The 115,343-nt window shown below is 64.5% G+C and carries 100 protein-coding genes and 1 riboswitch (2 of these 101 cut by a window edge); of the genes, 38 read left to right on the top strand and 62 right to left on the bottom strand.

The window, feature by feature from the left end; translation table 11 throughout:
* Together AC56PL_RS22710 and AC56PL_RS22705 are read left to right on the top strand one after the other, a co-directional pair.
* Positions 1-580: the end of an amino acid permease gene (locus tag AC56PL_RS22710; protein ID WP_495517859.1), read on the top strand. Its footprint begins 938 nt before the window's first position; 580 of the gene's 1,518 nt are visible here — the last part of the coding sequence; the start codon falls outside the window, past its left edge; it ends in the stop codon at positions 578-580.
* 60 nt (positions 581-640) lie between these two features.
* Positions 641-1,507 (top strand): universal stress protein, encoded by an 867-nt coding sequence (locus tag AC56PL_RS22705; protein ID WP_497155211.1) that lies wholly within the window; start codon positions 641-643, stop codon positions 1,505-1,507.
* Positions 1,508-1,590: 83 nt separating this feature from the next.
* On the opposite strand, the gene AC56PL_RS22700 is transcribed toward AC56PL_RS22705, so the two are convergent.
* Both AC56PL_RS22700 and AC56PL_RS22695 read right to left on the bottom strand, forming a co-directional pair.
* Positions 1,591-2,967 (bottom strand): NAD(P)/FAD-dependent oxidoreductase, encoded by a 1,377-nt coding sequence (locus AC56PL_RS22700; RefSeq protein ID WP_497155313.1) that lies wholly within the window; start codon positions 2,965-2,967, stop codon positions 1,591-1,593.
* A 56-nt stretch (positions 2,968-3,023) separates the two neighbouring features.
* Positions 3,024-4,517 carry a gamma-aminobutyraldehyde dehydrogenase gene (locus tag AC56PL_RS22695; RefSeq protein ID WP_497155210.1) on the bottom strand — a complete coding sequence of 498 codons (1,494 nt, stop codon included), beginning with the start codon at positions 4,515-4,517 and terminating at the stop codon, positions 3,024-3,026.
* Positions 4,518-4,707: 190 nt separating this feature from the next.
* Here AC56PL_RS22695 and AC56PL_RS22690 point away from each other — a divergent pair, with 190 nt between their 5' ends.
* Both AC56PL_RS22690 and AC56PL_RS22685 read left to right on the top strand, forming a co-directional pair.
* Positions 4,708-5,169: an Lrp/AsnC family transcriptional regulator gene (locus tag AC56PL_RS22690; protein ID WP_482138426.1), complete on the top strand. Its 462-nt coding sequence runs from the start codon at positions 4,708-4,710 to the stop codon at positions 5,167-5,169.
* The gene (locus AC56PL_RS22685; protein WP_495517862.1) at positions 5,166-6,539 is read left to right on the top strand and encodes an aspartate aminotransferase family protein; all 1,374 of its coding nucleotides are present in this window, start codon (positions 5,166-5,168) and stop codon (positions 6,537-6,539) included. Before AC56PL_RS22690 ends, AC56PL_RS22685 begins: the two co-directional genes overlap by 4 nt.
* Positions 6,540-6,582: 43 nt before the next feature.
* Here the strand turns inward: AC56PL_RS22685 and AC56PL_RS22680 are convergent, their stop codons facing one another.
* From AC56PL_RS22680 to AC56PL_RS22660, 5 genes are read right to left on the bottom strand one after another with little or no spacing between them, the layout of a single operon-like run.
* Positions 6,583-7,203: a response regulator gene (locus AC56PL_RS22680; RefSeq protein WP_495517863.1), complete on the bottom strand. Its 621-nt coding sequence runs from the start codon at positions 7,201-7,203 to the stop codon at positions 6,583-6,585.
* Positions 7,200-8,414 carry a sensor histidine kinase gene (locus AC56PL_RS22675; RefSeq protein ID WP_497155209.1) on the bottom strand — a complete coding sequence of 405 codons (1,215 nt, stop codon included), beginning with the start codon at positions 8,412-8,414 and terminating at the stop codon, positions 7,200-7,202. The genes AC56PL_RS22680 and AC56PL_RS22675 overlap by 4 nt, the downstream gene beginning before the upstream one ends.
* Positions 8,354-9,172, bottom strand: a complete 819-nt coding sequence (locus AC56PL_RS22670; protein ID WP_497155208.1) for an ABC transporter permease — start codon at positions 9,170-9,172, stop codon at positions 8,354-8,356. Before AC56PL_RS22670 ends, AC56PL_RS22675 begins: the two co-directional genes overlap by 61 nt.
* Complete coding sequence (locus tag AC56PL_RS22665) at positions 9,169-10,110, bottom strand: ABC transporter ATP-binding protein (protein WP_497155207.1); 942 nt, start codon at positions 10,108-10,110, stop codon at positions 9,169-9,171. Before AC56PL_RS22665 ends, AC56PL_RS22670 begins: the two co-directional genes overlap by 4 nt.
* Positions 10,107-10,391: a hypothetical protein gene (locus tag AC56PL_RS22660; RefSeq protein ID WP_497155206.1), complete on the bottom strand. Its 285-nt coding sequence runs from the start codon at positions 10,389-10,391 to the stop codon at positions 10,107-10,109. The genes AC56PL_RS22665 and AC56PL_RS22660 overlap by 4 nt, the downstream gene beginning before the upstream one ends.
* A 246-nt stretch (positions 10,392-10,637) precedes the next feature.
* On the opposite strand from AC56PL_RS22660, the gene AC56PL_RS22655 reads away from it, so the two are divergent.
* The 5 genes from AC56PL_RS22655 to AC56PL_RS22635 all read left to right on the top strand — a co-directional run bounded on the left by AC56PL_RS22655 (position 10,638) and on the right by AC56PL_RS22635 (position 15,380).
* Positions 10,638-11,285 (top strand): ABC transporter permease subunit, encoded by a 648-nt coding sequence (locus AC56PL_RS22655; protein WP_495517868.1) that lies wholly within the window; start codon positions 10,638-10,640, stop codon positions 11,283-11,285.
* Complete coding sequence (locus AC56PL_RS22650) at positions 11,282-12,538, top strand: ABC transporter ATP-binding protein (RefSeq protein WP_497155205.1); 1,257 nt, start codon at positions 11,282-11,284, stop codon at positions 12,536-12,538. The genes AC56PL_RS22655 and AC56PL_RS22650 overlap by 4 nt, the downstream gene beginning before the upstream one ends.
* Positions 12,535-13,305: an ABC transporter permease gene (locus AC56PL_RS22645; protein WP_497155204.1), complete on the top strand. Its 771-nt coding sequence runs from the start codon at positions 12,535-12,537 to the stop codon at positions 13,303-13,305. The genes AC56PL_RS22650 and AC56PL_RS22645 overlap by 4 nt, the downstream gene beginning before the upstream one ends.
* Positions 13,302-14,276, top strand: coding sequence for a glycine betaine ABC transporter substrate-binding protein (locus AC56PL_RS22640; protein ID WP_497155203.1), 975 nt, complete (start codon positions 13,302-13,304; stop codon positions 14,274-14,276). The genes AC56PL_RS22645 and AC56PL_RS22640 overlap by 4 nt, the downstream gene beginning before the upstream one ends.
* A gap of 93 nt (positions 14,277-14,369) precedes the next feature.
* Positions 14,370-15,380: a TauD/TfdA dioxygenase family protein gene (locus AC56PL_RS22635; protein WP_497155202.1), complete on the top strand. Its 1,011-nt coding sequence runs from the start codon at positions 14,370-14,372 to the stop codon at positions 15,378-15,380.
* Positions 15,381-15,532: 152 nt separating this feature from the next.
* Here the strand turns inward: AC56PL_RS22635 and AC56PL_RS22630 are convergent, their stop codons facing one another.
* Complete coding sequence (locus AC56PL_RS22630) at positions 15,533-16,234, bottom strand: TetR/AcrR family transcriptional regulator (RefSeq protein WP_497155201.1); 702 nt, start codon at positions 16,232-16,234, stop codon at positions 15,533-15,535.
* An 84-nt stretch (positions 16,235-16,318) separates the two neighbouring features.
* On the opposite strand from AC56PL_RS22630, the gene AC56PL_RS22625 reads away from it, so the two are divergent.
* Together AC56PL_RS22625 and AC56PL_RS22620 are read left to right on the top strand one after the other, a co-directional pair.
* On the top strand, positions 16,319-17,230 hold the full coding sequence (locus AC56PL_RS22625; protein WP_497155200.1) for an alpha/beta fold hydrolase: 912 nt from the start codon (positions 16,319-16,321) through the stop codon (positions 17,228-17,230).
* A gap of 263 nt (positions 17,231-17,493) precedes the next feature.
* Complete coding sequence (locus tag AC56PL_RS22620) at positions 17,494-18,831, top strand: D-alanyl-D-alanine carboxypeptidase family protein (protein ID WP_497155199.1); 1,338 nt, start codon at positions 17,494-17,496, stop codon at positions 18,829-18,831.
* Between the two features lie 32 nt (positions 18,832-18,863).
* Here the strand turns inward: AC56PL_RS22620 and yhjD are convergent, their stop codons facing one another.
* The 6 genes from yhjD to AC56PL_RS22590 form a co-directional block, all read right to left on the bottom strand.
* A complete protein-coding gene (gene yhjD, locus AC56PL_RS22615) occupies positions 18,864-19,976 on the bottom strand; it encodes an inner membrane protein YhjD (RefSeq protein WP_497155198.1) in 1,113 nt (370 codons plus the stop codon).
* 20 nt (positions 19,977-19,996) lie between these two features.
* Positions 19,997-21,043, bottom strand: a complete 1,047-nt coding sequence (gene trpS / locus AC56PL_RS22610; protein WP_495517877.1) for a tryptophan--tRNA ligase — start codon at positions 21,041-21,043, stop codon at positions 19,997-19,999.
* Between the two features lie 71 nt (positions 21,044-21,114).
* On the bottom strand, positions 21,115-21,921 hold the full coding sequence (locus tag AC56PL_RS22605; RefSeq protein ID WP_497155197.1) for an exodeoxyribonuclease III: 807 nt from the start codon (positions 21,919-21,921) through the stop codon (positions 21,115-21,117).
* 11 nt (positions 21,922-21,932) lie between these two features.
* On the bottom strand, positions 21,933-23,150 hold the full coding sequence (locus AC56PL_RS22600; protein WP_495517879.1) for an MFS transporter: 1,218 nt from the start codon (positions 23,148-23,150) through the stop codon (positions 21,933-21,935).
* 201 nt (positions 23,151-23,351) lie between these two features.
* Complete coding sequence (locus AC56PL_RS22595) at positions 23,352-24,575, bottom strand: NADP-dependent isocitrate dehydrogenase (protein WP_495517880.1); 1,224 nt, start codon at positions 24,573-24,575, stop codon at positions 23,352-23,354.
* A gap of 200 nt (positions 24,576-24,775) precedes the next feature.
* Complete coding sequence (locus AC56PL_RS22590) at positions 24,776-26,302, bottom strand: cutinase family protein (protein WP_497155196.1); 1,527 nt, start codon at positions 26,300-26,302, stop codon at positions 24,776-24,778.
* A 249-nt stretch (positions 26,303-26,551) separates the two neighbouring features.
* Positions 26,552-26,661, top strand: a riboswitch (SAM riboswitch).
* 56 nt (positions 26,662-26,717) lie between these two features.
* Here AC56PL_RS22590 and AC56PL_RS22585 point away from each other — a divergent pair.
* Together AC56PL_RS22585 and metX are read left to right on the top strand one after the other, a co-directional pair.
* Positions 26,718-28,034, top strand: a complete 1,317-nt coding sequence (locus AC56PL_RS22585; RefSeq protein ID WP_495517882.1) for a bifunctional o-acetylhomoserine/o-acetylserine sulfhydrylase — start codon at positions 26,718-26,720, stop codon at positions 28,032-28,034.
* 1 nt (position 28,035) lies between these two features.
* Positions 28,036-29,178, top strand: a complete 1,143-nt coding sequence (gene metX / locus AC56PL_RS22580; RefSeq protein WP_497155195.1) for a homoserine O-acetyltransferase MetX — start codon at positions 28,036-28,038, stop codon at positions 29,176-29,178.
* Between the two features lie 64 nt (positions 29,179-29,242).
* On the opposite strand, the gene AC56PL_RS22575 is transcribed toward metX, so the two are convergent.
* The 5 genes from AC56PL_RS22575 to AC56PL_RS22555 form a co-directional block, all read right to left on the bottom strand.
* Positions 29,243-30,760, bottom strand: a complete 1,518-nt coding sequence (locus AC56PL_RS22575) for an Hsp70 family protein (protein WP_497155194.1) — start codon at positions 30,758-30,760, stop codon at positions 29,243-29,245.
* Positions 30,761-30,937: 177 nt separating this feature from the next.
* Positions 30,938-31,294: a DUF3017 domain-containing protein gene (locus tag AC56PL_RS22570; protein ID WP_495517885.1), complete on the bottom strand. Its 357-nt coding sequence runs from the start codon at positions 31,292-31,294 to the stop codon at positions 30,938-30,940.
* A 7-nt stretch (positions 31,295-31,301) separates the two neighbouring features.
* Entirely contained in the window at positions 31,302-32,174 is an 873-nt protein-coding gene (locus AC56PL_RS22565) for a bifunctional methylenetetrahydrofolate dehydrogenase/methenyltetrahydrofolate cyclohydrolase (RefSeq protein WP_497155193.1), read from the bottom strand.
* 48 nt (positions 32,175-32,222) lie between these two features.
* Positions 32,223-33,212 (bottom strand): SMP-30/gluconolactonase/LRE family protein, encoded by a 990-nt coding sequence (locus tag AC56PL_RS22560; protein WP_497155192.1) that lies wholly within the window; start codon positions 33,210-33,212, stop codon positions 32,223-32,225.
* A 25-nt stretch (positions 33,213-33,237) separates the two neighbouring features.
* Complete coding sequence (locus AC56PL_RS22555; protein WP_495517888.1) at positions 33,238-33,834, bottom strand: pentapeptide repeat-containing protein; 597 nt, start codon at positions 33,832-33,834, stop codon at positions 33,238-33,240.
* A 148-nt stretch (positions 33,835-33,982) separates the two neighbouring features.
* Here AC56PL_RS22555 and AC56PL_RS22550 point away from each other — a divergent pair, with 148 nt between their 5' ends.
* The gene (locus AC56PL_RS22550) at positions 33,983-34,447 is read left to right on the top strand and encodes a TrmH family RNA methyltransferase (protein ID WP_495517889.1); all 465 of its coding nucleotides are present in this window, start codon (positions 33,983-33,985) and stop codon (positions 34,445-34,447) included.
* 8 nt (positions 34,448-34,455) lie between these two features.
* Here the strand turns inward: AC56PL_RS22550 and AC56PL_RS22545 are convergent, their stop codons facing one another.
* Positions 34,456-34,875: a hypothetical protein gene (locus AC56PL_RS22545; protein ID WP_495517890.1), complete on the bottom strand. Its 420-nt coding sequence runs from the start codon at positions 34,873-34,875 to the stop codon at positions 34,456-34,458.
* A 40-nt stretch (positions 34,876-34,915) separates the two neighbouring features.
* Between AC56PL_RS22545 and AC56PL_RS22540 the strand changes: the two genes are divergently transcribed.
* The gene (locus AC56PL_RS22540) at positions 34,916-35,041 is read left to right on the top strand and encodes a hypothetical protein (RefSeq protein ID WP_497155191.1); all 126 of its coding nucleotides are present in this window, start codon (positions 34,916-34,918) and stop codon (positions 35,039-35,041) included.
* Positions 35,042-35,157: 116 nt separating this feature from the next.
* Here the strand turns inward: AC56PL_RS22540 and AC56PL_RS22535 are convergent, their stop codons facing one another.
* The 3 genes from AC56PL_RS22535 to AC56PL_RS22525 form a co-directional block, all read right to left on the bottom strand.
* Entirely contained in the window at positions 35,158-36,369 is a 1,212-nt protein-coding gene (locus tag AC56PL_RS22535) for an HNH endonuclease (RefSeq protein WP_497155190.1), read from the bottom strand.
* A gap of 198 nt (positions 36,370-36,567) precedes the next feature.
* Positions 36,568-36,798: a DUF167 family protein gene (locus AC56PL_RS22530; protein ID WP_495517892.1), complete on the bottom strand. Its 231-nt coding sequence runs from the start codon at positions 36,796-36,798 to the stop codon at positions 36,568-36,570.
* A gap of 53 nt (positions 36,799-36,851) precedes the next feature.
* Positions 36,852-40,139 (bottom strand): error-prone DNA polymerase, encoded by a 3,288-nt coding sequence (locus AC56PL_RS22525; protein WP_497155189.1) that lies wholly within the window; start codon positions 40,137-40,139, stop codon positions 36,852-36,854.
* A gap of 115 nt (positions 40,140-40,254) precedes the next feature.
* Here AC56PL_RS22525 and AC56PL_RS22520 point away from each other — a divergent pair, with 115 nt between their 5' ends.
* Both AC56PL_RS22520 and AC56PL_RS22515 read left to right on the top strand, forming a co-directional pair.
* Positions 40,255-41,376 (top strand): alanine racemase, encoded by a 1,122-nt coding sequence (locus AC56PL_RS22520; protein ID WP_497155188.1) that lies wholly within the window; start codon positions 40,255-40,257, stop codon positions 41,374-41,376.
* Positions 41,373-42,662, top strand: coding sequence for a serpin family protein (locus tag AC56PL_RS22515; protein WP_497155187.1), 1,290 nt, complete (start codon positions 41,373-41,375; stop codon positions 42,660-42,662). The genes AC56PL_RS22520 and AC56PL_RS22515 overlap by 4 nt, the downstream gene beginning before the upstream one ends.
* A 33-nt stretch (positions 42,663-42,695) precedes the next feature.
* On the opposite strand, the gene AC56PL_RS22510 is transcribed toward AC56PL_RS22515, so the two are convergent.
* From AC56PL_RS22510 to imuA', 3 genes are all read right to left on the bottom strand, one after another.
* Positions 42,696-44,066, bottom strand: coding sequence for an LLM class flavin-dependent oxidoreductase (locus AC56PL_RS22510; RefSeq protein WP_497155186.1), 1,371 nt, complete (start codon positions 44,064-44,066; stop codon positions 42,696-42,698).
* 147 nt (positions 44,067-44,213) lie between these two features.
* Positions 44,214-45,794 (bottom strand): DNA polymerase Y family protein, encoded by a 1,581-nt coding sequence (locus tag AC56PL_RS22505; protein WP_497155185.1) that lies wholly within the window; start codon positions 45,792-45,794, stop codon positions 44,214-44,216.
* Positions 45,795-46,649: a DnaE2-dependent mutagenesis accessory factor ImuA' gene (imuA', locus tag AC56PL_RS22500; protein WP_497155184.1), complete on the bottom strand. Its 855-nt coding sequence runs from the start codon at positions 46,647-46,649 to the stop codon at positions 45,795-45,797.
* A 238-nt stretch (positions 46,650-46,887) separates the two neighbouring features.
* Between imuA' and AC56PL_RS22495 the strand changes: the two genes are divergently transcribed.
* Positions 46,888-48,120, top strand: coding sequence for a serine/threonine-protein kinase (locus tag AC56PL_RS22495; protein ID WP_497155183.1), 1,233 nt, complete (start codon positions 46,888-46,890; stop codon positions 48,118-48,120).
* 33 nt (positions 48,121-48,153) lie between these two features.
* Here AC56PL_RS22495 and AC56PL_RS22490 read toward each other — a convergent pair whose 3' ends face one another.
* Complete coding sequence (locus tag AC56PL_RS22490; protein ID WP_495517900.1) at positions 48,154-48,825, bottom strand: response regulator; 672 nt, start codon at positions 48,823-48,825, stop codon at positions 48,154-48,156.
* On the bottom strand, positions 48,822-50,066 hold the full coding sequence (locus tag AC56PL_RS22485) for an ATP-binding protein (protein WP_497155182.1): 1,245 nt from the start codon (positions 50,064-50,066) through the stop codon (positions 48,822-48,824). The genes AC56PL_RS22490 and AC56PL_RS22485 overlap by 4 nt, the downstream gene beginning before the upstream one ends.
* Before the next feature lie 123 nt (positions 50,067-50,189).
* Between AC56PL_RS22485 and AC56PL_RS22480 the strand changes: the two genes are divergently transcribed.
* On the top strand, positions 50,190-51,539 hold the full coding sequence (locus tag AC56PL_RS22480) for a PspC domain-containing protein (RefSeq protein WP_495517902.1): 1,350 nt from the start codon (positions 50,190-50,192) through the stop codon (positions 51,537-51,539).
* A complete protein-coding gene (locus AC56PL_RS22475) occupies positions 51,532-51,750 on the top strand; it encodes a hypothetical protein (protein WP_495517903.1) in 219 nt (72 codons plus the stop codon). Before AC56PL_RS22480 ends, AC56PL_RS22475 begins: the two co-directional genes overlap by 8 nt.
* Before the next feature lie 52 nt (positions 51,751-51,802).
* On the opposite strand, the gene guaA is transcribed toward AC56PL_RS22475, so the two are convergent.
* The 4 genes from guaA to guaB all read right to left on the bottom strand — a co-directional run bounded on the left by guaA (position 51,803) and on the right by guaB (position 58,087).
* The gene (gene guaA / locus AC56PL_RS22470; protein WP_497155181.1) at positions 51,803-53,395 is read right to left on the bottom strand and encodes a glutamine-hydrolyzing GMP synthase; all 1,593 of its coding nucleotides are present in this window, start codon (positions 53,393-53,395) and stop codon (positions 51,803-51,805) included.
* Between the two features lie 51 nt (positions 53,396-53,446).
* Positions 53,447-55,249, bottom strand: coding sequence for a GMC family oxidoreductase N-terminal domain-containing protein (locus tag AC56PL_RS22465; RefSeq protein ID WP_495517905.1), 1,803 nt, complete (start codon positions 55,247-55,249; stop codon positions 53,447-53,449).
* Positions 55,250-55,312: 63 nt separating this feature from the next.
* Complete coding sequence (locus tag AC56PL_RS22460; protein WP_495517906.1) at positions 55,313-56,455, bottom strand: GuaB3 family IMP dehydrogenase-related protein; 1,143 nt, start codon at positions 56,453-56,455, stop codon at positions 55,313-55,315.
* Between the two features lie 99 nt (positions 56,456-56,554).
* Positions 56,555-58,087, bottom strand: a complete 1,533-nt coding sequence (gene guaB / locus AC56PL_RS22455) for an IMP dehydrogenase (RefSeq protein ID WP_495517907.1) — start codon at positions 58,085-58,087, stop codon at positions 56,555-56,557.
* A gap of 219 nt (positions 58,088-58,306) precedes the next feature.
* Here guaB and AC56PL_RS22450 point away from each other — a divergent pair, with 219 nt between their 5' ends.
* Positions 58,307-58,699, top strand: coding sequence for a DUF5319 family protein (locus tag AC56PL_RS22450; protein WP_482138344.1), 393 nt, complete (start codon positions 58,307-58,309; stop codon positions 58,697-58,699).
* Positions 58,700-58,817: 118 nt separating this feature from the next.
* On the opposite strand, the gene AC56PL_RS22445 is transcribed toward AC56PL_RS22450, so the two are convergent.
* The 3 genes from AC56PL_RS22445 to AC56PL_RS22435 form a co-directional block, all read right to left on the bottom strand.
* Positions 58,818-59,750: an anti-sigma-D factor RsdA gene (locus AC56PL_RS22445; RefSeq protein ID WP_495517908.1), complete on the bottom strand. Its 933-nt coding sequence runs from the start codon at positions 59,748-59,750 to the stop codon at positions 58,818-58,820.
* A complete protein-coding gene (locus AC56PL_RS22440; protein ID WP_495517909.1) occupies positions 59,734-60,321 on the bottom strand; it encodes an RNA polymerase sigma factor ShbA in 588 nt (195 codons plus the stop codon). The genes AC56PL_RS22445 and AC56PL_RS22440 overlap by 17 nt, the downstream gene beginning before the upstream one ends.
* 217 nt (positions 60,322-60,538) lie before the next feature.
* Positions 60,539-61,360 carry a hypothetical protein gene (locus tag AC56PL_RS22435; protein ID WP_495517910.1) on the bottom strand — a complete coding sequence of 274 codons (822 nt, stop codon included), beginning with the start codon at positions 61,358-61,360 and terminating at the stop codon, positions 60,539-60,541.
* A 437-nt stretch (positions 61,361-61,797) separates the two neighbouring features.
* On the opposite strand from AC56PL_RS22435, the gene AC56PL_RS22430 reads away from it, so the two are divergent.
* Positions 61,798-62,094, top strand: a complete 297-nt coding sequence (locus tag AC56PL_RS22430; RefSeq protein ID WP_331884365.1) for a WhiB family transcriptional regulator — start codon at positions 61,798-61,800, stop codon at positions 62,092-62,094.
* 201 nt (positions 62,095-62,295) lie between these two features.
* Here the strand turns inward: AC56PL_RS22430 and groL are convergent, their stop codons facing one another.
* From groL to AC56PL_RS22415, 3 genes are all read right to left on the bottom strand, one after another.
* Positions 62,296-63,921 (bottom strand): chaperonin GroEL, encoded by a 1,626-nt coding sequence (groL, locus tag AC56PL_RS22425; protein ID WP_495517911.1) that lies wholly within the window; start codon positions 63,919-63,921, stop codon positions 62,296-62,298.
* A gap of 132 nt (positions 63,922-64,053) precedes the next feature.
* Positions 64,054-64,353, bottom strand: coding sequence for a co-chaperone GroES (groES, locus tag AC56PL_RS22420; RefSeq protein ID WP_482138334.1), 300 nt, complete (start codon positions 64,351-64,353; stop codon positions 64,054-64,056).
* Positions 64,354-64,529: 176 nt separating this feature from the next.
* Positions 64,530-66,005 carry an MFS transporter gene (locus AC56PL_RS22415; protein ID WP_495517912.1) on the bottom strand — a complete coding sequence of 492 codons (1,476 nt, stop codon included), beginning with the start codon at positions 66,003-66,005 and terminating at the stop codon, positions 64,530-64,532.
* A gap of 85 nt (positions 66,006-66,090) precedes the next feature.
* Here AC56PL_RS22415 and AC56PL_RS22410 point away from each other — a divergent pair, with 85 nt between their 5' ends.
* Positions 66,091-66,534 carry a MarR family transcriptional regulator gene (locus AC56PL_RS22410; protein ID WP_495517913.1) on the top strand — a complete coding sequence of 148 codons (444 nt, stop codon included), beginning with the start codon at positions 66,091-66,093 and terminating at the stop codon, positions 66,532-66,534.
* Positions 66,535-66,541: 7 nt separating this feature from the next.
* Here the strand turns inward: AC56PL_RS22410 and AC56PL_RS22405 are convergent, their stop codons facing one another.
* From AC56PL_RS22405 to glmS, 9 genes are all read right to left on the bottom strand, one after another.
* Positions 66,542-67,399 (bottom strand): class I SAM-dependent methyltransferase, encoded by an 858-nt coding sequence (locus AC56PL_RS22405; RefSeq protein ID WP_497155180.1) that lies wholly within the window; start codon positions 67,397-67,399, stop codon positions 66,542-66,544.
* Positions 67,400-67,499: 100 nt separating this feature from the next.
* Positions 67,500-68,531, bottom strand: a complete 1,032-nt coding sequence (gene tsaD / locus AC56PL_RS22400; protein ID WP_497155179.1) for a tRNA (adenosine(37)-N6)-threonylcarbamoyltransferase complex transferase subunit TsaD — start codon at positions 68,529-68,531, stop codon at positions 67,500-67,502.
* Positions 68,528-69,007, bottom strand: coding sequence for a ribosomal protein S18-alanine N-acetyltransferase (gene rimI, locus AC56PL_RS22395; protein WP_495517916.1), 480 nt, complete (start codon positions 69,005-69,007; stop codon positions 68,528-68,530). Before rimI ends, tsaD begins: the two co-directional genes overlap by 4 nt.
* A complete protein-coding gene (gene tsaB / locus AC56PL_RS22390; RefSeq protein WP_497155178.1) occupies positions 69,004-69,666 on the bottom strand; it encodes a tRNA (adenosine(37)-N6)-threonylcarbamoyltransferase complex dimerization subunit type 1 TsaB in 663 nt (220 codons plus the stop codon). Before tsaB ends, rimI begins: the two co-directional genes overlap by 4 nt.
* A gap of 110 nt (positions 69,667-69,776) precedes the next feature.
* Positions 69,777-70,226: a tRNA (adenosine(37)-N6)-threonylcarbamoyltransferase complex ATPase subunit type 1 TsaE gene (gene tsaE / locus AC56PL_RS22385; protein ID WP_497155177.1), complete on the bottom strand. Its 450-nt coding sequence runs from the start codon at positions 70,224-70,226 to the stop codon at positions 69,777-69,779.
* Positions 70,223-71,272: an alpha/beta fold hydrolase gene (locus AC56PL_RS22380; protein WP_495517919.1), complete on the bottom strand. Its 1,050-nt coding sequence runs from the start codon at positions 71,270-71,272 to the stop codon at positions 70,223-70,225. Before AC56PL_RS22380 ends, tsaE begins: the two co-directional genes overlap by 4 nt.
* Positions 71,272-72,417, bottom strand: coding sequence for an alanine racemase (gene alr, locus AC56PL_RS22375; RefSeq protein WP_497155176.1), 1,146 nt, complete (start codon positions 72,415-72,417; stop codon positions 71,272-71,274). The genes AC56PL_RS22380 and alr overlap by 1 nt, the downstream gene beginning before the upstream one ends.
* Before the next feature lie 14 nt (positions 72,418-72,431).
* Positions 72,432-73,853 carry an NAD(P)H-hydrate dehydratase gene (locus tag AC56PL_RS22370; protein WP_497155175.1) on the bottom strand — a complete coding sequence of 474 codons (1,422 nt, stop codon included), beginning with the start codon at positions 73,851-73,853 and terminating at the stop codon, positions 72,432-72,434.
* 18 nt (positions 73,854-73,871) lie between these two features.
* Positions 73,872-75,734, bottom strand: coding sequence for a glutamine--fructose-6-phosphate transaminase (isomerizing) (gene glmS / locus AC56PL_RS22365; RefSeq protein WP_495517922.1), 1,863 nt, complete (start codon positions 75,732-75,734; stop codon positions 73,872-73,874).
* Positions 75,735-76,193: 459 nt separating this feature from the next.
* Here glmS and AC56PL_RS22360 point away from each other — a divergent pair, with 459 nt between their 5' ends.
* Together AC56PL_RS22360 and AC56PL_RS22355 are read left to right on the top strand one after the other, a co-directional pair.
* The gene (locus tag AC56PL_RS22360; RefSeq protein WP_495517923.1) at positions 76,194-77,480 is read left to right on the top strand and encodes an alpha/beta hydrolase-fold protein; all 1,287 of its coding nucleotides are present in this window, start codon (positions 76,194-76,196) and stop codon (positions 77,478-77,480) included.
* A 109-nt stretch (positions 77,481-77,589) separates the two neighbouring features.
* Complete coding sequence (locus AC56PL_RS22355) at positions 77,590-79,824, top strand: bifunctional lysylphosphatidylglycerol flippase/synthetase MprF (protein WP_497155174.1); 2,235 nt, start codon at positions 77,590-77,592, stop codon at positions 79,822-79,824.
* 129 nt (positions 79,825-79,953) lie between these two features.
* Here the strand turns inward: AC56PL_RS22355 and AC56PL_RS22350 are convergent, their stop codons facing one another.
* Positions 79,954-81,366, bottom strand: coding sequence for an alanine--tRNA ligase-related protein (locus AC56PL_RS22350; RefSeq protein ID WP_495517925.1), 1,413 nt, complete (start codon positions 81,364-81,366; stop codon positions 79,954-79,956).
* 120 nt (positions 81,367-81,486) lie between these two features.
* Between AC56PL_RS22350 and AC56PL_RS22345 the strand changes: the two genes are divergently transcribed.
* Positions 81,487-82,344 (top strand): dienelactone hydrolase family protein, encoded by an 858-nt coding sequence (locus tag AC56PL_RS22345; RefSeq protein ID WP_497155173.1) that lies wholly within the window; start codon positions 81,487-81,489, stop codon positions 82,342-82,344.
* Positions 82,345-82,385: 41 nt separating this feature from the next.
* Here the strand turns inward: AC56PL_RS22345 and AC56PL_RS22340 are convergent, their stop codons facing one another.
* The 8 genes from AC56PL_RS22340 to eccCa all read right to left on the bottom strand — a co-directional run bounded on the left by AC56PL_RS22340 (position 82,386) and on the right by eccCa (position 93,464).
* A complete protein-coding gene (locus tag AC56PL_RS22340) occupies positions 82,386-82,754 on the bottom strand; it encodes a hypothetical protein (protein ID WP_495517927.1) in 369 nt (122 codons plus the stop codon).
* Positions 82,751-84,472, bottom strand: coding sequence for a hypothetical protein (locus AC56PL_RS22335; RefSeq protein ID WP_495517928.1), 1,722 nt, complete (start codon positions 84,470-84,472; stop codon positions 82,751-82,753). Before AC56PL_RS22335 ends, AC56PL_RS22340 begins: the two co-directional genes overlap by 4 nt.
* Entirely contained in the window at positions 84,465-84,779 is a 315-nt protein-coding gene (locus tag AC56PL_RS22330; protein WP_495517929.1) for a hypothetical protein, read from the bottom strand. Before AC56PL_RS22330 ends, AC56PL_RS22335 begins: the two co-directional genes overlap by 8 nt.
* Positions 84,780-85,599: 820 nt before the next feature.
* Positions 85,600-86,934: a phosphoglucosamine mutase gene (gene glmM / locus AC56PL_RS22325; RefSeq protein ID WP_495517930.1), complete on the bottom strand. Its 1,335-nt coding sequence runs from the start codon at positions 86,932-86,934 to the stop codon at positions 85,600-85,602.
* Positions 86,935-87,035: 101 nt separating this feature from the next.
* Positions 87,036-87,575: a 30S ribosomal protein S9 gene (gene rpsI, locus AC56PL_RS22320; RefSeq protein WP_495517931.1), complete on the bottom strand. Its 540-nt coding sequence runs from the start codon at positions 87,573-87,575 to the stop codon at positions 87,036-87,038.
* Positions 87,572-88,015 (bottom strand): 50S ribosomal protein L13, encoded by a 444-nt coding sequence (gene rplM / locus AC56PL_RS22315; RefSeq protein ID WP_482138295.1) that lies wholly within the window; start codon positions 88,013-88,015, stop codon positions 87,572-87,574. The genes rpsI and rplM overlap by 4 nt, the downstream gene beginning before the upstream one ends.
* 188 nt (positions 88,016-88,203) lie before the next feature.
* A complete protein-coding gene (locus AC56PL_RS22310) occupies positions 88,204-89,454 on the bottom strand; it encodes a type VII secretion-associated protein (protein ID WP_497155172.1) in 1,251 nt (416 codons plus the stop codon).
* An 11-nt stretch (positions 89,455-89,465) separates the two neighbouring features.
* Positions 89,466-93,464, bottom strand: coding sequence for a type VII secretion protein EccCa (gene eccCa, locus AC56PL_RS22305; protein ID WP_497155171.1), 3,999 nt, complete (start codon positions 93,462-93,464; stop codon positions 89,466-89,468).
* 196 nt (positions 93,465-93,660) lie between these two features.
* Here eccCa and eccD point away from each other — a divergent pair, with 196 nt between their 5' ends.
* Together eccD and mycP are read left to right on the top strand one after the other, a co-directional pair.
* Complete coding sequence (gene eccD, locus AC56PL_RS22300) at positions 93,661-95,148, top strand: type VII secretion integral membrane protein EccD (RefSeq protein WP_497155170.1); 1,488 nt, start codon at positions 93,661-93,663, stop codon at positions 95,146-95,148.
* A complete protein-coding gene (gene mycP / locus AC56PL_RS22295; RefSeq protein WP_497155312.1) occupies positions 95,148-96,590 on the top strand; it encodes a type VII secretion-associated serine protease mycosin in 1,443 nt (480 codons plus the stop codon). The genes eccD and mycP overlap by 1 nt, the downstream gene beginning before the upstream one ends.
* A 29-nt stretch (positions 96,591-96,619) precedes the next feature.
* On the opposite strand, the gene AC56PL_RS22290 is transcribed toward mycP, so the two are convergent.
* Both AC56PL_RS22290 and AC56PL_RS22285 read right to left on the bottom strand, forming a co-directional pair.
* Complete coding sequence (locus AC56PL_RS22290) at positions 96,620-97,036, bottom strand: TIGR03667 family PPOX class F420-dependent oxidoreductase (RefSeq protein WP_495517935.1); 417 nt, start codon at positions 97,034-97,036, stop codon at positions 96,620-96,622.
* A gap of 87 nt (positions 97,037-97,123) precedes the next feature.
* Positions 97,124-98,092: a 4-hydroxy-3-methylbut-2-enyl diphosphate reductase gene (locus AC56PL_RS22285; protein ID WP_495517936.1), complete on the bottom strand. Its 969-nt coding sequence runs from the start codon at positions 98,090-98,092 to the stop codon at positions 97,124-97,126.
* Between the two features lie 69 nt (positions 98,093-98,161).
* Between AC56PL_RS22285 and AC56PL_RS22280 the strand changes: the two genes are divergently transcribed.
* The 9 genes from AC56PL_RS22280 (at position 98,162) to AC56PL_RS22240 (ending at position 108,737) form a co-directional block, all read left to right on the top strand.
* Positions 98,162-98,794, top strand: a complete 633-nt coding sequence (locus AC56PL_RS22280) for a lipid droplet-associated protein (RefSeq protein ID WP_495517937.1) — start codon at positions 98,162-98,164, stop codon at positions 98,792-98,794.
* A gap of 9 nt (positions 98,795-98,803) precedes the next feature.
* On the top strand, positions 98,804-100,054 hold the full coding sequence (gene xseA / locus AC56PL_RS22275) for an exodeoxyribonuclease VII large subunit (protein ID WP_497155169.1): 1,251 nt from the start codon (positions 98,804-98,806) through the stop codon (positions 100,052-100,054).
* A 117-nt stretch (positions 100,055-100,171) separates the two neighbouring features.
* Entirely contained in the window at positions 100,172-100,450 is a 279-nt protein-coding gene (locus AC56PL_RS22270; RefSeq protein ID WP_495517939.1) for an exodeoxyribonuclease VII small subunit, read from the top strand.
* 81 nt (positions 100,451-100,531) lie between these two features.
* Entirely contained in the window at positions 100,532-101,134 is a 603-nt protein-coding gene (locus AC56PL_RS22265; RefSeq protein ID WP_495517940.1) for a DUF4245 family protein, read from the top strand.
* 91 nt (positions 101,135-101,225) lie between these two features.
* Positions 101,226-103,478: an MMPL family transporter gene (locus tag AC56PL_RS22260; protein WP_495517941.1), complete on the top strand. Its 2,253-nt coding sequence runs from the start codon at positions 101,226-101,228 to the stop codon at positions 103,476-103,478.
* A gap of 289 nt (positions 103,479-103,767) precedes the next feature.
* Positions 103,768-104,727: a class II fructose-bisphosphatase gene (gene glpX, locus AC56PL_RS22255; protein WP_495517942.1), complete on the top strand. Its 960-nt coding sequence runs from the start codon at positions 103,768-103,770 to the stop codon at positions 104,725-104,727.
* Positions 104,728-104,859: 132 nt separating this feature from the next.
* Positions 104,860-106,569: a FumA C-terminus/TtdB family hydratase beta subunit gene (locus AC56PL_RS22250; RefSeq protein WP_495518402.1), complete on the top strand. Its 1,710-nt coding sequence runs from the start codon at positions 104,860-104,862 to the stop codon at positions 106,567-106,569.
* A 2-nt stretch (positions 106,570-106,571) separates the two neighbouring features.
* A complete protein-coding gene (locus tag AC56PL_RS22245) occupies positions 106,572-107,972 on the top strand; it encodes an aspartate ammonia-lyase (RefSeq protein ID WP_495517943.1) in 1,401 nt (466 codons plus the stop codon).
* An 84-nt stretch (positions 107,973-108,056) separates the two neighbouring features.
* Entirely contained in the window at positions 108,057-108,737 is a 681-nt protein-coding gene (locus tag AC56PL_RS22240) for a PIG-L family deacetylase (RefSeq protein WP_495517944.1), read from the top strand.
* A 64-nt stretch (positions 108,738-108,801) separates the two neighbouring features.
* Here the strand turns inward: AC56PL_RS22240 and AC56PL_RS22235 are convergent, their stop codons facing one another.
* The gene (locus tag AC56PL_RS22235; RefSeq protein ID WP_497155168.1) at positions 108,802-109,482 is read right to left on the bottom strand and encodes a L,D-transpeptidase family protein; all 681 of its coding nucleotides are present in this window, start codon (positions 109,480-109,482) and stop codon (positions 108,802-108,804) included.
* A gap of 134 nt (positions 109,483-109,616) precedes the next feature.
* On the opposite strand from AC56PL_RS22235, the gene AC56PL_RS22230 reads away from it, so the two are divergent.
* A complete protein-coding gene (locus tag AC56PL_RS22230) occupies positions 109,617-111,200 on the top strand; it encodes a serine/threonine-protein kinase (RefSeq protein WP_497155167.1) in 1,584 nt (527 codons plus the stop codon).
* Between the two features lie 179 nt (positions 111,201-111,379).
* On the opposite strand, the gene phoH2 is transcribed toward AC56PL_RS22230, so the two are convergent.
* The 3 genes from phoH2 to glyA all read right to left on the bottom strand — a co-directional run.
* Entirely contained in the window at positions 111,380-112,687 is a 1,308-nt protein-coding gene (gene phoH2, locus AC56PL_RS22225; protein ID WP_495517946.1) for an RNA 5'-3' helicase PhoH2, read from the bottom strand.
* Positions 112,688-113,069: 382 nt separating this feature from the next.
* Positions 113,070-113,933: an acyl-ACP desaturase gene (locus AC56PL_RS22220; protein WP_497155166.1), complete on the bottom strand. Its 864-nt coding sequence runs from the start codon at positions 113,931-113,933 to the stop codon at positions 113,070-113,072.
* Positions 113,934-114,063: 130 nt separating this feature from the next.
* Positions 114,064-115,343, bottom strand: partial view of a serine hydroxymethyltransferase gene (gene glyA, locus AC56PL_RS22215; protein WP_495517948.1) — the 3' portion only. It continues 19 nt past the right edge of the window; 1,280 of the gene's 1,299 nt are visible here — the last part of the coding sequence; its start codon lies off the right edge, out of view — the gene reads right to left on this strand; it ends in the stop codon at positions 114,064-114,066.

The raw sequence follows: 115,343 nt of genomic DNA, 5'->3' as shown, positions 1-115,343 counted from the left end.
GACGGTATCCATCTCGGCGCTCTCGTCGACCCAGTCGACGATTCTCCCCACCGCTCGTGGAACGTTGTCGATGGCCGTGTACGGCGCGATCCCGAAACGATTCGCCACCATCCACCCCCGGTACATGACCCCGGCCTTCGGCACGGCCGTCATGGGCGCCTCGGCGCTGATGTTCTACCTGGTCCTCTCCCTGGTCAGCGAAGACACACTCGGAGACTCCATCTCCTCCCTCGGCCTTGCCGTGGCGTTCTACTACGGGATCACCGCGTTCGCCTGTGTCTGGTACTTCCGGCGGACGTTGCTGCAATCGGCCCGCAATCTCTTCTTCCGCGGCATCTTCCCGCTCATCGGCGCCCTCGCGATGACCTGGGCCTTCTTCCAAAGTGCCTTCGACATGTACGCGGCCGACTACGGTTCCACCTCAGTGGGTGGTGTCGGTGGCGTGTTCATCATGGGCGTCGGCATGCTGGTGCTCGGTATCCCGTTGATGCTGCTGTGCTTTGCGTTCGGTCCGAAGGATTTCTGGAAAGGCAAGACACTCAATGCCAAGACCGAGGTCAAGGTTCCCGATGTCTACTGATTGCAGCGCCGCCCGGTCCCTGTGCACCACAACGGCATCCACGGAAGCGAGTACCAGCCGATGAGACTGACAGTGGGTTACCTCTACACCGACACCGGCGACGACGGCGTCAATCTGGCGATCGCCATCGCCAAGACAACCGGCGCCGCAATCGATCTGGTGTGTGTCGTTCGGGAGGTCGAACCCGACGGCACCCCGGGCCGGGCCTCCTTCCAGGAAGCACTGGTCAACAAGGCACAGAAGTGGCTCGAAGAAGTCGCCGCCGACATCCCCGACGACATCGAGGTCGCCCTGCACACGCCGGTGGCGGAGTCATTTCCGCAGGCGCTCATCGACTTTGCGGTGCACAGCCATGCGGCAATGATCGTGGTCGGCGGCACCAGCGACGGCATCCTGGGCAAGCACACACTCGGCAGTATCTCGTCGGCACTGACCCATGCATCACCGGTGCCGGTCGCCCTCGCGCCCCGTGGCTACACCCGCCTCGAGCGTCCGGTCATCCCCACGCTCACTGTTGCCATCCCCACCTCGGAATCAAAAGACAGTCCCCTGCCCTTTGCCCTTGATCTCGCGAAGAAGGCCGGCCTGAATCTGCGACTTCTCTCGCTGGTCTCGCACGACGACCTACACGGCGAGGATGAGGAGTCGATGGCTGTCCGGCAGCGACACGTCGCCCAGGCGACTGCCAATCTGGAACTCGCCAAGAAGAGTTGTGGCGACGCCGTCAAGATCGAATCCCTTGTCGCCGATGGTAATACGGTCGAAGAGGCACTCGAGCAACTGCGCTGGTCGCGCGGCGACGTCGTCGTCATCGGTTCCGGACACCTGGCACCGCCACGCCGGGCATTTCTGGGGTCGATGTCGGCGCGCATCCTCAAGAACACTGACGCACCCATCGTCGTGGTACCCAAGGGCTTCACCCCCTGACCCCGATGATGTGCCCTTTTTGCGGTGCCCACCTGGGGAAATGGTCGCAATAAGGGCACATCATCGGGGTGCGGAGGCGGGGGTCAGGAATCGAAACCCAGGCCGACGGCGTCCATCGCCCGTAGCCACAGTCCGCGTCGACCCTGATTTCGATCGGCGCGGGCGAACTCACGACGGGTCACGGTGATCCCGAACCACCGCAACGGCTCCGGCGGAAAAGGAATCGGCGTGGACTGCACCATCTTCAGGCGGGTGCGTTCGGTGTCGCGGCCGTCGACGAGGTCGAGCGCGGCCGCAGCACCGAAGTGCGACGCGCCCACACCGAGCCCGGTGAATCCCAGCACCGAGACGACCTTGCCGCCCATGCTGACATCCCAGAAGTTGTTGAACCGCGAACACGTGTCGATGACACCGCCCCACGTGTGGGTCGCGGTGATGCCTTCGAGTTGTGGGAACACCTGCAGCAGATGCTCTGCGAGCAGACCGAATTCACTCGGCTTCTGCGCGCGACGGGGATCGGTGTCACCGCCGTAGTAGTAGAACGCATCCCAGCCACCGAACAGGATCCGGTTGTCGGCCGTGAGCCGGAAGTAGTGGAAGCGATTGCCGGAATCGGCCAGCCCCTGACGTCCGGACCACCCGATCGCGGACAGCTGTTTGTCGGTCAGCGGTTCGGTCATGATGGCGTAATCCCACACGGGCACCATCAGATAGCCGAGCTTGCGGCGCAACGGCTTCGACGCCGACGTGGCCACGACCACCCGCGCTGCGTCCACACTGCCGTATCCCGTCGCCACGGTCACCCGGTCGCCCACCGACGCCAGCGACGTCACCTCGCTGTGCTCGAAGACCCGGACCCCGAGGCGCTCGGCCGCCCCAGCCAGCCCCCAGGCCAGCTTCGCCGGGTCGATGATCATCACGTCCGGGTCGTACATGGCGCCGTGGGCCATCGGGCTGTTCAAATGTTTGGCGAGCTCGTCACCGTCGAGGAAGCGCAGCGGCTGGTCGAGCCGATGTCCTTGCTCCACAACCTCTTCGAGTCCGGGGACCTGCCAGTCGAAACTCGCCAGATTGAGTTCCCCGGTGCGCTCGACGTCCGCATCGATTCCCAGCCTGGTGATCGCATCGGCGATCGCGTCGAGGGTCTGCACCCCCATCCGGAGCAGGTCCGGCAGTTCGTCTTCGTACCTCTCCATGCCGTTGACGAGCCCGTGGGTCAGGCTGGCCGAGCAGAATCCGCCGTTGCGCCCGGAGGCACCCTCGGCGATCCGGTCACCTTCGAGCAGGACGACAGATCGCTGCGGATTCGCCTCGGCCGCTTGGACGGCGGCCCACAAACCGGTGAATCCGCCTCCCACGACAACAAGATCCGCGCTGTGTCGCCCGGCCAGACGCGGTCTCGCCGCGGGTCGCAGTGGCCGGTCGAGCCAGTAGGGGGCCGGGGTCGCGCCCGCGACCATCGCCGTTCCGCGAGCGGTGGGCTCGAGTGCCCAATCGCTCCGTGACCCTGAGCCGCTCACTGCGGCAGCGTGAAAATCGTTCGGTGCCATGGCTTGTGCGGTACTCCTGTGATGTCACTCATCACGTGTTTGATGGTGAGATATTCGTCGAGCGAATACGTGGACATATCTTTTCCGAAGCCCGACGCCCCGACACCGCCGTGCGGCATCTCGCTGATGATCGGGAGGTGGTCGTTGATCCACACACATCCGGCACGGATTTCGCGAGACGCCCGCTGCGCGCGATACACATCTCGTGTCCACGCCGATGCCGCCAGACCGTACACGGTGTCATTGGCCATCCGGAGCGCATCGTCGTCGTCGTCAAAAGCACTGACCGCCAGGACCGGTCCGAAGATCTCGTCGCGATACACCTCGGCGTCTTCGGGTACATCGGCGAGCAGAGTCGGCTCATAGAAGGCGCCGGGGCCCTCGGGTGCGCGGCCACCGGTGACAACCCGGATCCCGGACACCCGTGCGCGTTCGACCATCGCACCCACCTTGTCGCGGTGACCGAACGAGATCAGCGAGCCCATGTCGGTGGCCGGATCGCAAGGATTGCCGACGCGCACCTTCGACATGAGTTCGGCGACACCGGCGACAAAATCGTCGTACAGCGGGCGGGCAACGATGGCTCTGGTCGCCGCGGTGCAGTCCTGGCCGGAGTTGATCAACGCACCCGCAACCGCTCCGTGGATCGCCGCCTCGAGGTCGGCATCGTCGAACACCACAAACGGTGCCTTGCCGCCGAGTTCGAGTTGGACCCTGGTGCCATTGGCCGCAGCCTGCGACATCACCTGCCTGCCGACCCCGGTGGACCCGGTGAAGGTGACGATGTCCACCCCGGCATGACCGGCTATCGCAGCGCCGACTTCCGCGCCGGTCCCGGTGAGCACGTTGAAAACGCCGTCCGGGATACCTGCTTCGGTGGCGAGCCTGGCCAGCGTCAATGTGGTCAACGGGGTCAGCTCCGCCGGTTTGAGCACCACCGTGCATCCGGCGGCCAGCGCCGGGATCACCTTCCACACCGCCATCTGCAACGGGTAGTTCCATGGCGTGATGGAGCCGACCACACCGACCGCCTCCCGACGGATCGACGACGTGTGGTCGCCCGAATACTCGGCGCTGGCCTTGCCTTCGAGATTGCGGGCCAGGCCTGCGAAGAACTCGACGTTGTCCACCGAACCCGGAACATCGAACTCGGTGGCCAGGCGAATCGGTTTTCCGGTCTGAGCGACCTCTTCCGCAGCGAGGTCATCGGCGGCCTTCGACATCGCCGACGCCAACGACCACAGCGCGGTGCTTCGCTCGGCCGGCGTTGCGCTTGACCACTCTCCCAGCGCATTTCGTGCGACGTCGACCGCCTTGTCCACATCTGCGGCCGTGGCCAACATCGTGGACGCGACGACTGCGCCGGTCGCCGGATCGATGACATCGTGAACGCGTCCGGCACCGGACTGCGCACGTCCGTTCACCCAGCCGGCGGCAAAAGTTGTTGAACTGTTGGTCATATTCAGTCCTCGCGGGCCGTCGTCGTCAATGGGTATCTGATGGCCACCATACCGAGATACTGCGCATTTCGCGATGGATAGTGGCATTAGACGACGAATTCCCTCTGTTTAGGTTGCGAATTATTGCGGATTCCGTAGCATGTGGGATGCAACGATCGAACCGGCCAGTGCATCGAGAAGAATCGGAGCCATGACCGAGCAGCCAATAGTCCTAGACAACATCTCCAAAAAGATCATCGAGGAGCTGCAGGCCGACGGCCGACGCTCATATGCCTCGGTGGGCAAAGCAGTGGGGCTCTCGGAAGCGGCGGTGCGCAACCGGGTTCAGCGCCTGGGTGAGGCAGGTGTCCTCCAGATCGTGGCGGTGACCGATCCGATGCAGGTGGGTTTTGCCCGCCAGGCGATGATCGGCATCCGTTGCACCGGAGACACCGCGGCACTGGGCGAAGCACTTGCGGAGGTCGAGGAGATCGACTACGTGGTCCTGACCGCCGGATCATTCGATGTGGTCATCGAAGTGGTCTGCGAGAACGACGAACATCTCCTCGAGGTACTGAACAAGAAGGTGCGATCGCAGCCTGGCGTGACCGGGACAGAGACCCTGGTCTACCTGAAATTGGTCAAACAACAATACAATTGGGGTACCCGATGACCGCAGTCGAGAACAACACCACCACCCTTGGCGACCGCTCGGCACGCCACCTGTGGGGCCACTTCTCCAGGCACGGCAACACGACAACACCACCGGTCATCACCCGCGGCGAGGGCGTCCGGATCTTCGACGACCGCGGCCGCAGCTACCTCGACGGCCTGTCGGGACTGTTTGTGGTGCAGGCCGGCCACGGCCGCGTCGAGCTCGCCGAGGCCGCGGCGAAGCAGGCCAAGGAACTCGCCTTCTTCCCCCTGTGGTCATACGCGACACCACCCGCCATCGAATTGGCCGAACGGCTGGCGAACTACGCGCCCGGCGACCTCAACCGGGTCTTCTTCACCACCGGTGGTGGCGAGGCCGTGGAAAGCGCATGGAAACTCGCGAAGCAGTACTTCAAGCTGACCGGAAAACCCGGCAAGCACAAGGTCATCTCGCGGTCGATCGCCTACCACGGCACTCCGCAGGGCGCGCTGGCGATCACCGGTATCCCGGCGCTCAAGGAAGCCTTCGAACCACTCACGCCAGGAGCGTTCCGGGTTCCGAACACCAACATCTACCGCGCCGGTGAACACGGCGACGACCCCAAGGAATTCGGCCTCTGGGCCGCCAACCGCATCGAAGAGGCCATCGAGTTCGAGGGACCCGACACGGTTGCCGCGGTCTTCCTCGAACCGGTGCAGAATGCCGGCGGCTGCTTCCCGCCGCCGCCCGGATACTTCCAGCGGGTTCGGGAGATCTGCGACAAGCACGACGTGTTGCTGGTCTCCGACGAGGTGATCTGCGCGTTCGGCCGGATCGGATCGATGTTCGCCTGCACCGACTTCGACTATGTCCCCGACATCATCACCTGCGCGAAGGGCATGACCTCGGGTTACTCCCCGATCGGCGCGATGATCGCCACCGATCGACTCTTCGAACCCTTCAACGACAACGCCACATCGTTTGCCCACGGTTACACCTTTGGCGGACACCCGGTTTCGGCGGCCGTCGCGTTGGCCAACCTCGACATCTTCGAGCGCGAGGGCCTCAACGACCGGGTCAAGCAACTCGCACCGGACTTCCGGCGAACGCTGGAACGATTGAATGACCTACCGATCGTCGGCGATGTCCGCGGCGAAGGTTACTTCTACGGCATCGAATTGGTGAAGGACAAGGCCACCAAGGAGACGTTCACGCCGGACGAGTCCGAGCGGGTCCTGCGCAATTTCCTTTCCACCGCATTGTTCGACGCCGGACTCTATTGCCGCGCCGACGACCGGGGTGATCCGGTGGTCCAACTCGCTCCCCCGCTCACCTGCGGGCAGGCCGAGTTCGACGAGATGGAACAGATCCTGCGATCGGTACTGACCGAGGCCTACACAAAGATCTGAGTTCACGCCGCCGGGACCGGCCGGACATGGCCGGCCCGGCGCTTCAGATCCATCCGAGATTGCGGGCCTTGAGGGCTGCCTCATACCGGTTCGAGGCACCGAGCTTCGACATCGCCGATGACAGGTAGTTACGCGTGGTGCCGACCGACAGGTGTGCGCGCGTGGCGATCTCGTCCACCGAGGAACCATCGATGGCGAACTCGAGGACGTCGGCTTCGCGTGCGGTCAGTACGGTGTCGCCGGCACTGATCGCTTCGGCGGCCAACTGTGGATCGACGTGCCGGCCACCGCCGTCGACGGTGCGGATGACTTCGGCGAGGGTGGCAGCCGAGGATGTCTTGGGCAGAAAGCCCCGCACTCCCGCGGTGAGAGCACGTTTGAGGTAGCCGGGCCGTCCGTGACTGGTGACGATCAGGATGCCGGCACCCGGAGTCAGCGCGAGAAGTTCGGTGGCGGTGTCGATGCCGTCGATCCCGGGCATCTGCAGATCGATGACGGCGACGGCAACCGGTTGGCCGTCGGCCAGGCGTTGTTGCCACATGGTGACCAGTTCTTCGCCCGACCCGACGTTCGCGACGACATCGAGATCGTCTTCGAGGTCGAGCATGGCGGCCATCGCGGTGCGGATGAGCGTTTCGTCGTCGGCCAACAGGACTGGAATCACTTTTTCTCCCACTGTATTTCGAGCATGAACATCTCTCCGCTCGTGGTGGCCTCGAGTCCGGAGCCGACGTGTGCCAGACGCTCCGACAGGCCACGGAGACCCGAGTGCCCGCGGCCATCGTCCACGGTTTCCTCGCGGGTGCCGTTGTTACGCAGAGACATTCCCGCCGCACCGATCGAGAGAGTCGCCGACGTCGCAGCCGAGTGTTTGACGATGTTGGTTGTTCCCTCTCTGACCACCCAGGCCGCCACCTCATGGAAACGTGCAGGCACCTTGGCCGGATCGCCCTCGACGACGAGCCGGCAGCCCGCCGCGGCCAGGAGTGAGCGGGCGCCCGCGACCTCACCGTCGAGGTTGATGTCGCGGTAGCCACGCACCAGATCGCGCATCGTGTCCATCGATTCGACGGCGAGCACCTTCACCTCGTCCATCTCGGCGGCTGCCCGGTCCCCGGCTCCGGCCCGTGAGAGTGTCGCGGCGAGTTCACTTTTGACGGCGATGGCGGAGAATCCGCGGCCGACCACATCGTGCAGGTCCCTGGCGAAACGCAAACGCTCTTCGGCAACCTGCAACCGGGCCTCGACGGACTTGGCGCGCTCCAGCTCATCGACCACTTCCAGACCCCACATCGTCAACAACGTGGTGGCGACGAGGAACCCACCGATGAAGAACGTGACCGCGGCCAACCGGAGCCCCACGACCGCAGACGTCCCGAAAACTGCGCCGGTGGCGATACTCACGCCGAGGACGAACCACCACCTGCCCCGCAGAAACGGAACGATAGACAGCATCGGCAGTAGTGCGGCAAAGATGCCCGCCGTACGTGCGGCGTCCAGGTCGGATTCGTCGGTGGCCAGATTGGCCACCAGGGCGCAGAACAGCCAGACCACGACCAGTACCACCGCCCCCACCGGCAGTGCCCATCGCCGCAGTGCGGCATTGGTCCAGGCCGTCAGATCGGGTTGGGTCTGCAGGGCGAGAAGCGCTGCGGCCCCGGAGATGACAATGGCCGCTGCCGACCACGGAACGTCGGCGGTGGTGACCGCCGAAACGACCATCACCCCGGCGATGGCGCTCTGGAGCGTGAGCCGGCTGTAGAGCCGGAACTTCGCAGGCCCCGACAGCTCACGCCACCAGGACGCCATCGGTGTCATCCGCGGTCGTCCCAGCGGAAGCTTGTTGCGACGATTGCCAGCGCCAACGCGGTCCATATACCCAGTGTTGCAAGTGGTTGTGCCATCTCGGCGAACGTGCCCGCGAAATCGAGCGGTGCGTCGAACTCGCCTGCGGTGGCAGACAGGCCGGCCGTACCGAGGGAGATCAGGTCGGACAGGGCTGCAAACGGTGTCCACGAGACCACGTCGCCGAGGCGATCGGGAAGGATGTCACGGATCGATTCAAGGCCGACCATCGCGATCATCATCACCGGTAAAGATGTGATCTGCGCTGCCTCCGCGTTTTTGGTGACCGCACTCGTCGCCAGTCCGAGCAGCGAGAAGACGATGATTCCGCCTGCCATCGCAACGATCAGTGCGATCGGATTGACGGGCGCGGGCGCACCGGCGCCGTAGATCACCCCGGAGACGATCACACCACCGATCACGGTGAGGATGGCACCGGGTACGGCCGGGGCCGTCTGGATCTGCCAGTCCGCTGCCTCACCCGTTCGCAGCCGCTTCAACACTCCTTCCCCACGGCGGGTGGTGACCATCGACAGCACCGAGTAGTACTGCACGAACAGAAATGCCATCAACGCGAACATCTCCAGGCCCGTGGTCGAGACCTCCGCCGTGGCACCGGATTCGTTGCGGGCGATGAAGAAGGTCGCCAGTGGGAGGGCCACCGGGAACACCGTTCCCAGCACGACAAGGGTTTTGTTGCGGACGAACTGCCGGTACTCGGCCTTCGCCAGAGCACTCAGTGGGCGCCGGCCGTAGCCGAGCGCAGTGGATGCGGTTGTGATGGTCATCGGGGTGCTCCGATCATGTCGGGGGTGGACGCCGAGGTGTCGGCCGGGTCGGCGGCGATGTCGAGGAATACCGACTCCAACGATGCGGCGCGGGCTTCCAGGCCACCGAGCTGCACGCCGCGGGCACCGGCCCAGGCCAGCAGTTCCGAAAGGTGGCCCTGCAGATCATGCGTGTACGCGGTCACCCGAGCGCCGGCATCGACCCGCGCGCCGAGTAGTGGCGGCAGGGCAGGCCCGGGGTGGTCGAAGACAATTCGCGCCGGATGCTCGTCGACGATGTCGCGAAGTGTTCCGCGGCGGGCGATCTGACCCTTGTGCATGATCGCAATCCGGTCGGCGAGCGCTTCGGCCTCGTCGAGGTAGTGGGTCGTCAGGACCATCGTGACCCCGGACGCCTTGAGATCGGCCAGCAAACGCCATGTGGCGCGACGACTTTCCGGATCGAGACCGGTGGTCGGTTCATCGAGGAACAACAACCGGGGCTGCCCCAACAACGCACAGGCGAGGTCGACCCGGCGCCTTTCACCGCCGGACAACGCTCCGACGCGCACATGGGCGCGGTCTGTGAGGTTGACCTGCGCCAGGACTTCGTCCACGGTGGTCGGATTCGAGCAGGTGCCGCGCCACATCTCCAATGTCTCGGCGACGGTCAATTCGGCAGGCAGACCACCGGACTGCAACATGATGCCCACCTGCGGGCGGACCAACTTGCGGTCCCGTCGTGGGTCGAGACCGAAGACCTCGACCTCACCGGCAGACGGTGCGGCAAGTCCTTCCAGCACGTCGAAGGTCGACGTCTTACCGGCACCGTTGGTGCCGAGCAACGCAAAGACCTCGCCCTCTGCGACATCGAGATCGATGCCCCTGACCGCCTCAAACGCGTCGTCACCCTGGCCATAGACCCGGCGCAACCCGCGGGCGGTGATCACTGCATTCATCGTTGCCCCCATTTCCGGCTGCCAACGACCCACCTGATTGCGATGGTTGCCGAAGCGACCACCGCCGCGATCAGCGAGAAGACCGCATCGGGCGCGGTGAGACCGATCACGACGGCGAGCAGGATGATCGTGAATCCGGCCACCGCGAGTTCGCGCCCACGGGTGGGCGCCGGACCGATGCGAAGCGCATCTTTCATCAGATTGCCGAAAAATGTTGCTTGCGAGTCTGTTTCGCGATGGTCAGGTGGACGGTGGTTGTAGTTGTGATGTGTTGTGTGCATGCCTTCAAGGCTCATCCACATCGACTGTCGTCACCAGTGCACACGATCATCAAAAGCCCGACGAATACACATGTCCGGGCCATGACAAATGTCATCGAAAACCAATTGATCGAGTCGAAAACCGAATGTCATGGGTGCGCGGACGAGAGAAATAGGCCAACATGTTGATCATTGCGCCGGGGGTTTGTCGGTGTCAGTGTTCGAGTGTGGACGGCTGGAACGACGAGTGAAGAACGGGGGCACCGGTTGAACGCATTGTGGGATTACATGACGTCACACCGATCTCAGTTGGTGTTCGATTCCTATCAGCATGTCAGTGCGGTGCTTCAAAGCGTTCTCATCGCGACCGTGATCGGTGTCGTGGTCGGTCTGCTCACCTATCGCAGCGACATCGCTTCCAATCTGGCCACATCGATTTCCAGCGCCATCCTGACCGTTCCGTCTTTTGCCCTGTTGGGGTTGCTCATCCCGCTCGTCGGTCTCGGTGTCATACCGTCGGTGACCGCTTTGGTGCTGTATTCGTTGCTACCGATCATCCGGAACACCATTGTCGGACTCAACAACATCGAGCCGGCACTCATCGACGCCGCCCGGGGAATTGGCATGGGCGGCTTCATCACCCTCGTCCGGGTGCAACTCCCCTTGGTGTGGCCGGCAATTCTGGCCGCGATGCGACTGAGCACGCAGATGGCCATGGGCGTGCTGGCCATCGCCGCGTACGTCAAGGGCCCGGGACTGGGCAATCTCATCTTCGCCGGCCTCGCCCGCGTCGGCAGTCCGACCGCGGTGCCGATGGCCCTGAGCGGCACCCTGCTGATCGTCGTACTCGCTCTCGCTCTCGACGCCCTCTACGTACTTCTCGGACGGCTCACAACGTCGAAAGGCATCCGATGACAGAACAGACCTCAGCGTCGAAAAGCCTGCGCTCAGCAAACCCGACCGGGGTGCAGATCACCCTCGAACACGTGTCGAAATCCTACCCGGGGTCCAAAACACCAGCGGTGGATGATGTTTCGCTGCACATCCCGGCCGGCGACATCGTCGTCTTGGTCGGGCCCTCCGGATGCGGCAAGACCACCACCATGCGGATGATCAACCGCCTCAGCGAGCCCACGTCGGGCAAGATCACCATCGGCGACAAAGATGCACTGTCGATCAAACCCACCGAGTTGAGACGCTCGATCGGCTACTCGATCCAACAGGCCGGGCTCTTCCCGCACATGACGATCCGCCAGAACGTCGGACTGGTACCGGGATTGCTCAAGTGGGACAAGAAACGTATCGCCGCCCGCGTCGAAGAGCTACTCGATCTCGTCGGTCTCGATCCGGCACAGTACGCAGGCCGCTACCCACGTCAGTTGTCCGGCGGGCAGCAGCAACGCGTCGGTGTCGCGCGGGCTCTGGCCGCGGACCCGCCCGTACTCCTGATGGACGAACCCTTCGGTGCCGTCGACCCGATCACCCGTAGCTCGCTGCAGGACGAACTCCTGCGACTGCAAAGCGAATTGGGCAAGACCATCGTCTTCGTCACCCACGACTTCAGCGAGGCGGTCAAACTCGGTGACCGCATCGCGGTACTCGGTCAGCAGTCGAAGATCCTGCAATACGACACCCCGCAGGCGATCCTCGCCAATCCCGCAGACGACACCGTGGCCGGGTTCGTTGGCACCGGTGCCTCACTACGCCAACTCGGGTTGGTCCGGGTCAAGGACATCGACCTCGAGGCCCGGGCCACCGCGCACGCCGGGGATGATATCGACGCACTCCGAGCGGAACTTGCCGCCGGCGAACACGATTGGGCCGTCATTCTCGACGACCGGGAACGCCCGGTCAGCTGGGTGCGCGAGAGTCGGCTCCGGCAGGCCCGCACCGTCGAGGAGTTCGCCGAACCGCTCGGCGAGGTGATCAGCGTGCAGGCCACCCTGCAGGACGCGCTCGAGGCGATGCTCGCCGAGGACCACGCCTCCGCAGTGGTCGCAGGCGCGGGCAACCGCTATCAGGGGGTGGTGACACTCGAGACGTTGATCTCCACCATCACCAAGCTCCGCGACACCTCATCCGCCTCGAAGACCGCCCCCGACGCCCCTGACCTACCCGACTCCCGCGACAACTCTGACAACCCCGACACCAGGGACGTCACGCCATGACCACCGCCGTCGAGACACCGCCGACCTCGATCAGCGTGGCGGACCGCCTGCGCCTGATCATCCAGCCGATCCTCGTGCTGGTCGTCGCGGTCGCCGTCATCGTCTGGGCATTCAACCGGGATCTGACCGCCACCCAGAAAGTGAACATCAACGCAGGCAACGTGAGCACACTGCTCTGGCAGCATCTGCTGATCACGATCACGGTCGCCACCATCGTGGTCCTCGCGGGAGTCCCGCTCGGGATCCTGGTCACCCGCGGCCACGCCCGCTTCTTGCGACCGCCCCTCATCGGGGTGGCGAACATCGGGCAGGCCGCGCCGGCCGTCGGTCTGCTCGTCCTGCTCTTCCTGTGGACCGGTGAGACCGGTTTCTGGATCGGCGTCCTGCCGATTGCGGTGTATTCGCTGCTGCCGGTGTTCAGCAGCACGATCCTGGGCATCGATCAGGTCGACAAGTCACTCATCGACGCCGGCCAAGGACAGGGCATGTCCGGGTCATCGATTCTCTTCCGGGTCGAATTGCCGTTGGCCGTGCCGTACATCCTCGCGGGCCTGCGTACCTCGCTGGTTCTGGCCGTCGGTACCGCGACGCTGTGCTTCCTGGTGAACGCCGGCGGTCTCGGTGTCCTCATCGACACCGGTTACAAGCTGCGGGACAACGTCACGCTGATCCTCGGCAGCGTCCTGGCGGTGTGCCTGGCGCTGCTCGTGGATTGGGTCGGCGCGATGGCCGAGTATTACCTGGGGCCGAAGGGGGTCCGAGGGTGAGCCGCCTACTCAAGCCGGTCATCGCCGCGATCGTCTGCGCGTTGCTCGCCGGTTGTGGCCTGTCGTCCGGCGGTGCCGTACCCCTCAAGATCGGCCCGGGTTCGATCACCGAGAACGAGGGTCTCAAAGGTGTTCAGATCACCGTGGGATCCAAGGAATACACCGAGCAGGTGATCCTGGGGTACATCCTCGAATTCACCCTCGTCGCGGCAGGCGCCGATGTGCGGGACATGACCGGGATCGTGGGTTCGCGCAGTACACGTGATGCGCAGATCGCCGGTCAGGTCGACGTCGCCTACGAGTTCACCGGCAATGCCTGGATCAATTATCTCGGTCACGAAAAGCCGATTGCCGACACCCGGGAACAATTCGAGGCGGTGCGCGACGAAGACCTCGAACGCAATGACATGGTGTGGCTCGAGCCTGGTCCGATGGATGACACCTATGCCTTGGCCGCCAGCCAAAAGGTGATCGACGAAACCGGCGTGACGAACCTTTCCGAGTATGCCGAGTTGGTCAAGCAAGATCCGGCCGCGGCCGCGACCTGCGTGGACACCGAGTTCCGGGCCCGCCAAGACGGATATCCGGGTATGGCCGCCGCGTACGGGTTCGATCCGGCAAAAGCCGACACCCCGATTCTTCAGGTCGGGATCATCTACCAGGCGACCTCGACCGGAACACAATGCAAGTTCGGTGAGGTGTTCACCACCGATGGTCGGATCGCCGGGCTCGGGTTGGTCGTCCTCACCGATGACAAACAGTTCTTCCCGCACTACAACCCGTCCGTGACGATGAAGGCGAGTTTTTTCGAGAAGCACCCCGAGATCGCCGAGGTGACGGCCCCGGTGACCGCAGCCCTCACCAACGAGGTGATCACCGAGCTCAACAAGCAGGTCGATGTCGACGGCAAGGATCCGGCGATCGTGGCACGGGACTGGATGATCTCCGAAGGCTTCATCACCAACGGGTGAACGTCGAAAGTGGCACCGACTTGTGTGACACCGACTTTCGATCAGGGTGCTCCTAAGGTTTCGACACTGCGGAGTTACAGCAAAACTGGAGTCATGACCGCTCTGATCGAATCTCCCGCCACCGGTACCACCACCCTGTCGGCATCCTCGAGCCTGACGGTGACCAAACTCGGTGAACATCTCGGCGCCCGGGTGGATGGTGTCCGGCTGTCCGGCGACCTCGACGCTGCAACAGTGCAGGCCATCCGCACTGTCATCGCAACGCACAAGGCGGTCATCTTCACCGGTCAGCACCATCTCGACGACATCTCGCAGTACGAGTTCGCATCACTGCTCGGTACGCCGACCAAGGCGCATCCGACCGTCCTTTCCCGGGGCGAAGACCTGCTCCCCCTCGAAGGCGCTGCCAATTCCTGGCACACCGACGTCTCCTTCGTCGACCGGATCCCCAAGATCTCCGTGTTGCGCGCCACCGTCCGTCCCACGTACGGCGGCGCCACGATGTGGGCATCCACGGTGGCCGCCTACGCCAATCTCCCGAGCCCGATGCGCGCCCTTGCCGACCAGTTGCGGACCGTTCACACCAACGACTACGACTACGCCGAACACCTCACCGTCGGCGACAGCTCGGACCCGGCGTACCGCGAAGAGTTCGTCAAGACCGTCTTTCAGACCGAACACCCGGCGGTACGGGTGCACCCCGAAACCGGTGAGCGGGCACTGACCCTCGGCCACTTCGTCAAGTCGTTCTCGGGTTTCAAGACCTCCGAGACCAGCGATCTGCTGCGGTTACTCCAGGCGCGGATCGAACGTCCCGACAACACGTTTCGCTGGAACTGGAACGCCGGTGACGTCGCAATCTGGGACAACCGTTCCACTCAGCATTACGGCGTGGCCGACTTCGGTGACCAATTCCGGCGAGTCAATCGCGTGACGCTTGCCGGCGACATACCCATCGGTGTTCATCGGGATCGGTCGACGATCATCGAGGGTGATGCGACTGGATATTCGGTAGTCGAAACACCGCGACCACTGGCGGGATGGGCGCCGGCAAGCTCGGCAAGTATTCGCGGATTTGCGGAGTCGCCGAGTTCGGGTCGTTGAAGATCGATTGATTCGAGCTGCCCCTGAGCCACAGGTGGTTCGGTATCAACTTTCTCCGTTCTGCGTCACAGGATCTCTTCGCTGTTCTGCTGAACGCTTGAGTGAAGAAACCGAGCACTCACAGTCCGTGACGAGAACTCCGTCACCGGCAATCAATCCGGCGTCAGCATGCCACCGAGGACTCGGCGCAACACAGACTCGAACATGTCACCAGACTGGTCGACGCCTGGATCCGAAAGATGGAGCGCTGCTGCAAGATACGGATGACCGCCGACCGCGGCGGTCTTGTGCAAGTACATCACCTGAGAGATTCGGCGTTCCTGTCTCGCCGTTCCGCCACCGACCTCGGCGCGCGCAAACTGCTGGACAAGGGTGTTCAGCACAGCCACCACCTGTAACTTCACCATCCCCGATACGTCGACCGTAGCCATGGCCCGAAGGGCGTACTCGAGAAAGTCGATCCCCCGCGGCCCGATGCGCATCGCTTCGACCGGAACGTCAAGCAACCACGGGTGTCTCACGTGAACGCCCTTCGCGCGGGCCGCGAGATCGGTGAGGTCGTCGATCGCCTCGCCGCGCAACGGGACATCGAGGTCGATCTCGCCGGCAGCAGCATCAACAATGAGGTCGAGCACGTCGTCATAGCCCGCCACGTACCGGTACAGAGCCGACTGACTCACCCCGAGTTTCTGAGCAATCCGGCGAGTGGAGACGACCGACAAGCCCCCCTCTTGCGCAAGTTCCATCGCCGCGGCAGCGACATCGTCGCGACTGTGCGTCGGCGCGGGCCCGCGCGTGCCGCACGAGCGTTCCCACACCGTCGTGTGCCGTTGCTCCGTCCCGGACCGTGCCACTCGTCTTCACCTTCCACTCGCGGATGTCGTCAGTAACCTACACTAAAACTGCATTCAGCGAACGCAGTAAATGGGAGGTTCAAGATGACACTCGACAATGCATGGGGACCGCGGCGATGGGCTCAGAACGGATCGGTACGTCTGGCATTCGATCAATACCGGCCCGAACTCGGCGGCACACCATTACTGATCGCCACCGGCTTGGGCGTCAACCGACACGCAGTTCCTGATGGATTCTGTGAACAACTGGCCGCGCAGGGGTTCGCTGTCGCGCGCTACGACCAGCGCGACGGCGGCGAGTCCACCCATCTGCCGCCGACGGCCGTACGAAACCCCATCGCCGCGATCCTGACCAAACGCAGTGAGGGATACACCGCCGAAGACATGGCGGACGATGCAATTGCGGTAGTCGACGAACTCGGGTGGAGCATCGTGCACATACTCGGAATCTCACTCGGCGGCGCTCTCGCGCAACGTGTCGCCCTCCGACACCCCGCCCGGGTGCGTTCCCTCACATCTATCGCGGCTGTCCCGGGCGATGTCACCGGGTTGCGAACATTCCGCTTCATCCGCTTGCGCACACTCTCCAAGTTCGCGCGCTTGAAGTTCCCTGACAACCGAGAGGGCGCAATCGACGCCGGTCTGGCCGTCGCACGACTACTCGCCTCCCCGCGCCGAGAGTTCGACGAAGCGGCAATGCGCGCACAATTGGAAAGCAATCCCGACCCCGGGATTCACGACCAACAGGCACAGAGTCGCCAGATCGGCGCCCGATGGAGTGGCCCAGCGATCACCGAGATCGCAAGTCCCACATTGGTCGTGCACGGCGAAGACGATCCGCTCATCAAAATTACTGCTGCGCATGCAATTTCGTCCAAAATACCCGGCTCGAGCACCCTTATCCTTCCCGAGGTCGGGCACGACTTACCCCCGCATGCATGGGCACCACTGGCCAAGGCAATCCGCGAACTCGCAGGCGAGAACACCAGAAAATAGGTCACCGAACAACCGATCCGTCGCGCACAGGGCGTGCGATCTCCGACACGGTGCAACATGCCCCTGCACCGCTTGACCCGAATGAGCCGACCAGGCCCCGAGGCGAAACCGGCACCGCCCTGATGGTTCCCGCTTCGGATGCCTCTCAGGCGGCCCATCTCCGCATCGCGCGCCCGATCAGTCGATTTCGAAAAGTTCAATTGGGCCGAATTGCCGCCGCACGGCGGCCCAAACAGGTCCCAACAGCGGTATCGTCCGGTGCGATGATCCGATTCACGACACGCGCCGCAGCCCTGTTGGCGGCGTCACTCCTTTTCACCGCCATCGGCAGTCCGGCGCTGTCCGGGGCCACCCCGGTGACGATCACGCCGCCGATCGGAGCGCCCGCGCCCGAGACGGTGACCGACGCGTGCCCGTACCAGACCACACCGGTGGCGCCGATCGACGAGTCCGAGGTGATTCCCGATGGGTCCACGACACCCACGCCACTGCCGGTGCCCGACCCACCGATCGGTGGTGACGAACTCGGCGGTTGCGGGGTCGTGCTGGCCGAAGGAGCCGCTCCCGCGCCCGCGGGTCTGACCGCGACCGGCTGGCTCATCGCCGACCTGACGGCCGGAACCGTGTTGGCCGCCAAGGATCCCCACGGGCGCTACCGGCCGGCCAGCACCATCAAAGTGCTCCTGTCGCTCGTGGTGTTCGACGAACTGGACCTCGACGCCACCATCACCGGCACCCAGGAAGACGACGACGTCGAAGGCGATGCCGCAGGCGTCGGACCCGGTGGCACATATACGGTGCGCGACCTGATGACCGGACTGATCCTGGTCTCGGGCAACGACTGTGCGAACGCCCTGGCCCGCGAACTGGGCGGAACCGATGCCACCGTTGCGAAGATGAACGCGATGGCGGAGCGGCTCGGCGCGAAGGACACCCGCGCGGCATCCCCGTCAGGCCTTGATGCACCGGGCATGACCACCTCCCCGTACGACGAGGCGCTGATCTTCGCGGCGGCATTGCAGAATCCTGACTTCGTCGAGATCTCACAAGAAGATCAGGCCCACTTCCCCGGCTATCCGGGCATGCCAACCGAAACGCCGGAGAACGACGGATTCTCCACCGAAACCACACCCGCAGCGGTACCGGCGGCGGATCTGGGAATCGATCTCTACAACATGAACCAATTGATGTACGACTATGAGGGAACCATTGCCGGTAAGACCGGATACACCGACGATGCCCGCAAAACCTTTGTCGGGGCGGCAGAGCGCGATGGTCGGCAGATTCTCGTGGTCCAGATGTACGGACTCAACGACAGCCCCGGATCATTCTGGCGACAGGCCGAAGCGATGCTCGATTACGGCTTCGCCCAGTCGGCTGATCAGAACATCGGCGTCCTGGTCGACGGGCCCGAGGATCTGGTGGAAGAACTCTCCGAATCCGACTCCCCCGGCACCGGCGCCGGCGGCGACATCGCATCGGCCGACGGACTTCCATCCGATTCCACGTCGGTCACTGCCAAGCTGATCATCGGGCTGGTGGGCATGCTGATCGTGGTGGCACTGGTTTATGCCGGGCTGCGCTTGAACAAGCGCTCCTGAGTTCCGCCTCCGGACCGAAATCGCCGGTGACGTCAGCGCTTGCGCCGTGTCGCGGCCGAAATACCCAACGCCGCAACCACACCGGCACCGACAGCTGCCACCGCACCACGCCCGGAGAGTCCTTCGCGGACCACGACCCGCGGGCTGATGACCACCGAATCCGGTACCGATGTCGGCTCGTACTTGCGGTTGCGTGGATCGGTGGCCGCCCAAGCGGTGGCGAACAGGATGATCCGGGTGGTGATGAAGGCAAAAACCATGATGCCCAGAATCGGCCCGAAGGTGGCTCCGGCAGGGCCGCTCACCACGGACTTGAGGTAGAAGCTCGCCACCTGTTTGAAGACCTCGAACACCACGGCGGTGAGCAATCCGGCCTTCCACGCGTTGCGCAACGGTAGTGCCACCCGGGGCAGTTTCGCGATCACCCAGGTGAACAGCAACCATGACGCCAGGATCGAGAGCACCACGGAAACCGCCCGAACCGCCCATGACACCCCTGGGAGGTCATCGACGGTCAGCCATTCCAGAATCTGATGGACCAGACTGCTACTGGACAGCGCCGACAGCGAAAAGGTGACGATCATGGCCAGGAAGAGGCCGAGGAGGGCACCGAGATCGGACAACTTGGTCTTCACGATGCCAGGCGATTCGGGTTCTGAACCCCACTGCACGGTCAGCGCGTTGCGCAGGTTCGCCATCCACCCGAGACCGGCATAGAGGGCGATCAGCAGACCCAGGACACCGATCGTGGCGCGCGACTCGATGGCCTGGTCCATCAGATCGGTGAGCTGCTCACCCATGCTGCCGTCCGCGGAATCGGCGATCTTGTCCTTTGCCTTGTCGAGTAACTCCTCGTTGTTGGCGAACACGAAACCGGCGACGGCAAACCCGATCATCAACAGTGGGAAAAGCGCGAAGACACTGAAGTACGTGGCCCCGGCGGCGAAGTAGTCACCCTTGGAACCCTGATACCGCGTCGCCGCCTCCATGAGGTGGTTGAACCATGGATATCGTGCGCGCTGTTTATCGAGAAACGACGGCTTGTCGGCCGCACCGGGCGTGGTGATCACACCCGGTTTGTGTGCGTCCTGGCCGTGATCGGATGCCCGTGGCTTGAGCTTTGTACCGGCGCGAGCCTGTGGCATGTCGTTCCCCGTTCGGTGTGTCAGTCGAGCGGCACTGGCGCTACAAATCCCACCTTGTCATAGACGGTTGCCAACGTTCGCGAAGCCACTTCACGAGCCGTCTGCGCACCCGCGGCCAGAATCTGATCGAGCTGAGCCGGATCTGCCAGCAGTTCATCGAAACGGGCCCGCAACGGAATCACGAACTCGGTCAACGCCTCGGCCGTGTCGACCTTGAGCTGGCCGTAACCCTGGCCGTCGTATCCGGCGACGAGGTCGTCCACCGACTTACCGCTCAGCGCCGACAGGATCGTCAGCAAGTTGCTCACACCCGGCTTCTCCTCACGGTCGAAGATGATCTCCCGGCCGTTGTCGGTGACCGCCGAACGAAGTTTCTTCGCCGACCGTTTCGGGTCATCGAGCAGATTGATCAGACCGGAATCGGACTCGGCCGACTTGCTCATCTTCGCCGACGGGTTCTGCAGGTCATAGATCTTCGCGGTCTCGGTGACGATGTACGCCTCCGGAACAATGAACGTCTTGCCGAACCGAGAGTTGAAGCGCTGGGCCAGATTTCGGGTCAGTTCCAGGTGCTGACGCTGGTCCTCGCCCACCGGCACCTGATCGACCTGGAACGTGAGGATGTCGGCGGCCATCAGGATCGGGTAGGTGAACAATCCGACGCTCGCGTGATCGGTGCCCTGTTTGGCCGACTTGTCCTTGAACTGGGTCATCCGGCCGGCTTCGCCGAAACCGGTGAGGCACGAGAGCACCCACGTCAATTGAGCGATCTGGGGCACATGCGACTGCAGGTAGATGGTCGAGCGTGCCGGATCGACACCGAGAGCCAGCAGCTGGGCAACGCTGCGCCGCGAGCGATCGCGCAACGCCTTGGGGTCGTGCGCGGTGGTGATGGCATGCATGTCCGGGATGAAGTAGAACGCCTGCTCGAACTCGTCCTGCAACCTCACCCACTGCTGCACCGCACCCAGGTAGTTCCCGAGATGGAAGGAGTCACTGGTGGGCTGGATACCCGACAGGACTCTCTTGCGCCGGGCGGGCTTGGTTTCGGTTACCGATTCACTCACGGACGAATTCTCTCATCCGGGCGCCACCGCATTTCACACACCGCACCCGCACGCTCCGGGCGGCACGCCTCTCAGGCGTACTCCACGGTGACCGGCGCATGGTCTGACCACCGCAGATCGTAGGCACCGGCACGATCGACCCAGGACTTCGTCGCCGTGGCGGCCATCGTCTTGTTGGCCAGCTGATAGTCGATCCGCCAGCCCGAGTCGTTGTCGAATGCCTTGCCGCGCCAGCTCCACCACGAGTACGGCCCGGCGACCTCACCGGCGAGATCACGGGCGACGTCACGCCATCCGGTCTCCAGTACCCCGGCCACCCACGCGCGTTCTTCCGGCAGGAAGCCGGGGTTCTTCACGTTGCCCTTGGCGTTCTTCAGATCCAGGGCGGTGGGTGCGATGTTCCAGTCGCCGCCGACCACCACACCCCGGCGCTTCCGGCCGAGTGCGCCCAGGTGCGCTCCGAACTCGTCGAGAAAACGGAACTTCGCCTCGCGCTTGGGACCGTCACCGGCGCCCTTGGGTAGATACAGACTGGCCACGGTCAGCGTTCCGAAATCTGCTTCGATATAGCGCCCGGTGTCGTCGAACTCATCGCTGCCGAAACCTTTGCGAACCTTGTCCGGCTTGGTGCGGGAGAGGATCGCCACCCCTGAATGGCCCTTCACCGACGACTCGTGCAGGCTCAGGAACCAACCGTCGTCCAGCGCCGGGGCCAGCGCCTCGACGACCTGCTCCTCGGTGGCCCTGGTCTCCTGGAGCAGGACATGGTCGGTGGTGGTTTCACGCAGCCACGGGATCAGCCCCAGATTGCGCTCCGAGCGGTGCTTCACAGCGGCGCGAATGCCGTTTACGTTGATCGTCGTCACGATTGTGGTCACGTCGGGCGAGCCTACGTGCGTCCTGTGACAGCGAATTTGCGGGCGTACAGCACCGCCAGCCCGAGGACCGCGAGGCCGGCGATGGCCAGCCCGGCACCGAGCACCGACGGTGCCCGGTATCCGTATCCGGCCGCGATCACCAGCCCGCCCATCCACGCACCACCAGCATTGGCGATGTTCAGTGCCGAGTGGTTCAACGCCGCGGCCAGGGTCTGCGCGTCCTCGGCGACATCCATCAGCCGGATCTGCAGCGCCGGGGTCAGCGCAACGCCGGTCAATCCGATGAAGAAGGTCAGGATCAGCGCGGCCCACGGATTACTCGCCAGCAGGGCAAACCCGGTCAGTGCGATCACGATGGAGACCAGACTGATGAGTATCGCCTTGACCACACCACGATCGGCAAGCACACCACCGAGGATGTTGCCTGCCACCATGCCCAGACCGAAGAGCATCAGGGCAAACGGGACGAGGGATTCGGAGACGCCCGACACACTGGTCAGCGTGGTGCTGATGTAGGTGTAGAACGCGAACATCCCGCCGAATCCGACGATGCCGATGAGGAGCGCGAACCACACCTGCGGCCGTTTCAGAGCGCCGAGTTCGGTCATCGGATTGGTGATCTTCATGTCCGACAGTGCCGGCAGGAATCTGAACAGAGCCCCGATCGTCAACAAGCCGATCACGGCCACCACCACAAACGCGGCCCGCCAGCCGAGCGCGCCACCGAGCCATGTCGCCGCAGGCACTCCGACAACGTTGGCAACGCTCAGTCCGATCATCACCTGGCCCACTGCCTTTGCCCGGGACTCACGACCAGCCAAATGGGCGGCCACGAGGGCTGCAACACCGAAGTAGGCGCCGTGGGGCAGTCCGGCGACGAAGCGGGCGAGCATCAACATGCCGTAGTTCTGGGCGAACACGGTGGCGACATTGCCGACGGTGAAGGCGACCATCAGCGCAATCAGCAAGGTGCGTCGTGACATTCGCGCGGTCAGTGCCGCAATTGTAGGAGCGCCCACCACAACACCGAGCGCGTAGGCGGAGATCACGTGCGCGGCCGTCGGTTCACTGGTTCCCAGTGAATCGGCGATGTCCGGCAGCAGCCCCATCGCGACGAACTCGGTGGTACCGATGCCGAACGCGCCGAGCGACAACGCCAGAATGGCGGTCCGTCTACTGTTCCGCACCACCCCCGAGGATTCGGGGGCGACGGTGCTGACTGCGGACATGTTCGAACCTCTCGAAGACGATCGGGGGTGATCGGGGTGATCGGGGGCAACGGCGATACTGCTGGGGGTTCTTCAACCGGCGTAGCTACGGTGTCAACCGGCAGAGGTCACGAGTCATTCCGGGATCGGACGTGAATTGACCCACAGGACGACAATCCGCCAACGACGTCCGCCGCGGATTCCGATGCGATTTTCGGCCGGTCAGCCGGCCTTGATGGCCGCCTCGAGGTTCTCATCAAGTGCCCCAAGGAATTCCTCGGTGGTCTGGTACGCCTGGTCGCCGCCGACCAAGAGCGCGAGATCCTTGGTCATCTTGCCGCTCTCGACCGTCTCGATGACAACGTCCTCGAGTTTCTGGGCGAACTCACGCACCTCAGGGGTGTTGTCGAGCTTGCCACGATGATCGAGACCGCGCGTCCACGCAAAGATCGACGCGATCGGGTTGGTCGAGGTCGGCTTGCCCTGCTGGTGCTGACGGAAGTGCCGGGTGACGGTGCCGTGCGCGGCCTCCGCCTCGCAGACGCTGCCATCCGGTGTCATCAGGACAGAGGTCATCAGGCCCAGCGAACCGTATCCCTGGGCCACGGTGTCCGACTGCACATCGCCGTCGTAGTTCTTGCAGGCCCAGACATATCCACCCTCCCACTTGAGGCTGGAGGCCACCATGTCGTCGATGAGCCGGTGCTCGTAATGGATTCCGGCAGCGTCGAATTCAGCCTTGAACTCGGTGTCGAAGACATGCTGGAAGATGTCTTTGAACGCTCCGTCATAGGCCTTGAGGATGGTGTTCTTGGTCGACAGGTACACCGGGTAGTTGCGCTGCAGACCGTAGTTCAGCGATGCCCGCGCGAAGTCTTCGATGGACTTGTTGAAGTTGTACATACCCATCACGACGCCACCCTCTTCGGGCATCTGAACGATCTCGTGCTCGATCGGCGCGGAGCCGTCGTCCGGGGTGAACGTGATGGTGACCTTGCCCGCGGTGGCAACCTTGAAATCGGTCGCACGGTACTGGTCACCGAACGCGTGGCGACCGACGATGACCGGCTTGGTCCACCCCGGGACCAGTCGCGGGACGTTGGAGATGATGATCGGAGCACGGAAGATCGTGCCGCCCAGTATGTTTCGAATGGTGCCGTTGGGTGAGCGCCACATCTTCTTCAGGCCGAACTCTTCGACCCGGGCTTCGTCGGGGGTGATGGTGGCGCACTTGACGCCGACACCGTGTTCGAGGATGGCGTACGCCGAATCGATGGTGACCTGGTCGTCGGTACGGTCACGTTCCTCGATGCCGAGGTCGTAATACTCCAGGTTCAGATCGAGGTAGGGGTGGATCAGCTTCTCTTTGATGAACTGCCAGATGATGCGGGTCATCTCGTCCCCGTCCAGTTCTACGACCGTTCCTTCGACCTTGATCTTGCCCATATGGCTACGCGTCCTCCTCGACGATGTGGGCCCTGCTTCGGGCGCCGCCTCGTGCGCCGGCGCGCGCCTGCACCCAAACATGTTCAACCTAGTCCGGCGGGCAGGTATCTCGCTCACCGAGCACATGCAAATATAACGGGCGTACTGCTTGCCAGCATACCCATCACCGGCGGGTCATGGGGGTCGGCGCAGAGACCGGCTCACGGGGCGGAAGCGAGATCCGCGGACAGGTCAACGAGCGTTGTATCGGACGCGGCAGGCTCTTGGGACACCGGTTGCGCCGAAACAGCCGGCTCCTGATCTGCCGCGGAATCGGCGGCGTCGTGGCCGCCGTCATCGACACCCAGGTCCGGCTGCGAGGTTGCCGGACCGCTCCACACCGGGGCGTCGGCGAACACATCAGCAGGTCGCACGGCCGACGGGGTGCCTTCCGGCGCCCGGTGCCTGCCCGGCACCGAAACGGCGGCGACAGGCGTCTGCACGTGATCGACGGTCGGCGCGGCGAGCACCTCGCCGGAATCGCCGGAATCGGCGATATCCGTGGTGCGATCGTCCAGGCCCGCCCCTCCCTCGGTGGTCGCACCGAATGCCGCAACCGCCATGGCTCGCACCGTCGGTGCCGCGATGAACCCGAGGTCCGGGTCGCGGTGGTCGAGGACGGCGTCGATCACCGCGATCCAGTCCCGAACGAAGTTCTCCGGATACCGGATGACGCTGACCGCGCTCCCGAAGATCGCGGCCCATGCAGTCGGATCACCGGACAGCGCGTCCCGGATCGCGTATAGATCGGTCAGATATGCGCCGTGCCCGAGCTGCGGCAGCGCAGGCAGCAATCCCATGATCGCGCGTGATATCGGCTGGATGACCGCCAGTTCGGCATAGGGAAAATCGAGGATCACCGGGCGCAGCAGGTTGGGTAACCCGACCTGTGCCAGCACGATGGTCAGTGATGGATCGGCGGCGATGAAGACCACATCGGCACCGTCGGACTCCTTGATGACAGTGACGCCGTCGGTACCGGCGGATGCACCTGGCCCGGCCGCCATGATCGGGCCGTAATTCTGGTGTTTGACGAAGAAGCCCACCAGCGCATCCAGTGCCCCGATGGGATCTCGCCGCAGATCGGGTAGGTCACAGATCGCGTCGCCGTCGATGCAGACCGAGTACACCGCAATGTCGCCGAAGTCGCCGTCGCGCGAACCGTCGAGTATCGCCCCCGGATACGCGTTGATGAGGTTGACCTCGGCTCCGGCACCGGCGTTCGTGCCCCGTCGCCGTGGGTCGGAATAGAGCTCACCCGACACTCCGACCGAGGTCACGCCGCCGGCCTTGCCCGCCGCGATGTCGGTCAGTACATCCCCGGCGATGCGGGCCCCCTGTGAATAACCGACGATGACAACCGGTTTGTCCTGGCAGTTGGCCTGATAGGTCGCCACGTCCCGGGCGAGCGCGGCTTTTCCGGTCTCGATGTTCGCGTCGTAACTCTGCGCACCGAGTGGCCAGAAGGTCGCCGGGTAGTCGACCCGGTTGATCACGTAGTCCTGGTCGGTGTACCTGGCCTCCAGGCCCCGGGTGTGCAGGTGGTTCGGATCATCGGTGCCGGCCACCACGAACACTCCGCCGTCACCACAGTCATACGGCGCTGACTCGGCGGCGAGCCCCGGAGCGCTCCCGAGGAAACCGAGCACCGGCAGCGCCGCCGCCGCAGCACCGGAGGCAAGCGCCACCGCGCGCCGATTGGTCCGTTTCGAAACAACACGACCACGCCTTGTCTGAACACCCACAGCAGCCCCAGTTGTTTCGAATTGCTAACTGCCTCAGGCAATTCAAGGCGATGCACTGAAGTTACGACAGGTATTGACAATGACCAATCGCGTGAACGTAGTACAGAGCGGACTACACGATGGCGAATCACAGAATCTCCCTGCGCTGAACGCTTTTTTGCACAGGAAGCGCGTGTTATATCCTTTTGGCCAGGTCCTGAGTGTCAGCGACAAGCCCCGGCTAGCTGACCGGCAACCCTCCAACCGCGGTGGGGTGCTCCGGGTGACGACCAGGTTGCGGTTCGCCGCGGCAAGCGCGGGGTCCGAAAGGTCGGACCCTCTAATTGGATGTCTAACGACCAAGAAAGAGAAGTCCTACATGTCTGACACCGACGTCAATCCGGCCGACAACTGGAGCTTTGAAACCAAGCAGGTCCATGTTGGCCAGAGCCCGGATTCGGCAACCTCCGCCCGTGCCCTGCCGATCTACCAGACAACGTCGTACACGTTCCGCGACACCGAGCACGCCGCCAACCTCTTCGGTCTGGCCGAGCCCGGCAACATCTACACCCGCATCATGAACCCCACCCAGGACGCCGTCGAGCAGCGCATCGCAGCCCTCGAAGGTGGCGTGGCGGCTCTGCTCGTCGCGTCGGGTCAGGCCGCCGAGACCTATTCGATCCTGAACATCGTCGAAAACGGCGGTCATGTGGTGTCGAGCCCCCGCCTCTACGGCGGCACGTACAACCTCTTCCACTACACGCTTCCCAAGCTCGGCATCCAGGTCAGTTTCGTTGATGACCCGGAAGACCTCGACAGCTGGCGCGCGGCCATCCAGCCCAACACCCGCGCCCTGTTCGGTGAGACCATCTCGAACCCGAACAACGAGATCCTCGACCTCCCCGGCATCTCCGCCGTTGCCCACGAGGCCGGCCTGCCACTGATCGTCGACAACACCGTCGCCACCCCGTACCTGATCAACCCGCTGGAGCACGGCGCCGACATCGTGGTGCATTCGGCCACGAAATACCTTGGTGGACATGGCACCGCGATCGGAGGCGTGATCGTCGACGGTGGCACCTTCGACTGGCGCGGCCAGCGTGACGGTGTGGACCTGTTCCCCGGATTCACCACCCCGGACCCGAGCTACCACGGTGCGATCTTCGCCGACCTCGGTGCTCCGGCCTACGCCCTCAAGGCCCGCGTGCAGTGGTTGCGCGATACCGGTGCCGCCATCTCGCCGTTCAACGCCTTCCTCATCGCCCAGGGCCTGGAAACCCTCAGCCTGCGGATCGAGCGCCACGTGTCGAACGCCCAGAAAGTGGCCAAGTACCTGGAGGAGCACCCGCAGGTGGAGTCGGTGGCATACGCCGGACTCGAATCCTCGCGCTGGTACAAGCGAGGCCAGGAATTGGCCCCGCGTGGCCAGGGCGCGATCATCGGCTTCGAGATCGCCGGCGGCGTGGACGCAGGCAAGAGGTTCGTCGACGCACTGGTCCTGCACAGCCATGTCGCCAACATCGGTGATGTGCGCTCGCTGGTCATCCATCCCGCCTCGACCACCCACTCCCAGCTGATCGCCGAAGAGCAGCTGGCCGCAGGCGTGACCCCCGGACTGGTCCGGTTGGCTGTCGGCATCGAGAACATCGTCGACATCATCGCCGACCTCGATGCAGGCTTCGCTGCGGCCAAGTGAGGTGAGTATCGACCCGCACACGCCACCACGAACTCATCCGGACTGGGAATTCCTGCCTGATGGGCAGCTGACCAGTGTGTCGGTCGGCCCGATTTCGCTGGACAACGGCGGACAGATCGAGAATGTGACCCTGGCGTTTCAGCGCTGGGGCACACTCTCGCCCACCCGCGACAACGTTGTTCTGGCACTGCATGCCCTGACCGGCGACTCCCACGCAACCGGACCCGTCGGTCCTGATCAGCCCACCCCCGGTTGGTGGGATGGGCTGATCGGTCCGGGCGCCGCGGTCGACACCGACGAGTGGTGTGTCATCTCGGCAAATGTCCTCGGCGGATGCGGCGGTTCCACCGGCCCGGCATCACTGGATTCCGAAGGTCAGGTGTGGGGTTCACGTTTCCCCACCATCACCGTTCTCGATCAGGTCCGCGCCGAGGTCGCACTGCTCGACGCACTGCAGATCGATTCCGTCGCAGCCGTCATCGGCGGCTCGATGGGTGGCGCCCGCGCTCTGGAATGGGTCATCGGCTACCCGCAGCGAGTGCGGAGCGGCTTGATCCTGGCCGTCGGCGCTCGCGCATCAGCTGACCAAATCGGTACGCAGACAACACAGATCGCGGCAATCAAGGCCGATGCCAACTGGCAGAACGGCGACTATCACGGTAGTGGTCGGACACCCACGTCAGGTCTTGGCATTGCCCGCCGCATCGCGCACATGTACTACCGCAGCGAACCCGAACTCGACCAGAGGTTCGCCAATCTCCCTCAGGGACAAGAAGATCCGTTACACGGCGGCCGTTACGCGGTGCAGAGCTACCTCGAACACCAGGCCGACAAGCTTGTCCGCCGGTTCGATCCGGGTAGCTACGTGGTGCTGTCCGAGGTGCTCAACAACCACGACGTCGGACGCGGACGCGGTGGCGTCGAAGCCGCCCTGCGGAGCTGCCATGTACCAGTGGTGGTCGGTGGCATCGATTCCGACAGGCTCTATCCCCTGCGTCAGCAGATCGAGTTGGCCGAACTCATGCCCGGCTGCGTCGATGGACTGCACGTGGTGCATTCCGCCAACGGTCACGACGGATTCCTGACCGAATTCGATGCGATCTCAGACCTTCTCAAGAAGACTCTCGTCCTCGCGCGTGGCTGATACCTCCACCTGACCGGCTCGGCCCACGTGGCAGTCGGTCAGGTGCGGCGGCACCGGAGCATCGTCAGGTTGCGGGCTGCGAAGTAGGCACCGTACCCGACGCCGGATCTCCGGACTGCGGTGCATCAGACGGCGATGAACCCGAGGGGGCCACGAGCGCCGGCTGTGACGGCGCCGGGCCCTCCCCCTCCTGCGGCTGACCGGGTTCGATCTCCGGAGTCGGTTCAGGCGTGGTTGATTCCGGTGGCGGTGGCGGTGGAGTCGACGGAGACGACGGGCCCACCTTGGGTGGCCAGGTGAGGCTCGGCAGCGGGAACGGGATCAACGACGGGCTCAGGGTCCTCGTCGGCGGATCCGACGACGACGTTGGTGGCGGCAATTCGGTTGTCGCCCAGCCGAGTTCGGGGTTTCCGCCGGCAACCGGCGGTGCCATATCCCACGTGGTCCGCGTTGGAATCTGCGTCGGCGTGGAGGTCACCTGCGCGTTGGTCGTCGTGGTTGTGGTCGTGGTCGTGGTCGTTGTCTGCGGCGGCGCTTCAGCGATCACGGACGGCGACGCCGGGGGCTCCGGGACCTTGTTCGGTGTCGACGGGTTGCCTGCGAGCGACGATCCGACCGCGTACACGGTCATCAACGCTCCCGCGAGCAATGCACCGAACATGGCCAGCGGCGCCGCCGACAACCAGTCGCGGCTGCGCCGGCCACCGATGAAAGCGAGTCCGGCAGGCCGGATGCTCGCGGCGGCCAGCCGGGCCGCGCCGGTGGCCGCAACCGATTCCGGGCCGTGCGGAAGCACCGCTTCGACGCCGACCTCATCGGTGATGAGGTCGCGGACCAGCGGAATGTTGGCGACACCACCGATGAGCACGACGGCGTCCGGACGGGAGACCGCCGTGTAGTCGGCGACCTCTGCCGCCGCCGCCTGCGCCATCGGCCGGATGAGAGCTTCGAACGCCGATCGGGTCACGGTGCCGGCATCCGACGAGCCACCGACGGTCAGGGAGGTCGACTCACTGACCGACAGTTCTTCTTTTGCGGTCCGGCAGGCGCTCAGCACCGTAGACCTGCGACGTCCGCGCAAGCGACCATTGGTGGTGTGTTCCTGCATCAGCAGAGCATCGAGCTCGGCGCCCGAAATCGCCTCGCTCCGCCTCAGGTCACTGACCCGTCCAGTCGCCGGATCAAGTGTGTACGTGCTCATTCCGGTGTCGCCGAGGTCCACGACGACCACTGAGGCAAACCGGCCGATCTCGCCGGTGGAACGCAATTGATGGGCCACAGCCTCTGTTTCGGCGATCAACTGGATCTGCCGCTTGGCACCGGTGCCACGAGAAGCGATTTCGCGAGCGTGCTCGTCGGTGCGGTACGCGACGCCGATCGGCCCGACCTTGCTCCCGCGGTCCTGCGCGGTACCCAACATCAGATCGATGCCGGAGTTCACGCGGCCCGCGCGGGTCAGACCATCGGTGAGGTCGACGTCGATGACGCGGTTGATCGAACTCTGGCGACCATTGTCATCGGTCGACAGCAGGACACAGTGGATCATTCCACTGCCTGCGGACAAACCCAGTGACGTACTCATGGTCCTCATTCCGATCGCTATCGCTCGGTTGGGGCCCAGATGATGCCGATTTCACACCCCTGATCCATTCACTGCCGCTGTTGGACAGTTCCCCTACTGCCATTGTCTACGGCCGCGCCAGTACTTTTCGGCACGACCAAAGTCAACAGACAATTACAGCAACGGGAACCATTGTAATCAATCTGTGCCCAAAGGGTCGATCGAGGTCGCCAACCAGAGGATGGCGACACCGACTACCACCATCGACGACACGTCCGCTACACGTCCACGAACCTCGAGGAGACCGGCGCGTGATGTCGGCAATATCGCCCGGAGAAGCGCCGCAAGCAAGGCGGCCGAACCGAGAACGAAGGTCCCTCGACGCCAGCGGTCGAAGATCAAGAAGATCGCGGCCACCACGATCAGCGCCATGACGGCGATGAAAGGTATCTGGACCAGCACCGTCCGCAACTGCCGGACGCGATGAAAGCGACGGGCGCGCGCACGCCGTGCGCTTGTTGCTGCCCCCTCGCCCGCGGCCGACCTGCTGCTCATATCCGGGTCAGCTTCGCGACAACGCGGATTCGGCGCGCTCGACGACATTGGCCATCAGGAACGCTCGGGTGAGCGGTCCGACACCACCGGGGTTTGGTGAGACACATCCGGCGACATCCCACACCGCGGGGTCCACGTCGCCGACCAAACCTGCATCCGTTCGACTGACACCGACATCGACAACCGCGGCTCCGGGCTTGACCATGTCGGCGGTGATGAGGCCGGCCACGCCGGCTGCCGCGATCACGATGTCGGCGCGCGAGACCTCGGCGGCGAGGTCCGCGGTGCCGGTGTGACACAGCGTGACAGTGGCGTTCTCGGTCCGGCGGGTGAACAAGAGCCCGATCGGACGTCCCACCGTCACGCCGCGGCCGACGACAACAACATGGGATCCGGCAATCGGCACGTCGTACCGCCGCAGCAGATGCAGGATGCCACGCGGGGTGCACGGCAGCGGAGCATCGGACGACGTCCCCGAGCCGTCCAGCACAAGCCGGCCCAGATTGATCGGATGCAGGCCGTCGGCATCCTTGGCGGGGTCGATCCGCTCCAGCGCGGCGTTCTCGTCGAGATGCTTGGGCAGCGGCAGCTGGACGATGTATCCGGTGCAGGCCGGATCGGCGTTCAGGTCGTCGATGACCGCGTTGAGTTGCTCGGTGGTGATGTCGGCGGGCAGATCCTTGCGGATCGATGCGATGCCGAGTTTGGCGCAATCGTTGTGCTTGCCACGCACGTAGGCGTGGGAGCCGGGGTCTTCACCGACCAGCACGGTACCGAGACCGGGAACGATCCCGGCGGCGCGGAGCTTGTCCACCCTCTCTTTCAGGTCGACAAAAATTTCGTCACGGGTGGCTTTTCCGTCCAACACAGCTGCACTCACGACACCCATCATTTCAGGTCGCGGCCGCAGGTTGTGCAGGCCATGGATCTAGCGGGTGTCGAAGCACGCGATCTTCGACGATCCGATACCCGAGATCCACACTTTGCCGCCGGTCTCGACCACTCCGGTGCTCTGGCCGAAACCCGGGACATGTGCCCGATGATCTGCGATAACACGTCCGCTGGGCAACTCGATCTCGAGCAGCCACAGCGGGGACACCGGCTCCGGCAGAAAACGATCCGGCACCTGCCAGAGCAACTTCCGCAGCCGCGGATATCCGGCGAGCAGTTCCAGCGGACGGCTCCGCATACCCGCCATCGCCAGCCACATGCGCTGTCCGTCGTGACTCAACGACGCGTTGTCCGGGTATCCGGGCAGCCGGTCGAGAAGCATCGATTGCTCGCCCGTCGCCGGATCGTAGGACCGCACCCGGTGTCCACCGGTCTCGGCGATGAACAGACGTCCGCCACTGGCCACTATTCCGTTGGCGAACTGCAGGTCGTCCAGGACAACGGTGGCGCTCGGACGCAGATCGTCGTCGAGGTCCACCCGGAGCAGCCGCCCGGTCGCCGAGTGCTCGATGATGTCGGCTTTGTAGTGGTCGTAACCGAACCGCGTGGTGGACTGACTCACGTACAGCACACGCGGCCGCGGATCGGTGCCACCGGTGTGCTCGGTCACGATCACGTTGGAACAGAACGTCAGCCGATGACCGTCCACCTCGTCGAGGATGGTCTCGATCACGTGGGTGTCGAGGTCCATCTGCAGTAGTCCACGTTCGCTGTCACAGATGAGCAGTCGCCTGCCAAGCACTTCCATACCGAGTGGTCGCCCGCCCGTGGTGGCAACCACCTGCCAGCGCCCGGTGTCGGGATCGATGCAGATGATGTCGCCACCGATCGCCCCGGTCCAGATCCGCCCGCGGCCGTCGACGACCACATCTTCGGGTGAGTCGGATTCGATATCGATGACGGTGATCTCGGGTTCCTGCGGCTCCGGCCAGCCATCGGTCGTCGCAGGGGTCGACGTCCAGCGCACCGGGGAGATCGATGGCTTGCTCAGGTCAGCCTCCGATGTCGAGTCCGTGTGCTGCCGCGAATTCCATCGCCTGACCGTGGTCGACGAGTGAACCGGTGACTTTGGCCTGCAGCCAGAGCATCGGATCTATTCTCGCACCACGCAGATTCGCCTCACCGAGTTTTGTGCCGATCGCACGGACACCCGACAGGTCCGACCCGGCCAGGTCGGCGCCGGTGAGATTCGAATCCGACAGGTTCGCCTCCCGCATCCGGCAACCCCGCAGGACAACACCCGAGAGGTCCAGGCCACCGATGGACGTGAGTGAGAGATCGCTGTCGATGATCTTCATCGGCCGGACCCGCGAGTTGGTGATGACCGACCCCAGCAGACTGCAGTCCCTCATCTCGACCTTGTTCAGGTGTGTGCGTTCGAAGTGGCAGTTGCGGAACGCGCTCGAAGAGTGTTTCGAGAATCCGAGGTTGGCGCCGGTGAAGTCACAATCAGTGAAGGTCACTGCACGAGTGGACAATTCACTCAGGTCAGCTTCGACGAAGCTACAGCTGACAAACTCCCGGTCTTCCCAGGTCTCCCCTGAGAAGTCGGCATAGTCGAACTGTTCACCCTGCGCCACATCAGTCATGCCCCATGTCTACACGGGCACACCCGTCCACCCAAACGAGCCAGAAAATACGAAGACGAGCCACTATTTGTGGCTCGTCTTTGCAAAGGCGGGTCGTTTTGCGACACCCATCGGTGGGGTCGATGCGCCGGTACGGCAAGCTTGGCGAGTGTTCAGAATGCTATTTCACGAACCATGTATCCCACCCAATACCGGAAATGCGATCAGACTGGCCGCCAACACCGGTTGTGAACTCCACCTGGTCGAACCACTCGGTTTCGACCTGTCCGAGCCCAAAGTCAAACGAGCCGGACTCGACTACCACGACATGGCGACGGTGAGTGTCCATTCCGATCTGCTGGCGGCGTGGGGCGCACTGGCACCCAAGCGGGTGTACGCCTTCACCGCCCATGCGGACACTTTTTACACCGACATCAAATATCAGCCCGGCGACGTCCTGCTGTTCGGCCCGGAACCCACCGGACTATCCGCCGAGGTTTTGGCAGACCCCCACATCACCGAGACCGTCCGCATCCCGATGCTGCCCGGACGACGCTCCCTCAACCTGGCCAACGCCGCGAGCATCGTGATCTACGAAGCCTGGCGTCAACACGGATTCCCCGGCGCCGTCTGAGCACCCGGTCAGTCGAGGGGCAGGCCGCGCATGACAAATCTGCGCAGCATGGCGGTCGTCGGCTCGGCGATCATGAGCTCGGCGTTGTCGGCCGGGGAGACCTCTGTGACCGTCAGCTGTAGTTCACCACCGGGCAGGATGTCCGCGGTGTAACCACGTTTGTCGCGGGCCCATTGCATGCTCAACCCGCCGTCCACGGTGGCGGACGGTGTGGACTCGGTCCAGTAGGAACTGCTCAGACCGTCCCAGTACGACTCGAAGAACGCCTTGGCCTCGGCCGTCGGTGCCAGCGAACCGGCACCCTTCCAACCGTCCTCCAGTTCCCACAGATCCTTGATGTGGGAGTCGATGACCTGCTTGGCGTTCGCCTGGTCGTCTCCCGACGCTTGTTTGTCGAGATTGCTCGAATACGTGCTTCTCGTGGTCATATACCGAGGTTAGGCTCTTTCCGGCCGCCGGGTGGTACCCGTGCCCGCGGCGGCCGAAGTCACCGGGCCCAATCCACCTGTTCCGCGTCGCAAGCAGCAGCGCACGCCGGCGGGGGCTCGTGACCCCGCCGCGGTGGCTGCTGCCGCCATGGCCCGGTTGATCTGACTGGATCGACCAGGTCCGGGCGGCAGCACCACCGCTTTCACACTATGAAGTTGTCGATGTTCGCGCGCGGTCCCGGCCGGAGCCGGGTGCGACAGGGGAAGTCAGTTGCGTCAGAGTCAGGCAGCGAGAGTGAGTGTTCGCCTGTTGTAAGCAGGCAGCGGTCTTCGCTGTGGGTCGATGTCAGCGGGCGGGATCAGCCACGGGTGACCGTCGGAGCCCATGATCACGTCCCAGTCGGTGTTGTGAACCGCCATGTGGCAGGTGCGGCACAACAGGCACCCGTTCTCCAACGTGGTCGGGCCGCCGTCGACGAAGTGCACGATGTGATGGCAGTCCGACCAACTGGCATATCCGCCGCATTTCACACAGCAGGTGTCGCGGATGATGATCGCTTTACGCACCAACCCCTTGAACAGCCGTTGCGGCGGACTCAAATCAACAGGCACCTGCTGCCCGTCCAGGGTGATCGAGGTGATCGACGAATCACACGCCAACATCGCCGCGGTCGCCTCGGTGATCGGACCCATCCACGGCAGTGATGCAGCCTCGGGATGATCGGCGGGAACGGTGACCATCACCTCGGTCCGCGGCGCCGACACCAGCGTCTGCCCACCACCACCGCAGTCAAGCAGTTGATGCAGGGCGTCGGCGCGTCGTTGCGAGAGTGTGCGCGGATCGTCCGAGCCGTCGGGCTGCGGCCGTTTCTTGCTCCAGAAGTCCAACGCGGAGAACAACTTTTCACCGATCACCGCATCCACATCGAACGTCCCGACACAACGACCTTCACGGACCGCGTAGTCCAGACTGTTCAAGGACCGGTCTTCGGCCGGTGGTGGCCCCCCGGTGTCCTTCGCCATCTCGTTCCCCAGCAACCGGGCGGCCGCACCGATCTCAGCCGGCGTCGCCCCGGAAATTGCCTGACTCAACAACTTCCGCTCGAACTCAACCTTCTCCTCGGCCGCGACCGCAACCGCGGACCGGCCGACCACATGCGCCACACCTTTGACCACAGCATCGACGTGCTCGGATGCAAGAAACCCGTCCCTCGAATAACCCGCAGTCCGATCCAAGCCATCGATGCCGACACCGATGCGTAACCAGCGGTATGCGGAGACCGGGGCTGCACCGTTGGCCTGCAACAACTTTGCCGTTGTCGATCCGGCTGTGCGAGCGATGCCGGACTCGTCGATCACCGCGGCGCACACCATGAGTTGATGCTCGGTCGCGTTGCGTAGGGTGATCAGATCTTTTGTCATCCCGAGCGCCGCGTGGGGATCGTCGGGTAGCACCAAGTCGACCAGGGAATCAACCATATCGAGAAGCCGCACCACAGAACACCTCCGGGCATGAAGCAACAGGAAAGCTGATCAATTCTCTTGGGAAGAGGATTTGTTCGTCAGTGGTCTCTGCGATCAACTGACCCCAGCCTAGCGGTTCGAACACGTGTTCGCAAGGGTAGATTCTCACCAATTATGTTTTGCTGCAACATCTTTCGATAGCAATGCGAAGAAACTCAGCGCGGCGACTCAACCAACGATTTTGAATCTTTTAACGCGTGAAGTGGCACCACCTGTCAACGTCACGCAGCTTTTTGCAACACCGAAGTGCTTGGCCAGCAATGCCGCGACAGCCGCATTGGCTTTGCCTTCGGTGGCCGGTTCCCGGACGAACACCGTGAGCGCACCCGCGTCGTCGGTTTCGATCAGCGGGCCCTTACGACTGTTCGGCTTCACCGTGACCACCACCAGTTTTTCCACGCCTTCAGGTTATTACGCCATGATCAACGACGGTTTTCAGCACACTCGACGGATCAGGCCCAATCCCGGGATCGGCTGGCGACCCGAAGATCCATGCGCTGCATACGTTCTGCCACCACGGTCACCGCACCCTCGGCGTTCTGAACCCGGCCCCGGATCAGTAGAGCAGGCGACGACTGGGCCAACTTGCGGTATTTGGCCCACAAACCCACCGAGCAGACCACGTTGACCATGCCGGTTTCGTCCTCGAGATTCACAAAGGTCACCCCCGAGGCGGTGGCCGGCCGCTGCCGATGTGTCACCGCTCCCCCGACCAGCACCCGGGAACCATCGGGCACCGACAACAGATCGGCCGCCGCGACCACACCGAGCTCTTTGAGCTGGGGCCGGATGAATTCGGTGGGATAGCTTCCCGGGCTGACGCCGGTGGCCCACACATCCGAGGCGGCCATCTCCACATCACTCATACCCGGCAGCGCGGGTGATCCGTTGACCTCGTGCAACGCCAGCCGATCCGACTTCTCCGCAGCGGCTGCCCCGGCATCCCACAACGCCTGGCGGCGGCTGGTCCCGAAACACTCCAGTGCCCCCGCCGTGGCCAGCGACTCCAGTTGCCGGGTGCTCACCTCACAGCGACGGGACAGGTCCGCAGCACCGTTGAACGGTCCCCCGGCGTCCCGCTGCGCCACGATCTTCTCGGCCAGATCGATGCCGATGTTGCGCACCGACCCCAGCCCGAGCCGGACATCGAGGCCACCGTTCTCCAGGTCCGCATGGGGCTGCGAGACGTTGATGTCCGGTCCGTGAACCCTGACCCCATGCCTGCGGGCATCGGCGACCAACGACTGCGGTGAGTAGAAACCCATCGGCTGAGCCTTCAGCAGTGCCGCACAGAAGGCCGCCGGGTGATGCAGCTTGAGCCACGACGAATAGAAGACCAGGGAGGCGAAACTCTGCGAATGACTCTCGGGGAAACCGAAATTGGCAAAGGCAGCCATCTTCTCGAAGATGCGATCGGCCACTTCCCCGGTGATCCCGTGCAGGTCTTCCATGCCCTGGTAGAACCGGCTGCGCAGTCGATCCATCTTCTCTGGTGATCGTTTCGACCCCATCGCCCGCCGCAACTGATCGGCCTCGGCGGCGCTGAAGCCGGCAACATCGACCGCCAACTGCATGAGTTGTTCCTGGAACAGCGGTACCCCGAGGGTCCGTTTGAGCGCCTGCTCCATCGAGGGATGCTCACAGGTCGGTTCTTCCAGACCATTGCGACGACGAATGTAGGGATGCACAGACCCACCCTGGATCGGGCCCGGCCGGATCAGTGCCACCTCGACCACCAGGTCGTAGAACTTTCGGGGTTTGAGCCGCGGCAGGGTGGCCATCTGTGCCCGCGACTCCACCTGGAACACACCGACGGTGTCGGCGCGACAGAGCATGTCGTACACCGCCTTTTCGGTGAGATCGATCTTCGCCAGGTCGACGTGGATGTCGCGATGCTCGGCCAGGAAGTCGACGGCGTAGTGGATGGCCGAGAGCATGCCCAGGCCCAGCAGGTCGAACTTCACCAGACCGATTGCGGCACAATCATCTTTGTCCCACTGCAACACGCTGCGGCCGGGCATCCGCGCCCATTCGGTTGGACACACATCGGCGATCGGCCGATCACAGATGACCATGCCACCGGAGTGGATGCCCAGATGCCTTGGCATGCCGTTGATCTGCTCGGCCAGATCGAGCACGTCGTCGGGGATGTCGGTCTCTACCGATTGGGCAGCGCCATACCGGTGCACCTGTTTGCTCCAGGCATCCTGCTGACCCACCGAGTATCCGAGGGCACGAGCCATGTCGCGCACCGACGACTTACCTCGGTAGGTGATCACATTGGCCACCTGGGCCGCGTTCTGCCTGCCGTAGCGTCGGTAGACGTACTGGATGGCCTCTTCACGCCGATCCGATTCGATGTCGACATCGATGTCCGGTGGGCCGTCCCTGGCCGGGGACAAGAACCGCTCGAACAGCAAGCCGTTGCTGACCGCATCCACAGCGGTGACACCAAGGGCATAACAGACCGCCGAGTTCGCGGCGCTACCTCGTCCCTGACACAGGATGTCGTTGGCACGACAGAACGAGACGATGTCGTGTACCACCAGGAAGTAGCCAGGGAAGCCCAGTGAATCGATCACGTTCAGCTCGTGTTCGATCTGCTGGTACGCCTTGGGATGCTCCTGCGGGGTGCCATATCGCTCCAATGCCCCACGTGCGGTGAGCTCACGCAACCACGAACTCTCCGTATACCCTTGCGGCACATCGAAAGGCGGTAGCTGCGGCGCGATCAGATGCAGCCCGAATGCCAGGTCTTTGGCCAGCATGACGGCGTTGTCGAGGGACTCCGGATGTGCGGCGAGCAACCGGGCCATCTCATCCCCGCTGCGCAGATGCGCGCCACCGAGTGGACCGAGCCACCCGTCCATCTCGTCGAGGCTGCGCCGTGCCCGCACCGCAGCCATCGCCATCGCCAGACGCCGACGCTCCGGTGCCGCGAAGTGCGCGCCCGTGGTCGCGACAGTCTGCACCCGATTCCGATGGGCGATCTGCGCGAGGGCGGCATTGCGCTCGTCGTCTTCGGGAACACCGTGGACGGTCAGTTCCATCACCACGTTGTCGCGGCCGAACCTGCCAACCAGATCACGCAGTGCCTTCTCGGCAGCCGACGGACCACCCGTCTCCAGTGCGCGTCGTACATCACCCTTGCGGCAACCGGTCAGGATCAGCCAATGTCCTTGCGCCGCCTGCGCCAGCGTGTCGATGTCGAAGCGCAGCAACCCCTTCTCCCCGGCCGCCATGTGGCCGTCGGCCAGTTGACGCGACAGACGGCGGTAACCCTCCTGCCCCCGGGCCAGGACGAGCAGGTGCGAACCGCTCGGGTCGGCGATCCCGGTCCGAGACGAGTCGTGTTCCAACGACAACTCGGATCCGAAGATGGTGGGCAGTTCCCATTCCCTGGCGGCCTCGGCAAACCGCACCACCCCGTAGAAGCCGTTGTGATCGGTGATCGCCAGCGCCTCGAGTCCCAGCCGGTAGGCCTCCTGCGCCATCTCTTCCGGACTACTGGCACCGTCGAGAAAACTGTACGAGGTATGGGCATGCAATTCGGCGTACGGAGTGGCAGAAGCACCCCTGCTGAGCGCTCCGGCCTCATAGGGCTCGCGCTTGCGGGACCAGGCCGGACTATCACTGCCATCACCGGCAAATGTCTCACCGGACCGGCCGCCGTCGGACGGTCGACCGGACAGTACGCGCTCCATCTCCGACCAGGTCGGAGGGCCATTGTGCCAGCCCATAACCCATGGTATCGAACATAGTTTCGATCAACAAGTCGCCCTCACACCTCGACCAGGGCCGATGGCAGTGAACTACTTCGGTGCCGTGAATCCGACTCTGGCATTGTTGCCTCACATGACGGAACGCATCACAGCTCGCCGGGTCGAGCCCGACCGGGGCGGTCGGATACTGACCGCGACATCGGCGCTCGACACCCCGTTCCTCGCGGTCGACGAGCAGGTACTCGATGCGAACATCGCCCGCATGTCGGCCTTTGCGGCTGCGGCCGGCCTCCGGTTGCGTCCCCACGCGAAGACGCACAAATCACTCATCCTGGGACAACGCCAATTGGACGGCGGCGCAACAGGCCTGACGGTTGCCACCATCGCAGAAGCGGAATCCTTTGCTGCCGGGGGTTTCTCGGACCTCTTCATCGCCTATCCACTGTGGCTGCCCGAGAACAAGGCCGTACGACTGCGTGCGGTGATGGAGCGGGCGCGGGTGCTGCTCGCGGTCGATTCGGTTGCCGGCGCACAGCAACTCGCAGCGCACCTCCCCGGGGCTTCGGTACTGGTCGAGGTCGATTCGGGACATCACCGTACCGGTGTCGCCCCTGAGGTCGTCGGCGATGTGGGAGCAGGCGCGGTCGAAGCGGGATTGCAGGTGCTCGGGAGCTTCACCTTTCCCGGACACAGCTACCGACCCGGTGGCCCGTCCGATGCCGCCGGGGAGGAATCGCGCGCCCTGGCAGTGGCCGCCGAATCACTGCGCAGCCGCCAGATCGACCCGGTGATCCGCAGCGGCGGTTCCACGCCTTCGGTATCTGATGCCGATCCCACGGTCCTCACCGAGATCCGGCCGGGTGTCTACGTGTTCAACGACGCGCAGCAGGTCGAACTCGGGATCGCTACCATGGCCGATGTGGCATTGACGGCAATCGGCACCGTGGTGCACAGCAACGGAGCAAAGGCCATCGTCGACGTCGGCAGCAAAGTCCTCGGGGCAGACCAGCCGGCCTGGATCAGCGGTGGTGGACGGCTTCCCGACGAACCCGAGGCGCGCGTCACCGCACTCTCCGAGCATCACGCAACCATTGATTTCTCGAACACCTCGCGCACCCCGGCACCGGGGATGCGGGTCCGGATCGCCCCCAATCATGTGTGCACTGCCGTCAATCTCGCCGATGAGCTGGTCGTGGTCGGCGCGGATGACGTGGTGACGCACTGGCCCGTCACCGCCCGTGGAGCCAACACGTGAAGCGACTCGGAACCGTGGCTCTGGCAGCCCTGACACTGGCCGTGTCCGCGTGCGCTCCGGACGAACAACCCGAGGTGACACTGGAATTGACCGCAGCCCCCGACATCGAGTTCGACCAGATCGGCATCGATGAGGTCCGCGACACAGCAACCGAATTGGTCTCCTCCACCAGCGATCTGGGGGTCGACATGATCCGCAGCGCCCAGTCAGCGGCCGATCAGCAGGCCGCCAATGCGGTGGTGTCTCCCTGGGGAGCCATGGTCACGCTGCAGATGGTGCGGGCCGGAGCCGGCGGCAACACCGCTGTCGAACTCGATTCCGTACTCGATGTCACCGATACCGACACCGTGGCAGCACTGATCGGTCAGCTCGATCAGGTTTCGGGTGATCCCGGCAGCGTCGATCGGAAGAACCCACCGTCGCCCCCGGTGTTCCACCAGGCATCGGGGATCTTCATCGACGACTCCCTCGAGGTCGGTGCCGACTACCTCGAAGTGCTCGGACGCAGCTTCGGTACCGGCGTCTACCCGGTCGACTTCTCGGTGCCGCAGACCGAATCAGCACTCAACCAGTGGGTTTCGGTCAACACCGGTGGAGAGATCTCACAAACCCCCACCGAGTACAGCACCGAAACCGTGATCAGTCTGCTGTCCACGGTCTTCCTCGCCGGCGCGTGGCAACAACCGTTTTCACCGGACTCCACGACCCCTGCCGAGTTCACCGCCACCGGCGGTTCGGTGTCCAAGGTCGCCACGATGAACAAGACCTTGACCGCACCGCTGCGTCGCGGTCTCGGATGGACCGCGATCTCGCTGCCGTACTCACAGAACCTGGCCATGCAGGTCTTGTTGCCGGACAACGGATCCACACCGGAAAGTCTATTGGGCACAACCGCCCTGACCGATGCGAACACTGCGCTGCGGGCCGGACCCGAGTCGTCGGTGGCGGTGAGTCTGCCCCGCTGGGACATCGCCGGCCAGGTTGATCTCAAGGCCACACTCGAAGGACTCGGCGTCAAGGATCTGTTCACCGATGCCGCAGACCTCACCGCGATCAGCAGGCAGCTGGTGGTAACCGCCGCCGCACAGAACACCTCGATCACCGTCGGAGAGAAGGGCACGGTTGCCGCATCGGCCACCCAAATCGATGTCGGTGTCACCTCCGCACAGCCGGACAACCCGGCGGAGACCTTTGTCGCCGACCGGCCATTCGTCTTTCAGATCGTCGACACCTCAACCGGTTTGCCACTGTTCCTCGGTGTGGTCAACCGTCCCGGTCAGGGTTGACCGGCACCGAGGAACAGTGGACGCCTCCTTCGGTCAGCTGATCGCGGCGAGTCCCTGGTCACGAATATCGAGGGGCAGATTGTCGTTCGGGTGGCCCAGGCCCAGATGATCGCGCAGGGTGTCACCGGTGTACTCGGTGCGGAACAGACCGCGCCGCTGCAGTTCCGGGACCACGTAGTCGACGAAGTCGTTGAAAGTGCCCGGGGTCTGGGCGGTCGACACGATGTAGCCGTCCGCTTCCCCACCGGTGAAACCCGCTTCGATCTGATCGGCCACGTCGGAGGCCGTGCCGACGAACTGAGGCAACAGCACGCCCTGTGCGTACAGCTTTCCGATGTCGCGCAACGTCAACTTGTCCCGCTGACTGAGCCTGCGGGCCACATCGAACAATCCCTGGGTTCCGGTGACCGTGATGTCTTCGAGCGGTGCATCGAGGTCGTATTGGGAGAAGTCGTGGTCGGTGTGGACCGACAACGTGATCAAACCTGAGATGGGATCGGCCAATTCGTTGTGGAACGCCTGCTTTTCGCGGGCGATGGACTCGGTCTCACCGATGAACGGGATGAACGAGGGCAGGATCTTGACGTGATCGGGGTTGCGACCCACATTCACCACCCGGGACTTGACGTCGTCGTAGTAGGCACGGCGACCCTCGGGTGTTGGGTCGATCTCAAAGATGGCCTCCGCCCAGCGCGCCGCGAAATCCTTACCGGTGGAGGACGATCCGGCCTGGATCAACACGGGCCGGTGCTGCGGTGATCGCGGCTGGTTCAGCGGGCCACGGGTCCGGTAGTACTCACCGTTGTGATCAACCGTGCGAACCTTGTCTGGATCAGCCCACACGCCGGCCGCCTTGTCGGCGATCACCGCGTCCTCGTCCCAGGCCGACCACAACTTGATGGCGGCCTGAACGAACTCCTCGGCCCGGAGGTACCGCTCGTCATGGCCGAGATGCTCGTCGAGTCCGAAGTTGAACGCCTCGGCCTGGGTCAGGGAGGTGACGATGTTCCAGGCCACCCGGCCGCGTGAGATGTGATCGAGCGAGCCGAAGACACGGGCCAATTCGTAAGGGTGGAAGTACGTGGTGGACTTGGTGATCGCAATACCCAGGTGCGTGGTCACGGCCGCGATACTGGCCGCCACCACCGACGGATCGAGGGCGGCGGCGGCCTGCGTGCCACGCCGTAACGGTTCGGACTGGTCATCACCGAAACGTAGGGGCGCCGCCAACAGATCTGCAAAGAATGCGAAGTCGAACTTGCCGCGCTCGAGGATCCGTCCGACCCGGTGGTAGTGCTCGGGCGAGAAGAACTCGGTGGTGGATCCGGGATGCCGCCACGCGGCGTGCGAGTGGGTGACGGGTGAGGCGATCAGAAATCCGCCCAGGTGCAACTCACGGCTCATGGTGTGGGGTCCTCAATCTCGGATGTGTCATCCCGTGACAGTCTCGGGTGTGTCATCCCATGACAGTGCCCGCCGGCCGATCCTCCAAGCATTGTCTTCAGGGTGAACCAAACACCGCACCGCACCGGCGGCCCCGCGTATCGTCTCCTATTCATAGACCCCCTCGACCACCCACTTGCCCTGCTGATAGAGCAGCAGCAACGCTCGCGAATCTTCCAGTAACACTTGAGCTCTCGCATACGACCCGACATGCGATCCGTCGTCGGCAGCGGACCACCACCGTTCGTCGACCGCCCACGGCCCGGCCCACCAACTCAGCGACCAGGTCCGGCGACCCCAGCACAGGCTGGCCGGTTCGGCACTGAAACTGCCGCGGGCCGTGACCTCGACAGGTTGATCTTCTGCGTCCAGCACCCGGACCGGGGCCATCGGCAGGATCGCCGGAGAGGGCCCCGGCAGTCGGCCCGGCCACGGCGCCGACGGATCCGATGCCGCCACCAATTCATCACCCAGCGGCACCAGCGTGATCTGCTGCCCCGGTCCCCGACCACCACTGCGCACCGGAACCTTGACCCGTTCACCACCGAGCAGACCCTGCACCCGGACCAGCGCCCGGCGCACCCGCTCGGCCACCTCGCCATCGCCTCCGGTCAGACCACCACCGGTGAATCCCAATTGCATTGCCCCCGCGCCGATCACCTCCACCGGATCCAACCGGATCAGCACCACCGGACCGTCCGGACGGTCGGCGGCACTGCGCCCGGAGAGCCATCCCTCCACCTGCCAGCGGATCCGGTCGGCCGTGGCATCCGGTGTCAGCGGCTGCGCACACCGCCAGGTACGCGAATACTCCCGACCACTGTCGGTGACCGCCTGGACGGTCAGCCGGGTACAGGCCACCGACGCCGCCGCCAACAGATCGTGGAGCTGGGCAGAGAGCCTGCGCCCGACGAAGGCGGCCGCATCCACCCGGTCGATCGGCGGATCGCACTGGTGCTCGACGACCAGGTCCGGCGGTGGCGCCTGCCCTGAGGCAGGACGTTGGGGTAGGGCCCGCGCGGTGCGGTGGGCGTAGATCGCATCGGCAGCGAACCGGGTTGCCACGTCGGTCGCCGACAATGCCGCAAAGTCACCGATGGTGCGTAAACCCATCCGCCACAACAGATCAACAAGGGCAACCCGATCATCGGCGCACATACTCGGCTCCACAGCCAGCTCCGAGATACGCAGCGGCGCCAGGAACTCGGCGCCCTGCCCGGGTGGAATCACCAGCCCACGCCGGGCGGCGATGATCGCGGTGAACAGTTCATCGGCCACCCCGACCTGCGACTCGACACCGCAGGCCGACACCACATCCGTCAGCTTCTCGGCGGCGATCTCCTCACTCCCGAAATAGCGGGCCACCCCACGGGCAGGCAACACCATCAATCCCGGCCGCAACACCTCGACCACCGGGATCAACTCGGCAACCGCCGCAACCACCGGCTCGAACAGGCGCGCATCACGTCCGGTATCCGCATCGGCGATCATCAACTGCGGACAACGGGCCTGCGCATCACGCTTGCGCATCTCCCGTCGCACCCCGGCGCCGCGCGCCGAGGCCGAACAGGCCACAACCCGCCCCGACTGCAACACCGCGACCGGTCGCTCCGGCGAGATGTCGACCTCCGCCGCCGCAGCCACCGCCGGCCAATCCGGGCACCAGACACCAAAGCTCCGCCCACTCATCTACAGCGCCACCTTGAGTGGTCCGGATTCGAAAACATCCTGTGCCACTGCACCATCCGACACACCGTCGATATCGGTGTGCGAATCCACCAACTGAACACGGTTGTCGCGGTGCATCACGTCCAGCCTGGTGGTGGCACCGGCGAACCCTCGGCCCCGCGAACGCACCATCAGCGACACCCCACCGAGCCGACCGTGCCCGCGCCGGAGCGCGGACTGCCCGAACCCCGACGGTTGATGCCGGTAGTCACACACCCGGGACTGCACTTTCACATGCGCCCCCGACCACTGACCGTCGGTGACCACCAAGACCGCACCTTTACTGCGCGCCCGAGCCATCACCACCCGGCTACGGGAGGGGGGCACATTGATCCCACCGAGCCCGACGACCACCAGATCAAGCCCGTCCAGCAGCACCGCCGCGATCTCCACCGGGTCGGGACCCGGGTCGGGGATGACGGCGATGCGGGACAGGTCCGCACCCATCTCCACCGCCGCCAACAATCCCAACTGCGGCTGCCCGATCACCGCCACGTGGCCCCCGTCAGCACTCACCTGGGCTATCAACGACAGCAACGGTGATCGCGCTCCTTCCAGCACCAACACCGTGCCCCGAGCCAGCCCAGATGGCGGCAACACCCGTTCGAACGCCGGCGGCACCGGCAACCGATCCCGCTCAGAATACTTTTCATCGACGGTCCGCACGGCGGCCATCTGACGCTGCGGCACAACGGATTCCGGTCGTGACCGAGTGGTGGCAGCAGCCAGGGTCTGCCGCAACATCTCCAGCTTCTGCGCCCTACTCGGCACCGCGTCCGTTGCCATGTCCGTCACCATTGCCGGTGCCGTTTCCATTGCCCGCATCACACCTCCACATCACTCCTCACCCGAAGGCGAGGAAGCGGCACAGGGAAGGTGGGCCACCGTCAGAACCAACATGAACAATCGAACATGTTTTCGATATCTACGAGCGTAGGTCAGCCCTCCGACAAGCGTCAACACGGACGGCGAGTCGGCCCCGAAATGCCGGGGCGAGTCGCCACACAGCGATACAGCAACCGCACGCGCCCCGGTGTCCACTAAGGTCAATGCCGTGAGCGCCCCCTCTTATCGCGTTCCCGGTCCCGACTACCTCGTCGCCGGGCGATACCGCCTGCGTTCGAGGATCGGTGGCGGCGGGATGGGCGCGGTCTGGCTGGCGCACGACACCCTCCTCGACCGCCAGGTCGCCGTCAAGCAGGTGCTCTCGGTCGCCGGGATGACCGAGGATTCGGCAGCCGAGATGCGGCAGCGGGCGATGCGGGAAGGCCGGATCGCCGCCCGTCTGAGCCACCGCAACGCCATCGCCATGCACGACGTCGCCGTCGACTCCGGTGAGCCGTGGCTGGTCATGGAATACCTCCCCTCACGCAGCGTGGCCGAGATCCTGCACCAGTCCGGCACCCTGCCGGTCGACCAGGTGGCACAGATCGGCGCCCAGATCGCCGACGCCATGGTCGAGGCGCACGCCGCGGGCATCCTGCACCGCGACATCAAGCCCGGCAACATCCTGATCGCCGAAGGACGCAACGCCGGCCTGGTCAAGCTCACCGACTTCGGGATCTCCCGGTCGAAGGACGACGCCGCACTGACCCAGACCGGGGTCGTCACCGGAACGCCTGCGTACTTCGCCCCCGAGGTCGCCAGGGGCGAGGATCCCAGCGAGGCCTCCGACGTCTACTCCCTGGGGTCCACCCTCTATACGTCCGTCGAAGGCCAACCACCCTTTGGCGTCGATGAGAATTCGCTCGTGCTGCTACACCGCGTCGCCCGTGGCGAGATCATCCCGCCGAAACGATCCGGCGCCCTCGAAGGCGCTCTGCTGGCGATGCTCGAACCCAGCCCGGCGCGGCGCCCGACCATGGCCCAGATCCGAGACCGCCTCGCCCAGATCGCAGCCGGCGACAACAGCAACACCGCACTGATCCTCACCACACCGCTCGAGCGCAAACCGGCAACCCCACATCGCGTCCCCACCCGGCGGATACCCACCACCACCGAATCAGGCCTTCCGGCTGCCACCGGTGTTCCGGGCCCCGCTCCACAGACCAACACCCCGCCGCGACCGAACCCTCAACCCACATCCGAGCGGACACCGCCACCGGCCGGTGCCGATCCGTCGCAGGCCACCCAGATCTCCGGCTCGGCCTATCCGGTGTCCTGGGCTGCTGCGCAACCGCAGAATCCACAACCACCGCAGCGCCACCTCGGACTCGCTGCTGCCGTGTTCCTGGTGTTCGTACTGCTGGCCGCCATCGCGATCACCATCATCGCCCTGGTGCGCTGAAGCCCTCGAGCCCCAAGCCCTGGTGTGCTGACGTCAGTGGATGTGCCGGTTCACGGCCCAACGGGTGAGCGCGTTGCGATTGGACTGCTGGGTTTTGCGCAGCACGTTCGAGGCATGCGTTTCCACGGTCTTGATCGAGATCACCAGGTCCTCGGCGATCTCGCGATAGGTGAAACCGCGGGCCAACAGCCGCAGCACCTCCATCTCACGTGGTGTCAGCGAATCGAGCTCGGGATCGAGTTGCGGTTCCGGTACCGGCGAACGACCGGTGAACGAATCGAGCACGAACCCGGCAAGACGCGGACTGAACACCGCATCACCATCGGCGACCCGTCGCACCGACTCGGCCAGCTCGGCGCCGTCGATGGTCTTGGTGACATACCCGCGGGCACCCGCGCGGATGGTGGCGATCACGTCTTCGGCGGCGTCGGAAACGCTGAGCGCCAAGAACACCGGCGGATTTTGCGGGGCAGCGTCGGCGACACCCCGGAGCACCGCGATCCCACCGCCCGCCGGCATGTGGACGTCGAGCAGCACCACATCTGGCGCCGACTGCAGGATCCCGGAAATCGCGTCCGGCACGGATCCCGCCTCACCGACCACCTGAACATCCGCCTCGGACGCGAGTTCGGCCCGGACACCGGAGCGAAAGACACCGTGATCGTCCACCAAGAACACGCGGTACGGTCCGCTACGCCCGGTCATCGCTCCTGGTCTCCATCCCCCGGCGTCTGCCCACCGTTGTCCACCTGCGGCTCACCGCCGCGCTCAGCACGCGGCATCGCCATCCGAACGTCGACGCCTTTGCCCGGCACCGACTTGATGTCAACGCTACCGCCGTGCCGGATCACACGGCCCTTGATCGAACCCGACACTCCGCGACGATCTTCGGGCACCTCGTCGGGATCGAAGCCCACACCACGATCGCGGACGTAGACCACGATCTGCCCGGCGTCTACCTCCGCGTACACATCAACCGATCGTTGCCCGGAATGCTTGGCGGCGTTCACCACAGCCTCCCGGGTGGCCGCGATCAGCGCGGCCCACCGGCGCGTGTCGGTACTCCATTCCGGATCATCTGCGGTGACGTCGCCGACAGTAACCACCTCGACCTCCACCCCGTAGTGGTCCTCCACCTCGGCGACAACGGACTTGATGGCTGCGGTCAGCGAATCACCATGTCTGTCAACCTCTCCGAAGAGATAGCTGCGCAGCTCCCTCTCCTGGCTCCGGGCCAGCCGCTGCACCTCGTCGGCGTGGGCCGAACGCTTCTGGATCAATGCCAGCGTCTGCAACACCGAATCATGTAGGTGCGCTGCGATTTCCTCGCGTTCGATGTTGCGGATCCGAGCTGCACGTTCCATCCCGAGCATGCGCGCCATCCGCAACCACAGCGGGATGGTCAACAGCAACACGCCCATGACCGTGGCCGCGACCGCCAGCAGGATGGTGCTCCAGCCGCCGATCATGTTGTTGCTGGCCAGCACGACCACCACCAGTCCGATCACCACCAGCGTTGCGCCACCGGCGATCCGGGTCCACGTCAGTGCCCGCGCCGACGCCGACCGTGGTCGCCAGCTCGAGTCGAGTTCGCGCCAGACCAGTGATGCGCCGACGGCAACCACCACCAGCGGGATCAGGAACTGTGCCGGGGTGCCGGAGGCGACGAACCCGACCAACACCACCGCCACAACACCGATGATCGCGAGCCCGATCCCTTGTCTGCGTTCGGCCTTCGTGGGTGGCACGGTGTCGGTACCCGGCGGGCACATGAACCAGAGCAGGCCGTATGCGCAGATCCCGGCACCTGCCAACGCACTGAGCACCACGAACACGACCCGTACCCGAAATGCGTCGACACCGAGATGATCGGCCACGCCTCCGGCAACTCCACCGATGACACGGCCCCCATCACGGCGGCGGACACGTGGGACAACAGTGGACATCAGTCGATACTGACATGCCATGGCCATCCGCCACATCGGGGACATTCCCCAGATGTGAAGACAGGGTGCAAATCAGGGTGAATCCCGATGGTGCGTGGACCTCGGCCTCCGCAGAATAGAACCATGAGTACCACCACGCCGAGTACCGACGACTTGCAGCAGCAAATTCGGAAGATGTGGCAGACCCGGCCCGCCCGGGCCACCGATGGCTCCACGATCGGCGGTGTGTGCGCAGGCATCGGTGCCCGCTACAAGGTCGATCCGACCCTGGTGAAGGTCGCGTTCATCGTTGCAGCCCTGTTCGGCGGGTCCGGGCTGGTGCTCTACATCGTCGCGTGGATCGTATTGCCCGAGGGTTCGTCGACCACACCGCCGACCGCCCAGCAACACGGGCGCCGGTGGCATGGTTTCGGGCACTCGTCATCGCATCCACCCACCGTCGCCGCGATCGTCGTCCTGGTGATCGTTGTCCTTGTCCTGCAACCCAACCTCGCCTGGAGCGGAGGCGGCCTGGCCGGTACGGCACTCATGTTGCTCGGCTGGTGGCTCCTCTATCAGCGGACTCCGGTGCCTGAGCCGGGCACCAGCGTCGACACCCTCGGGCGGGGGTCCGGCAGTGCGCAACCCGATGGTCAACCTGCCGCTGCCACCGGCTCGTGGTGGCACAGCGGTGTCGGTTCCGGCAGCGTCACCGACCCGGCGGACCAGTTCCAGCGCTGGACCCCGCGGGCCTGGCTCAAAGACGAGCCACCGGCCCCCTCGGAAGGCAGCACCGACCCGGTGAACGACGATGCGGTCGTCGCCGATGCCCCATTGCCGTCTCCGCCGGCGTGGGATCCGTTGGGCGTTGCGCCTTTTGCCTGGGATCTCCCCGAACCCGCGCCGCCGGTGCACGAGAAGAAGTCGCCCTCGCGATACACCCCGATCGTGCTCGGCATAGCGATCATCGCGACCGCAGTGACCGCAGGCATCTCCAGTTCCGTTGACTGGCTCAGCCCGGCCAAGGTCGCTTCGGTGGGGTTGCTGGTGCTGGCCGCCGGAATGCTGATCGGCGCATTCCGCCGACGCGGATTCGGACTGATCACCGTTGCGATCCCGGTCGCCGGCTTCGTTGTGGTCGCATCGTTGATCAATGGCATCGGATTCCCGTCCGGCGGGGTCGGTGACCGCGAGTGGAAGCCGCTGACCACCGCAGACCTGCAGGACAATTACTCCCTGTCCATGGGCAACGGAACCCTCGATCTGACGAACATCGAACTCACCGGGGACAAGACAGTGACGGCCGAGGTCGGTGCCGGAGAGCTCACGGTCATCGCTCCTCACGACATGAACATCCGCGCCGACTGCGACGTCGCGATCGGCGAGGTCAAGTGCCCCGACGGCCTGGACGGTGGAAAAGACGGCACGGAAGGCCCCGTCCTGACCCTCGACCTGAGCGCATCACTCGGAAACGTGGAGGTCACCCGTGGATAAGTTCTCTCCAACACTCGCCCTGAGCGGTATCGGAGCTCTCCTGGTGGCGATCTGGGGGCTTCTCGGCGGCCCGGACATCACCAATTCGGGTATCGCACTGTGGAGCACGCTTGCCGTCGCCGTCCTGGTCGGATTCGCACTGATCTTCAGTGGCGGACAGCCGGACAAGAACGGACAACACGACAACAAGGACACCGAACCGGCGGAGTGACCGCAGCCGGACAACCGCTCGGTGGCCAGACCTCAGAAACGAGGTCCGGCGATCACTCCCACTCGATGGTGCCCGGCGGCTTGCTCGTCACGTCGAGAACCACCCGGTTCACCTCTGGTACCTCGTTGGTGATGCGGGTCGAGATGAGTTCGAGGACCTCGTAGGGAACCCGGGTCCAGTCGGCGGTCATCGCGTCTTCACTCGACACCGGGCGCAGCACGATCGGATGACCGTAGGTACGGCCGTCGCCCTGCACACCCACGCTGCGGACATCGGCGAGCAATACGACCGGGCACTGCCAGATCTGGTTGTCCAGGCCGGCCGTTGTCAATTCCTCACGGGCGATGAGATCGGCCTTGCGCAGCAATTCGAGCCGCTCGGCGTTGACGGCACCGACGATGCGGATGGCCAGTCCCGGTCCCGGGAAGGGTTGGCGCGCAACGATCTCTTCGGGAAGACCCAGCTCGCGTCCGACCGCACGGACCTCGTCCTTGAACAGCAGGCGAAGCGGCTCGACAAGACTGAACTCGAGGTCCTCCGGGAGCCCACCGACGTTGTGATGGCTCTTGATGTTCGCGGTACCGCTGCCACCACCGGATTCGACGACATCTGGGTACAGCGTCCCCTGTACGAGGAACTCGACCTTGTCGCCCTCGGCGGCACGGTCACCGAGGACATCGCTGACCGCTCCCTCGAACGACCGGATGAACTCGCGTCCGATGATCTTGCGCTTGGTCTCCGGATCGCTGACGTCGGCGAGTTCGCGCAGGAAGGTCTCTTCGGCATCGACGGTGACCAGACGGGCGCCCGTGGCGGCGACGAAGTCGTGCTGAACCTGTTCACGCTCACCGGCGCGCAGCAGCCCATGGTCGACGAAGACACAGGTCAATCGGTCACCGACGGCCCGCTGGACCAATGCCGCGGCCACAGCCGAGTCGACGCCACCGGAGAGGCCGCAGATCGCCAGACCGCCACCGATCTGCTTGCGGACCTGTTCCACCAGGGAATCGGCGATGTTCGATGCGGTCCATGTCGGCTCCAGCCCGGCGACCTCGTACAGGAACCGGGTGAGCACATGCTGGCCGTGCGGGGTGTGCATGACCTCGGGGTGGTACTGGACGCCTGCCATCCGGCGCTCCACACATTCGAAGGCGGCGACCGGTGCACCTGGCGTCGATGCGGTGACCACAAACCCGGGCGGCGGCTCCTGCACGGCGTCGTTGTGACTCATCCAGACCGGCTGCTCATCGGGGGTTCCCCCATGGAGGACACCGCCGGCAGTGGTCATCGTCGTGCGACCGAACTCACGGCCACCGGTGTTGGCGACCACGCCACCCAGTGCGTTGGCCATCGCCTGATATCCGTAGCAGATACCGAGCACAGGGATACCGAGCTCGAACAGGCCGACATCGATCCCCGGCGCGCCTTCGGCGTACACCGACGCCGGACCACCAGAAAGAACCAGTGCAACAGGGTCTTTCGCTTTGATCTCTTCGATGCTCGCCGTATGCGGGATCACCTCTGAATAGATCCGGGCCTCACGGACCCGCCGAGCGATCAACTGCGCGTACTGGGCGCCGAAATCGACCACCAGTACCGGTCGCGGAGCCGCTGCTTGCACACCTGTATCTACGCTGTTTGCCACCGGACCAGTCTAAACGCGTCGCAGTTGTGTTCCGACCGTGGGGAGACGATCCTAGGCTCCTGCCTGCATGGGCTTCGTCACAACGGTCAGCGGAAGCCGCAGCGCACCGGGCGCTCCTTCTGGCACCACCGGCGAGTTGGGCTGGGTCGGCACAATCCGGACATAGGGCTGACCCTGCTCGGGCCGGAAGTCCACCTCACCCTTGTTCGGCCACAACGCGACAGCCCGTTCGGCCTGCGCGCAGATCGACAACGACGGGTTCACACCCAGGTTCGCCGAGATGGCCGCACCGTCGGTGATGTGCAGCGTCGGATAGTTCCAGACCCGGTGATACGGATCGACAACACCGTTCTCGGGAGTGTCCGAGATGACACATCCACCCAGATAGTGGGCGGTCAGCGGCATGTTGAACACATCACCCCAGGTTCCGCCTGCCAGGCCGCCCTCGAACTGCGCCGCCGCCCGTTCCGTCGCCTCGTTACCCGCCGGGATCCACGTCGGGTTGGGTTCTCCGTGGCCCTGCTTGCTGTTGACGAAGCGCCACGGTCCGAACTTCTGCACAAATGTGGTCAACGAGTTGTTCCGGTTCTGCATCACCAGCAGGATGACCGTGCGCTGACTCCAGTGCCGCAGCTTGAACAACTGGATCAGACTGCCCAGCCCCTCCTCACGCACCTTGTCGAGCAGTTTGAGGCGCCGCGAACGACCCGGTTCGCCGTCGGTCAGCATGGTCTGCAACAGCGCAATCGCGTTGGAACCCTTGCCATACCGCACCGGTTCGATATGCGTGTCCGGCGCCGGATGGAAGGACGAGGTGATCGCGATGCCCTCGGAGAAGTCCTGTGCCGGATCGTATGTGCGACGCATCGCACCCAGGATCGATTCGGAGTTGGTCCGGGTCAGCAGTCCGAGCGCATCCGACACGTCCGGCAACGCACCGCTGTTCTTGCTCAGGTGCATGATCTTCTGCGTGTTGAACGTGCCGGCGGCAACGATGACCTGACCTGCGGTCAGCGTCCGGCGGCGCGCGCCCAACCGGCCCCATGCGGCCGACCGGCCGGTCTGCACATCCCAGCCACCATCCGACCGCTGCGAAAGTCCGGTCACCGTGGTGCGGTCGATGATCTTCGCCCCGCGGGATTCGGCCAGACCCAGATAATTCTTGAGCAAGGTGTTCTTCGCACCCACCCGGCATCCGGTCATACAGGCGCCACATTCGGTGCACACCGTGCGGTCCGGACCGACACCACCGAAGTAGGGATCTGCCACGTCTTCACCGGGACGTCCTGTGCCCCCGGACTTTTCACCGAAGAACACCCCGACGGGCGTGGGGCCGAACGTATCGGCCACACCCATATCCTCGGCGACCTTACGCATCACCCGGTCGGCATGGGTCTCGATCGGAGTGGTCACCACACCGAGCATGCGGCGGGCCTGCTCGTAATAGGGCGAGAGTTCACTCTCCCAGTCGGTGATGTGCGCCCACTGCGGATCGGCGAAGAACGGTGACGGCGGTTTGTAGAGGGTGTTCGCGTAGTTCAACGACCCGCCGCCCACACCGGCGCCAGCCAGGATCATCACGTCTTTGAGCAGGTGGATCCGCTGTATCCCGAACATCCCGAGCTTGGGAGCCCACAACCATTTGTGCAGCCGCCAACTCGTCTTGGCGAACTGCTCGTCGGAAAACCGACGTCCGGCCTCGACAACACCGACCTTGTAGCCCTTTTCGACCAACCGCAACGCACTGACGCTCCCGCCGAACCCCGATCCGATGATGAGCACATCAAAATCGTGGTCGCGGCGGGCGTCAGGCTTCTCGGGCTGCGAGTTACCGTTACCGCGCGATACAGACATCGTGACATCGTACCTTGTCACATAGCGCTGTCGCGGCGACTCGACCTTCGGTCGACCCCGCTCTCAGTCGCAGACCGAAAGCCCGACCTTCTGGAACTCCTTGAGAGTTGAGTAGCCGGACTTTGCCATGGAACGACGAAGTGCGCCAACGATGTTCAGGTGACCGAACGGATCGTCCGTCGGACCGTGCAGGACGGTCTCGAGGGATGGACGTCCCTCGTCGGAGGCCACCGGCAAGAGCGCGCCACGTGGCATCGACGGATGCGCTGCCGCGGCCGGCCAGTAGTAGCCACGACCGGGCGCCTGCGCCGCGGCGGCCAACGGACTGCCCAGTACCGCGGCATCGGCGCCACAGGCGATCGCCTTCGCGAGCTCACCCGAGGTGTTGATGTCGCCGTCGGCGATGACGTGGACGTAGCGCCCGCCGGTTTCGTCCAGGTACTCGCGTCGTGCCGCAGCGGCGTCCGCGATCGCCGTCGCCATCGGCACACCCATGCCCAGCACTTCACTGGTCGTGGTCGATCCCATGGTCGATCCGTATCCGACGATGACCGCAGCCGCTCCGGTCCGCATCAGGTGCAACGCGGTGCGATGGTCGTGCACACCGCCTGCGATCACCGGGACATCGAGCTCGGCGATGAACGTCTTCAGGTTCAGCGGTTCCGAATCCTCTTGCGAGACATGTTCGGCGGAGATGATCGTGCCATGGATGACCAGCAATTCGACTCCTGCTGCCACCAGCACCGGGGTCAATTCGGCCGCATTCTGCGGACTGACCCGGACCGCGGTGGTCACACCGGCATCGCGGATCGTCTTGACGGCCTGACCCAGCAGATCCCGGTCGATCGGCGCGGCATGCAGTTCCTGCAGCTTGCGAACCGCGGCCGACGGATCGATCTCGTTCTCCGCGATCTCCACGACCTGGGCGATCTTGTCTTCGACGTCGCGGTGCCGCGCCCACAGACCTTCACCGTTGAGCACACCGAGTCCGCCGAGCCGACCCAGCTCGATGGCGACCTGCGGCGAGACCAGCGCGTCTGTCGGATGACTCAGGATCGGCGTGTCGAACCGGTATGCGTCGAGATGCCAGGCGGTCGACACCTCTTTGGACGAACGTGTCCGGCGGGACGGAACGATGTTGATGTCACTGAGTTCGAATGTCCGCCGGGCAGTCCTGCCCATGCCGATGTCCACATGATCGCGCACGTGTTGTGCCTTTCGTTGCCGCTGCGCATCACACAGTGGTGATGCCGACCAGCTGATTTGACCGCTCCCCGGACCGTCGGCTCGCCGCCGACCAGGTTTTCATCGGGAAGTGTAGTTGGGTGCCTCGACGGTCATGGTGATGTCGTGCGGATGGCTTTCTTTGAGACCGGCTGCCGTGATCTGCACGAACTGCGCATTCTGCAGGTCGGAGATCGAGCTCGAGCCCGTGTAGCCCATGGCTGCCCGGAGTCCGCCACCGAGCTGGTGGATCACCTGGGACAACGGTCCGCGGAACGGAACCCGGCCTTCGATGCCCTCGGGGACCAGCTTCTCTTCCGACAGCACGTCGTCCTGGAAGTAGCGGTCCTTCGAGTACGACTTGGCCTGACCCCGACCCTGCATCGCACCGAGCGAGCCCATGCCCCGGTAGCTCTTGAACTGCTTGCCGCCCACCAGGATCAGCTCGCCGGGAGACTCTGCGGTCCCCGCCAGGAGCGATCCCAGCATCGCGGTTGATGCACCGGCGGCCAGCGCCTTGGCGATGTCACCCGAGAACTGCAGACCGCCGTCGGCGATCACCGGGACCCCGGCCGGCTTACAGACCGCGACGGCCTCCATGACCGCGGTGATCTGGGGTGCACCGACTCCGGCTACAACGCGGGTCGTGCAGATCGATCCGGGTCCGACACCGACCTTGACCGCGTCGGCACCGGCCTCCACGAGTGCGGCAGCAGCCGCGCGGGTCGCCACGTTGCCGCCGACGATCTGGACCTTGGATCCCACCTCGGCCTTGAGCTTGCTGACCATCTCCAGCACCAGCCGATTGTGCGCGTGGGCGGTGTCCACGATGATCACGTCGACGCCTGCGTCGGCCAAGGCCATCGCGCGGCTCCACTGATCGCCGCCGGTACCGACGGCCGCACCGACGAGCAGCCGACCATCGGCATCCTTGGTGGCGAGGGGATGCTGATCGGTCTTCACGAAGTCTTTGACGGTGATCAGGCCGGTGAGCCGTCCATGTCCGTCGACGATGGGAAGCTTCTCGATCTTGTGCCGACGCAGGAGTCCGAGTGCGGCCTCTGCCGAGACACCTTCTTGCGCGGTGATCAACGGCGCCTTGGTCATGACCTCGGCGACCGGACGATTCTGGTCGACCTCGAACCGCATGTCCCGGTTGGTGATGATGCCGACCAGTTCACCGGCCTCGTCGGTGACCGGCAGACCGGAGATCCGGTACCGGGCACACATCGCGTCGACCTCCGCCAGCGTGGCGGTGGGACTGCAGGTGACCGGATTGGTGACCATGCCGGCCTCGGACCGCTTGACGGTCTCGACCTGTCCTGCCTGCGCCTCGATCGACAGGTTGCGGTGCAGGACGCCCATGCCACCGGCACGGGCCATCGCGATCGCCATCCGGGATTCGGTCACGGTGTCCATCGCGGAGCTCACCAGCGGCACCCGCAGGGTGATCTCCCTGGTCAGCTTCGTGGACGTGTCGACGTCACTCGGAATGACATCAGAGGCGGCAGGAAGCAGCAGAACGTCGTCGAAGGTGAGGCCGAGCATGGCCACCTTGTTCGGATCGTCACCACCGGTCCACACGTGGGCTGGGCCGGCTATCTGATTGTTCATTCCGGGCACGCTCATTCCGGTCGGGCCATCGTCGTGAGACAGCACAGTCGTTTGAATGCCCCTATCCTATCTGCTCGAAAGTGCAACCCCTGCCACGGCAGCGGAGCCGCCCATCACACCGCGATATCGCCGTCGCAGTGTCATCTGCGCAACGGAAACTTTTCGCCACCCCGTGCGCAGAGTGGCGCTGGTGGGGTGCGGCTGACTACCGTGGTCAGGGTGCGAGACCATTTGCCACCGGGCCTGCCACCGGATCCTTTTGCCGACGATCCCCGAGGGGACCCATCGGCAGCGCTCGATGCGGCCCCTCCCGGAGAGCCCTTGGACGCGGGTGAGCGGATGGCGATCGAGGAAGACCTCGCCGACCTCGCCGTTTACGAGGCATTACTCAATCGCCGTGGTGTCCGCGGCCTCGTTGTGATCTGCGACGACTGCCAGCTCGACCACTACCACGACTGGGACATGCTGCGCGCAAATCTGCTGCAGCTCCTCGTCGAGGGAACCGTGCGACCGCACGAGCCTGCCGTCGATCCGTCGCCAGAGGCATATGTCACGTGGGACTACTGCCGTGGATACGCCGACGCGATGATGCACGTCCGCGAAGACGACTGAAACTGCGCGACGCCACCGGTCCGCGTGAAGCGACCAATCCTGCCGTGCACTGAAGATCCTGACGCGCACTGAAAACTGCTGGTGATCTCTCGACCGATCACCAGCAGTCCGGTCGGCATCAGCCCGGGGGAACCACCGGGACTTCACTGTTCGGAGCGCTCGACGGCGGCGGCGGTGGCGGCTCTGAGGTCGACGGCTCACTGACGATCGTGGGCGGCGGTTCCGTCTCCGACGACGACGGCACGGGTTCGCTCACGGCGGTCTCCGAAGGTATGACCGTCACTGTTTCCTGCGGAACCGTCACAGTTTCTGTGGGTGCGCTCGGTGTGATGGTCAACGGCGCCTGGGGCGTACTCGAGCTGGTCGATCCCGATCGCGCAGTCGACGTCTTCGATGTCGGATCGCCCAACAGGCCGCGCATCTTGTCGATCTTGCGCTCCAGGGACGCTCGGTCGCCGGCGTCACGCACGTCATCGAGCATCGATTCGGCGGTGTCGAGGTACTTTCTCGCGGCCGGTTTGTCGCCGGCCACAAACGCTTCCGCGGCACGGTCGATGTTGGCCTCGACGTCTGCCATGGCCAGCGTGGATGACGCATCCGCACCGAACATGACCTCTTTGACACCCCATAGCGGGTCACCGGGCGTCGCGTTGTGGGCAACCACGCTCACACCGCCGAAGATGAGGGCGACCGCGGCCACCGCACCCCCGGCATAACGCGCGATACGCAGCGAACGTCGCTGCGTAGCGTGGCGCCGCGTGGCTGCGGCGATGCCGGCCTCGACATCTTCAAGCGTGGGTTTCTCTCTGATCGGCTGGGCCACGACGTCATCACGCCACGTCGAGAGCAGCCCGGCCAGTTCGTAGTCGACCTGCGACCGAGTCGGAACGATCGGCTTCGACAGCAGTGCCTCGATGAACTCGTCATCGGCGCGAACAGCACCGAGATCCACCGGGATCGAGTCTTCGCCGCGCACGGCATCATCCGGCGAGGGCATGGCTCCGGAACCGTTGGCGTTGCCGCCTGCTCGGCGATCACGCTTTTTGGACACTACCCTCACCACCTTTCAGGATCTCTTTCTTCAACTTTGCGAGCGCCCGATGTTGGGCCACCCGCACGGCGCCCGCGGTACTGCCGATGGCGGCGGCCGTCTCTTCTGCAGACAACCCCACGACCACTCGCAGTACCAGGACTTCTCGTTGCTTCTCCGGAAGCTTGGTCAGCAGTGCGTTCATCCGCCGACCCGCGTCTGAATCGATGGCCCGCTGTTCCGGGCCACCGTCCGTTGCCATCTGTTCAGGTAATTCGTCGACCGGTTCGGACTTGTTCCGGCCGGCCGCCCGATGGGCGTCCGCGACTTTGTGCGCGGCGATGCCGTACACAAACGCCATGAACGGCCTGCCCTGATCCTGATACCTGGGCAGCGCGGTCATGACGGCCATACAGACCTCCTGCGCAACGTCGTCGGCAGAGAGCGAATGTCGCTCACCACCCCCGACCCGGGCCCTGCAATAGCGCACAACCATGGGACGGACACTCTCTAATACGTCGGAGAGAGCTGACCGATCGCCCTGCGTTGCCGCAGTAACCGCCCGGTCCAACTCGTCACCTGTAAAAATCATCGCTCGTTGAAGTCTCCGCGTTACTTTTTCGTCGAATGTCCCGTGTCCATGCCAGGATCATCCCCCCGCGGACCGATGGAGGAGCTTTCCCCCGACGACCCGAGGGGGATCACCCCCAGTGAAACGCCCCCGCTCATATGACCGCAGGAGACGGCCCCTGTTTGTTGATTCATATGAATAGTCAGCTTAGCCAGCCTCCGGCATCGCGCCGTTGACGCTAACCCATCGCCCCACCCCGTCCCGCGAGTACACAGCCCAGCCGCTCGGCCTGTCCCGCCCAGTGCTCCCCCGCCCCGATCCCCTCCAGTAGTTTCGCCGCCGCCCACTCCAGCGGCAGTTGACGGGCCGCCGCTGCTGCACCGGCAACGCGTAGCGCGCGATCACCGGCGGCCGCAGTGTCCCCCGCCGCCGCTGCGGCAGCCGCGCAGATCAAATCGGTCTTGATCCTATGTCGCAACGACGGGCCCGCGAAAGCGATCACCTCTGCGGCAGCGGCATGTTCGGACGCCGCCACCGGGTCCGCGGTGTACATCGCCAGCTCAGCCCGCACCCAGCGCAACCGCAATTCCAGGCGAGGACCCCAGATCCAGTCCCCCGAATCACCGCCGGGATCCGTGTGGCGATCAGCGAGTATCTGCTCCACACGTCCGAGAAGTCGCTCCGCGGCCGTGAACATGCCTCGCCCGAGATCGTCGGCGGCCAGTCCGGTCAGGGCATCACACGCTGCCGTCGTCAATTCGGTGTCGCCCAGGTCTCGCAGGCCCGCGATCTGGAGAGCGGCGCCGTCGTGATCCGCCGCGCGATGGTGTCGGCCACCTTGCCTCAGGTGAGCGGCGCGAGTACTCGCAGCCAGCGACCGCAGCGCCGGACCACCGCCGTCACCGTCGATCCGGCGCAACTCGGTCGCGGCAGCGGCATAGAAGCCCTGGCCACCGAGAGCGACGGCCCGGAACCACCGCGACCACGCACCGCCTGCCGGTGGAATCTCTTGCGCGCTCGCGCTGCCGCCAAACGCAATAGCGGGTAATGTGATCTGCATCGCTCTCCAGAGCTCGTAACAATCGAATTAGCGCAGATTTAACGTACCTGCGTCAGCCGAAACGTCGACGGAACGTTGACGATAGATGGCCAAGCGATTTCCGACATGTTAATCGGACGCAGAGCCCGCGTGCCTTCGTAACGAACGACATCCGTGACACCACTACTCCACGTTCGCCCAATCCAGGGCTTTGAGCTGCGGTGATGTCCACAAACGTGATCCCTTTGCACCACATCAGCCACATGACAGTTGGCTCTGCGTCAATAAACGAATGGTTAACACCGGTCTAACTTTTCTCCGCGGTAGCCCTAAATATCGGGCTATTGACTCCATTTCACCCATTTGCATACGGTGTGCAGGACGACATGGAAAAACGTCGAATCGGTTTCATAACGCTCACAATTAAGCCGCAAAGGCACGTCAAAGAGGAGCAGCAGATGCCTCAACCAAACCACCTCCCAGGACCTAACGCCGACATCTGGGATTGGCAGATGAAGGGCTTGTGCCGCGGAATCGACTCATCGATGTTCTTCCACCCGGACGGCGAGCGTGGACGGGCCCGCGCCCAACGTGAGCGTCGGGCAAAAGAACTCTGCCACCAGTGCCCGGTCGTGGCGCACTGCCGTGAGCACGCGTTGGCCGTCGCAGAACCGTATGGCATCTGGGGCGGACTGTCCGAGTCCGAGCGTGGGATCTTGATGAAGCGCGGCGTCGGCCGGCGCATCGCGAGCTGAGCAACGCACACCATCGACCACGAGTGACTTCCAAGCCGACTTCTTGATGTCGGCCACTTCAAATCAGTGTGAAGACAATTGGCACTGACGTGATATCTCGGCCATCACGAGATTTCCAACTGCTGACAAAACAACGGTGCCCCGGCGAAATCCAGCCGGGGCACCGTTGTTTGTCTGGGCTCGAGGCCCTTTGTTCATGAATCAGTGAGCATGTCCGTGATGCCCGTGTCCGTCACCGGCAGGTTCGTCGGCAGGCTTCTCGGTGATCGTGCCTTCAGTGGTGAGCACCATTCGCGCCACAGATGCAGCGTTGACAATCGCTGAACGGGTCACCTTCACCGGATCTACGATTCCGTCGGCGAGCAGATCACCGTAGGTCAGCGTGCCTGCGTTGAACCCGTGGCCGCGAGGCAGCTCGGCGACCTTGGAGGCCACGACGGCGCCGTCGGCTCCGGCGTTGGTGGCAATCCAGAACAGGGGCGCCGAAGCGGCCTTCTGGACCACCCGGACACCAAGTGCCTCATCACCGGAAAGGCTGTCTGCGAGATCGTCGAGAACAGCTGCGGATGCCTGCACGATGGCAGATCCACCGCCGGGGACGATGCCCTCCTCGACAGCGGCCTTGGCCGCGGCGACCGCGTCCTCGACCCGGTGCTTGCGCTCCTTGAGTGCGGTCTCGGTGGCTGCGCCGACCCGGATGACGGCGATGCCGCCGGCAAGCTTGGCCAGCCGCTCGGCGAGCTTCTCCCGATCCCAATCCGAATCACTGGCCTCGATCTCGCGACGAAGCTGATCAGCCCGGTTGGCGATGGCCTCGGTGGTCCCGGCGCCGTCGACGATGGTGGTCGAATCCTTGGTGACAACAATCCGGCGAGCGCTGCCGAGCAGGTCGAGACCGGCATCGGCGAGGGTGATGCCGATGTCCGAAGTGATGACGGTGCCGTCGGTGACGATGGCCAGATCCTCGAGGAATGCCTTGCGGCGATCACCGAAGTACGGCGCCTTGACGGCCACCGCGCGGATCGTCTTGCGGATCGAGTTCACAACCAGGGTCGACAGCGGCTCGCCCTCGACATCTTCGGCGAGGATCAGCACCGGCTTACCGGACTCGGCGATCTTCTCCAGCAACGGCAGGAAATCGGGCAATGAGCTGATCTTGTCGCGGTAGATGAGTACCAGCGCGTCTTCGAGGACGGCTTCCTGGCTGTCGATGTCATTGACGAAGTACGGCGACAGGTAACCCTTGTCGAACTGCACGCCTTCGGTGACTTCCAGATCCGTGATCAGACCCGAGCTCTCCTCGACGGTGACGACACCGTCGACACCGACCCGCTCCATCGCGCGTCCGACCATTTCGCCGACCTCTTCGTCGCGCGAAGAGACCGTGGCGACCTGCGCGATGGCCTGTGCGCCCTCGACCGGGGTCGCGGCAGCGATCAAGGCCTCGGACAGCGCGTCGGCAGCCTTGCTGATGCCCGATCCGAGTTCGATCGGGTTGGCGCCTGCGGCCACGTTGCGAAGGCCTGCCTTGACGATGGCCTGTGCAAGAACGGTTGCGGTGGTGGTGCCGTCACCGGCGACATCGTTGGTCTTGGTGGCAACGGACTTGACGAGCTGCGCGCCGAGGTTCTCAAACGGGTCTTCGAGGTCGATCTCACGGGCGATGGTGACGCCGTCATTGGTGACGCTGGGTCCGCCGAATGCCTTGGCCAGCACCACATGCCGACCGCGGGGTCCCAGTGTCACCTTGACGGCGTCGGCGAGCTGGTTGACGCCGCGTTCGAGCGAGCGCCGGGCCTCGTCGTTGTATTCGATCTGCTTGGCCATGGGTGTTGTGGCTCCTAGAAAGTGAGTGGTCTGGTCAGTTGGGTGATCGCAGATGCAGAACCGCCCCGGCAGCCCCGCTGGGGGACGCCGGGGCGGTGATCCAATTCAGGTTCGATCGCTCGAGACCAGAATTTACTTGGAGATGACTGCCAGCACGTCACGCGCGGACAGGATCAGGTACTCCTCGCCGGAGTACTTGATCTCGGTGCCGCCGTACTTGCTGTAGATGACGGTGTCGCCTTCTTTGACGTCGACCGGGATCCGGTTGCCCTGCTCGTTCACGCGTCCTTCGCCAACGGCGACAACGGTGCCTTCCTGCGGCTTTTCTTTCGCCGTTTCCGGGATGACCAGGCCGGACGCAGTCGTCGTTTCGGCTTCGTTGGCCTGGACGAGGATCTTGTCCTCAAGCGGCTTGATGTTCACGCTCGCCACGATGTGAGCCCTCCACTTTCGGGGTAGTTCGGGCCCGAGGTGGACCCGTAGCTGTGTCTGACACGTATTCGGCGCCTGGATCGGTCCCGTCGTCGCGGGTGCCGGAACCTCACTGGGCGCCGACTAGCACTCTATACATGCGAGTGCCAGCACTCAAGGTCCGAGGGTGCAAGTCCTCAAGCCGGGACCGCCACCCGGCGCCGCTGGGCGACGATCACGCCGACGGTTATCACCAACGCGACCGTCGTGAGTACGGCGATCACGGTGATCGCCGGGACCATTCCGCCGATGAGTTCTCCCGGCCTTCCGGGCTCAGAACTGCCCAGAATGGCGGTGACCACGGCCATCATCAGGGCACCACCGATCTGGATGCTGGTGTTGACCAGACCCGAGGCAAGTCCCTGCTCCTCGTCGGCAACACCGGCGGTGGCCTGCGAGTTCACCGACGGGAAGGTCGCGGCAAAGCCCGCACCGAGGAATATGACCGTGGGCAGCAGGAAGACCACGTAGCTCGTCCCCGGTTCGACCCGCAGGAACCAGAGGTAGCCGACCAGAAAGGCCACGAATCCGCCGGAGATCAGGAGTTTGGTATCGACGCGGTCCAGCACCCGATCCATGAATACGGCACTCGCCACGACCAACACCCCTGCGGGCAGGAAACCCAGCGCCATCTCCAGAGGTGACCAGCCAAGCGAATCCTGGAGATACAGCGTCACCACGAACTGGAACGCGACGTACCCACCGAACATCGCCGCCGCCGAGAAGTTGGCATGGACAAGTGCGATCGAACGCAGGATCCCCAAACGCAGCAGGGGGTGACGATGGCGCATCTCGATGGCCACGAATGCGACAGCCAACAGCGCAGAGACAACAAACAGGGTGATGGTCGACGGTGCCAGCCATCCGCTGTCGGGAGCTCGAACCACCGCATAGACCAGGCTGAGCAATGCCCCGGTCGACGTGATCGCACCGGCTGCGTCGAATTGGGCCCAGGTGAAGTTTGTCCGCGCCGACCGCGGGATCACCCTGACACCGACAACGAGCAGCAGGAGCGCCACCGGTCCGGGGAAGATCAACGTTGCACGCCAGGACAATTCGGTGAGCAATCCACCGAAGACCAGACCAAGTGAAAAGCCGCTGGCACCGACGACCGTGTAGATCGAGAGCGCCTTGTTCCGCGCGGGCCCCTCGGCAAAGGTGGTGGTGATGATCGACAGTCCGGCCGGAACCGTGAACGCGGCCGCCACACCCTTGACGAACCTCAGGGCGATGATCAGGTTGTCGATCTCGGTCGCCGCACTGATCACCGAGGCGACGCCGAACACCGCAAGGGCAGCCAGGAACACCTTCCGGCGGCCCAGCAGGTCGCTGACACGTCCCCCGAGCAGCAGCAACCCGCCGTAACCCAACACGTAGCCGCTGACTATCCATTGCAGTTGCGATTGGTCCATGCCCAGGTCGGCCCCCATGGACGGCAACGCAACCCCCACCATCGAGATGTCGAGTCCGTCGAGGAACAGCGCCCCGGCCAGGACGACAAGCAAGATCCACGTCTTTCGGCTCCACCCACCGGCTGCGGTGACATGGTCGGGCGGCTGCCCGGAATCGGTCCGCCGCGGTTGTGCAGTGTTTCGTTTCAGCTCAACTGTCATGCGACGAACTATATGCAGTTGCATCTTATTCGTCTACATAAAATGTACCTGCATTTAATGCCCTTGCATGTGCTAATATGCGGCTATGTCACACCCGCACCGAAGCGACGACGAGCTGGCCCGGGCCTGGCACGCGCTGTCCGTGCGCTATCACAAACTGCAGTGCGACCTCGACCGCGAACTGCAAGCCTGCCAACAGATCTCGAGCAGCGAGTTCGAGGTGCTCGAACTCCTCGCCACTGCCGCCGACCACAAGATGCGGATGAACGAACTGTCCGGCCAGGTCCATCTGAGCCAAAGCGCGTTGTCGCGGCTGGTATCCGGCCTGGAAAAGGACGGCCTCGTCGAGCGGTCGATGTGCGACACCGACCGCCGGTCGGTGTTCACCGAACTGTCCGACGCCGGGCGGGCCAGGTACGAGGCCGCCAAACCGGTCCAGCGCGCCATCCTGCGAGCCGAGGCCGACGACAACAACACCGGGTCCCTGTGCGGTGCAACGGGATTACACCAAGAAGAGGTAAATCCCTGACGTTGAATCAGGGGCGTCTGGCCGCGGCAACCATTGCCACGCCAGGCAATTCGATACCGTCACGGGTTTGATACTCGGCAACCGATTTTCGCAACCGGCTGCGCAGCGAGTCCCGCACTTCGGGTGCAAGATTCTTGATGATCGCGGCAAGCGGCCCCGACATCGCCGACACCCTCTCCCACCATTGATCGAAATCTGCTGCGACACAGGGGGTGTCAACCTCCTGGATCGTCACATCGACAAACCCCGCCGCATCGATCAACGCGGTGAGCGTGGATCTGTCGGTAAGCGAGAACGGGCCGGGGACACCTGGCGGCGGGACCTCGAAACCCAGCTCCGCGGTCACCCCGTCGAACAACACTCCGAGCCACGGATTCCGCTCTCGGGCGGCCCACACCGCAACCGAAACCCGTCCACCGGGTTTGAGCACGCGATGCATCTCGGTGAGACCACGTGCGGGTTCGACCGCGAACATCAGGCCTTCCCGGCAGAGCACCGCGTCGAAGGCATCGGCCGGCATCTCGATCTGCTCGATATCCAGTACCGCCGTGGCGATGTTGGCGAATCCCAGCTGCTTCACCCGGTGGGTGGCCACCTCCACCATGTCCGGCGCCACGTCCGACATCGTCACCATCCCGGCCGCACCGACACGGCGCGCTGCATCGATTCCGGCCGCTCCGGTTCCGCACGCGAGTTCCAGGACACGATCTCCGGGCGTCAGAGCGAGCCCGTCGAGCATCACCTCGGTGACCGCGAGCCCGCGCTCCTCGATGTAATCGATCTGCGCAGCCCAGCCGTCGGCCACCGAGTTCCACATCGCGTGCAACTGATTGCGTAACGGATCGTTGTTCTCCTGCTCACCCATCGTGACCTCCCATCAGGGGTTACCACGAGGATGCGCTCAATGTGGGTGGTTGTCACGGATTCTCGCGCGATGATGTCCGCTCGTGACACACCACTGCCGGTCAGTAGGTGCTGACCTGAACCGACAGTCCCGGATCTGTCGCCACGGTCAACGCGGACGGGGATGCCCCACCGGCGATGACATGCGCCCCCAACGTGGCGATCATGACCCCGTTGTCGGTGCACAGGCGCGGCTTCGGAATACGAAGTGTGATGCCTGCGGCATCGCACCGCTCCCGGGCCATGGACCGGATCCGCGAGTTCGCGGTCGCACCACCGCCGAGCACCAGGGTGTCGACACCGACGTCGCCGCAAGCCCGAATCGCCTTCATCGTCAGCACATCGGCGACGGCTTCCTGAAACGACGCGGCGATGTCGGCGACCGGCGGTTCCACACCGTCACGGCGGCACTTCTCCACATGCCTGGCGACCGCGGTCTTGAGACCACTGAACGAGAAATCATGGCGGGCATCGCGGGGTCCGGTCATTCCCCGCGGGAACTTGATCGCGTTCCGATCCCCGTGTGCGGCAGCCGCATCGAGCGCCGGTCCGCCGGGAAAACCCAGGCCGAGCAACCGGGCGACCTTGTCGAAGGCCTCCCCCGCCGCATCATCGACCGTGGTACCCAGTTCGGCGATCGGCGCACCCAGATCGGTGACGTGCAGCAGATGCGTGTGCCCGCCCGATACCAGCAGTGCCACACAGGGTGGCATCGGTCCGTGCTCGAGCGTGTCGACCGCGACGTGTCCGCCGAGATGGTTGACCGCGTAGAGCGGAACATCCCAGGCCGCGGCGTAGGCCTTTGCGGCAGCAACCCCGACCAGCAACGCGCCGGCCAGGCCGGGGCCGATCGTCACCGCGATGGCGTCCGGCACCTTGATGTCGGCAGCGCTCAGCGCCCGTCGCATGGTCGGCACGATCGCCTCGAGGTGCGCGCGCGACGCCACTTCCGGAACCACACCGCCGTAGCGGGCATGCTCTTCGACGCTGGAGGCCACCTCGTCGGCCAGCAGCGTGGTGGTCTGATCCGGATTCCACCGGACGATGCCGACGCCGGTTTCATCGCAGGAACTCTCGATACCCATGACGATCATTGTGAATCTCCCGGTTGTGACTGCTCACCGATCGCCCGGCGTCGCATGGTGTAGGCGTCGGCTCCGCTGGGCTGGTAGTAGCCCCGACGCACACCCAGCTGTTCGAATCCGTTGCGGCGGTACAGGTTGATCGCGGTCTCGTTGTCGGTCCGGACCTCGAGGAACACCTGCGCATTTCGGCTGTCGGCAATCTCGAGCAGTGTCGCGAGCAATTCCCGGCCGTGCCCCTGCCCCTGGTACTCGGGATCGACGGCGATGGTGTGGATTTCGCACTCGGGGTCATCGGCGGGGCCGAGCACCGAGATCCCGGCATAGCCGATCAACGTCTCGCCATCGCGCATGGCGAAGTAATGATTGTGGGGTACAAGGATTTCCGACCGAAACGCCTCGGCAGGCCACGGCGAGTCCTCGCTGAACAGCTTCGCTTCGATCCGGGCACATCGTGCCGAATCCCGCGCCAGCAGCGGTCCGATCATTTCTTTCGATCCTTGAGTTCGACCGCGTCGGGCCGACGAAGATACAGCGGGATCAGCGGCTCGGGCGCCACACCGGCGCGCAGGTCGGGTAAAGCCACAGTCACCAGGCCGACCGCGGTCGGTGCGGTCGGGGTCAGGATCGGGTAGTCGTAAAGACTTGTGTGACTCGGCGATCCGGCACTGGCATCGATCCTCTCACCGGCCAGCTTGGAACCGAGTTCGGCAGGGGCCATCACGTCGGGTCCGTGGGTCCGGACACCGGAGGAGTAACGCGCCCAGTAGACCTCACGACGGCGGGCATCGGTGACCACCAGCAGCGAAGCGACATCAGTTGCCTGCGCGGCAATGCCGTCGAGTGAACACACCCCGTGCACCGGAAGGCCCAGTGCATCACCGAACGCAGCACCGGTGGCCAGCCCGACCCGCAATCCCGTGAACGGTCCGGGACCCTGCCCGACAACGACGGCATCGAGATCGGACCGCGCCAGACCGGCCTCGTCGAGGCACTCGAGAATTCGAGTGGTGAGGATCTCGGCGTGACCGCGGGTGGTCACTTCGCTGCGTTGAGCGCGGATGGCCACCTGACCTGTTTCCGGGGTCACTTCAACGATCCCGGTGACTACTTCGGGAGTGGCGGTATCGATGGCGAGCACAAGCACGATGAGCCAGCGTACCCGTCCTCCGATGATGTGCCGTTTTGGCGCAGGTCACCTGGGCTTTTGTTCGCCAGAACCCCACATCATCGGGGCACGCGGGAGGGGTGCCTGGATCAGGCGGTGATCCAGCCGTAGGAGGCGGTGCGTTCGTCGGTGTCGATGTCGCGCGAGAGGCGTACCAGCAGGTGCCGCCTGGCCAGCCGCTCGGCCACACCCTCGCCCCATTCGACCACCACCACCGAATCGTCGAGGTCGGTGTCGAGATCGAGTGCATCGAGTTCGTCGAGGCCGCCGAGTCGGTACGCGTCGACGTGGATCATGCCCGGACGGCCCTCGGTACCCGCCCGGTGCTGGCGAGCGATGATGAATGTGGGCGAGCTCACCCGGCCGGTCACGCCGAGTCCGGCTCCGATACCGCGGGCCAGCGCGGTTTTGCCCGCTCCGAGCGGTCCGTCGAGGATCACCACGTCGCCTGCGTTGAGTTCGGCGGCGAGTTCGCGGCCGAAGGCCTCGGTGTCGGCGACGTCCGGCAGGGTGCACTGATGTGGCAGGACCGGGCTCATGACTGCCAGGCCCGCTCGACCAAGGACTCGACGGCGTCGGTGATGGCGTCCGGGTTCTCGAGCATCACCATGTGACCGCAATCCGGTACGCCGACCAGCTCGCATCGCGAGCCCAGCCGGTTGTGCAGTTCCACCGAGTTCGGCAGCGGGGTGACCTTGTCTTCGTATCCGCACGCGACCAGCGTCGGGATCGCCGAAAGAACTGCCAGTCCGGCTGTTTCGTCATGCTCCTCGAGTGACCGCAGAAAGTTGACCACGGTGTCGATCCGGGTTCGCTGGATGACCGACTCGACGAACTCGCTGACCGCCGGTGAATGGAATGTGGATCCGAAACTACCGGCCGTCAGGACCGGGGCCATCAGCATCCGGGTCAGTCCGCGTCCGGCCTCCACCGCGCGCGGCGCCTGCCGGACAGACAACCGGAAGGCATCGACCAACGGATTCTGCAAACCCCGTCCCAGACCCACCTCCGCGATGCCGTGCGCAGCCGAGGCCACCAGCCCCACACCGAGAACCCTTGTCCCGAACAGTTCGGGTCGCCGGCTCGCCAATGCCATGATCGCCATCCCACCCATCGAATGACCCACCAGGACAACCGGTCCGGTCGGGACCACCGTTCGCAGGACGGTTTCGAGATCCGCGGCCATCTGGGTGATGGTGCACGACCCGGCCGACGCCTGCCCGGACTCGCCGTGCCCGCGATGGTCGAAGAAGATCATCCGAACATCTCCGCCCCAGCGCTTTTCGAGATCACGACGCTGGAAATGCCACGTCGACATGCGCAGGCAGAACCCGTGAATGAACACCACCGTCAGCGGTGCATCGGGCGGCCCGACCTCCCGAACGGCAAGTGGCACACCATCGTCGGCGACGACGATGCTCGCGTGATCGGTGTAGATCAGGCCGAAATCCTCGATCGAGTTCGGATCGGGGGTTGCCGGTTGCCTGCGGGTCAGGGAGCGGGCCGCGGCACCGAGCGCCAACGCACCCAGCGTCGCGACACCGGCTGTGCCTGCCAGGATCTCGAGCCGTCCGGATCGCTCCATCAGACCACCTCACCGCGTCCGGGTGCGGTGACATAGGTCCGGACCGCGCGGCCACGGATACCCGAGATGATCTCGTAGTCGATGGTGCCGATCGCTTCTGCCCATTCGAGCGCGGTCGGACCACCGTCGGCACCGGTCCCGAACAGGACTGCGCGATCTCCGGCGACCACCCCACCGCCGTCGGGGCCGACGTCGACGACCATCTGATCCATGCAGACCCGCCCCACGTTGGGGTGTCGGCGACCGTTGATCTGCACACTCAGCGTGTTCGACAACAGCCGGGGCACACCGTCAGCGTATCCGGCCGGAAGCAGCGCGACGGTCGTGTCGTGCGGGGCCACCCAGCTGTGGCTGTATGAAACACCTTGTCCTGCAGGAATCTTCTTCACCGAGAGCACCTCGGCCGACAAGGTCATCACCGGTATCAGACCGAAGTCACCGCGATCGGGAATCGGTGAGCGCCCGTAGATCGCAATGCCCGGACGGACCAGATCGCGCGCAAGATCGGGCCGCATCAGGGTGGCCGCCGAATTGGCGATGTGCCGCACCTCGACCGGCGCACCCATCCGGGCGAGATCGTCGGCTGCCTCGTCCAGACGCTGCGCCTGCAGATCATTGAGCGGATGATCCGGCTCGTCGCCGCGCACGAGGTGACTCATCGCGCCGCGCATGGTGATCACCTGCTCGGCAACGGCTTTCGCCAGAGCGTCTCGGGTGTCGTCCCACTCGGTGATGTGGACCCCGTTGCGGGCCAGGCCCGTGTCGACCTTGACGGTCACCGATGCGGTGCGGCCTGCGGTGCGTGCCGCGGCCACCACCGCCTCGAGCTCACGAGATGAAGAGATCCCGACTTGGACGTCCGCCTCGATGGCCGAGACGAAGTCCGCATTGCGACCATGCAACCAGGCGAGCACCGGGGCGGTGATCCCCGCGCGGCGCAATTCGAGCGCCTCATCGATCGTTGTCACGCCCAACTCTGCGGCGCCTGCGGCGAGCGCGGCCCGACCGATCTCGACGGCGCCGTGGCCGTATCCGTCAGCTTTCACCACCGCGATGATCTGGGCGCTGGTGTGCGCCCGCAGGATGCCAATGTTGTGCGAGACCGCCGAAAGATCGATCCGCGCTTCTAGTGCCGGAGTGTTCATCACGTCCCATTCTTTCACCTGCGGCCACCGAGTAACTCACGCAAGGTCGGCGACAGGGCGTCGACCAGGGAAGATGCCCCGATTGGAGCCCTGTTGCCCGATGCGGTGATCGCAGCCAACGCGTGTACCCGGGCCGCGGCGGCGCCGGCGAGCGATGCATCGATTCCGGCCGCGAGCAGGCTGCCCGCGATACCGGACAATACGTCTCCGGCACCCGCGGTCGCCGCCCACGACGACCGCGCGTCGTTGACCAGGGCCAGGCCGTCGGCCCCGGTGATCACCGTGGCACGACCTTTGAGAAGTACCGTCGCCCCCAGGTCGGTGGCCAGTTCACGCACTGCCGCGATCCGGTCCGGCCCGGGCGCAGCTCCGGTCAAACGGGCGAATTCCCCGGCATGCGGGGTCAACAGGGTCGGTGCATCGCGGCCTGTCACCAGATCGCGGTGCGCAGCGACCAATGTCAGTCCGTCGGCGTCGATCAGGACCGGCAGATCGGTCGACAGGACGTACTCCAGCCGCCGGCGCCCGACGTCGTCTGTGCCGGCGCCGGGACCCACCACCCAGGCCTGCACGGTCCCGGCGTTCTCCGGTTCATCGGAGACCACGGTTTCGGGATACCGCGCCAACACGTTCGGACCGGCGCCTCCGGCGTATCTGACCATGCCCGACGTCGCCGACACCGCGGCCCCGGTACACAGCACTCCGGCACCCGGATAGCGGGCAGATCCGGCGACGATCCCGACCACACCCTGACTGTATTTGTCGTCCGCGGGCCCGGGAATCGGCCACAGCGCCGCCACGTCGTCGTCCGTGAGCTGACCGACCGTTGACCCGGTGGTATGGATACCGATGTCCGCCACCACGACTCGGCCGCACTGCGCTGCCGCCATCACGTGCGCGATCCGCGCTGCCCCGAAGGTCACCGTGACCGCCGCCTTGACGGCAGGACTGTTGACGAACCCGGTGTCGGCCTCGACCCCTGATGGGATGTCCACCGAGATGACGGGCGCATCCGAGGCGGCCAGAACTTCCGCGGCCGCCGGACGCAATGGTCCGGTTCCGCTGAGGCCAACGATTCCGTCGATGATCAGATCGACTGTGTCGGAGAACTTTTCGACAACCACACCACCGGCCGTGACAAACGCGGCCAATCCGCCGACATGGGTGCGATCGCCCCCGAGCAGTACCGCCTGCGCCTGCACGCCGCGACGACGGAGCTCGGCAGCGGCATAGAGCGCGTCGCCGCCGTTGTCACCAGAGCCGGCGACAACCCCGACCACACGGCCATAGCATCCACCGACCCGGGATTTCAGTTCGGCGGCGACCACTCCGGCGACCGCGTGCGCAGCCCGGCCCATCAACACACCACCGGACAGCAGATCGCCGGTGGCCGCCTCGGCCACCCGGATCTGTTCGGCGCTGAAGTAGTTGATCATGGCCGCAGAACCCCCGAACTACTCGACGGTGACAGACTTGGCCAGGTTGCGAGGCTTGTCGACGTCATAGCCCCTGGCCTGCGCGACCGCGGCCGCAAATACCTGAAGTGGCACAGTCGAAACCAACGGCTGGAGCAGGGTCGGTGTCTGTGGGATCCGGATGAGGTGATCGGCGACATCCACCACTGATTCGTCGCCCTCTTCGGCGATGACGATGGTGGTCGCCCCACGTGCCTGGATCTCACGGATGTTGCTGATCATCTTCGAATGCAGCACCGCACGCCCGGTCGGGGACGGCATCACGATGATCACCGGGAGCTCGTCTTCGATCAGCGCGATCGGGCCGTGCTTGAGTTCGCCAGCGGCAAACCCTTCGGCATGGATGTACGCGAGTTCCTTGAGCTTGAGTGCGCCCTCGAGCGCCACCGGGTAGCCGACGTGCCTGCCCAGGAACAGCACGGTGCCGCAGTGGGCGAGATCGCGGGCGAGGTCGCGAACCGGTTCCATGGAGTCGAGCACCTTGCTGACCGCGGCGGGCATCGCTTCGAGTGCGGCGAACTCACGGGCCACCTCGTCGGGGTACTTGGTACCGCGGGCCTGTGCCAGCGCCAGTCCGACCAGGTAGGTCGCGGTGATCTGCGCGAGGAAACACTTGGTCGATGCGACGCCGATCTCGGGGCCGGCGTGGGTGTAGAGGACGGCATCGGATTCGCGAGGGATCTGAGCGCCGTTGGTGTTGCAGATCGCCAGCACCTTGGCCTTCTGATCCTTGGCGTGCCGCACCGCCTCGAGGGTGTCGGCCGTCTCCCCCGACTGCGAGATGGCCACCACGAGCGTCGAGCGGTCCAGCACCGGATCCCGATACCGGAACTCACTGGCCAGTTCGACCTCGACCGGCAGTCGGGTCCAGTGCTCGATCGCGTACTTCGACAGCAATCCGGCGTGGTAGGCGGTACCGCAGGCCACCACGAAGACCTTGTCGATGTCACGCAGGTCGTCATCGGTCAGTCGTTGCTCGTCCAGGACGATGCGCCCGTTCTCGAAGTGACCGAGCAGGGTGTCGGCGAGCGCCTGCGGCTGCTCGGCGATCTCCTTGAGCATGAAGTAGTCGTAGCCACCCTTTTCCGCGGCGGCGAGGTCCCAGTCGATATGGAACGGTTTACCGGGCGAGACGTTCCCCTCGAAGTCGGTGATCAGGTAGCTGTCGGCCGTGATGACCACCACCTGGTCCTGACCGAGTTCGACGGCGTCGCGGGTGTGCTCGATGAATGCCGCCACATCGGAACCCACGAACATCTCGCCCTGCCCGACACCCACGACCAGCGGTGTCGACCGGCGTGCGGCCACGATCGTGTCGGGGTGATCAGCGTGGGTGAACACGAGCGTGAATGCGCCTTCGAGCCGCGCGAGGACCGCATAAGCGCTGGCCACGAAGTCGCCGGCGGTGGGTCCTGACGAGTACTGCAGGTACATCATGTGCACAGCGGTCTCGGTGTCGGTATCGGAACTGAACTCGATACCGGCCTGCTCCACCTCGCCACGCAGAGCCGCGAAGTTCTCGATGATCCCGTTGTGGACCACCGCGATCTTGCCGTCGATGCTTGTATGCGGGTGTGCGTTGCGGTCGGTGGGCCGACCGTGGGTGGCCCACCGGGTGTGCCCGATGCCGGTCGTACCGGTGAACGACTCGCGCCCGATGGAGGCCAGTTCCTTGTCGAGGTTCTCCAGGCGACCGGCCTTCTTCTCGACTGCCGCGTTGCCCGCGCCGTCCAGAATCGCGACTCCGGCCGAGTCATAACCGCGGTACTCCATCCGCCGCAGCGCCTCGACAACAACCTCGAGAGCATCGCGTCTTCCCACGTATCCGACGATTCCACACATAGTGCTACAGGGTACTTGCCGCCTGCGGCAGGAGTGAATTGCCGCAAGCAGAACCAGATTTGCGAAACCAAAACTCCGCTTCGGCGTGACAGGAAACGACATTCCGGGCTACAGTAAGCGAACTCTTGGAGATCACGGAGCGAAAGCGCCGGGAGAGTCAAGGGGGATGCGTCGGTTGGGACGCCCTCGATACGTTCGATTCGTATGTCCTCCACCACTGGTCGCCAATTCTATTGGCACCCTCGACGTCGTTGGATATCAATCCTGATATCTCCGATTGCAATCCCTTTCCTCACCGGAATCAACGATTCTTCGGCAACGCTCTGTTTCCGCGAATGATGAGCTGATATTTGCTCCAATTCCCTTCTCAAACACCCTATTCGGGCATTTTTGCGGGTACCTTTCCATAAGCGGTGACCTCCCCCGCGTCGGCGATCACCAGCATTTGAAGGAACAAGCATGAACTGGCTCTGGGACCTATCGGTTCTCGATGGCGCGCTGCCATGGATCATCGACATCGCCGGATTCGCCGGACTTGCCTGGCTGATCCTGTTCTTCAAGAAGAAATACCTGCTGGTGGTGGTGCCGGTGGCCGCCGCGATCGCGGTGGCGCTGGTACTCCTGTCCAAGTGGCTGATCGAGGATGTCTGGACCCTCTTTTCCGACGCGGTGCCCACGAATTGCTACATCTGGGGCGGTGTGGCTGTGTTCGCGGCGCTGGTCTTCATCCCCAGACTGGTCATGGGAAGCGGTCGCGTCGGCAGAGTCATCACAGTCCTGGCGGCCATATTCGCGATTGTTATGCCGCTGTCTGCAATCAACGAACATTTCAGCGAATACCCCACGGTCGGATCGGTTTTCGGCATCAACCACTTCAAGACGATTTCTCTTGAAGAAGCAGGCCAAAACGATCTCAAAACCGTTGATCCGAAGGAATGGAAGAACCCTCACGATCTGCCCACCGAAGGCAGAATCAGCACCGCATCAATTCCTCCCACGGCATCGAGTTTCACTGCGCGTCCGGCCAAGATCTATCTGCCGCCGGCCTATTTCTCCCACCCGCGCCCGCTGCTTCCTGTTCTGGTCCTGATGGCCGGACAACCGGGATCGCCCGAAGACTGGCTCGTCGGCGGCCGACTGCCCGAGACCATGGACAACTACGCGAAGCAGAACAACGGGCTCGCGCCGATCGTGGTTGTGGCCGACGCCACTGGCAGTGCGTTGGCCAACCCGCTGTGCATGGACTCCAAACTGGGCAATGTCGCGACCTATCTCTCGCAGGATGTCCCGAACTGGATCAAACAGAACCTCCAGGTCGACGAGGACGCGAAGGCCTGGGCCATCGGCGGACTCTCATACGGCGGTACCTGCTCGCTCCAGATGACCACCAACTATCCGGAGATCTACCCGACGTTCATCGACCTGTCCGGCCAGTTGGAACCGACACTGGGCAACCGGAAACAGACCGTCGACGCCGCCTTCGGCGGAGATGAAGCCAAGTTTGTTGCCGTCAACCCCATGGACCTGATGAAAACCAAGCAGTACCCCGGCGTGGCAGGCGCGTTTGTGGTGGGCAAAGACGACGCCGAATACCGGCCCGGACTGATGCAGGTCTACGAAGCCGCGAAGGCCGCCGGGATGGACGTGCATTTCAGCACCGTGCCGGGCGGTCACTCGTTTGCAGTGTGGTCAGCGGGTCTGAAGCAGGAAATGCCCTGGCTCGGAAAGCGGCTCGGTCTGCCGTGAGACATACGACAATCATTCCAAAACGCGATGGACGGCATATCTCGCCGGATGTTCCGTTGAGGCCCGCCACCCACCGGACGCGTCCGGTGACACGAAACGAAAGGTGCCGATGAGCACGCCCGAGACCCCCAGCGACGAGGTACCACCGGCCGAGCCGGCGGCAGCCACCACCGAGCCGGCGGCGACCAACGCCACCACCGCCGCACAGACGGTAGTTGCGCCACAACCGGCTGCCCCGCAGCTCCCGGTTGAACCTGCGGCACCGTCGGCAGTCGTCAAGGCTGTCGGGGTGGTCGGACAGACGATCCGCAGGGTCCCGTTCACCGTTGCGCTCATCTCGGTCATTCTCGTGCTGGGCATCGCCACGGGGGCACTGTGGGAGACGGTCGAGGACAAGAGCTGGTTCGCCGACGTCGCGTACGGTTATCAGCCGCTGACCGAGGGCAAATGGTGGACGCCCCTGTCGGGCACACTCTTCGGACTGCACCCACTGCGATACCTCAGCATCGTCCTGCTGCTTGCGATCTTCGTCGGCTGGTCCGAATGGCTGCTGGGCACACTGCGGGTGGCAGTTGTCGCGGTTGTCGGCCAACTCGTCGGAATCCTGGGTGCGATTGCTTTCATCGCAATCTTCCTGCCGGCATCCTGGCGTTGGGTCGATGGCCTGTCCGAGGTCCGCGACGTCGGTGTGAGCACCGCGGTCGTCGCATCCGTGGCCGCGGCAACCGCCTGCCTGAGATCCCCGTGGCGCTTGCGGGCCCGAGCGATCCTCCTTGCCTACGTGGCCATTTCGTTCCTCTTCGAAGGGACCCTCGCGGACGTCTCACACCTGATCGCCGTCACTGTCATGCTGATCGTCGGCGAAAAGCTCTTCAGCCGTGACGAATCGGGCGTGATGCCGCGCACCCGGCAAGAGATCAGGATGATCAGCTTCCTCGGCCTGGTGCTGATCGGTGTCGTGAACATCGCGGTTGCACTGTTCCCGGGAGACGGACCGTTTGGTCCCACCGACTCGACCGACAAGCTGAGCTGGGGATCGATCGTCACCATGCTGGTCGTGCTGCTCATCGCCGATCAGTTACGTCGCGGGCGTCGGTGGGCGTGGTGGATCACCGTGGTCTACGGCGTGTTGTACGTTGCCGCGCTCATCTTTGTCATCGTTGCCCTCATCACCTCGTCGTATGTCGGCCAGGGTGCGGTCACCGTGGGAACCGGCCTGCTCTGGATCGTGGAATTGATCCTGCTGTTCAATGGCCGCTACGCCTTCACCGTCCCGTTCAACAGCCGAAAGGTGATGGCCGGGAACGGTGGACCGGATCCGTCGCAGCAGGTCCGGACGCTGTTGAAAGAACACGGCGGCAGCACGATGAGCTGGATGATCACCTGGGAGAACAACCGCTACGCCTTCACGAAAGACGGCACGGGCGTCATCGGATACCAGCGTCCCGCCGGAACCCTCGTTGCACTCGCCGACCCGGTCTGCGCACCGGACAAACTCACCGAGACGGTCCGCGAGTTCACCGACCTCGCCGAGAACAGCGGCCGGATCCCCTTCTGGTTCTCCGTCAGTGAGAACACCGCCACCGTCGCCCGCGACATGGGCTGGCGCACACTGCAGATCGCCGAAGACACCATCATCGACCTGCCGACGCTGGCCTTCAAAGGCAAACCGTGGCAGGACATCCGGTCTGCCATCAACCGGGCGAAGAAGGAAGGCATCACCTTCAAACTGACCACCTTGAAGGACGAACCCTTTGCGGTGCTCGCGCAGGTCCGTGCGATCTCCGAAGAATGGGTCGGCGACAAGGATCTCCCCGAGATGGGGTTCACCCTTGGCAGCGTGGAGGAAGCCCTCGACCCCGAGGTCCGCATCGCGCTGGCCACCGATGAGAGCGGATCGATACACGGTGTGCTCTCCTGGCTGCCGGTCTTCGGACCCGACGGCACCATGCGCGGGTGGACGCTCGACGTGATGCGCCGCCGCGACGACGGCTTCCGTCCCTGCATCGAGTTCCTCATCGCCAGCTCCGCGCTGGCGTTCAAAGCCGAAGGTGCACAGATCCTCTCGCTCTCGGGTGCCCCATTGGCGCGGGCGGAGAACGAATCAGGCGATGCCGAGGCCATGGACCGTCTCCTCGACACCTTGGGTGCGGCGATGGAACCGTTCTACGGATTCCGCTCCCTGCACGCGTTCAAGATGAAGTTCCAGCCCCGGTACGAGCCGGTCTACATGTGCTTCCGCGACGAGGGCGACCTGCCCCGTATCGGAATCGCGTTGACGCGCGCGTATCTCCCCAACGCCACCCCTGGTCAGATGCTCAGGTTGGCGACGAACAGGGAGTAGTCGGTTCGGCCGCCGCATCCCCGACGGGGGTGCGGTGGCGCCGGACGAAGCCGGCCTCGGCCCGGAATCGGGTGGCCAGGCCCACCAGAAGCGGGCACTGGCCACCGATCCACGATCCTCGCAACAGCCCTATGCGGTCCCGGCACCGAGCTTGGTCGAGGCCTGCGAACGAGCGCGCTGCGCCTCGATGGCGTCGTCGAACTCCACGCGCCAGTTTTCGGTCAGCGGCAGTCCACGGGTCACGGCTTCCTCCGCCGACAACTCAACGGGGAATCCGAAAGTGTCCGAGAGCTTGAAGAGGTCGTCGCCGGTGACGGTTTCGCCGGTCTTGCCCAACCGCTTCAGTTCTCGCAGGCCCTTGCCCAGCGTCCGGCGGAACGACCGCTCTTCCTTCTCCAGAACCGCAATCACCACGTCGCGTCGATCCGCCACCTCGGGGTAGGCCTCCGTATAGAGGTCGGCCACCACCGGGACGAGTTGGGTGAGCAGGTTCTGTTCTACCCCGAGCTGATGGGCGAACCGGATCGCACGACGCAGCAGACGCCGCATCACGTACCCCTGCTCCTTGTTCGACGGGACCACGCCGTCGACAGCGAGAAAAACCGCACCGCGGATATGGTCGGCGATCACGCGCATCGCAACAGTATTGTCCTCGTACGACTTCGCGGTGAGCTCTTCGATCTTCTCGATGATCGGCCATAGCAGGCTGATCCGATATACGTCGGGGCTGTCGATCGCCGCGGCCGCGATCCGTTCCAGACCACCGCCGTAATCGACGTTCCGCTTGGGCAATTGGGCAAAGCCGTCTTCGGTCTTCGCATATTGCATGAAGACCGAGTTACCGATTTCCATGTACTGCCCGCCGTCGGAGTTCTGGTGCGGGTACTTTCCGAATGCGGTGTCGTGCTCGACCTGCGGGAAATAGTAGAAAACCTCGCTGTCGGGACCACCGGGGTCACCCACCGGCATCGTCTCCGGACCACCTGAACGCGACCACCAATTCTTGTCGCTGTAGTAGGCGATCCGTGCGCCCTGGTTGCCCTGTTCGTTGCCCTGTTCCTCGGTGAGCAGTACCACCCGATCCGCCGAAACCCCGGCCTCGGTGAACAACTCGGTCCAGATGTCGGCACTCTCGTCGTCGCGCGGGATGCCGTTCTCCGGGTCGCCTGCGAACACCGTGACGTAGATGCGGCTCGGGTCGAGACCGACGACATCGGTCAGGAAATGCCAGAACTGGGGTATCTGTTCGGATTTGAAGTAGTCACCAAGACTCCAATTGCCCAGCATCTCGAAAAACGTGGTGTGCCGGTTGTCGCCGACCTCCTCGATGTCTTGCGAGCGCAAACAGGTCTGCGAATCGGCCAGGCGTTTGCCTTCCGGGTGCTCCTCGCCGAGCAGATACTTCAACAGTGGTTGCATACCGCTGCCGGTGAACAATGTGGTGGGGTCGTCCTGCGGTACCAGTGGAGACCGCGGGATCAGGGCATGGCCCTTTTCCTGCATCAAAGACAGGTAGGCACTGCGGATTTTGTTGGCATCCATTCGATAACTCTCCCAATATCCCGATCCAAATGCGCGCTGAATCGACACTCTGGGCACAACTTGCTTTCTTTAGGCGGCGGCCTACTGCCGTTGGTCGCCGCGATCACCTAGAGTCAGATCGTGGCCAATCCCAAGAAGCTTCTCTCGCAGCTGTCCAGAACGGGACCGCACAAGGTCCTGCGCGGCGACATGGCGATCATCGGGCTCCCCGGAACCATCTACACACCAGCCCAGGGCAAAGACCTCGCCGGCATCGCGTTCGGGCACGGCTGGCTGACCGGTGCCAGGCAGTACTACAAGACGCTCGCACATCTGGCGTCCTGGGGCATCGTGGCGGCCGCGCCGTCCACCGAGAAGGGCGTGCTCGGCTCCGACGAGGGACTGGCCGCCGATCTCGAAACAGCGTTGGGTGTGATCAGCGAGGTCCGCCTCGGTACCGGCGACATCACCGTGAACAAGCATCGCCTCGGATTTGTCGGCCACGGTTTCGGCGCGGGCGCGGCCACGCTCGCCGCCTCCCGGAGTGAGCGCGCAAAGGCGCTGGCCGCGTTGTATCCGGCACCGACCAGCAAGGCGGTGCTCCCGGCTGCAGAGGCGATCAAGATCCCGACGATGATCTTGACCGCGCCGGGTGAGCTCGAGTCGATGACCTCGAATGCGTTGGCGTTGCGCCGCGCTCTGCCTGCCGAGAGCCAAGCCGTTCTGCGGATGGTGCCGAAGGCCGACAACCGCGGCCTGGCCGAGGGATTCAGCGTGCGTGGGGTACTCGGTGCCGGCGGGAACAGCAGAGCCACCCAGCGAGCCACCCGCGGCGTCCTCACCGGTTTCCTGCTCCATCAGCTGACCTCGGACAACACCTACTCGGCATTCAGCGATCCCGAGGCCGCACTGGGCAAGCTCCTCACGGTCGATCCCGAATCACTGCCGCCGGGCACCGAAGATGTGATCGATCCACTCACGCGGCTGCTCCGTAAGTAAGCGGCTGCTCCGTAAGTAAGCCGACGGGGCGAGCAGTTCGGTCAGCGGTCGGTCAGCCAACCGTTCTCGAACGAGGAGCCGACGCCGGTGTCGACCGGACCGTCTCCGGATGCGGCCCGGTCGTCACTGACCTTGTCGTCAGCACCTTCATGAAGCCCTGCGGTCATCGATGACGCAGCAGCAGGGATGGGGCTGTGCGGACTGAGGTCGATGTCGTCGGCGGGCAGGAGTATCGCCCCGCCCTGCGTGACCGACTCGCGCGTCACACCCCGGCGATGCCGATCGTCGGCGGCCTGCACCCGTACCCGTTCACCGAGCACGGCCACGTGCCGCTCGTAATTCTTTGTCGCGGAGGCGGTCTTACGCCTTGCCTCGGAAACGATCTCATCGAACAGGTCTGCAACGCTCACTGGTCACCCGCCAACGCCAACTGACCGTCCTCGGCAGGTGGAAACCCGTCGTCCTGTTGTGACGATTGCGGCGACACCGGCGTGCCCCCGTTCGGCGAGATGTCACCGACTCCGGGCGTGGTCCGTCCGACGTCCGGCACCGGACGGGGCACGGCCTGAGGTGTCGCCTGCGGAACCGAGGTCTGCGATCCCGACTCGGCGGGCGGGCACGGGGTTTGCGCCACAGCAGGCGGCATGATGGCGGTATCCGGAGACGACTGCAACGTCGGATCGACAGGTTCGATGGCCGCGTCTCCTGTTGTGGCCGTTTCTTCTGCGGTGGCCGTTTCGTCTGCGGTGGCGCTGCCCTGATCCCCGCCTTCCCGATCCCCGACACCTGCCAGGCCTGGCGTCGACTCCGGCGCTGCGATCGAACCATCGGGGCGCACTTCGAGCACATGGCTGTCGGTATCGCCGCCGGCGCCGGTCACCGTCAGGCTCACCGACGCACCATCGGGACCCGCCTTGATCTCGATGATTTTGTCGCCCAGCGTGATCGAGGCGGCAGCGCTGCCGGATCCGGTCCGACCGTCGGATTCGGCCGATTCTTCCGCGGGCCCCGGATCGACCGGCACGGCGTTTGACAGCCCACCCTCCTGAGCGAGCACTGTGCTGATCGCTTCGGCCAGACCGGTGACCGCGGCGGCGGCAATTGTGCCGACGACGCCGACCAGCGGACCCAGCAGTTCGGCTGCGGCCTCCCCCGAGAACGCCGAGACGCCGGGCGCCGGAGCACCGGACACATCTGGTGTGCCGGCAACAGCTGGGAGAACGCTCTCACCGCCGGAAAAGGTGGAGGTCGAAACCGGGGCCGCCCCCGAGACCAGCGCCCCCGAGGCCGCCGGCCAGGTGAGGGCTGAGCCGGCCGTTGCCGCGCCTCCCTCGCCCTGACCCGCGACCGTCTGTACCCCGCCTCGGTTCGACTCTGCGGCCCCTGCAGCAGGCCCATCACCGTCACCGCCCCGATCTGCGGTCCCGCCCTCACATTTGAGTTCGCCGCCGGTGCCGGAGATCTCGGCGGGATGGTCGGCGCCGCCGACCGCTGCCATGGCGCTACACAAACCCGACAGAATCGCTTCGATGGCGTCGTCGCAGGTGCTCACAGCCGTCCCGAACAGCTCGACGGCGGCGGTGATCGCCGCCCGAAGTTCGGTGTGGTGCGCAAAACACGATGTCTTCATCTTCAGCCACAAGGCAATCGGAACACCGAGGAGACGGTCCGGGTCGATCACGGCGATACAGCTGTATTGGGTGAAGCGTGCGACATCGATGCAATCGGCCGCGACCAACATGCCCGCGCCGATCCCGGCGATCCCCACGAGATCGGCCTCGGCACGGGGAAGCATTGATCGGAGTTGCTCTTGCGCAACGATCCCGGACCCATCCGGCCACACGTCGGCCAGAACACCCTCTTGTTGCTTCTGGACCTCCACCGCAGAGGCCACGGTTGTGTGCAGTTGTTGCACCACAACACCATCGGCGCGCAGTTGGGCCGTGTGCAGGTCGTCGTTCTGGCAGAAGCGCCCTTCGAACACCGAGAACTCGGGGAAGTCGGTCATCCCCAGCCGCTGCGCCAATGGTGCGACATGCGAAAAGAACTCCAGAGCGGATTCGGCCGCCTCGCGCGCCGCAGCGAGTTCGGACTGCAGGCTCATACCGGCGCCCGGTCCCCTACCCATACCGGGATTCCCCATCGCCGAAGGAATCGGCATTGTTCGTGTCTTGTCTGTCTAAGGTGTCGGCCGCACCAACCAGGCCGTCGCCGAACTGCCGCGCCGATTGCGCCAGCATTCTCAGGCTCTGCGCCAACGCCAACAGACCTGCGGAGTAGGCCAATTCGTGATGGGCGTAGCGGCGGCCCAACTGGGCACCGAAGTCGCAATCCCCCAACCCGGTGCACGCGACATCCACTGATCGCGCGGTGTCGGCGAAGATGCCACCGACTCGCCGGACCTCAGACGGATCGATCCAGGTCTGTTTTGCCATGCTGACCTCCCACCAGGTTGGACGTGCCGTCCTGCGGTGAGGTTCCCTGATCGACTGCCGATTGCTGCGCCGGGTCCATCCCACAGAAACAGCGATGTCCGCGCCCCGAATACACGGGGCGCGGACATCACGGCAGGCTCTTGCCCTACCTCAGCTCAAGAGCCGAAGAAGACACCAAGAAACGCTGCGTTGTCGATCAGGAACTGAAAGATCTCCAGCACATCAATGTCGATAGACGATCCCATATTGAATCCCTTCGTAGAAGTGACAGCACGGCCACCTGCGCGACCTGACGATTCGGGAAAAGCATTTCTTCTCAAACATTTCCCGCTAACAGCATTCCACAGTCGGGCATGTCTGTCATAACGAAAACCTCGGTGACAACGCCGGCGACGACCAACCCCAGGATAAAGTTCTGTTCACCCAAAAATTTCTTGCGCAAGTGCTATCGGGTGTATCTACGCAGGTCAGAGGCATAAATGATGCCAATCGAATGTTTAAAGAAATTTCACATTGGCAAATATCCCAAATGCCCAAAACAGATCCCGACGCCAGGAGACCCCACTACCGTGACCCCAGTACTGGGGCCGCCAATTCCATTCCATGCCAACTACCAGCATGAACAGAGGCGCCCAACCACATTGATTCGACTAATACCCCGCGACGCCAGAAATACTTCTCAAAGAATTCACATGGGGATTAGACAAGTAGCGCGATTCAAAAAACAGTGATTCAAGTCACACCTGTTGTCAGATGCCTGCGGGCGCGTCGAGCAGTTGCATGTGCACCGCATCGAGCCAGCACCGAAGGCTTCGGACGATCAGGCCGCCCCGACCGCCGCGGCGATCCGCTCGGCAACAGACCGGGCCTGCTCGGCGGTGGCGGCCTCGACCATCACCCGAACCAGCTGCTCCGTCCCTGACGGACGTAGGAGCACGCGTCCGGTGGTCCCGAGTTCGCCTTCGGCCAGTGCAACAGCTTGTTTCACCGACGCGGCCTGTGCCACAACGTTCTTGTCGGCCACGCGGACATTGATCAGCACCTGCGGCAGCGCGTGCATGATCGACGCCAGCTCTGCCAGCGACTTGCCGGTGGACGCCATGCGGTCCATCAGCGCCAGACCGGTCAAGATGCCGTCACCGGTGGTGCCGTGCGAAGGGATCACCACGTGGCCGGACTGTTCGCCACCGAGGGAATACCCACCGGCGCGGAGTTCTTCGAGTACGTATCGGTCACCAACACCGGTGGTGCGCACTGCGATTCCGGCCGCCGTCATGGCCTGGTGCAACCCGAGGTTGCTCATCACGGTCGCGACGAGAGTGTTGTCCTTGAGGGTGCCTGCGTCCTTCATGGATGTCGCGAGCACCGCCATGATGGCATCGCCGTCGACGATCTCACCGGCGGCGTCCACTGCCAGGCACCGATCGGCGTCGCCGTCGTGAGCCAGTCCGAGATCGGCACCGTATTCGCGGACCGCTGCCTGAACCTGGTCCAGATGCGTTGAACCGCAACCATCATTGATGTTGTTACCGTCTGGATCGGCACTGATCGCGATCACCGTGGCACCGGCGGCGCGGTACGCGCGCGGGGCGGCCAGATACGCGGCACCGTGAGCGCAATCGACCACCACTGTCACCGGCTTCAGGTTCGACTCGACCATCCCGGAAAGGTGCCGTAGGTAGACATCCAGGGCGTCGTCGGCGTCGCGAACACGCCCAACATCCACCCCGGTCGGACGCGGCACGGCAGCGTCGAGCGCTGTTTCGATGGCGTCCTCGGCCGCATCGGCCAGCTTGTGGCCACCAGGGCCGAAGAACTTGATCCCGTTGTCGGGCATCGGATTGTGGGAAGCCGAGATCATGACGCCGAATGCGGCGTCGTAGTGATCGGTGAGGTATGCAACGGCCGGTGTGGGCACGACACCGACGCGCAGGGCATCAACACCTGCTGCGGTCAACCCGGCACACACCGCTGCCTCGAGCATCTCTCCCGATGCCCGGGTGTCACGGCCGACAATCGCAACCGGGCGTCCGGTCGATGTGGATCCATTCGCGAGTACTCGCGCTCCGGCTTGTGCCAGCGACAGTGCCAGTTCCGGAGTCAGGTCGGCGTTGGCCAGTCCCCGAACACCATCCGTGCCGAACAGGTGCCCCATTACGTTCCTTTGGTTCCATGCACACAGGCAGGCGTCCAGAGATTTCTGAACGCCTGCCTGTGGTCAAGACGAGCTCGATAATTCTCGCGACTGAAAAGAGATCAGCGCTTGCTGTACTGCGAAGCCTTACGGGCCTTCTTCAGGCCGTACTTCTTGCGCTCCACTGCACGTGGGTCACGGGTGAGGAAGCCGGCCTTTTTCAGGGCCGGGCGATCGTCCGGAGTGACCTCGATCAGTGCGCGGGCGATGGCCAGACGCAGCGCGCCTGCCTGTCCCGACGGGCCGCCACCATGCAGGTTCGCGAAGATGTCGAATGCATCGTTGCGCTCCACGGTGACAAACGGGGCCTTGATCAGCTGCTGGTGCACCTTGTTGGGGAAGTACTCCTCCAGGCTGCGGCCGTTGAGCTTGAACTCGCCGGTGCCGGGGCTCATGCGGACGCGAACGACAGCTTCCTTACGGCGACCAACGGTCTGGACCGGGCGATCGAACTCGATCGGCGCACGGGCGGCGACGACCTCTTCGGCAACAGCCTCGTCCACGGTGTAGTCATCGGCGCCGACCTCGGCCTCGACGACTTCAGCAGCCACAACTTCGGCTTCGGTCTGATCGGACACGTTTTGCTCCTCCGGCGCCGTCACTGGGCAACCTGGGTGATCTCGAAGGGCACGGGCTGCTGAGCCGCGTGGGGATGGTTGGGTCCGGCGTACACCTTCAGCTTGGAAGCCATGGCGTTACCGAGCTTGGTCTTCGGGAGCATCCCGATGATCGCCTTTTCGACGAGGCGCTCTGGACGGGTGGCCAGGGTCTCACCGACGGTGCGGGACTTCAGGCCGCCCGGGTGACCCGAGTGGCGGTAGAGCAGTTTGTCGTCGAGCTTGTTGCCGCTGATGGCAACCTTCTCGGCGTTGATGATGATGACGAAGTCGCCACCATCCATGTGGGGGGCGTAGGTCGGCTTGTGCTTGCCGCGGAGCAGATTGGCGCTCTGCACGGCAAGGCGACCGAGCACCACGTCAGTGGCGTCGATGACAAGCCACGCATGCGTGATGTCACTCGCCTTCGGGGTGTACGTAGGCACAGAAAGTCCTGTCGTTTCGGTGAAATGGAGCTGGTCAGGTGCGTTGCAGAGGTTGCCCTGGCGACCAGTGGGGACCCAGGCCTCGACTCGCCCGGTAAACCAGGCGGCCGCGCACCAACGAACAACAGTACCGCTCGGGCGTCATCATGGTCAAAACGCCTCCGACCAGCGGTCGAGTCCGGTTCGGCTCAGCGTGGCGCGATCCGTACCGATCCGACCGCCGTGCGGCACTGCGCGTCGATGGATTCGCCCGCCGATCCGGTCTGACAACCGATGCTGACCTGCAGTCCCCGTTCCACCGTCAGATACCAGCGGATGGCCCCACCCGATACCGGGACCTCGCGATAACCGATCACCTCGCGGCCTGCGAACTGCGTGCTCGCGGAGAATTCCTGCACCACCGCGTCACCGCGCTGATCGATGCGGTTGCGCAGGCTCACCGCGACCGAGGCCAGTGTAGAGGTGTCGCGCACCGTGTTCTGCAGGACGATCAGACGGCTGTCGTTCTCCGCCGCGGCGAATGTCGTCCGCGAGAGAACGCCTTCGACCGGCGGTTCACTGCTGCTCCGCCACCCACCAGGAACCGTCAGACTCACGCGACCGAGCTGGACCGTGTGATCGGCCTCGGCCACCGGCGCCGCCGACGCACCGTCCCTCATCACCGCGATACCGACGCCAACGGCCGCCGCCACAACCACCAGCAGGGCCACGACGGCGGCGACGACGCGGCGCCGGCTCCGCGCTCTGACCGGTGGCGGGCCGTCGTCGATGGGTGCGGGAGGCAGTTCGGCGCCACCGAATCGGCGCAACAGTGACCGGTCGACCGTCAGAACCCTGCCGACGATGGTCGATGCTTCGGCGCTACGACAGACCGCGGCCACCGCAGCCTGCTCGCGGCCGTCGACCAGAATCGCCTCGACGCGGTTGTCAACGACATCGGCCAGCAGTTCGGGTAGTCCATCGGGATCGGTGAGTACCCGGGTCGATGAGATCTGCGGCCCGGCCGCCGACGACCACAGCTCATGAACATCGATCCGCCTCCCGGACCCGCTGCGCCCGTGGACCTCGATCACCACCACACACTGGGCTGCCGAGTCGAGATGGGAACGGACGATCGCCACCGCGCGCGGTACGAGTTCCAATTGACTGCAGTGCGCGAGTGCCGCGTTGCGCAGGATCTCGGTTCGCCGGTGGCCCCACGTGCTCGGGTACGTCAGCGTCACCGGCCCGATCCCGTCCAACTCGGCGAACAACCGCGACCACGCCTCGGTGGTGTGCACCCGCCGACCCTCGATCGTGACACCCGCGCCGTCGATGCCGGCGACCATCGAAGCGATGGGGGTGGCGCTGCCGCCCGCACCGACCGCGAACTCGTCGTAGGCGATGTCGGCCACGGTCGCCCGGATACCGACGCCGGTATCTCCGAGGTTCCTGTTCACCACGTTCTCGTTCACAGCGGTGGCAGATAGGCGACTTGGATCATTTCCTGCGGCCGCGACCGCGAGACGAGTTCGCCGCGACCGGGTACCAACTTCTGCAGTCGGACCCGGCCAAGCAGGTACCCCTCATCCCGGTCACCACTCATCAGCAAACCGTCGGTCGACAGGTCTTTGAGGCGCCCGATGATCGTGTCGAACAGAGCCCGCCCCGCACCGCCCGACCGTCGGGTGACGATCAGATGCAATCCGATGTCGCGGGCAGAGGACAGAAGGTCAACCAACGGCATCAACGGGTTCCCGCTCCCTGTCGCCACCATGTCGTAGTCGTCGACCACGATGTAGACATCCGGGCCGGACCACCAGTTGCCCTCGCGCAGCTGCTGTTGCGTCACGTCCTCACCGGGTATCCGGGCGGTGAAGAAGGCCACCAACTCGTTCACCATCGGTGCCAGGGTCTGCGCGGAACTCGCATATCCGGCCAGGTGATCCGACTCGATGACACCGAGCATGGTCCGCCGGTAGTCGACGAGGACGATCTTGGTCTCCTCGGCGGTGCCGTTTTCGACGAGACCGGCAACGATGTTCCGCAGCAACGTCGTCTTCCCGTGCTCGACGTCCGCGAAGGCCATGAAATGTGGCTGCGCCCCGAAATCGAGGATGACCGGGGCCAATTCGGCCTCACCCACACCGATGGCAACCTGTTTCGGCGTCAGCGTGATCCCGCGCTCACGCACACGCTCGAGCATGTCCGCCCGATCGAGGTGAGATGCGAGCTTGCGGACCACCATGGCCTTGCGGCCGGGATAGACCGCACACAGTTTCGCGACGGTGTCGGCCAGTGCACCGCTGAGCGACTCGATGCCGGTCTCGGAGTCGGTGCGAGGCAACGCGACCAACATGTGCAGCTGTTCCGGTGTCAGGCCACGCCCGGGCCTGCCCTCGGGGACGAGCCCGGCGACCTTGCGTCCCATCTCCGAATCGAGTGGGTCGCCGAGGCGGAGTTCGAGGCGGCTGCCGATCAGGTCTTTGATGGCGGGCCGGACCTCGGCCCACCGGGCCGCGGTCACGATCACATGGACGCCATAGGACAAACCCTGCGCAACGATGCTGTTGATCTGCTCTTCCAGGAAATCGAACTCCCCGCGGATCACGGCATAGCCGTCGACGACGAGGAACACATCACCGAAGACGTCCTCGGACAGCGACTGGTCTCCGGCGCTGCGCCGGTTCCGGAAGTCCCGCATCGACTCGATCCCGAGCGCCGCGAACCGCAGTTCGCGTTGCCGGACCAGGGCTGCGACCTCGGCGACCGTCCGGCGGACCGCGTCCATGTCGGCACGTCCGGCCACCGAACCCACGTGCGGCAACCCGGCGATCCCGGCCAGCGATCCGCCACCGAAGTCCAGGCAGTAGAACTGCACCTGTTCGGGACTGTGGGTGACCGCAGCGGCAAGGATCAAGGCGCGCACCGCATTCGACTTGCCCGACTGCGGACCGCCGACGATCGCCACGTTGCCGCGCGAACCCGAGACATCGATGGTCAGGACATCGCGACGCTGATCATAGGGACGGTCGACGATGCCCAACGGGAACTCGAGCCTGCCGGTCTGTGGCGTCTGCCAGTGCGGGGCGAGCGCGTCCATCGTCGGTGACTCATCCAGCGGCGGCAGCCACACCTCGTGCGCGGCCAGGCCTTGCCCCTCGATCTGACCGACCACGGTCTCCAGCAACGTCCGCTTCGGTGCGGCGCTCACGGGTTCTGGAACCTCCTCCGGCAGAACCGGTTCGGGCACTGTCACCGGGTCGAGCGGAACCCGGCCTGCGGTGAACATCTTGAGCCGGCCACTACCGCCCGAGGTCGGTGAGTACACCGCATCGATCGCCGACACCGGCGGTGTGTACGGACCCGAGACATAGCAGGTGTTGAAGCGGATCGGTTCGGCCGAATCGCATTTCAGATATCCCGAACCCGGCACATTCGGCAGGTGGTAGGCATCGGGTACACCCAGCACTGATCGCGATTCGTTGGCAGAGAACGTTTTCAAACCGATTCGGTACGACAGGTGACTGTCCAGGCCCCGCATCTTGCCCTCTTCGAGCCGCTGCGACGCCAACAGGAGATGGATGTGCAGCGAACGGCCCAACCGACCGATCGCGACGAACAGGTCGGCGAAGTCCGGTTTTTGCGCCAGCAGTTCGGAGAACTCATCCACCACGATGAACAGTGCGGGCATCGGCTCCAGGGCGGCGCCTGCGGCCCGGGCCCGTTCGTAGTCACCGACATTCGCGAAGTTGCCCGCCGATCGCAAGAGCTCCTGGCGCCGATTCATCTCACCGGAGAGTGCATCGCGCATCCGGTCGACCATCGACAGTTCTTCTTCGAGGTTCGTGATCACCGCCGCCACGTGGGGGGCGGCGTCGAGACCCAAAAATGTTGCGCCGCCTTTGAAGTCGACCAGAACGAGGTTGAGCGCCTCGGGTGAATGCGAGGCCACCATCGACAGGACCAGCGTGCGCAAGAATTCCGATTTGCCCGAACCGGTGGCACCGATGCACAGCCCGTGTGGGCCCATGCCGCCCTCGGCTGCCTCTTTGATGTCGATCTCGACCGGTGTCCCGTTCACCGAGTAGCCGATCGGAACCCGCAGGCGACTGCGGGCGGTGCGCGGTGCCCACACACTGCGCAGGTCAAGGCGGGTCGCATCACCGATGCCGAGCAGGTTCATCAGTCCGGGATCGGTCGGCGACACCTCCTGCTCCAGGCTGACCATCTGCGCGGCGGTGGCCAGGCGGTAGCGGGCCATCGTGCGGGCGAAGGCCTCTGCCTCCGGGACGCTCAACGAGTCCATGTCGGCGAACTCTTCGACACCGAATGCACTGCGCGCACCCACTTTTCCGTCCCGGACCACCAACTGCAGACCGCGGCGTACCGCCAGGCCGTCCGGTGGCGCGGACAGGTCGAGGACCGAGACCGCCTCCATGCCGGCGTCCCCGACGATCCGTTCGTCGCCGGTCACATGACCGTCGTCGATGATCACGACGAGTTGGGCCCGGCCCGCGGCCGGTGGCGCCGACCGTGAGAATCGGCCACGTTCGAGGAGATCCGTGGCGAGGTCGTCCTCGAGATCTGCCAGAGACCGGTAGATCATCCGTACCGAACCGACACCGTCACGTTCGTACGGATGCTGGACGTGCGGCAGCCACTTGCACCAATCCCACGACTCGGCGGCCGGGTCGGCGGTGACCACCGCGACCATGAGCTGGTCGGGACCGTGGAAAGCGCACAGTTCCAGCATCATCGACCGAGCCAGCTGCCGGGTCTCCTGTCTGGCCCCTTCGATGTTGATGGCCGGGAATCCGCGCAGCGAGACGGCGGTCGGCAGGCCGTGCACCACGGAATGCGTGCGAACGAAGCGCCGCAGGGCCACCGCCGACACCGGCTCGACGTCTTCGAGGGGTCCGGTCTCCGGCGGCATCAGGCGGGTCGCGAGGCGCTGCGATCCGACGCCGACCCGCACGTGGCCGAAATCGTTGTCGCCGCGGCGGCGTTCCCACATTCGCCTGCCGCCGACAACACCGAGCAGGGCCGCGGGTTCGGGATGACTCCATTCGAGTGCGTCGCGTTGCGCGGCGCCGGTCTCGTGGACCTCGTCGCGGACCTGGCACAGGTACCGGAAGTAGTCTTTGCGCTCTTCGTTGAGTTCAGCAGCCCGTTTGCCGCCGCGGTTGCCCCCACCTGCGTACATGCCGAACATCGACATCAGCATCATCATCGGGAACATCATGAAGAGCGGGTTCGACAACATGTTGCGCCCGCCGGTCACGAACATCATCGCGATCATGCCCACCACGGCGAACACCATCACCACGGGCATCATCTTCATCAGGAGATTGCCCGGCACCACCCGCGGTACATCCGGCGGCACCTGAAGATTGACCTCACCGCCCGGCGTCCGCGGTGCCGGCACCCGCGCTCGACGGACAAAACCCTCGGTTGTGCCCGCAGTCATCGCGACATCATGGATTTCAAAACCCCACCCCTGAACATCAAACTTGCTCCCCTGGCCGCACATCATTCCCCATGCCGGTCCCGGCGGCACCACGAAGGGCCCAATTCATCCACATCGAACCCCGGTGCCGGGCGTCAGATGTCGCAGCTGTTCGCTATGGTCATCGGTACTTGGTGGGGATCTCTTGGGGGGAATCATGACCGCTGCTGACCTTTTGGCGGAGCTGGACGCCGCGGCCGGTGCAGAACCGGCGCTGGCACGGGTATCGGTGATCGGTGGGACGACGCAGTTCGACGTGGGCCTGCCCGCCGCTGTTGCGGTGGCCGCGCTGATCCCCGACCTGGTCGCGCTGATCAGCACCCGAGCCCCCGTCGACGACGACGAGAACGAGTCCCGACCCGGGCCGATCCGCGATCACTGGACGCTGTCCCGCGTCGGCCACGGCCCCATCGCGCCCAACCGCAGCCTGAGCGAGGCGGGGGTCCGCGACGGTGACCTGCTGATCCTGCGGGCAGTGCCTGCCCGCGAGAGTGCGGTGCTCTTCGACGACGTCATCGATGCGGTCGCCCGCCTCGGCGAAGCGCAGTTCTCCAGTTGGAATGCCACCGCAGCCCGGGTGATGGGATATGCGGTCGCGGTGGGAGCCTCGACGTTGTTGTCGCTCTCGCTGCTCCACGAGCGCGGTGACCGTGATCTGCTGTGGCCGATACTCATCGCCGCGATCGTCTGTCTCGCGTTCGTGGTGACAGGCGCGGTTGTCGGCCGCTACTACGACGATCCGGCCACGGCGGCCTTCGCATCGTTGTGCTCGATGGCGCCGGCGTGTGCCACCGGAATGATGTTGCCACCGGGATCTTTTGGGGCAGCGCACCTCACACTCGGTTGTGCGATGGTCACGGTGTTGGCCGCCCTGTCCTATCGCATATCCACTGCGGGTCCGCTGATCCATTCGGCCGTCGGCACTGCCGCGATCTTCGGGACCTTCACATCGCTTGTGCAGCTTGTCTTCTCACCAAGTGCCGTCAAACTCGGCGCGGGACTGTGCGCTGTCGCGATCCTGGCGATCTCGATGGCCCCGCGCATCACGATCCTGCTCGCGAGGTTGCCGCTACCCCCGGTACCGACTGCAGGCGCGGCCATCGATCCCGTCGACTCGGCGCCCCGCCCCGCCATCGAGGGCATCGGGGCGATCGGCGCCATGGCACTACCGTCGGCCGCAGCACTCGAACTCCGGGCCAGGACGGCAGCGCGGTACCTCACCGGCATCATCGCCGGCACCTCGGTGGCCGCGGTGGCCGGCATCGCGATGGTGGCCTACCCCGTCGATGACTTCAGTTGGCGTTGCACGGTGTACGCGTTGATCATCGCCACTCTGCTGTGCCTGCGTGGACGTTCCTACGCCGACCTCGCACAGGCATCGATCCTCATCGCCGCCGGTGCCATCGGATTCGGCGTGACCGCAGCCCTGGTGGTCTTCGGTCCGGACGATCACGCTGCCGTGGCCATGACCGCCATCGCCGCGGTCGCGACCGCGGCCCTGCTCTGCGGGGTCGTGGCCCCTCAGTCGTCGTTCTCGCCGGTGATGCGCCGCATGGTCGAGATCGCCGAATACCTGTTGATCGCCATGATCGTGCCACTGATGTTCTGGATCATGAACCTCTACGCCGCGGTGCGCGACCTGTGATCGATCCGGTCGGCACCCGGAATACGCACCCACCGAAGCTCCGCAACCGAACCGTCCGCCTTGCCGCAGTGGCCGGAGTCCTGGCGGTGCTGACTGTGTTTCCGGCGCCAACCGCCGGGGCGATATCCCCGCCGGTCATCGAGCCCGGAGCGCTGGTGAGGGGTGCACCGGTGACGCCGCCGGAAGCCACCGAACAGAAGATGTTGTGCGCCAAGCCGGTTCTGTCACCCGGCACAGACATCGCCGTCCCGTCGGCTGCGCAGACGATGATGCGCCTGCCCGAGGCCTGGCGATTCAGCCGGGGTTCGGGCCAGCGGGTGGCCGTGATCGACACCGGGGTCACCCGGCATCCGCGTTTGCCTCGAGTCCAGGCAGGCGGAGACTACGTTTCGCGCACCGACGGTACCGACGACTGCGACGGGCATGGCACCCTGGTCGCCGGAATCATTGCCGCACAGCCGTCCTCGACCGACGCGTTCGCCGGCGTCGCACCCGAGGCCTCCATCATCGCGATCCGGCAGTCGAGTGGCGCCTTCGAGGCCAAGGACCGGCGCCAGAACACATCTCCCGATCCGACGGTGGGATCCGGTTTCGGCACCGTGCAGACATTGGCCAACGCAGTTGTCCGGGCCGTCGACCTCGGTGCCACGGTCATCAACATCTCCGAGGTGGCCTGCGGTTCGGCAGGCACCGACCTCCATGACAAACAATTGGGCGCGGCGGTGAAGTATGCCTTCGACCGCAACGTGGTCGTGGTGGCTGCGGCAGGCAATCTCACCCAGGGCTCGGCGTGCTCGACCCAGAATCCATCACCGAACCCCGCCAACCCCGAACTCGACGGTTGGGACACGGTCACCACCATCGCCAGTCCGGCCTGGTACGCGCCGTATGTGTTGAGTGTGGCCGCCGTCGACTCGGAATCCGGGTCACCGGCCGGCTTCAGCCTGTCGGGCCCCTGGGTGGGTGTCGCCGCGCCGGGCACCGGCATATTGAGCCTGGACAATGTCCGCGGATCGAACAAACTGGTCAACGCCCACGACGGCGACAAAGGGCTCACCGGTATCGACGGCACCAGTTTCGCCGCACCGTATGTTGCCGGCGTGGTGGCGCTCGTCCGGGCAAAGTTTCCGGAACTCGACGCCGCCTCGGTGATGGAGCGGATCACCCGGACCGCCCACGCGCCCGGAACCGGCCACGACAACACCGTCGGCCACGGCGTGATCGACCCGGTTGCCGCGCTTACGTTCGAGATCCCGGATGTCAAGACGAATTGGGCTGTGCCGCAGGCGATCTCAGCACCGATTCAGGATCCCCCTGCCGATACCGGGGCTCGCACGGCGGCACTCATCGGAATCGGCCTGTGCGCACTGGTCCTGATCGCCGGCTGGGCGGTCTCGATGCCGGCGCGCCGGTTGCGCAAGCTGGAACCCGACGAGTACTGATATACCGCCTCCGGATCGGCCGGAACCGATCACCAGCCGCGGACCCGCTGCGGTGTGACGCGGATGAGTACCGAATAGTCGGCCCGGAACGCGTCGAGGGTCATCTCCAGACCCTGGATCGACGCGCCGTATTTGGAGACATACGCATCCCATTCGGCGGGGGTCGGTCCAGTGTCGTCCACGGACGCCTGCGCGGTGAACACCGCGACATCGCCGCCCTCGGTGGAGCTGTTGAAGTTCAGTGCCACCGAGGAGTTCGCGGAGATGTTGGCCAGCTTGGGCTTGTCCGGCTCGCTGAATATCAGGAATTCGTCCGACGACCACAAGAACCACACAGGGGTCGGCACCGGTGTTCCGGAGGGCTTCACGGTGGTCAACCAGATGACGTGCTCGGCGTTCAGGCGGTCACGTTGGCGCTCTGTCAGTTGCACTGTCGTAGATGTCATGAACATCACAACAATGCCCGGGGCGCCGGTTCTTCCCGAACCGGGCGCGCCGGGCGTTATGTCGTTATTTTGCGCGGGCGGGACGCCCTACGGTGCGCGGGCGGGACGGAGCTCGCGCGGCAACGCGAAGGTCAGGGTCTCCTGCGCGGTCGTCACCGATTCCACATCGCCGAAGCCGTGCTCTTTGAGGAGATCCATCACGCCGGTGACCAGGATCTCGGGGACCGAGGCACCGGAGGTGATGCCGACGGTCTGCACACCTTCGAGCCATGCCGGGTCGATGTCGCGCGCGTAGTCGACCAGGTACGACGCGCTCGCGCCTGCCTGGAGAGCCACCTCGACGAGGCGAACCGAGTTCGATGAGTTCTGTGAACCGACCACGATCACCAGGTCACAGCGGGGGGCCATGGCCTTGACGGCAACCTGCCGGTTCTGGGTGGCGTAACAGATGTCGTCGCTCGGCGGATCGTTGAGAAGCGGGAATTTCTCCCGCAACCGCGACACGGTCTGCATGGTCTCGTCGACCGACAATGTGGTCTGCGACAGCCAGATCACCTTGGACTCGTCGCGGACGGTGACGCGATCGACGCTGTCCGGCCCGTCGACGAGCTGCACATGTTCGGGTGCCTCACCGGCGGTGCCCTCGACCTCTTCGTGACCTTCGTGACCGATCAGCAGGATGTCGTAGTCGTCGCGGGCGAAGCGCTTGGCTTCCTGGTGGACCTTGGTCACCAGCGGGCACGTGGCATCGATGGTGCGCAGGTTGCGGTCGGCCGCCGATTCGTGGACCGCAGGCGAAACCCCGTGCGCCGAGAACACCACGAGAGCACCCTCGGGCACCTCGTCGGTCTCGTCAACGAAGACCGCGCCGCGGTCTGTCAGTGTCTCCACCACATGCCGGTTGTGGACGATCTCCTTACGCACATACACCGGGGCGCCGTGCTTTTCGAGCGCTTTCTCCACTGTCTCGACAGCGCGATCGACGCCCGCACAGTAGCCACGGGGCTCAGCGAGCAGGATTTTCTTGCCTGACGGGGTGTTTTCGGCCGAACTCATGACGTTCAGCGTACGGGTAATCCGACCCTACTAGTGGTCACGGCCTGCAGCATGAGGCAGAGTATGGACATGATCCGACCACCTTATGCCGCAAGGGTCGCTGCCGGGGTAGTTGTCACTGTGCTCGAAGAGACACGCAAATTGCCGACCACAGCGATCACTCTTCCGATGACCGCTCTGAGTGAGACGTTGCAGGCGGTGATGCGCTTTCAGCAGGGCATCGCCGAAATGGCCATCAAGGGCGATGAGGTCTTCGAGTCCCTGCTCGGTCACGCCGAAGACGAGCCGGAATGGGCCACCTTCGATGAAGACGAGGACGACTTCGTCCTGCCCACCACAAGTCGTCCGGTGACTCCGGCCACAACCACCGAATCCGGCTCCCCGGATCCCGTCGAAGCCGACAAAAACGACACGGAGTCCGCAGCGGCGCCGTCGGGGTCGGGCCGGTTCGCGTTGTACAGCTCGGCTCCCGACCTCGATTCCGAGGATCCGGCGCCGACGACGACGAGCGCGAACGGTGACGCGCCCGAGATCGTCGAGGCCCTCGATTACGACTCGCTGACGCTGGCCCAGTTGCGGGCCAAGCTCCGCACCGTCGGCCTCGATGAACTCAAGGAACTGGCCGCGTACGAGAAGTCCACACGGGCCCGGGCACCGTTCGTCACCATGCTCGACAACCGTGTGACCGCGGCGAGCAAGTAGCCTTCCCACGTGAGCAATACGCCCGAATCGGCGTGGCCGGTACGGACGATCAACACCAAGATCGCCGACTGGCTACACAAACTGGGACAGGTCTGGGTCGAAGGTCAGCTGACCCAGATCAACCGCCGCCCCGGTACCCGCACCGCTTTCCTGACGCTGCGTGATCCCGCAGCGGACATCTCCATCCAGGTCACCTGTAGCCCCGATCTGCTGACCCGCGCACCGGTCCCCCTGACCGAAGGGGCCCGCGTCGTGGTCCTCGGCAAGCCGGTGTTCTACACCGGGCGGGGCACGGTGTCGTTGCGGGTCACCGAGATCCGGCCGATCGGCATCGGCGAACTCCTCGCCCGAATCGAACGGCTTCGCCGGCTGCTGGCCGCCGAAGGACTGTTCGACGTCGCGCGCAAACGACCGCTGCCCTTTTTGCCCGGCACCATCGGGCTCATCACCGGACGCGCAAGCGCGGCAGAACGCGACATCATCTCGGTCGCACAAAAACGTTGGCCTGCAGTACGTTTCGAGATCCGCAACGCCCCCGTGCAGGGTCCGACAGCGGTCCCGGCAATTCTGCGACACCTGGCCGAACTCGACGCCGATCCCGACGTCGACGTCATCATCCTGGCCCGCGGCGGCGGCAGCGTCGAAGATCTGCTGCCCTTCTCCGACGAGGCTCTGTGCCGTGCCGTCGCCCAGGTCACCACCGCGGTGGTCAGCGCGATCGGGCACGAGCCCGACTCCCCCGTTCTCGACCTGGTGGCAGACCTGCGGGCGGCAACGCCCACCGACGCCGCCAAGCGCGTGGTCCCCGACGTCGCCGTCGAACTCGCGACCGTTCGCGATCTGCGCGCGAGAAGCGCCGGGGCACTGCGCAACTGGGTCACCACCCAAGTTCGCGGGCTCGACTCGTTGCGCGGCCGCCCGGTGCTGGCCCAGCCCTACCGCATCGTCGACGACCGGATCGACGAGATCGAACGCGCGGCCCGCGACATCCGCCGCGACGTCGGTCGACTCGTCGCCGGAGAGGAACAGCGGATCGAACACCTCACGGCGCGCCTGTCCACCCTCGGCCCCGCACAGACGCTGGCCCGCGGATACGCCGTCGTGCAACGCGTACCCGGGGCCGCCAGCAGTTCGGACGAGAATCCCCACGTGGTCACATCGGTGGACGACATGCCGATCGGTACCCAACTGCGGGTACGGGTCGCCGACGGTGCCACCCGCGCCGCGGTGATGGGCGTCGAAAAACCACGACGCGGCTGAAGACCGACAACGGGACCCGACCGGACGCGAGTACCCCAGACCAACCCAACACCTCCACGCACCAGCACCCGCCGGATACCCGACCCCGGCGTCCCGGCACGGACAAGAAGGAAGACAGTGGCAACGACGAACGACGCCGACAGCAATGAGCGGCCGATCAGCGAACTGGGTTACGAACAGGCCCGGGACGAGCTGATCGTGGTGGTCCGCACCCTGGAACAGGGCGGCCTCGATCTCGACGAATCGCTGGAACTGTGGGAACGCGGCGAGGCCTTGTCCCGGCGATGTGAGGAACATCTCGAAGGCGCCCGAAAGCGCATCGAAGCGGTCCTCGGAACCGACGACGACAGTGAATTCGAGGACGATACCGACGACGACCTCGACGATGAGGCCTGAGATCTGAAATCGAGGCGCAGGCGTCCACCGGTGGCCCTCGCCCGTTTATGACCATCGGGGGCGCCCTGCAATACTCGGGTGGTGGCCGCAAAACCCCGGATTCTGACCAACAACAAAGACATGATCTGGTCTTTGATCCCTTTGTTGTTGCTCTGCCTGTTCGTCGCGGGGGTCTCCGGGAATTGTTCTGTCGGCCTGACCGGCGGCGCGGGCGACGACAAGGTCCCCGCCTACGACGTGGACAGCGGATTGAAGGCAGACGCCCGCACTTCGACGTTCCCGATCCGGCTGCCGCAGACACCCGCGGACTGGAAGCCCAACAGCGGCAGCACAGTCGCCCTCGAAGACACCACCGTCTCCAACGCCGGATACATCACGTCCAACGGCGTCTACATCCAGCTGAGCCAGACCGGCGCCACCAAAGACGCCCTGGTCGGGCAGCTGTCCGGCGACGAAACACTGCTCGGCGCGGGCACCCGCGACATCGGTGGATCGCAGTGGGCGGTCTACAGCAAGCCCGAGGGCGGACGGTCGGTATGGGTGACCGACCTCGGTGACGTACGGATCGGTCTGATGGCGAACAAGGCCAAGGAACCTGATTTCACCACCCTGGCCGAAGCGGTCCTCGCGGTTTCACCACTACCGGCCTCGAGCGCCGGCGCACAGGTTCTGCCCACGAAATAAGCGGAAGCCATTGTCGGATAACGATTGTTAGGGATCTTACATTCGTCTTGCCGCTGAGAGCGATGTCACCCGCAGACTATAAGCTCTGCCCATGGCAATGTTCCTGTATCGACTCGGGCGGTTCTCTTTTCGGCACAAATGGTGGGTGATCATCAGCTGGATCGTGCTGGCCGCATTGGTGGTCACGCTGGTCAGCGCATTGAATCCGAAGTTCTCCAAAGATTTTGAGCTACCGGGCACCGACTCGGACAAAGCGATGTCGTTGATGGAAAAGAACTTCCCCGCGATCAACGCAGAGCAATCCGAGTCGTCGACCAGTGTGCTCGTCGCCGCGAACGACGGCCTGGCGGCCCACACCGACACCATCGATCAGCTGGTCGCCAAGCTCAAGACGCTGCCAGATATCACCACGCCCGATGAGGTGGCCAACCCGCTGACCGTCGCAGATCTGGACCCGGCGCTGGCGGCGTCCGTGCTGGGCGACAACAACACCATCGGTCTGATCCAGGTTCCCCAGACCATCAACCCGCAAGATCTGACTGCCGACAACATGAAGCAGTTCGAAGACATCCTCTCCGAGTTCCGGGTCGGCGGCCTCGACGTCCAGGGCACCGGGTCCCTGATGCAGGTCCAGGAAGCGGGCGGCGCAGCCGAGATGCTCGGTTTCGTCATCGCCTTCTTTGTGATGATCGTGGCTTTCGGCGCAGTGGTCGCTGCGTTCATCCCCCTCATCACCGGCATCGTCAGTGTGATCATCACCATCATGCTGGTCACGCTGGGTGCCGAGTTCCTCAGCATCAACCAGAGCGCAACCGCCATCATCACGATGCTCGGGATCGCGGTGTCCATCGACTACGCGCTGTTCATCGTCTCCAGGTATCGCAGTGAACTCAATCTTGGTGGTTCGCGTGAGGCGGCGGTGGGCCGAGCGGTCGGGACGGCAGGATCTGCGGTCGTGTTCGCCGGCCTGACGGTCGTGATCGCGGTGGCGGCGCTGTCGGTGGTCGGAATCCCGTTCATCTCGCAGATGGGCCTGGCTGCGGCGTTGGCCGTGATCGTCGCGGTCCTCGGTGCCATCACATTGATTCCCGGCTTGCTTGGCGCCTTCGGCCGCTTCGCGTTCTCGCCGCCCATTCCGAAACTGCGCCATGGCGACGAACCCGAATCGCAGGAGACCAACGGGCACCGTTTTGCCAAGTTCGTGACCAGATACCCGTGGCCGATCGCAGTCATCTCGCTGCTGGCCCTGGTTGTGGTGGCGTTGCCGATGACCAAGCTGGAACTGGGCTTGTCGACAACCACCGACTCTGAGGTCGCGGCGACCACGTTGCTGCAACGCGGCTTCGGTGAGGGCATCAACGGCCCCCTCCTGGTGGTGCTGAATGACACCAAGGACGGCGACGTCAGCCCTGCCGCCGAGCAGACGGTCGCGTACATCAAAACGTTGTCCAATGTCGCCACGCCCGACCAGCTCACCTGGCGCGGCAACGGTCCGGACGCGGCCAACTCCCAGACCGGCGCGACATCAGCGCTGATCTTCGTGACCCCACAACAGTCGCCCAGCGGCCCGCAGACGCACGAACTGATGGAACAGATCCGCGACTATTCGAAAACCACTGACGCCGAAGGGGTCACGCTCAACGTCGGCGGCCAGACGGCCATCATGTCGGACATCTCGGCCAAGTTGAACACGGCGTTGATCCCGTATCTGCTCCTGGTTGTCGGTTTGGCGTTCATCATCCTGATGATCGTGTTCCGGTCCATCCTGGTCCCGCTGACCGCCACCATCGGATTCCTGTTCTCTGTGTGCGCCACCTTCGGTGCCACGGTGGCGATCTTCCAACTCGGCCATTTCGGGATCATCACCCACACCCAACCGATCATCTCGTTCCTGCCCATCTTCATGATCGGCGTGGTCTTCGGTCTGGCCATGGACTATCAGGTGTTCCTCGTGACCCGAATGCGCGAGGAGTACGTCCACGGGCTACCGGCCAAGGAAGCGGTGATCGTCGGCTACAAACACGGCGCGCGCGTGGTGTCGTCGGCCGCGGTGATCATGATCTCGGTGTTCGCGGCGTTCATGCTCGCACCGGACACCACCGCCAAGATGATGGGCTTCTCTCTGGCCGCCGCGGTGTTCTTCGACGCGTTCGTGGTGCGAATGCTGATCGTTCCGGCACTCATCACGATCATGGGCGACAAGGCCTGGTGGATGCCGGGTTGGCTCGAGAAGATCCTGCCGAATGTCGACATCGAGGGCACCGCCATCCGCGAGATCCCGATCGACTCGTCGATATCGGCGGACGGTAAACCCTTGCGGCCCACCGCCAGTACAACCAACTGATATCAGGCACCCACTCACCCCCGTCGACCACCGGTCGCCGGGGGTGAGTGCGTTCGAGGGTCGGATCCCCACCGCCGTCACGCAATCGGCGCGCTCGGAGACCGACCGACGTCCGAACCGCCGCGCGTGCGGCTGGGATGAATGTCACCGTCTGCGGACAGGCACCGGTGCACCACCTGCAGTAACGGGCATGAAAGGATGGGTTTCAACACCAATCGCCGCGATTCAGGAGGCCATCACTATGTCAGCCGCTAACCCTAACTTTGAGGCTCCGGACCGGAACTTGGCGATGGAACTCGTGCGCGTAACCGAGGCCGCCGCACTGGCGGCCGGACGCTGGGTTGGCAAGGGCGACAAGAACGGTGGCGACAAGGCTGCGGTCGACGCGATGCGTCAGCTGCTGTCCACCGTCTCGATGCGCGGCGTGGTTGTCATCGGCGAGGGCGAAAAAGACGAAGCACCGATGCTCTACAACGGTGAAGAGGTCGGCAACGGCGAAGGCCCCGAGGTCGACGTCGCAGTCGATCCCATCGACGGCACCACCCTGATGGCCGAGGGCCGGCCCAACTCGATCGCCGTGCTCGCGGTGTCTGAGCGCGGCACCATGTACGACCCGTCGGCCGTCTTCTACATGGAGAAGATCGCTGTCGGCCCGGAAGCTGCCGGTGTCATCGACATCACCGCATCGGTGGAGTTCAACGTGCAGGCCGTGGCCAAGGCCAAGGGCATCGAGATCGCCGACCTCACCGTCGTTGTGCTCGATCGTGAACGCCACGAAGGACTGATCGGTGAGATCCGGGCCGCAGGCGCCAAGGTGCGGCTGATCTCCGACGGCGACGTTGCCGGTGCCATCTCGGCCGCACAGGCCGAGAGTTCTGTCGACATGCTCATGGGCATCGGTGGCACCCCCGAGGGCATCATCACCGCGGTTGCGATGAAGTGCATGGGCGGCGAGATCCAGGGCAAGCTGTGGCCGCGCAATGCTGCCGAGCGGCAGAAGGCACTCGACGCCGGGCACGACCTCGACCGGGTACTCAAGACAGAAGACCTCGTCAGCGGCGAGAACATGTTCTTCTGTGCCACCGGCGTCACCAACGGCGACATGCTCCGTGGCGTGAGCTACCGCGCCAACGGTGCCACCACCCGCTCGCTGGTGATGCGCTCGAAGTCGGGCACCATCCGCACCATCGAAGGCCGCCACACCCGCGCCAAGGTCGGCGAGATCTCCACCAACACCTCCAGGGCCTGACCCTTCCGCTCCAATCGTGTCTGTCCGGCGACCACACCCCGCGGTGTGGTCGCCGGATTTTTTGTGTTCGAACAACTTCGGATCTTCAATCCGCACAACCTCTGACGAGGCGCGGTGGGTCGCAGCTATACGATGCTGTGCGTGAGTAAACCAGCCTCCGCCCCAGAGTTTCTCTACTCCGATCTGCTCCCGATCGACGGCGATGACACCCCGTACCGACGGATCACCACGGAGGGGGTGTCGACGCTAGAGGTCGACGGTCAGACCTTCCTCAAGGTCGACCCGGAAGCCATCAGGAAACTGACAGCCGAGGCGATGCACGACATCAGCCACTACCTGCGTCCGGCTCACCTTGCGCAGCTACGCAAGATCATCGACGACCCCGAGTCCTCCGGAAACGACCGTTTCGTCGCACTGGACCTGCTCAAGAACGTCAACATCTCTGCAGGCGGCGTGCTGCCGATGTGCCAGGACACCGGCACCGCGATCGTGATGGGCAAGAAGAGCGAGGGTGTGCTGACCGGCGCCGACGACGCCCAGGCAATCTCCCGCGGTGTGTACGACGCATACACCCAGCTCAACCTGCGGTATTCGCAGCTGGCACCGCTGACCACGTACGAAGAGAAGAACACCGGCTCCAATCTGCCTGCCCAGGTCGAGATCTACGCGACCGAGCAAGGCCCCAAGGGCCCCGAATACAAGTTCCTGTTCATGGCCAAAGGCGGTGGCAGCGCGAACAAGTCGTTCCTGTTCCAGGAGACCAAGGCCATCCTGAACCCCGAGGGAATGCTCAAGTTCCTCGACGAGAAGATCCGCTCGCTGGGCACCGCGGCCTGCCCGCCGTACCACTTGGCCGTCGTCATCGGCGGTACCTCGGGTGAGTTCGCGCTCAAGACCGCGAAGTACGCCTCGGCGCACTACCTGGACAATCTCCCGACGTCGGGGTCGATGTCGGCGCATGGGTTCCGGGACCTCGAACTCGAGGAAGAAGTCTTCAAACTGACCCAGTCCTTCGGGATCGGCGCACAGTTCGGTGGCAAGTACTTCTGCCATGACGTCCGCGTGGTCCGTCTCCCCCGGCACGGTGCGTCGTGTCCCGTGGCGATCGCGGTCTCGTGCTCGGCAGACCGGCAGGCGCTCGGCAAGATCACCGCCGACGGGGTGTTCCTCGAGCAACTCGAGACCGACCCGGCGAAGTACATGCCGGCCGCCGGTGTGGCCGAAGACATCTCCAGTGGCGAGGTGGTCGAGGTCGACCTCAACCGCCCGATGACCGAGATCCTCGCGCAACTCTCGCAGTATCCGGTGAAGACCCGCCTGTCGCTGACCGGTCCACTTGTCGTGGCCCGCGACATCGCCCACGCCAAGATCAAGGAACGCCTGGACGCAGGCGATCCGATGCCCGACTACCTGCGCAACCATCCGGTCTACTACGCCGGACCGGCCAAAACCCCCGAGGGCATGGCGTCGGGTTCATTCGGCCCGACCACGGCCGGCCGCATGGACAGCTACGTGGAGCAGTTCCAGGCCGCCGGTGGGTCAATGGTCATGCTGGCCAAGGGAAATCGTTCCAAACAGGTCACCAGCGCGTGTGACACCCACGGCGGTTTCTACCTCGGTTCGATCGGCGGTCCGGCCGCACGTCTGGCACTCGACTGCATCAAGAGCCAGGAGGTCATCGAATACCCTGAACTCGGCATGGAAGCTGTGTGGAAGATCGAGGTAGAGAACTTTCCGGCCTTCATCGTCGTCGACGACAAGGGCAACGACTTTTTCACCGATCCGGGCGGCGCCATCACCGTTCCACTCGGTGGCGTCAGGATCCGATCCAAGGAGCGCTGAACATGACTGAGCAGGCCTATCGCATCGAGCACGACACCATGGGTGAGGTCCGGGTTCCGGCCGACGCACTCTGGCGTGCGCAAACCCAGCGCGCGGTGGAGAACTTCCCGATCAGCCACCGTCCGTTGGAACGGACTCAGATCCGTGCGATGGGCCTGCTCAAGGCCGCCTGCGCACAGGTCAACAAAGATCTCGGTCTCCTCGACGCGGAAAAGGCCGACGCGATTGTGGCCGCCGCCAAGGAAATCGCCGACGGTCGCCACGACGACCAGTTCCCGATCGATGTGTTCCAGACCGGTTCGGGCACGAGCTCGAACATGAACGCCAACGAGGTCATCGCGTCAATCGCCAAGGCGGCCGGAGTCGAGGTCCACCCGAACGACCACGTCAACATGTCGCAGTCGTCGAATGACACCTTCCCCACCGCGACGCACGTCGCCGCCACCGAGGCTGCTGTCACCGATCTCATCCCGGCCCTGCAGCATCTGCAGAAATCGTTGGCGGAGAAGGCAACCCAGTGGCGCACCGTGGTCAAGTCCGGCCGCACCCATCTGATGGACGCGGTGCCGGTCACCCTCGGTCAAGAGTTCGGCGGGTATGCCCGCCAGATCGAGGCCGGTGTCGAGCGGGTCACCGCGACCCTGCCTCGCGTCGGTGAATTGCCCATCGGCGGCACCGCTGTCGGCACCGGCCTCAACGCACCTGCCGGATTCGGCACCAAGGTCGTCGCCGAGCTGGTCAAGCTCACCGGCGTGGACGAACTGGCCCTGGCCAAGGACAACTTCGAGGCGCAGGCCGCCCGCGATGGACTCGTCGAACTGTCGGGCGCCTTGAAGACGGTGGCGGTCTCGCTCACCAAGATCGCCAACGATGTCCGGTGGATGGGTTCGGGCCCGCTCACCGGTCTCGGCGAACTCCGGCTCCCCGATCTGCAGCCCGGCAGCTCGATCATGCCCGGCAAGGTCAACCCGGTGCTGCCGGAGGCGGTCACCCAGGTCGCCGCGCAGGTCATCGGCAACGACGCCGCCGTCACCTGGGGTGGCGGCAATGGCGCGTTCGAGCTGAACGTCTACATCCCGATGATGGCCCGCAACGTCCTCGAGTCGCTCAAGCTGCTGGCCAACGTGTCGCGGTTGTTCGCCGATCGCTGCATCGCCGGACTGGTCGCCAACGAGGACCGTCTCAAGGAACTTGCCGAGTCGTCGCCGTCGATCGTGACCCCGCTCAACAGCGCGATCGGCTACGAGGAGGCCGCCGCGGTGGCCAAGGCGGCCCTAAAGGAGAAGAAGACGATCCGGCAGACCGTGATCGACCGCGGCCTGATCGGCGACAAGCTCTCCGAGGCCGAGCTCGACGAACGTCTCGATGTCCTCAAGATGGCCAACCTGGATCGCGAACGCTGACCCCACCCCGATGTTGTGCCCTTTCGGCGAGGCTGACCTGGGCTTTTGCTCGCCAAAAGGGCACATCTTCGGTTACGGTCGGTTGTGCTGATTCCGTTTCCCACCGACTGGCATACCGCGTTGGTGCTCGTGCCGCATCCGGATGATCCCGAGTACGGGGTCGCGGCGGCGGTCGCCAAGTGGACCAGTGCGGGTAAGAGCGTTTTCTACGCGCTCGCTTCCCGTGGCGAGGCCGGAATCGAGGGCATGCCACCGCAGCAGGCCGGCCCGGTCCGCGAGGCCGAGCAACGAGAATCTGCCCAGATCGTCGGTGCTCAGGCGATCGAGTTCTGGGACTTCCCCGACTCCGCCATCACCAACGATCCCGATCTGCGCCTTCGAATCGCCGAAGTGATCACCCGGGTGGGACCCGAGGTCATCGTGTCGATGTACGGCGGCCCGCAGTGGGGGCCGGGGATGCCCAACCAACGCGACCACCGGGAATTTGCTGCCGCAGTCTTGCAGACCTACGACAGTCTGGGTACCAAACCGCGGTGGCTTTTCGAGGGGAGCCCCGATGCCACCCACGCCGAAGAGGTCGACAGCGAAGCGATCGAGACCGCGGTGAGGTCACTGGCCGCACATGAGGCCTACCTCGCGACCCTCGACCCGGTCACTCCGGTGATCAACCAGGCCCGGGCCCAGACCGAAATGGCCACCGCCGCCCGCGAAGACTTCGACGAGCGCCACGCGGTCACCTTCGAACTCAAACGCAGAACCCGATGATGTGCCCTTTTGGCGGCCCCCACCTGGGGAAACGTTCGCCATAAGGGCACATCATCGGGGTGGGTCAGGCCAGGCCGATATCGATGATCGGCTGACGGGCCGGGTCGAGCCACTGGACGATCTGCTTCATCACGTCACGATCGATCGCAACGCAGCCCCACGTGGGCTCTTCGTTGGTGACGTGCAGGAAGATCCCGGACGCGTAACCGTCGACCCGCTGCGGATTGTGGGCGATGTTGACGACGTAGTCGTAGACCTCTCCGGTGGCGAGGATGTTCTCGCTGTCACCGCCGGGATTCTCGACCTGCCGAACGTGCGTGTTGTAGGTGGGTGATCCGGGAAGGGCGTCCCACCAATCCTGCTCATCTGCCTGGAAGTACGGCATCTTGGTGCCGGGATCGGGTTGGTTACCGAAGGCCTGGTCCAGGGCGAAAATACCCATAGGCGTCCGCCACACGCTGTCACGAGGGATGCCGATGCCTTCGGCGCCGAGATCGGCCCGGGTCGGTTCGACGACCTGGATCCACGTACCGGCTTCGTCCCGTTCCCAGGCGGTCAGCGTGGCGACGGTGTCGTAGATGGATTCCGAGGTCACCTTGATCATCTGGGTCGACAGCGGGAACGACTCCGGGGTGTACACCTCATCGGCCTGTGCCGATGAGGGCACCACCATTGCGGAGACAACCACACACGCGGTAGCCAGTGACACCACTGGCCCCATCAACCTCTTTGACAACTTCAGCACCTGCTGATTATGCCAACTCGTAAGCCAAAGCACGTATCGGTGCGATCACGGGACTGCACTAATCTGGTCACTGCCGACCCGACGCGCACTCCGCTCCCGGGGCCGGCACCGATGAAGAGAGTTCGAGGGTATTCATGCCGCTTGCCGTGGGCACCATTTTTGCCGGTTACACAATCGAGCGCCTACTGGGCGCCGGTGGCATGGGTGAGGTGTATCTGGCTAAGCATCCCCGGCTGCCACGGTCGGATGCCCTCAAGATCCTGCCCGCCTCCCTGCCCGGATCCAGTGCCGCGTCCGACGAGAACTACCGGCGCAGGTTCGTGCGCGAGGCCGATCTGTCGGCAAAGCTCTGGCATCCGAACATCGTGGCAGTACACGACCGTGGCGAGTACATGGGTCAACTGTGGATCAGCCAGGACTACGTTCCGGGCACCGACGGTGCCGAACTCCTGGCCATCTACCCGACCGGCGTCCGCCCGACGCTTTGCCTGCAGATCATCACCGAGGTGTCCGCGGCACTCGACTACGCCCACGGCCAAGGGCTGCTGCACCGCGACGTCAAACCCGGCAACATCATGCTCACCGACGCAACACCGCACCGGGTCATGCTCACCGACTTCGGCATCGCCCGTTCACTGGCAGATGTCGGCGACCTGACCACCACCGGGGTATCGGTCGGCACAGTCGCCTACTCCGCGCCCGAACAACTCCGTGGCCTACCGGTGGACGCACGCGCCGACGTCTACGCCCTCGGATGTACCGCGGTCGCGTTGCTCACCGGCGCTCCTCCCGGATCCGGCCGCGAGCTCCCGGCCGGTGTCGCGCCGGTCATCGACCGGGCCCTGGCCCCTGCGCCCGCGGACCGCTATCCCACCTGCGGGCAGTTCGCCCACGAACTGGCGGCCGCACTGAACCTGCCGGACGCGCCGCCCGTCGAGACGTCTGCACCCGACCCACACGCCTCACACCAGGCGCCTACGCTCCTGGGGTTGCCCTCGGTCGCACCGCGCACCCAGACCGGACCACCACAGGAACCCGAACGGCAGGCCTCCAGCTCTCGCACTCCCCCACCCACGCAGCACTACACGGCCGCGCCGCCTGCCCCGCAACCACCGCACCATCCGCCGCCGCCCAGTGGTTCCCGTACCCGGACACCCTGGATCGTCGGCGGCATCGCAGCCATCGTCGTACTCGCCCTGGCAGTGATTGCCACAGCCGTGTTCTGGCCCGACGACAACACCGATGCGGCAGGCACCGCCGCAGCCACCGCGAACACCACAACCGAGACCGTCACGGCCACCGCGCAGGTCCCGCCGACACAGCAGACCCCGCCGACCGATGTCTCGGCGACCGCCGAGACGGTGACCCCGACCAACGCCGCCGATCTCGGACTCTCGGTGCCGATCAGCACACCCGCGTGCGACGGCACCGCGATCATTGTGGTCGCCAACGCCACCAACCCCAGGACATACCGAGACGAGATCGCGCGAGCTCTCGACAACAATCCCGGCGCGCAGTACCTGCGCACCGATCAGTCGTGCCCGTCCCTGCGCCCCAATGATGACAACGGCAAGCTCATCTATGCCGCCTATGTTGTTGTCGGGCAAGGTAAATCGGCACTATGCAACGCATTGTCCGACTACCCCGCCAACCGGTACGGCAAACTCCTCGACACCGCGAGCGACCCGGATACCAACGTCAAGCGGAACGATTGCTGAGCCTCACCGGCCTGTAAGGCCCTACACCCCAACCGTTTTCGCGCTGCCCACCAACTACCACCAGCGGACAGCGCGAAAACAGATAGACGACACGGCCCGCTCGCTACGCTCCCGGCGCTGCGCCTGACTTCGCCCGCTCGCTACGCTCCCGGCGCGCTGCGCCTGACTTCGCCCGCTCGCTACGCTCCCGGCGCGAATTCCTCCAGCATCTCGGTGACCAGCGCCGCAATCGGCGACCGCTCACTGCGGGTCAACGTCACATGCGCGAAAAGCGGGTGGCCCTTGAGCTTTTCGATCACCGCAGCGACACCGTCATGCCTGCCGACCCGCAGATTGTCGCGCTGGGCGACGTCGTGGGTGAGCACCACCCGCGAACCCGATCCGAGGCGGGACAGCACCGTCAGCAACACGTTGCGCTCCAACGACTGCGCCTCGTCGACGATCACAAACGAATCATGGAGTGAGCGACCCCGAATATGGGTCAGGGGAAGCACTTCGAGCATGCCGCGGCTGAGAACCTCTTCGATCACCTCGGTGGATGCCAGCCCTTCGAGAGTGTCGAACACCGCTTGCGCCCACGGTCCCATCTTCTCCGACTCGCTGCCAGGCAGATAGCCGAGGTTTTGTCCGCCAACGGCATAGAGGGGCCGGAACACGACAACCTTGCGCTGGGTACGCCGTTCGAGCACCGCTTCGAGGCCGGCACACAAGGCCAACGCGGACTTGCCGGTACCCGCTTTGCCACCCATCGAGACGATACCGACACTGTCGTCGAGGAGAAGATCCAGCGCCACCCGTTGTTCGGCGCTGCGCCCACGCAACCCGAACACCTCGCGATCACCGCGCACCAACTGCACCTGCTTCTGCGGGTTCACCCGTCCCAGCGCGCTGGAGTTGTTGCCGAGCAAACGGATCCCGGTGTGGCAGGGCAGATCCCGTGCGGTGTCGAGGTCGACCACACCTTCGGCGAACAACGTGTCGATCACTGACGAATCGACGTCGACCTCGGTCATCCCGTTCCAGCCCGAGGCCACCACATCCTGAGCGTGGTATTCGTCGGCGGCCAGGCCCACCGCGCCGGCCTTGACACGCAGTGGGGTGTCCTTGGACACCAGGACAACATCTCTGCCCTCGGCCCGCAGATTCAAGGCGCAGGCCAGGATTCGGGAATCGTTGCTGTCCGTGCGGAACCCGGCAGGCAGGACCGCCGGATCGGTGTGGTTGAGCTCGACCTGCATGGTGCCACCGACAGTGCCGATGGGGATCGGTTGATCGAGGCGCCCGAACTCCAGCCGCAGATCGTCGAGCATGCGCAATGCTTCGCGAGCGAACCAGCCCAGTTCGTGGTGGTGGCGTTTGCCTTCCAATTCACTGATGACAACCAGCGGAAGAATCACATGGTTCTCAGCGAAACGTGTTGCCGCCCAAGGGTCGGACAACAGCACGGAAGTATCGATGACATACGTACGGGCGTCGCGTGCGGTCACGAAGGGCTCCTCGGTCTGGGTGGCACCACTCAGACGTGTGTTGCGGCCGGTCCGGTTCTGGTTTCAGCGGCTAGGTGCAGCTGTCACGAGGACCGGGGCCGGTCCCCTCGTACTCACATAAGCAAGTCAACGATCGAACCTCCCGGACGAACCGCTTCCCCGCGGCCCGTCAAACGTCAAAGTACGCCCAACCCGGCGTGTCGGCGCGGTGGAGGCACCCCGTGTCCGTGAATAATCGGTTAACTGTTCCGCTGGCGGATCAGTCGAGATTCTGCGCCTCGCCCACCCCGGGCACCACCGCCCGAGAACCCAAAAACCCCGCTCCACCGCAGCTGTGGCTGCGTGCAGAGCGGGGTTTGGTGAAACCAGATGAACCGCGTACTTACCGGCCGGCGGCGGCCAGGACACGCTGACGTGCGGCCTCGCTGGTCTCGTCGAGACCATCGAGAGACTGCAGCTTGAGATCGTCGACCAGAGCGGTCGCGACGAACTTCACGGCATCGGCGTTGAACGGTGCGATGGGCTCGAGGTCACCGAAGTCGTTGATGTCGGCACCGATCAGTTCGAGCTCGGTCAGTGCACGGTCAACCGACTTGATCAGTTCGGTCACATTGGCATCGACGCCGGCGTTGAGGAAGTTGGTGAAAGTCTTCGCCTGAACGCGGTCGTCATGCACGATCTTCTCGACGATCCCCTTCAGGACGTCACTGTCGGACGCCTCGAGGAGCTTCTCGCCGAACGACACACACTGCAGCTCATGCACCGCGAGCAGTGCCAACACGTCGAGGATCTCGTAGTCGGTCACCGACGCGGGCGTCTGCAATTTGCCCTTGGTCATGTGGTGCAGCCGCAGGGTCTCGGCAGCTTCCGGATCCATCAGCCGCGACACCACGAGGTAGTCGCGCAGCGCGATCGCATGACGATTGTCTTCGGCGGTCCAGGTTCCGATGACCTGCTGCCACGCACCGAAGATGGACGCCTTCTGCGCCATCAAACGGTGGTAGGACGGCATGTTGTCCTTGGTGAGAAGCAAAGCCAGCACCGCTTTGACCACATCGGCAGGCAGCGGGGACGGCTGGTTGGGATCGAAGTCCTCGCCACCCAAGAACGCGAAGTTCTTGCCCTCGGCCCACGGCACGAAATCGTGCGGGTTCCATGCCACTGCCGCTGCGTTGTGCTCTTCCATGATTTCCGGAATCGCCTTTTCCAAGGCGTAGAGCAGTTCGTCCTGGGTCAAATCATTCACCCAGACAGCCTAGAGGTCGACCCGCGATATGCGAAACCAATCGCCCGAACACCGAACCCACCAATTTCGGTCAAAACCAACTGTGGTTCGACCGGAAGAGGTGGGTTCGGTTGTGCTGTCGGGCGGGGGCTCAGCGGTGGGTGCTGAGCAGGCCCCAGTCCTCGAGTCCCTCGTACAGCGGGAAGTCGAGTGCGAGCTGCGAGACGCGGGCCCGCAGCGCAGAGACATCCGCGCCCTGGCCGGCAGCCAGTGCGGTGCCGATGATGTCGGCAACCTCACGGAACTGCTCTTCACCGAAGCCGCGAGTGGCCAACGCGGGCGTACCGATCCGGAGGCCGGAGGTCACCATCGGCGGACGCGGGTCGAACGGCACCGCATTGCGGTTGACGGTGATGCCGACCTGATGGAGCAGGTCTTCGCCCTGCTGGCCGTCGAGGTTGCTGTTACGCAAGTCGACCAACACCAGGTGCACGTCGGTGCCGCCGGTCAGGACCGACACACCGGCCTTGGCGACGTCCTCACCGTTCAGGCGCTCGGCCAGGATGCGGGAACCGTCGAGGGTGCGCTGCTGGCGCTCCTTGAACTCCTCGGTGCCTGCGATCTTGAGCGCCACGGCCTTGGCTGCGATGACGTGCATCAGCGGGCCACCCTGCTGGCCGGGGAACACTGCGGAGTTGAGCTTCTTGGCCCACTCCTTCTTGGCCAGGATGATGCCCGAACGAGGACCACCGAGGGTCTTGTGGACCGTCGACGACACAACATCTGCGTACGGAACCGGCGACGGATGCAGTCCGGCGGCGACGAGTCCGGCGAAGTGGGCCATATCGACCCACAGGTGCGCACCGACCTCGTCGGCGATGGATCGGAAGGCCGCGAAATCCAGGGTCCGCGGATACGCCGACCAGCCGGCGACGATCACCTTCGGCTTGGTGTCGAGGGCGACCTTGCGCACCTCGTCCATGTCGATGCGGAAGTCTTCTTTGCTCACGCCGTAGAACGCGTTCTCGTAGAGCTTTCCGGAGAAGTTCAGGCGCATGCCGTGCGTCAGGTGACCACCGTGGGCCAGGTCGAGGCCGAGCAAGGTCTCGCCGGGCTCCATCAGCGCGGCCAGGACCGCAGCGTTGGCCTGCGCACCGGCATGGGGCTGCACGTTGGCGAACTCCGCACCGAACAGCTCTTTCGCCCGATTGCGGGCGATGTCCTCGATGACGTCGACGTATTCGCAGCCACCGTAATAGCGGCGTCCGGGGTAGCCCTCAGCGTATTTGTTGGTCAGCACACTGCCCTGGGCCTGCAGCACCGCGCGCGGGACGAAGTTCTCCGACGCGATCATCTCCAGCGTATCGCGCTGACGGGTCAGCTCGCCGTTCATCGCGGCCGCCACATCCGGGTCTAGCTCAGCCAGGGATG

This window comes from Williamsia sp. Y721 (assembly GCF_059683565.1).
This window is presented reverse-complemented; position numbering and strand designations above follow the sequence as displayed.

What these genes read in the sequence shown, in the direction of transcription:
- AC56PL_RS22705 (WP_497155211.1), top strand. Translation starts at nt 641, where the DNA reads ATGAGACTGACAGTGGGTTACCTCTACACCGACACCGGCGACGACGGC.
- AC56PL_RS22700 (WP_497155313.1), bottom strand. Translation starts at nt 2,967, where the DNA reads ATGGTCGCGGGCGCGACCCCGGCCCCCTACTGGCTCGACCGGCCACTG.
- AC56PL_RS22695 (WP_497155210.1), bottom strand. Translation starts at nt 4,517, where the DNA reads ATGACCAACAGTTCAACAACTTTTGCCGCCGGCTGGGTGAACGGACGT.
- AC56PL_RS22690 (WP_482138426.1), top strand. Translation starts at nt 4,708, where the DNA reads ATGACCGAGCAGCCAATAGTCCTAGACAACATCTCCAAAAAGATCATC.
- AC56PL_RS22685 (WP_495517862.1), top strand. Translation starts at nt 5,166, where the DNA reads ATGACCGCAGTCGAGAACAACACCACCACCCTTGGCGACCGCTCGGCA.
- AC56PL_RS22675 (WP_497155209.1), bottom strand. Translation starts at nt 8,414, where the DNA reads ATGGACCGCGTTGGCGCTGGCAATCGTCGCAACAAGCTTCCGCTGGGA.
- AC56PL_RS22670 (WP_497155208.1), bottom strand. Translation starts at nt 9,172, where the DNA reads ATGACCATCACAACCGCATCCACTGCGCTCGGCTACGGCCGGCGCCCA.
- AC56PL_RS22665 (WP_497155207.1), bottom strand. Translation starts at nt 10,110, where the DNA reads ATGAATGCAGTGATCACCGCCCGCGGGTTGCGCCGGGTCTATGGCCAG.
- AC56PL_RS22660 (WP_497155206.1), bottom strand. Translation starts at nt 10,391, where the DNA reads ATGCACACAACACATCACAACTACAACCACCGTCCACCTGACCATCGC.
- AC56PL_RS22650 (WP_497155205.1), top strand. Translation starts at nt 11,282, where the DNA reads ATGACAGAACAGACCTCAGCGTCGAAAAGCCTGCGCTCAGCAAACCCG.
- AC56PL_RS22645 (WP_497155204.1), top strand. Translation starts at nt 12,535, where the DNA reads ATGACCACCGCCGTCGAGACACCGCCGACCTCGATCAGCGTGGCGGAC.
- AC56PL_RS22635 (WP_497155202.1), top strand. Translation starts at nt 14,370, where the DNA reads ATGACCGCTCTGATCGAATCTCCCGCCACCGGTACCACCACCCTGTCG.
- AC56PL_RS22625 (WP_497155200.1), top strand. Translation starts at nt 16,319, where the DNA reads ATGACACTCGACAATGCATGGGGACCGCGGCGATGGGCTCAGAACGGA.
- AC56PL_RS22620 (WP_497155199.1), top strand. Translation starts at nt 17,494, where the DNA reads ATGATCCGATTCACGACACGCGCCGCAGCCCTGTTGGCGGCGTCACTC.
- yhjD (WP_497155198.1), bottom strand. Translation starts at nt 19,976, where the DNA reads ATGCCACAGGCTCGCGCCGGTACAAAGCTCAAGCCACGGGCATCCGAT.
- AC56PL_RS22600 (WP_495517879.1), bottom strand. Translation starts at nt 23,150, where the DNA reads ATGTCCGCAGTCAGCACCGTCGCCCCCGAATCCTCGGGGGTGGTGCGG.
- AC56PL_RS22595 (WP_495517880.1), bottom strand. Translation starts at nt 24,575, where the DNA reads ATGGGCAAGATCAAGGTCGAAGGAACGGTCGTAGAACTGGACGGGGAC.
- AC56PL_RS22585 (WP_495517882.1), top strand. Translation starts at nt 26,718, where the DNA reads ATGTCTGACACCGACGTCAATCCGGCCGACAACTGGAGCTTTGAAACC.
- AC56PL_RS22575 (WP_497155194.1), bottom strand. Translation starts at nt 30,760, where the DNA reads ATGAGTACGTCACTGGGTTTGTCCGCAGGCAGTGGAATGATCCACTGT.
- AC56PL_RS22570 (WP_495517885.1), bottom strand. Translation starts at nt 31,294, where the DNA reads ATGAGCAGCAGGTCGGCCGCGGGCGAGGGGGCAGCAACAAGCGCACGG.
- AC56PL_RS22555 (WP_495517888.1), bottom strand. Translation starts at nt 33,834, where the DNA reads ATGACTGATGTGGCGCAGGGTGAACAGTTCGACTATGCCGACTTCTCA.
- AC56PL_RS22545 (WP_495517890.1), bottom strand. Translation starts at nt 34,875, where the DNA reads ATGACCACGAGAAGCACGTATTCGAGCAATCTCGACAAACAAGCGTCG.
- AC56PL_RS22525 (WP_497155189.1), bottom strand. Translation starts at nt 40,139, where the DNA reads ATGGGCTGGCACAATGGCCCTCCGACCTGGTCGGAGATGGAGCGCGTA.
- AC56PL_RS22520 (WP_497155188.1), top strand. Translation starts at nt 40,255, where the DNA reads ATGACGGAACGCATCACAGCTCGCCGGGTCGAGCCCGACCGGGGCGGT.
- AC56PL_RS22510 (WP_497155186.1), bottom strand. Translation starts at nt 44,066, where the DNA reads ATGAGCCGTGAGTTGCACCTGGGCGGATTTCTGATCGCCTCACCCGTC.
- AC56PL_RS22505 (WP_497155185.1), bottom strand. Translation starts at nt 45,794, where the DNA reads ATGAGTGGGCGGAGCTTTGGTGTCTGGTGCCCGGATTGGCCGGCGGTG.
- imuA' (WP_497155184.1), bottom strand. Translation starts at nt 46,649, where the DNA reads ATGGAAACGGCACCGGCAATGGTGACGGACATGGCAACGGACGCGGTG.
- AC56PL_RS22490 (WP_495517900.1), bottom strand. Translation starts at nt 48,825, where the DNA reads ATGACCGGGCGTAGCGGACCGTACCGCGTGTTCTTGGTGGACGATCAC.
- AC56PL_RS22485 (WP_497155182.1), bottom strand. Translation starts at nt 50,066, where the DNA reads ATGTCCACTGTTGTCCCACGTGTCCGCCGCCGTGATGGGGGCCGTGTC.
- AC56PL_RS22480 (WP_495517902.1), top strand. Translation starts at nt 50,190, where the DNA reads ATGAGTACCACCACGCCGAGTACCGACGACTTGCAGCAGCAAATTCGG.
- AC56PL_RS22465 (WP_495517905.1), bottom strand. Translation starts at nt 55,249, where the DNA reads ATGTCTGTATCGCGCGGTAACGGTAACTCGCAGCCCGAGAAGCCTGAC.
- guaB (WP_495517907.1), bottom strand. Translation starts at nt 58,087, where the DNA reads ATGAACAATCAGATAGCCGGCCCAGCCCACGTGTGGACCGGTGGTGAC.
- AC56PL_RS22440 (WP_495517909.1), bottom strand. Translation starts at nt 60,321, where the DNA reads ATGATTTTTACAGGTGACGAGTTGGACCGGGCGGTTACTGCGGCAACG.
- AC56PL_RS22435 (WP_495517910.1), bottom strand. Translation starts at nt 61,360, where the DNA reads ATGCAGATCACATTACCCGCTATTGCGTTTGGCGGCAGCGCGAGCGCG.
- AC56PL_RS22430 (WP_331884365.1), top strand. Translation starts at nt 61,798, where the DNA reads ATGCCTCAACCAAACCACCTCCCAGGACCTAACGCCGACATCTGGGAT.
- groL (WP_495517911.1), bottom strand. Translation starts at nt 63,921, where the DNA reads ATGGCCAAGCAGATCGAATACAACGACGAGGCCCGGCGCTCGCTCGAA.
- AC56PL_RS22415 (WP_495517912.1), bottom strand. Translation starts at nt 66,005, where the DNA reads ATGACAGTTGAGCTGAAACGAAACACTGCACAACCGCGGCGGACCGAT.
- AC56PL_RS22410 (WP_495517913.1), top strand. Translation starts at nt 66,091, where the DNA reads ATGTCACACCCGCACCGAAGCGACGACGAGCTGGCCCGGGCCTGGCAC.
- AC56PL_RS22405 (WP_497155180.1), bottom strand. Translation starts at nt 67,399, where the DNA reads ATGGGTGAGCAGGAGAACAACGATCCGTTACGCAATCAGTTGCACGCG.
- tsaD (WP_497155179.1), bottom strand. Translation starts at nt 68,531, where the DNA reads ATGATCGTCATGGGTATCGAGAGTTCCTGCGATGAAACCGGCGTCGGC.
- rimI (WP_495517916.1), bottom strand. Translation starts at nt 69,007, where the DNA reads ATGATCGGACCGCTGCTGGCGCGGGATTCGGCACGATGTGCCCGGATC.
- tsaE (WP_497155177.1), bottom strand. Translation starts at nt 70,226, where the DNA reads ATGAGCCCGGTCCTGCCACATCAGTGCACCCTGCCGGACGTCGCCGAC.
- AC56PL_RS22380 (WP_495517919.1), bottom strand. Translation starts at nt 71,272, where the DNA reads ATGGAGCGATCCGGACGGCTCGAGATCCTGGCAGGCACAGCCGGTGTC.
- alr (WP_497155176.1), bottom strand. Translation starts at nt 72,417, where the DNA reads ATGAACACTCCGGCACTAGAAGCGCGGATCGATCTTTCGGCGGTCTCG.
- AC56PL_RS22370 (WP_497155175.1), bottom strand. Translation starts at nt 73,853, where the DNA reads ATGATCAACTACTTCAGCGCCGAACAGATCCGGGTGGCCGAGGCGGCC.
- glmS (WP_495517922.1), bottom strand. Translation starts at nt 75,734, where the DNA reads ATGTGTGGAATCGTCGGATACGTGGGAAGACGCGATGCTCTCGAGGTT.
- AC56PL_RS22360 (WP_495517923.1), top strand. Translation starts at nt 76,194, where the DNA reads ATGAACTGGCTCTGGGACCTATCGGTTCTCGATGGCGCGCTGCCATGG.
- AC56PL_RS22355 (WP_497155174.1), top strand. Translation starts at nt 77,590, where the DNA reads ATGAGCACGCCCGAGACCCCCAGCGACGAGGTACCACCGGCCGAGCCG.
- AC56PL_RS22350 (WP_495517925.1), bottom strand. Translation starts at nt 81,366, where the DNA reads ATGGATGCCAACAAAATCCGCAGTGCCTACCTGTCTTTGATGCAGGAA.
- AC56PL_RS22335 (WP_495517928.1), bottom strand. Translation starts at nt 84,472, where the DNA reads ATGGGTAGGGGACCGGGCGCCGGTATGAGCCTGCAGTCCGAACTCGCT.
- AC56PL_RS22330 (WP_495517929.1), bottom strand. Translation starts at nt 84,779, where the DNA reads ATGGCAAAACAGACCTGGATCGATCCGTCTGAGGTCCGGCGAGTCGGT.
- glmM (WP_495517930.1), bottom strand. Translation starts at nt 86,934, where the DNA reads ATGGGGCACCTGTTCGGCACGGATGGTGTTCGGGGACTGGCCAACGCC.
- eccCa (WP_497155171.1), bottom strand. Translation starts at nt 93,464, where the DNA reads ATGACTGCGGGCACAACCGAGGGTTTTGTCCGTCGAGCGCGGGTGCCG.
- eccD (WP_497155170.1), top strand. Translation starts at nt 93,661, where the DNA reads ATGACCGCTGCTGACCTTTTGGCGGAGCTGGACGCCGCGGCCGGTGCA.
- AC56PL_RS22290 (WP_495517935.1), bottom strand. Translation starts at nt 97,036, where the DNA reads ATGACATCTACGACAGTGCAACTGACAGAGCGCCAACGTGACCGCCTG.
- AC56PL_RS22285 (WP_495517936.1), bottom strand. Translation starts at nt 98,092, where the DNA reads ATGAGTTCGGCCGAAAACACCCCGTCAGGCAAGAAAATCCTGCTCGCT.
- AC56PL_RS22280 (WP_495517937.1), top strand. Translation starts at nt 98,162, where the DNA reads ATGATCCGACCACCTTATGCCGCAAGGGTCGCTGCCGGGGTAGTTGTC.
- AC56PL_RS22260 (WP_495517941.1), top strand. Translation starts at nt 101,226, where the DNA reads ATGGCAATGTTCCTGTATCGACTCGGGCGGTTCTCTTTTCGGCACAAA.
- glpX (WP_495517942.1), top strand. Translation starts at nt 103,768, where the DNA reads ATGGAACTCGTGCGCGTAACCGAGGCCGCCGCACTGGCGGCCGGACGC.
- AC56PL_RS22250 (WP_495518402.1), top strand. Translation starts at nt 104,860, where the DNA reads ATGCTGTGCGTGAGTAAACCAGCCTCCGCCCCAGAGTTTCTCTACTCC.
- AC56PL_RS22245 (WP_495517943.1), top strand. Translation starts at nt 106,572, where the DNA reads ATGACTGAGCAGGCCTATCGCATCGAGCACGACACCATGGGTGAGGTC.
- AC56PL_RS22230 (WP_497155167.1), top strand. Translation starts at nt 109,617, where the DNA reads ATGCCGCTTGCCGTGGGCACCATTTTTGCCGGTTACACAATCGAGCGC.